The sequence below is a fragment of the Chryseobacterium indologenes genome, from assembly GCF_001295265.1.
In the GTDB taxonomy this organism is placed as follows: Bacteria; Bacteroidota; Bacteroidia; order Flavobacteriales; family Weeksellaceae; genus Chryseobacterium; species Chryseobacterium indologenes_A.
Window position 1 is genome coordinate 115,344 of the sequence record NZ_LJOD01000005.1, and the last position, 115,343, is coordinate 230,686.

Here is a 115,343-nt window from a genome sequence, read left to right on the forward strand (position 1 = left end):
AAAGGTGCCCATTAGCAGTATTATTCAAATAAAAATGAGGTTAACGGGCTGGAAGCTTCCGCTTGATTGATTATTGCTCCCAAACCTGCTTCAAATGCTCTTCTTCCTGCAATAACCCCTTCTTTAAAAGCAACAGCCATATTCACAGGGTTTCCGGCCACAGCGATGGCAGTGTTTACAAGAACTGCATCCGCTCCCATTTCCATGGCTTTGGCGGCATCTGAAGGTGCTCCTATTCCGGCATCTACCACTACAGGAACATTGCTCTGGCTGATGATAATTTCAAGAAAATCCAGTGTTCTCAACCCTTTATTGGTTCCGATTGGTGCTCCCAAAGGCATAACTACCGCAGTTCCGGCATCTTCAAGACGTTTGCAGAGTACAGGATCTGCATGGATGTACGGCATTACCACAAACCCCAATTTTGCCAGCTCTTCCGTTGCATACAGGGTTTCAATAGGATCCGGAAGAAGGTATTTCGGATCAGGATGGATTTCGAGTTTCACCCAGTTGGTTTCCAGGGCTTCTCTTGCAAGCTGTGCTGCCAATACAGCTTCTTTAGCAGTTCTTGCTCCTGAAGTATTGGGAAGCAGGTGTACATGCGTGCTTTTGAGCGAATCCAGCAATCCGTCTTCTTCAGCCTGGGAATCAATTCTTTTCAGAGCCATCGTTACCATATTGGTTCCGGAAGCGGTAACGGATGCCGCCATTTCTCCAAGGTTCCCGAATTTGCCGGTTCCCAGAAACAGTCTTGATTCAAATACCCGGTCTGCTATTATTAATTTTTGATTGTTCATATTCAAATATTTGTTTTTTCTAAATCATACCCCTGCTTCAATTTTCATTTATAGTTGGTAACAAAACTGTTCAAACTTTTTTATTAAACCACAACGTCACAAAAGTTTTATTTAAACCCTTTAGTGATTTTTAAGTTTAAATACCTTGCGTATAGAAGTTCACATAAGTCTTTAAAATCTTTGATTTTTATTTTTTTGAGAACTTTTATCATATCTAATATCCACGCAAATAGCCTTGTACCTTTTAGCTACGTCCAACCATCGGTTTGTGGATAAGTTTAAACAGACTTAACGTAAAATTTAGTGTATTGCAATTTTTATATCATTACTTTTTTAAAATCTTTAATCATAGACGGCTGCCTGGTAATCTCTCCTGAAACTGCAGCTCCATAAATACCGATCTGCTGCAAGGGCAAAATATCTTCAAGGGTAACACTGCCAATCGCAAAAATCTTAGGGATTTCCAATGATTTTCCTTTCAGATTCTCAACAATCTTCCGGTATCCTTCAAAACCCAGAACAGGACTTAGTTTTTCTTTGGTAGCGGTAAACCTTAAAGGGCCCAGACCAATATAATCACAGGCCTCATTCATCCTTTGAAGAACATCGGCTATGGTATTGGCCGTCCCTCCTATTATTTTATGATTTCCCAAAATCCGCCTTGCTTTTTCAACCGAATCATCATTAAGCCCTAAGTGTACTCCGTCTGCATCGGTTTCTTTTACCAATTGAATATGATCATTGATGATAAGAGCGGCTTTATATTCTGAGCACAGCTTCTTTGAAACTTCACAGAGGCTGATCAATTCATTTTCCGGGGCATTTTTCCACCGGACCTGAATCCATTGTATTCCGTTATCCAGAGCATTCCGGATGTTAAACTCCTGTTCTTTTTTTGTATTTCCCTGTGATATATATTGTAATTTTTCCATTATTGATTCGTTATTTTGATTACAAAAGAGCATTTCTCCTGCATTTCTCAAATGCTTGTACAGGATCGTCACTTTCCCAGATTCCGCCCAGCAGAGCCACCCCATCCACTCCATAATCCAATACTTCTTTTATATTTTTTTCATTAATTCCTCCCAGAGCAACCAGTTTTAAATCAGGATTGTTCCGACAGGATATTTCATGAATAACTTTCGTATTTTCACCATATCCTTTTTTTGAAATACTCGGGAAAACCGGGCTGATAAAAGCATATTCCCAATCTTTGTCCAGTGTATTGTAAGTTTCAATATCATGGACAGATGTTGAAAGAATACCTTTACCAATGTAAGCCTTATACTCTCCATTCAACCGCATTTCTTCCCTAAAGTGAAAACGGGAGATATTATATTCATCTGCCAGCTCATAATGACTATGAAGGACCATCTGAGAATAAAAAGCAGCATCAATTCCATCAAGGAAATCCGTCATTTCATTCCTGCTGATAAAAGGTTTTCTGATATGAAGTAAATCCAGGCCTTTCCGAAACAGTTGACTGACCATATCCGTTTCATCAGGAACCGTCAGTTCAGGAGTGATAACAATGATCATATATAAATTTCCTTTCCTTTTTCTATAAATTCCTGTGATTTATCCAGCATTCCCTTTTCCGCAGATTCCCTGATCTCCTGGGTAATTTTCATGGAGCAGAACTTAGGTCCGCACATGGAACAGAAATGGGCTATTTTTGCACCTTCTGCCGGCAGGGTTTCATCATGGTAAGCTCTGGCGGTATCCGGATCTAGTGACAGATTAAACTGATCTTCCCACCGGAATTCAAATCGTGCCTTGCTTAATGCATTGTCTCTGTACTGTGCACCGGGATGTCCTTTTGCCAGATCAGCTGCATGAGCCGCCAGTTTATAGGTAATTACTCCGTCTTTCACATCTTTTTTATTGGGAAGTCCCAAATGTTCCTTTGGCGTTACATAACACAGCATCGCACACCCGAACCATCCGATCATAGCCGCTCCGATTCCGGAAGTGATATGATCGTAACCCGGGGCAATATCTGTCGTTAGCGGGCCTAATGTATAAAACGGAGCTTCATGACATTCTTTCAGTTGTTTATCCATATTTTCTTTAATCATATGCATCGGAACATGCCCTGGACCTTCGATCATAACCTGTACATTATGCTTCCAGGCAATTTTCGTCAGCTCACCTAAGGTTTCCAGCTCAGCAAACTGCGCAGCGTCATTGGCATCGGCAATGGATCCGGGACGAAGGCCGTCTCCCAGGGAAAAAGCAACATCATATTTTTTCATGATCTCACAGATCTCTTCGAAATGGGTATACAGGAAATTTTCCTTATGATGATAAAGGCACCATTTTGCCATGATAGAACCGCCTCTTGAAACAATTCCGGTCACTCTGTTAACTGTTAAATGAATATATCGCAGCAGGACTCCCGCATGAATGGTAAAATAAGATACCCCCTGCTCTGCCTGCTCAATAAGAGTATCCTTAAAGATTTCCCATGTAAGATTCTCAGGAATTCCTTTTGCCTTTTCCAATGCCTGGTAAATTGGAACCGTACCGATTGGTACCGGGCTGTTTCTGATGATCCATTCTCTTGTTTCATGGATATTTTTCCCCGTGGAAAGATCCATAATGGTATCAGCTCCCCAGCGACAGGCCCATACTGCTTTTTCAACTTCCTCTTCTATGCTTGACGAAACAGCACTGTTTCCGATATTCGCATTGATTTTCACAAGGAAGTTCCGCCCGATAATCATGGGCTCACTTTCCGGGTGGTTGATGTTATTCGGAATTATGGCTCTTCCTGCTGCTATCTCATCCCTTACAAATTCAGGAGTGATCTTACTTTTTGGAGTATTGGCTCCGAAACTGTTTCCTGAATGCTGAAAAGCCATTTCTTTTGAAACTGATTGCAGCTGCTCGATTCTTTGATTTTCACGGATCGCTACATATTCCATTTCCGGAGTGATAATACCTTTTTTCGCATAATAAAGCTGGGTTACTTCTCTTCCTTCTCTGGCTACTTTAGGATTGTGGTTATAGGAGAAACGCAGTTCATTAAGACCGGGATCTGCAAGACGGGCTTTTCCGTATTCTGAAGTAATACTGTCCAGAACATGAACATCTTCCCTATCAAGAATCCACTGTTCCCTGATTCTCGGCAATCCTTTCAGAATGTTAATTTCTGAACTTTCATCGGTATAAGGTCCTGAGGTATCATAAACCGTTACCGGAGGATTATGTTCAGGAGTACCGTTGGTGAGTTTTGTGGGACTTAACTGAATTTCGCGCATGGCGACCTTTACAGGATGTATTGTACCTTCAACATAGACTTTCTTAGAGTTTGGAAAAGGTGAACGTGTGATTGAATGAGCCATAAGTATATTTTATTAGCCGCCCTGGGCAGCTGTGATGATTAATACTGAATCTCTGTTATTGAGAGTTGTCTCTGCCCAAGCGGACAGTGGAATAATACGATTGTTGAGGGCTACGGCAATTCCTTTTTTCTTTCCGGGAAGTTCCATAGCCATTAGTGCCTCCAGATTTTCGGGAAGTACAGCAAATATTTTTCGGGTGTGGTTGATTGTAAGTTCCATTCCTAATAATTTAAATACACTTTAGGAATGGCCGTTATTGTACAATAGAATGCACAGCAAAAGTCACCTACTTTTCCCTACGCTGGTATAATCCAGATCAGGTTCAAAGGGTAAAGTCTCAGTCTGTTTTGTAGCAGACACCCCTAAAGTATGGGACGAAGTTAGTTATTTTTTCAGAACAGGCAAAATTAGTTTTTAAATAAAAAAAGCGATGGAAACCACCGCTTTTCTGTTCTGAATATCATTTTTTTATTTTTTAATGATTTTATGAGACGATTTTGTTCCGTCTTTATACTGAACATTAAGAATATACAATCCGGTTTTAAGTTCTGACAAGTTCATTTCTGAAGAAATATCCTCTATTGTTCTGATGATCCTTCCCGAAACATCCACGACAGAAACTGATTTTACTTTATCCCAATCAGAAATAGAGATTACATCACTGAATGGATTTGGGTAGATTTTCAGAAGATCTTTTTTAGCGACTTCTGAAGTCCCTAAAGTCTTAGGCTCATAGGAAATGTTATCTATAGAAAGACTTCTTGCCGGAGTTCCCGGGTTTTTCAGAGCCAGCCTTGTAACACCTGCCGGTAAAGCCGGAATATCAAAAGAAAACGGATATACGGCGGTAGTTGTAGCAACACTGAACGTTGTTAATTCAACAAAATTATTTGAGGTATCCAGGTAACCAATCTGAAGGATACCACCGGCAGTCACAGCAGCTTTCGCATCAAATTTCAGTCTGTAGTTCCCCGACTGTAGTGTACTCATTGCAGGAAGTGCTACATAAGCAACATAAGTAGTTCCTGATGTCCATAAATAGAGGGTATTACTTCCTGTAATGGTAGTACTATTTGAAATGTGTCCTCCCGTGGTTGTTCCAAGATTAGTCCAGCAGGAAGGTAAAACACCTGCATTACCATTGGTTACTCCCTGATATCCCTCAAATCCTTCAAAATAAGCTCCGGGAAGGGCTTCACACTGTGTTGCAAAACTTGTTGTTGGGGACCAGTTGCTTTTATCATTTGGGTTACATACTGAACGTACCCACACAAAGTAATTGGTACTTGGCTGCAACGACAGCGTTGCAGAAAGTCCGGTAATTCCCGTCTGGCTAGGTTGTGTAGATGAGTTAGGCACTGTATTGGAAGTTGAGTAATACACATCATACCCATTGGAAGGAGGTGTAGATGACGCACTCCAATTTACAGTAGCTGCAGTAGTGGTTATCCCTGTTACATTGATCCCCGAAGGAGCCAAACAGGTTGGCGGTGTCCAGGTATAGGTTAACCCTGCTGTAGGCATTCCCGGAATGGAACTTGTAGAGTTAAATGCCTGACTGCTGTTGTTGGATGTTCCTATTGTAGAATTGATGAATTCCAGAGATGAAGCATTCAGCCTGTTATTAAAATCGCTGTTCGAGCTTCCTCTCAGTCCTATCTGAACGGTTGAAGAAACCTCCGTATTTCCTACTAAAAATGCTCCGTTGTTGTACATGGTTTTGATAACATTGGAAGTCTCCTGCAAAATGATCTGAAAGGAAAAGGCATAGACAGATGTTGTCGAAGTACTATAAGAAGGCCTGAAATCTTTCCATTGTATTACCATTTCACGGTTGGGAGCTGTCCCTCTGGTTTCCCAGCTGATATTTCCCGTTGTACTATTGATATTGAATATACTGTTAAGATCTTTTCCCCAGGCAGAAATAGCTCCACTATATCCCGCAGTACTTGATATGGGAGAATACGCACTGCTGGAGGGAGCTGTTGAGCCAAAGGTAATAAAACCGTTTGTGGAAACATTAATAGAATTATAAGCCGCCCCGTTAAAAGTAAAATCAAAAGGCAGACTAAGTGGATAAATAGTATCATCAAGGCTTGTAGAAGCTGTATTCCCGGTAGCCTCAGCTATAACAGTTCCTGAAATGGGAGTATATGTTCCTGTGGATTGGGAGAAGACATAGCCACTTACCTGTGCATACATACTGGAGCTCCCCAATAAAGCAGTCAGCCCCAATAATGCACTCTTTACGTAATTTGTTCTTTTTTCCGGTAGAAAAAATGGATAAAAATGCTTCATATAAGTTAGATTTTTAAATTTAAAACTAAGATACGAAATAATCAATAGAATTTTAAATTCAATAAAAAATCATCAATAAAAGCATTTTTTGTTTATTTAATTCACTAAAACTAAATGAAAAATAAAAAAATACACAAAATTTAAAAGAATTGCTTTTTATTATTCACAAGCTCTCCAAACGGCATCATTCTGCGGAACCGGAGCAATAATTTCTATTTTTTCTTTGGTAACCGGGTGAATAAACTCCAGTTTTCTTGCATGGAGATTAATTCCCCCATCCGGGTTGGAGCGGGGAGAGCCGTATTTAAGATCTCCTTTGATCGGGACACCTGTTTTGGAAAGCTGGGCACGGATCTGATGATGCCTTCCTGTTTCCAGATCGATTTCAAGAAGCATATAATTATCCAGTGTTTTGATTACATGATACGTTAAAATTGCTTCTTTTGCCCCTTCTGTAGCCTTAGGAAAAACAATCGCTTTATTATTCTTTTCGTTTTTCTTTAAATAATGAGTCAATCTTTGAGTTGGCGGGATCATTTCTTTACCTACTACTGCCCAATAGGTCTTTTTAATCTCCCTGTTCTTTACCATCTGCGTAAGACGGGAAAGCGCTTTGGACGTTTTGGCATAGATCACCAGACCTGAAGTAGGACGGTCTATACGATGAACAAGACCGAGGAAAACATTCCCCGGCTTGCTATCTCTTTTTTTTATAAAATTCTTGATGGTCTCTAATAATGATTCATCTCCGGTCTTATCACCCTGTACAAGCTGACCGACTTTTTTATTGACCACCAGAAGATGGTTGTCTTCATATACAATCTGCTCCTCCATCATCTGAATTTATCTCGGTCTGTTAAACAGTGAAAGTACAATTCCTCCTAAAAGCCCCAGCGTTTTAATAGTCGACAACTTTGAGCCTTCCGGCAGGAATGCTCCTACAATACAGATCAATGCTGCACCGTACATCGCATACGACAGGTTTTTGTTTAAAAATAAAGGTGCCTGAATAAAGAAGCTTGCCCCCATCAGCACATAAAATACCTTTCTTGAAAGAAGCAGATTAATTCCCGGGGAAAATAAATTAAACCAGCCTACAGCAAGGCAAATCAATGCTGCAATAGATAATATCCCCTGAAGTGATTTCTGTTGATGGTTCATAGATTAATAACTTTCACTTTCATTTGGAAATTCAACACTCTTCACGTCTTTCACATATTGAGACACAGCTCCCGTAATTTCAGTGTAAAGGTCAAGATATCTTCTCAGGAATTTAGGACTGAAACCTTTGTTCATCCCCACCATATCGTGATATACCAGAACCTGTCCGTCACAATCTGCCCCTGCACCGATTCCGATAGTAGGAATAGAAATGCTTTCGGTAACTTTTTTAGCTAATTCAGCCGGAATTTTTTCCAATACAATGGAGAAACATCCCAATTCTTCTAAAAGCTGTGCATCCGCAATCAGTTTTTCTGCTTCTGCCTCTTCTTTTGCTCTTACTTTATAGGTTCCGAATTTATAGATCGACTGTGGAGTTAATCCTAAATGCCCCATTACCGGAATTCCGGCATTGATGATTTTTTTGATGGATTTGGAAATTTCTTTACCGCCTTCAATTTTCACAGCGTGTGCGCCGCCTTCTTTCATCATTCTTACGGCAGATTCCAATGCTTTTTCAGGATTACTCTGATAAGTTCCGAAAGGTAAATCCGCTACCACCAAAGCTCTGTCAGTTCCTCTCACCACACTTTGTGCATGATAGATCATCTGATCCAGCGTAATGGGTAATGTAGTTTCAAAACCTGCCATTACATTTGCAGCAGAGTCTCCGATCAGAATGGCATCCACACCTCCTGCATCTACCATTTTGGCTGTGGTAAAGTCATAAGCGGTAAGCATGGTTATTTTTTCCTTGTCGAATTTCATTTTACGCAAGGTTTCAGTCGTGACTTTTTTAATTTCAGAGTGAACAGACATAATGTATCTATTTTTTAAAGTTAAAAAGTCGGCTTGCGCCGACTTGAATTTTTGTATGATTTTTATAAAACTACGTGACCTAGTTTCATGAGTTTGTCGTGATTCAGAATTTTGATGTTTCTTCCGTCTACTTCAATGAGGTTATCTCCTTTAAATTCGGAGATCAGGCGGATGGCACTTTCGGTAGCTGTTCCGATAATGTTGGCAATCTCTTCCCTTGTTAAAGAAATTTTGATGAAACCTTCCGGATCTACACCCAATTTCTGTTCCAGCAGCAGTAATATTTCCGCCAGCCTTTCACGGACGGTTTTCTGGGCAAGGAAAGTAATCGTATTGGAAGATTCTCCCAGTTCGTAAGCGATCTTCTGAAGCATAACAAAAGACAATTGCGGATCTACTTCAAGAAGGTACATGAAGATGTCTGCAGGGAGAAAAATACATTCAATATCTGTCATAGCCTCAGCCTTTGCCTGGAAATTCTCCCCACAAAGCAAAGAACGATAGCCGATGATATCCCCTTCTTTGATAAATCTTAAAATCTGATCTTTTCCGAACGCTCCTGATTTAGAAAGCTTGGCCGCACCTTTTTCCAGAACAAATACTCCTTTTGGAGTTTCTCCATCCTCGAAAATAGTTTCATGTTTCTGAAAACTCAGTTTCTTTTTGCCATTAATATATTTTTCAAAATCTGCGCTAGAAAGTCTTTCCTTAAATGATTTATCATTAAAAACTCTGGCGAACCTCTCTTCAATTGCTATCTGTTGTTCCTGCGGCATTTTATATGATATTTATCACAAAAATAGAACTTTTTAACGCGATAAACAAAAAAAATTGTTATAATTTTGTAGTTCAATATTTTAGGGAGGTGAGCGAGAACTGTTTTCATTGTGGTCAAGGTATAGAAAAAGAGAGAATTCTGTTTGATGAAAAGACTTTCTGCTGCAACGGCTGCAAGTCTGTATACGAGATTCTGAATACCAATAATTTAAGTAATTTTTATGAACTTAACAAAAGAGCAGGAATCCGCCCGAGTGATGAAAGCTCTTCACAGTTTGATTATCTTGACACCCCGGAGATCTTTGAAAAGGTTACCGATTTCTCCGAAGGAAACACCAGCCTTGTCACTTTCAAAATCCCTGTAATTCACTGCTCATCATGCATATGGCTACTGGAAAGCCTTCACACCCTGAATAAGAACATTAATTATTCCCAGGTTAATTTCACCCGTAAGACCTTACAGATCTCATTCAACCATAACGATTTCAAATTAAGCGAACTAGCTAATTTTTTAACAAATTTAGGTTACAAACCTGTTATCAGTCTTGAAACCGCGGATAAAAATGTGGACCACCTGGACAAATCACTGTTGGTAAAATTTGCAATTGCCGGGTTTGCATTTGGAAACGGAATGTTCCTTGCGTTCCCCGAATATGTAGGAGGAGAAGACTACTGGATGGAGCACTACAAAAGACTTTTCAGAGTACTGATGTTCTTATTAGCCTGCCCGGTTGTATTCTATTCGGCTTCGGATTATTACAAATCTGCATGGTACGGACTGAAGAACGGAATTGTGAATATTGATGTACCGATCGTACTTGGAATTTTTGTTCTGTTCGGAAGAAGCATCTATGAAGTTGCTACCGATTATGGCCCCGGATACTTTGATACCTTATGCGGACTTCTCTTCTTCATGCTGATGGGGAAAATTTTTCAGAAAAGAACCTACAGCGCCCTTTCTTATGACAGGGATTACAAATCTTTCTACCCTATCGCCGTTACAAAAGTTGATTTTGAAGGAAAACAGGACAACATTCTTCTTTCCGAAGTAAAAGTAGGAGACCGGATTTTAGTAAGGAACCAGGAAATCATTCCCGTAGATGCCATCCTGATCAATGGGGAGGGAAATATCGACAACAGCTTTATTACCGGCGAAAGCGTAAGCATCAGCAAACAGCCGGGTGATAAAATTTTCGCAGGAGGAAAACAGATCGGATCCTCGTTGGAGCTTGAAGTCATTAAAGACGTTGACCAAAGCTATCTTACCCAGCTATGGAATAAAGAAGCCTTTAAAAAACATGAAACCGGGCTTGACACCCTGACCAACAGCATCAGCAAGTATTTCACATTCATCATTTTAGGCATTGCCGTAATCGCCGGAACCTATTGGGCTTTCATTGATCTGGAGAAAATGTTCCAGGTCATTTCAGCGATTCTGATCATTGCCTGCCCATGTGCGCTCGCATTATCCGCACCATTCACTTTCGGACACATTATGAGGATATTAGGCCGGAATAAATTTTACGTAAAAGATACTCTTACGATTGAAAAAATCGCTAAGCTTGATACGATTGTTTTTGATAAAACGGGAACAATTACCCATCGTAAAAAATCAAACATCAGATATGAAGGCTCTGAAATCAGCGAATTTGACAATCTGAATATCAAAACCTTGTTAAAAAATTCCAATCACCCGCTTTCAAAATCACTCTATGAATTTATTGATGTGAATGATGATTATTTCACGGTTGAAAACTTCAGGGAAATCTCAGGGAAAGGCTATGAGGCAGAAGTACGCGGAAGTCTTTATAAAATTGGTTCTGCACGGTATAACGATCAGGAGCCTAAAAACTTGGAAACAGCTGTTTACATCAGTAAAAATGGAGAATTTTTGGGCAAATTCATTTTCAAAAACGAATATCGTCCTAAGTTAAAAGAACTTTTCAAAAAGCTTACGGATTACAAAATATTTATTCTGAGCGGGGATAATTCTTCTGAGGAAAGCCAGCTTAGGGAGCTTATCCCTAACTTCAAAGGAATGGCATTCAATCAAAGTCCGGAAGACAAGCTTAATTACATCAAAAACCTTCAGGATCAGCACATGAAAGTAGCCATGCTTGGAGACGGTCTTAACGATGCCGGGGCACTGAAGCAAAGCAACGTAGGAATTGCGATTGCCGATGACACGAACAGCTTCACCCCTTCTTCTGACGTGATTATGAATGGTGAAAAAGTGGTTACGCTGGATAACTATCTTAATGTTTGCAAAGGCTCGATTACCATTGTAAAAATGACATTCATAATCAGCTTTCTTTACAACATTGTTGGTTTAAGTTACGCAGTTACAGGCCATATGCATCCGCTCTTCGCAGCAATCATCATGCCAATCAGCTCAATTACCGTTGTTACATTTACGACACTTGCCACCTGGATTTTAGGCCGGAAACATTTCAAAAAGCAGGCTTAAAGCCCCTTATTTAGACTGATTTTAAATTAGCTGAAATCGGCATTTCGTGATGAATGTCATTATTTTTCACTAAATTTGAACCCCGAAAATAGGTTAATTTTGTTGTCCAATGGATATTCTATATTTAATGATCGTCTGCAGTGTTTCTTTAGCTGCGATCTTCCTGGTCGTATTTATAGTGTATGCCAAAAAAGGGCAGTTTGAGGATGATGAATCTCCGGCTGTCAGAATCCTTTTCGATGATGAAAGTGTCAAAGAAAATGATGAAAATGGCGACAGGAATAAAAACGACAAAGAAATAGGAAAGAATAAATAAATTTGAGAAAAATAGTGAATAGTTGATATGGAAACACAAAAGTTTAGTTATGACAACAGTATTGTCCGTGCGTTCCTCTATGCGACCATCATCTTTGGTTTTATAGGGTTTACGTTTGGGCTTACGGCGGCATTAATGCTTTTCTACCCTGAATTACCCGAATTCTTTTTCGGAACAGATGATACAACCATCAATAGTCTTGCATCGGGCAATATTCAAGGGCTAATAAACACTCATGGTGCATTTGGTTTTGGTAGGATCAGAATGCTTCATACCAATACCGTAATCTTTGCATTCGTTTGTAATATTGTTTATGTTGGGGTATACTACTCTACACAGAGATTATTAAAAACAAGAATGTATAGTGATACATTGTCATGGATTCATTTCTGGACCTGGCAGCTAATGATCGTTGCGACGTTCATTACCTTCTTTATGGGAATCAATACATCAAAAGAATACGCTGAGCACGAATGGCCAATTGATATATTAATTGCTATATCGTGGATTATTTTCGGGGTGAATATGATTATGACGATTGCCAAGAGAAGAGTAAGACACCTTTATGTAGCTATCTGGTTCTATTTGGGTACCTGGGTTGCAGTAGCAATGCTTCATATCTTCAACAACCTTGAAGTTCCATTATCTTTCACTGGCTGGAAATCTTACTCTGCTTATGCAGGGGCAAAAGACGCTATTGTACAATGGTGGTACGGTCACAATGCGGTAGCATTCGTACTGACAACTCCGGTTCTTGGTTTAATGTATTACTTCCTGCCAAAAGCTGCGGACAGACCGGTATTCTCATACAAACTGTCTATTATTCACTTCTGGTCATTAATTTTCGTATATATCTGGGCTGGTCCTCACCACCTTCAGTATACAGCACTTCCTGCATGGGCACAGGCTGTGGGAACAGGTTTCTCAATCATGCTTATTGCACCGTCATGGGGAGGAATGCTGAACGGGCTTCTTACTTTAAGAGGTGCCTGGGATAAAGTAAGAGAGAATCCTATTCTTAAGTTCTTTGTAGTAGCGGTAACATGCTACGGTATGGCAACTTTCGAAGGGCCTCTTTTAGCAACAAAAAACATCAACAAAATTGGTCACTTCACAGACTGGGTTATTGGTCACGTACACTTAGGAGCTCTTGGATGGAATGGTTTCATGGCATTCGGGGTTATCTATTACCTGGTACCGATCATGTGGAGAACAAAACTTTGGTCTGTAAAATTAGCTAACTGGCATTTCTGGTTAGGTACTTTGGGAATTATTTTCTATGCAGTGCCAATGTATATTTCAGGATTTACGCAAGGATTAATGTGGAAGCAGTTCAACCCGGACGGAACCTTACTATGGAAAAACTGGCTGGATACCGTAACAGCAATCATTCCTTACTTCAAAATGAGATTCTTAGGAGGTTTATTCTATATTTCAGGAGCTATCTTAATGATCGTTAACGTAATTGCTACGGTAAGAAAGGGATCATTCCAGAAAGAAGTACCTGCAGAAGCACCTGCTTTAGCTAATATCGGAAACAAACGTAAAGAAGGAGAAGGATTCCACCTTTGGCTGGAAAGAATGCCAATGTTACTGACTGTTCTATCGTTATTCACGATTTCAATCGGTAGTATGGTAGAAATTATTCCTACCCTATCCCTTAAGAAAAGTGTACCTACCATTTCAGCGGTAAAACCTTATTCACCACTTGAACTGGAAGGTAGAGACATCTATATCCGTGAAGGATGTAACGCCTGTCACTCTCAGATGATCAGACCGTTCAGGGATGAGATCGTAAGATTCAACGGTAAAAACGGACAGTACTCCAAAGCAGGGGAGTTTGTATACGACAGACCATTCCTATGGGGTTCTAAGAGAACAGGACCGGATTTACACAGAGAAGGAGGTAAAAATCCAAGTTCCTGGCACTACAAGCACATGTACAACCCAAGATCTACCTCTGCAGGATCTATCATGCCACGTTACCCTTGGTTAATCTATACTGACCTGGACAGATCTAAAATGGTAGACAAACTGAAGCTAATGAAGAATACATTTGATGTGCCTTACACCAAAGCTGAAATTGACTCTGCGAACACATGGGCAGATAACCAGGCGAAGAAAATTGTAAAAGATATCTTCTCTGAAGCAGCTGACCTTAAAAAGGAATATGCCAAGAAACCGGAAGGAGAACTGGAGAAAAAAGAGATCGTAGCTCTTATCTCTTATCTTCAAAGGTTAGGTACAGATATCAAGACTACTGAAATCAAAACAGCAAGTAATAACTAAAAACATTAAAAGGTTCACATGATTCCTCAGAACTTTAAAGATATATTATCCAATACAGAAAACGCTGGTTTCTACCAGACGCTGGCTCTGATTTTCTTTTTGCTGTTCTTCGTAGCTTTAGTAATCTATGTTTTTAGCAGGCCTAAAAAATATTACAAAGAAGAAGAAGAGGCTCCTCTGGGGGATGATGAAGATGACGATTTTAATTTAAAAAATTAAACTATTTATTATGAAACAAAGAACACCTGTTGTTGTAAACATCTTAATAATAACCGGACTTTTAATAGTTTTTTATTATTTATTTGTACAGAGCTACTCGTTCTTAACCTCTCCATATTTCTGGGGAACTGTTGTGATCAGTGCCATTTTAGCATACATCCACAGTGCTATCGGGGATTTGATAGAGAATAACAAATTCAAAAAACTGTCTCCGGAAGAAAAAGCAGCTTACCTTGCTGAAAAGAAAATACCTTTCTTAAAAAGAATGTATGACGCTGCTTTCAAAAAGCAATCTGAAACTGAAGAGAAAGATATCCTTATTGACCACGGTTTCGATGGGATTATGGAGCTTGACAACCAGTTACCAAAATGGTGGGTAGGTTTATTCTACTTTGGGACTGCTTTTTGTATTGTATATATTGCAGCATACTCTTTCACCGATTTCGCTCACCCGTTAAGCGAGTATGAGAAAGAATACAAAGAACAGATGGCTGCTATTGATAAGTATATGAAGGAACAGCCTCCTGTAACGATTGAATCTGCTAAATATTCAGCAGACAACATCGCTGCCGGTGAAGAAGTATTCAAAACCAACTGTGTATCTTGTCACTCTGACGGTGGTAGAGGAGGTATCGGACCCAACCTTACCGATAACTACTGGCATAACCAGCCGGAAAAAACATTATTCAAAAACGTATTCCACGTTGTAGAAAATGGAGTAACAGGTACAGCAATGCAGGCCTGGGGTAAAAATGGGGTGTTAACAGGCACAGACATTCAGAATGTTGCGGCTTATGTATACCACATTAACCAGGAACAGCAGCCAATTACTCCGGCTCAGGGAGGAGCTCCGCCATATGGAGATGAAGCTCACTGGGAAAAAGAATAATTTAAAAAATTAGAAAACATATGAAAAAACATAATTTGTTATTAGATTAAAAAATAGTAACGAATTATGTTTTTTCTTTTTTAAAACATACACAATATGTCAGACATAGAAGAAACAGAAGTACGAGGCGGACAGGGACAGGTTCTGGACCCTGAAACTTACAGAGATTCTATAGGGACAATGGAGCAATCCGGAAAAAGAAAATGGGTATTTCCAAGAAAACCAAAAGGGAAATATACCAACTATAGAAATATTGTAAGCTATCTTTTATTAATTGTTTATTTTACCATACCGTTTTTGAAGATCAACGGCAATCCATTCTTTTTATTCAATGTTATTGACAGAGAGTTCTTCATTTTCGGGCAGCCTTTTTATCCGCAGGATTTTTTCATCCTGACTTTAGGTGCTATTGCCTCTTTAATTTTTATTATCGTTTTTACGATTGCGTTCGGAAGAATTTTCTGCGGATGGATATGTCCTCAGACAATTTTTATGGAATCGATCTTCCGTAAAATTGAGTACCTTATTGAAGGAGACCGCAACAAGCAGATGAAGCTGGACAGACAGGAATGGAACAGTGAAAAAATCTGGAAAAGAAGTCTGAAATGGTCCGTATATATTGTGATCTCACTCATCATTACCCACTTTATGTTCATGTATATTGTAGGCTATGAAGAAGTGATCAAAATTGTATCTGAAGGACCATTTGCCCATCCTACCAACTTTATGGTGATGATTCTCTTTACCGCTGCCTTTTATTTTGTATTTGCATGGTTCAGAGAGCAGGTATGTACATTGGTTTGTCCGTACGGAAGACTTCAGGGTGTTTTGATTGATAAAGATACCATCAACGTTTTCTATGACTTTAAAAGAGGAGAAAACAGATCCAAATGGAGAAAAGGAGAAGACAGAAAAGCTGCCGGAAAAGGGGATTGTATCGACTGTCATCAATGCGTTGTGGTATGTCCTACGGGAATTGATATCCGTGACGGGCAGCAGCTGGAATGTATTAACTGTACTGCCTGTATTGATGCCTGCGACGAAGTAATGGATAAAGTAGGTCTGCCGAAAGGGCTGATCAGATATGCCTCCGAAAACGAAATTGAAAAAGAAACTCCATTCAGGTTTACAGGAAGAATGAAAGGCTTTACAGTATTCCTGGTCCTCCTGGTTGGATTTTTAGGCTTTCTTCTGTACAACAGAGGAGAAATGGAGGCTAAGTTCATCAAACCCGCCGGAAGTACATTCTTTGTAAGGGATGGAAAAATTACCAATACATATAATTATACCTTCCTGAATAAAACCAATGATAAAAAAATCGTAACGATAAAAGTTATTGATCCTGCTCACGGAGAAATTACCTACAGTGCTTCAAGCAAGATTGAAATAGACCGTGATAAAATTTCAAAGGGAACCATCAATATCAGCTTCCCGGAAGGTGAAATGAAGCTTTCTAAACAAAATATCACCATTGGCGTATATGATATGAAAGGAAAACTGGTAGACTCTTACCAGACTTATTTTGAAGGACCATTCAAACTGCAATTTTAATTTTAAAAGATGAAAAACTTTAGTTGGGGACACGGTGTTGTTATTGCATTATTTGCATTCATTGTTTTTATTTTATCCATGCTGTTTCTTTTCCCGAACGGGCAGAAAAACTCTGAAATGGTAACGGACAATTACTATGAGGAAGAACTTCAGTATCAGGATGTAATTGATGCGAAGAAAAGAGCTGACGAACTGCAGGAGAAACCTGTATACAGCCAGACAAAAGACGGAATTAAAATCACTTTTCCAAAAGATTACAACAATACCAATACTACGGTAAAATTTGTTTTAAACAGAACCGACGATCAGAATTTAGATATCAAAAAATCTGTACAGCTTGATGCCAGCCAGTCTTTTGTAATCCCTTCCCAGGTTTTAAAGATGGGTAATTACACCTTAAGACTGTCCTGGACCAAGGATAAGACAGACTACAGAATGGATTATGATGTGATATGGAAATAGGACTTGTTGTATCGGCTATCGCTTTAGGATTTGCTTCCGGCTTTCACTGTATCGGAATGTGCGGACCTATTGCCCTGTCGATGGGACTTACCAAAAAGCAGGCTGCGAATTTCTACCTCCAGAACCTTACCTATCAGTTTGGCAGGATTTTAACCTATTCTCTTTTGGGGGCTATTCTGGGAATTGTAGGAGAAGGGTTTGAAATGGCAGGCTTCCAGCAGTATCTTACCATCACGGCAGGAATTCTCCTGATCGTTATGGCTGTATTTTCTTTCGGAGGAAAAGATTTTGCCTCAAAAATTCCTTTTCTTTCAGGCTTTCTATTCTCAGTAAAATCGAATTTAGGAAGACTACTCCAAAAAGCGGATTACCGGTCGAGATTTACCACGGGAATTCTGAATGGGTTCTTACCCTGCGGAATGGTCTATATGGCCCTTACCGCAAGCCTTGCAGGCGGAGGGATATGGCAGGGAGCTTTATATATGGCTTTATTCGGATTGGGAACCCTTCCGTTCATGTTTGCCGTAGTTTTAGCCGGAAATCTCATGAATCAGGCTTTCAGACTGAAAGTCTTAAAAGCTGTTCCTGTAATTATGATCATTCTGGGAGGGCTTTTTATTCTGAGAGGGCTTGAACTGGGCATTCCCTATATCTCACCAAGAGCAGAAGCAATGGGTATTTCCAGAGATCATAACGGAGCCAACTGCCACATTGAAGGGCACGACCATACCTCTTCAAACTGTCATTAAATCAGCACATTGTAATCATTTTCATGACGAAACTATTTTTTGTATTCATTATCAGCCTTTTTATCTTGCAATCATGTAATGTAAGCTCTGAAATTGTTTACCATAAAGATACGGCCTCTACTTCTGTTACCGATATTGATATGAGAAGGTTTATGGCAGAAATGAAAGCCGCAACTCCGGATTCGTTAAGAGATAAGAATGAGTACAGCGACCTGGAAAAGTTTCCCGCTTTCTGGAAAAGCCTTCATGAGCTGGAACAAACCAACAGAGAAGTAAGGGACACCAATCCGGATCACATCCGGATCATGAAAAAGATCTTTATGAAAACCAACAGGGAAAATGATGAACCTATCGGCATTTCCCTGAAAACAGAACATTTCACTCCGGATGATTACTCTGTACTCATCAATTACATTAAAAATGAGAAATTACCTGTCGATCAGAATATCTTCAATCTCTGGGACGGAAAGACACTTACCATCAATACAGAAAATTTTAATCTGAAAAATCTTGAAGCAGCCATAACTTCAAAGGCCTCCAGAGACAACCCTCAAAAAGTAGAAGGAATGATGACGATGTTCTTCAAAAACATCAGCACGACCCTGAAGTTTGAGAATAAAATAAAATCCATCACAGGAAAGCACGACTGGTTTAAGCAGATTGATGATTACTCCGTAAAGATCAGCTATGACCTTAAGACCATTTATGATCAGGAGAAACTATTCAAAAATGCGGATAAAAACATCGTGATCGTTACAGAATAACAGAGACTGCTGAATTCAGCAGTTTTTTTGTTGGTATCTGTTTTGTAATAATATATTTAAATTTAAACCACTAAAAATTTAAGCAATGATAAAACAGATGCAATGGATATGGGCAGCCGTACTTTTTGCCGTACTGCAGTCCTGCTCCATTAATACAGAAACCACTTACTATAAAGATTCTGCTACAAGTATGCAATCCAATATTCTTATGGACAAAAGCGTGATGGGAATGATGAGCATGCTGGGTACAGATTCCCAGAAGCTTAAGGAACTGGATAATCTTCCCACAGAATGGAAAAGCCTGTATGATGTTCAGAAAAACGGGAAAATCACCATTAATGAAGACTCTGCAAAAGCCCTGAAAAAGCTCTACATGAAGGTGAATAAAGATAAAGGTGAAATCCTGGGACTTTCCTTAAAATATGACAAGCTGATGCCTTCAGAAATTACACAGCTCCTGAACAGCGACAAACGCCTGAAAAAAATTCCGCTTCAGGATATTGCTGTCTGGACCGGAAAATCACTGACCATTAATACGGATAAATTTAATTCTGACGGGATTCTTAAAATGCTGGAGGAAAAAGATCAGCCTGTGAATACAGTTCCCCAGACTAAAAGTGATTCCATTGAAGCGTACGGAAAGCAAATGGCCTCAGGAATGGCCGGAATGCTCAGAATGTTCAATCTTACATTTACCAATACCCTGAAATTTCAGAAACCCATTAAAAAGATTGAAGGGAAGCACGATTTTGTAAAACAGATTGATAACAGAACTGTACAGATCACAGTAAGATCAAATGACCTGATCGACAATAAAAATCTTGTGAATAAGGATAAAAAAGTAGTGATTACAACAGAATAAAATAATAACCCATCGTATTCCGATGGGTTCTATTTTTAATCTAAATCCGGTAATAATCTGTAAACCAGCCAGGTTAATGCGTAATAATAGCCAGGCTCAGTTTTTAATATCTTCTTACAGGAAGTACGATCATATTCTGAGGTTTTACCATATCTGTGCTGATGATATCACCATTCATCTGGAACGTAACATCAAATGCAGAATTCTCATTCTTTTGTGTGGAAGTCCATATTGAGCTTCCTCCCAGTGCCAGAGAAATATTAGCTTTTTTAAGTTCTTTGGAAAGTGTAAGTAATTCTTCACTTGAAGGAAGAAACCAATCAGAAACTCCTCCTCTTACCAGGTCAAGACACACTTTAGCCGCACAATTGGCTCCCGGATTGTTGTTAGCAATAAGGGTTGAATTTTCCAGTCCTTTACCAAAATCATGTAAAGTCCCGGAAATATAGATATTTAAATCTCCCCAATTAGCTCCCTGAGCACTGGTTCCGTAATATACTTTCTGCGGATGAATTTCCATATATCTCCAGCCGTCTTTATATTCTCCTTTATCATAGCCAACATAAGCACCAGAAGTACCGAAATATCCGGTTGTTTTAAAAGTGGTTTCTGAAGTATAGGTATATTTACCTTCACCTGTCTTTATATATCCTCTTACATAATAAGTTGTAGCCGGCAGCAGACCGGTAACGGTTACTTTATAATCCGTAGTCCCTGTGGTATAGGTATCTACGGAAGGATTATTACCCTTAGTAGGATTGGGTGAAGTAGAGTAAACAAATCCCGGAACTTCAACCTGTCCTTCCTTCTGCTCAATACGTCCTCTGAACAGCGCAGTCGTCGGGAAAATATCACCTGTTACTCCTATTGTATTCTTTTTTTCCGGCACTGTTACAACCGGATCAGTAACTATTTGGACAGAATCATCATCATTCCCGCCACAGGAATAAAAAAGTAATGCTATGAAAGCATACAAAACAAAATTTACGTTCTTTTTCATGGTTAAGTTTTAGCCGCAAAAGTAATGAATTTATTTAAACAAGCGAATCAAGAAAAAACCTCCTATCACAAGATAAGAGGTTTCTATTTTAAATAATTGATTTCTGTTTAGTTGATCAGATCAAATCTCGCATATTCTGCAATTTTCTTAGGAAGTTTAATTCCTTCAGCAGTCTGATTGTTTTCAAGCAAAGCAGCCATAATTCTCGGAAGAGCCATAGCAGAACCGTTCAGCGTATGTACCAGCTGGGATTTCCCATCACCTTTGTAACGGCATTTCAGACGGTTAGCCTGGAATGTTTCAAAATTTGATACGGAGCTTACCTCCAGCCACATTTCCTGAGCTGCGCTCCAAACTTCGAAATCATACGTCATAGCAGAAGCAAAACCTGTATCTCCTCCGCAAAGTCTCAACACTCTGAAAGGAAGTTCAAGATCCGTAAGGATTTCCTTGATATGTTCAACCATTTCTTCCAGAACGGCATAGGAGTTTTCCGGTTTTTCAATTCTTACGATTTCTACTTTTTCAAACTGGTGAAGACGGTTCAGACCTCTTACATGAGCTCCGTAGCTTCCCGCCTCTCTTCTGTAACACTGGGAAAAAGCGGTATTTTTCACCGGAAGATCCTTTTCATCAAACAATACATCACGGTAAAGATTCGTTACAGGAACTTCAGCTGTAGGAATCAGATATAAATTATCCTCGTTGATGTAATACATCTGTCCTTCTTTATCAGGCAGCTGTCCGGTGCCGAAACCAGAAGCTTCATTCACAACGTGAGGCGGATTAACTTCTGTATATCCTTTATCTACATTTTTATCCAGGAAATACTGAACCAAAGCTCTTTGCAGCCTGGCGCCTTTTCCTAAATAAACAGGAAATCCTGCTCCGGCGATTTTTACACCTAATTCAAAATCAATCAGGTTATATTTTTTAGCCAGTTCCCAGTGAGGAATTGCTCCCTCTCCAAGACCTGCCACATCATGAGACTGATAAATAATCTCATTATCATCCGCAGAAGCTCCGCTTTTTACCTGTTCATTAGGAATGTTAGGTAACTGATAGAGAATATCCAGTAAGGCCTTTTCCGTAACATCTAACTGGGACTGTAGCTCTTTACTCGACTCTTTGTATTGTGCTGTTTTAGATTTTGCCGATTCCGCTTCTTCTTTTTTTCCTTCTTTCATCAAAAGCCCGATCTCTTTGGAGATTTTGTTGATTTCGGAAAGTTGCGAATCTAATTCAAACTGGATTCTTTTTCTTTCGTCGTCAGCAGCGATAGCCTCGTCTACCAACTCAAGATTTTTGAACTGTCTTTTTTTAAGACCTTCTAAAACGCGTTCTTTATTGTCGCGCAAAAAATTGACTTGTAACATTTTATTTAGATGTTAAATATTAGAAGGTTAACTCAAATATTAAGCTAACCATTTTACAAATTTAAAATTATTTTACGATAGTAACCTTATTTATTGAGTTAGGTTCATCTGCTCCTTTTGAAAATACAGGATTTCCATTGTACAATACTTCCGAAATCTGGAATAAAGAAGGGGTCCACCGGTAGTGAATTTCCATAACATCACTTTCTGTAACCGTTTGCTCACCCTCTTTTCTGGAATAAGTAAAGGTCATCCTGGAACGGAAATTTTTGCTATCAGGACTGATGGAATCAAATACTTTTCTTTTTGCACCGGCAATATATTCAAAATAGTACAATGAATCGGCCGTCATTTTAAGCGAAACCGGAACCGGAGAAATATCTTTGTCGCCATCAATATCATTAACGGAATATCCCGTGTAGGAGCCTGGCTTTTTAGCATTCAGCAGGTCCTGTCCGGCCTCATTGGTTACATAAATGTTCATGATCTGGTCAATCCTTTGCAAAGAGTCATCATCACGCCCGCATGAAATCAGTAAAAACAGGATCGCACTAAATTTCGCTGCAAAAAAATATCTGAAGTTGAATTTCATCTGCTGTTAATTTTCAATAATCTTTTTTATGCAAATGTATAATTATATATTTGTCCATGTAATATTTTAACATGTTTTTAAACAAACTCAAAAGAATAAACGGCAGTCACATTACCACTATCTTCAAAGGAAATTTCATTTCGAAGTTTGTGCTGGTGATCGGAGGCCTTCTTTTGGCTAAATATTACGGATCATCAGAATATGGTGTTTTCAGTATTTATCTGAGTATTATGAGCATATTTGCCATCGTTCTGAGTCTGGCACAGGAACATCAGATCATGCTTGAAGGAAACGGGCAGGATATTAATAATAATTTCAGTGCTTCGGGCATTATCTCCGCAGGAGTTACCCTCACCAGCTTTCTGCTGGTACTTCTGCCTTTCCATATTTCTAAAGATATTCTGTTTTTAGGGATTTTTTCCGGATTTATTTACTTATTTACCAATAATGCCAAATTTCTTCTGGCTAAAAAAAAATTATTTAAACAGGTTTCCATCCTAACTATTATAGATTCTGTTGTGAGCTTTCTGTTTCAGGTAATATTTGTTTTTTTTAAGATTGAAAACGGACTTGTTATCGGTAGTCTGATTGGATTTCTGACAGCTTTTTTTGCCGCAGTTTATTATTCCCGGAATTATTTTGTAAAACCTGATTTCAAAAGGTATCTGGCCAATACAAAAAAAAGACCTGAAATTTTTAAATATACCTATCCTTCTACGCTGATCAATGCCCTTGGCAATAATATAATGCCGATTCTGATCTCTCTTTACTTTGCAGACGCGCTGCTTGGTGAATATTCTTTAGCGGTAAAGATCATGTCTGTTCCACTTCTTCTGATATCCTCTTCTATTGCAACGGTATATTATCCGAAAGCTGCAGAAATCAATAACCGTGGTAAAAGCAGAAGCGAGCTGTTTGCCTATACCCGAAAGATGAGCCTGATGAATTTTTATATTATTTTTGCGCTTTATCTTCTGATCAATATAGCCGGAATACCGGTTCTGAAATTATTTTTCAATAAAAACTGGGAACATCTGGGGCTGTTTATTTTCCTGATGTCATTCGGTTATCTTACCCGAAGTCTTATCAATCCTATTTCTGATGTATTGCTGATTCTGAAGAAGAGTAATATAGCTCTTATTTTTAATATTTATCTTTTCTTTGCCAATATTGCAGCAATCTTAATCGGAAAAGAAAAAGGAATCAGCTACCTGGTGGGTATTTTTTCCCTGTTTTTGTTTTTAGGCTATGGATTTTTGTATTTTTACATCATGTTTATGCTGAAAAAGAATGAATCCGATTAAAAAATTTATTGAGTACCAGATATTTCACCGAATTAATAATTTTTTCTATCCGCAGTATTACCGTCAGAAATACGAATACATGCTTCCCCATGTTCTTTTTTTTCAGTATACTATTCCTCAGAAATTCCTGAGAATTAACGGGAATGTTCCATGGCCGGTTCATTTTACGTCAGAGGTAAGAGCCTACCAGAATATTAAGAAAGGGATTTTATGTGATCCCGGAGACAATCCGAATATCTATATTCAGGCGAATAACGGTATCATTATCGGAAATAATGTAGGATTTGGAGCAGGAACGTCTCTTATTTCTGCAAATCACAATCATAACGACCATAGCATCCACGACAAATGCCCGCCGATTACCATCGGGAATAATGTATTTGTGGGAACCAATTCGGTAATTCTTCCGGGGGTTACTATAGGAGACAATGTAGTCATCGGGGCCGGTTCTATTGTTGCTAAAGATATCCCGTCGAATTCTATTGCCGTAGGAAACCCGTGCAGAGTTATCAAAGAAAAAGAACCTTATATTGAAGACTTTTCCAAAACGGTTTTCAACAGAAAACTGCCAGAAGGCTTCAATTTAAAGTTCTAAATGTTATATTGTATGATATTCTTAAGCAATACCTGCTGCCCAGCTTTTTTCAAGCGGAAGTAAAAAATGGCTTAAAAAGTCCAGGTATGTATTTTTAGAGAAATCAAAAACCTGAATATCTTTAGATAATTCTCCGTTTCTTAACCGGGTTTTAAAATCAATTAATTTCAGAGTTTTAACTTCACCGTTTTCTACAAAGCTTGCTTTCATCCTGTCGAAAAGTCCAAGGTTATACTCTTCATCAATCTCTCTCATGACCTTCCCTAGAGCATCAATGCTGCATCCGGAAGCCATTTCTTTCTCTTCATCCACACAAACCACGATAAACTGATTTTTTTCAATTTTAAATGAAGAAGAAAGTGGTTTTCCGTGAGCTGCCCATGTAGCAAGGAAGTCGAACAGCTTTTCAGTAATTATTTTAGCCTCTTTTGTTTCAAAAGGTCTTGATGCCGGGTATATAATCACTCTGTAGTCGTTGGTTTCTACAATATTGGATTCTTCAATTTTCATATCTAAGCATTTATTTTTTATTGGATATAATTCCCCACTTACATCTTTGTTTATCAATCAAAAAATTCTGTAAGATGATTTCTATACCCTGTCAATTTTTAAAGTATAAAATTAAGAAATATTCCTTATCAGGAGCAAAAGTCAGGGATGATAATTTTCTATAATTAAGCGCAAAGGTAAACAATAGTAAATGATAATTGAGCGTTTTAAGGTATATAAAGCCGCTTCGTTTATTTTTTGAAATGCAAGGTTCTTTAAGTTTACACCTTTCTTCTGTCTTTACTTTTTATCTATCCTTACAGGAAATAAACCTTCAATCTGATTAATATCGTTTTTATTCAATCTACAATTCATTGAGGTGAAGACAAAGAAACCCAGGACTGGGCCTGGGTTCTTTATTGTATGGATAAGAATTTTACAGATCTTCGGCTTCAGCAAGAAGCTCTACAATGTCTTTTACAGCTACTTCCGTATTCTTATTGAAATGTTTCACGCCATCCGTCATCATCGTATTGCAGAAAGGACATCCGGTGGCAATAACTTTAGGCTCAAAAGACAATGCTTCTTCTGTTCGTTCGATATTGATGTCTTTATTTCCTTTTTCAGGTTCTTTAAACATCTGCGCTCCTCCTGCTCCACAGCACAAACCGTTTGTTCTGCATCTTTTCATTTCTACCAGCTCAGCATCCAGTTTTTCAAGAAGTACTCTTGGTGCTTCATATTCATCATTGGCTCTCCCAAGGTAACATGGATCATGGAAGGTAATTTTCTTTCCTTTGAAAGCCCCGCCTTCAATCTTTAATCTCCCTTCTTCCATAAGGCTTTTAAGGAACTGGGTATGATGAACCACCTCATAATTCCCGCCAAGGCTTGGATATTCATTTTTCAGGGTATTGAAACAGTGCGGGCATGCTGTAACGATTTTTTTCACTTCATAGGCATTCAATACCTCAATATTGGTAAGGGCCATCATCTGGAAAACAAATTCATTTCCGGCACGTTTTGCAGGATCTCCGGTACAGCTTTCTTCCTGTCCCAGAACTGCAAATTCCACACCTATTTTATTCAATATTTTGCAAAATGCTTTTGTAATTTTTTTGGCACGGTCGTCAAAACTTCCGGCACATCCAACCCAAAATAAAACTTCAGGGGATTTTCCTTCGGCAGCATATTCTGCCATTGTTTTAATTTGCATTCTTTTTCTGTTTAATTAAAAAATCAGCATAGTATTCCTTAGCTTTTGTCATAATCTCTGCCGGAACTACTGAAACGTACAGAGGATTGGCTTCATCATAGTTCAGATATTTCCAGGATCCTTTGGTTACTTTATCATTTAGCGCAATGATCATACTCTCTTTGCTCATTTCCAAAGCGGAATCATTGGTAAACTGAGCTTTCATCCCCTGCATTTCCATCATCCCCAGCATCATCTTTTTCTTTTCCTCATCAAATTTCTCCTTAAGAAAGGTCATTTTCATTTTCATCGGATAAGTAACAAAAGCATATTTTACACCATCTCCTGTTTTAAAGACCTGTGATACACTGAAAGCATTCTTATCTGTATTTATAATCTCTATTTTGAATTCTTCATTGCCTTCAAGCATTGCTTTGAAAGAGTTGGACAATGTGCTTTTGTCCATTTTTTCAAAAATTCCGGGATGGGTCATGTCCAGCATCATGTCATAATCCTTCTTTTCCAGCAAGGACATGAATGACTGTGAATCTTCAAGGATTTTCTTTTCATCTGCTGACTGAGCCATCATAAAGACAGAACAGATCAGTAAAAAGGATAGGAATAGTTTTCTCATCTTTAAGGTTTTAGTCATTAGCCCAATTCAGACGGTCGGCCTGGTTATATTGCCAAGGCGCAGCATTATTTTCCACATTGGTCATCATAAGATTTAATTCCTGTGGAGCAGCAGACTGTTCCATCACAAGGAATCTTCTCATTTCAAAAATGATGGAAAGCGGATCAAGCAATACCGGACAGGCTTCTGTACAGGCATTACATGTAGTACATGCCCACAGTTCTTCTTTGGTGATATAGTCGTTCAGAAGTTTTTTGCCGTCATCTACAAATTTTCCGTTTTTATCTATGTTTCTTCCTACTTCTTCCAATCGGTCTCTGGTTTTCATCAGGATCAATCTTGGAGAGAGTTTTTTACCGGTAATATTAGCAGGGCACACTGAAGTACAACGTCCGCATTCCGTGCATGAATAAGCATTCAGAAGCTGAACCTGATTCAGGTCAAAAATATCTTCAGCACCAAATTTCGACGGAACATCTGCTTCTGCCTCTTCTGCCGGAGCAGCGTAAGGATCAGCATTAGGGTCCATCATAAGCTTAATTTCCTTAGTTACTGAATCTAGATTATTGAATTTTCCTTTTTTATCAAGGTTCGCAAACCATGTACTTGGAAATGCCAGGATAATATGCAGGTGCTTTGAGTAATAAAGATAGTTCATGAAGAAAAGGATTCCCACGAAGTGGAACCACCATGCTGCTTTTTCTGTAAAGAACAGGAATCCGTCACTGAAACCACTGAAGATCGGCGCCAATACTGTAGAACTGATCGGAAAGCTTCCGTGCTCAGGAAGAAGTCCTCTCTGTTGCAGAACCCAGTCTGCAGTATTCATTTTGAAGAAGGCCATCATCAGGGCAAATTCAATGATAAGAATCCAGTTGGCATCGTGTTTCGGCCATCCGAAAAGTTCCTTCATTGTTAACCTTTTCACCCCATAGAAGTTTCTTCTGATAAAGAATACCACTACACCGATGACAACAAGCAATGCCAGAATTTCCAGTGTTGCTGTAAAGAAGTTATAGAAACCATGTCCCAGAATTGAAGCCAGAAATCTGTGGGTTCCAAACAATCCATCCACAATAATTTCAATAAGTTCGATATTGATAATAATGAATCCTACATAGACAAAAAGGTGAAGAATACCAGCTACAGGACGTTTTACCATCTTGCTCTGCCCCATCGCAACTCTGGCCATGGTTTCCCAGCGTTCAGATTTCCTGTCGCTTCTGTTGATTTCTCTTCCCAGTTTAATATTTCTGTAGATCTTCTGCAGGCTTTTGGCAAACAGCCCGAACCCGGCAACCAGTAAGATCAGAAAAATAATGTTATCAATGTACTCCATAAGGCTATTTTAGTCTTTATTGTTCTTTCCAAAAACTGAGAAATTGATGTATCTCTTAGGATTGGCTTTCATATCTTCGATCAACGAATTCAGGTTGGTAGAGGCAGCATTCAGATTGTTATAAAGCTGCTCATCCTTCATGAGCTTTCCTAAACTTCCCTGCCCGTTATCTACTCCTGCAATCACCTGGTTCAGTTTTCCTACTGTAGCATCCAGGCTTGCAATAGTGGCGTTAAGTTTTTTGGTATCAATACTTTCTGCCAGGTTTCCGTATTTATCCAGAGTTACCTTCCCGCTTTCCATTGTAACGGCAGCATTATCAAGCACCTTCTGAAGTTTTGGATCATTGTGTCCTACAAGGCTGTTTACACTTCCTGCAGTGGTCTGTAGGGCTCCTACGGTTTTATTAAGATTAGCCAGAAGGGCTCTGATCTCTTCTCTGTTCTGTGCATCCACTATCTGATTGGCATTCGCCATCAAAGAATCTACTCTGTACAAAACGGTCTGAAGCTGATCTTTTACAGGACCTACCTGTGAAGAAAGGCTTCCCAGCGTTCCCAGCTTGAAAGCTCCTTTTAACGTATCTCCGTCTTTTGCAGTAGGGCCTCCGTATACAAGGTTTACTCTCATTTCTTTTCCGGACATCAGACCCGGCTCAAAAATCTCAAGAGTTGAATTTTTGGAAAATTCGAATTTATCATCCACCGTAATTTTTACGATGAAATTGATTTTTCCGTCTTTAGAGGTCTGAGGAATGATTTTATCAACCTGCCCTACCTTTAATCCATTGATAGAAACCGCAGAAGACTGTGCCAGCCCTTCTACATTATCGTATTTCGCGTAAAATATATTATCGGTAGTAAAAAGGCTTCTGCCCTTCATGAATTGAAACAACAACACAAAGCCTACAATAGCCAAAAGTGCGATCACACCAGCTTTTAATTCTTTACTGAACTTCACTTGCTAAATTTTTTCTAATGAGCAAATATAATACATTTTAAATTAATGTTTTTCTTTATTGCTCTGCGTTAAATACAAAAAACCACCAAAAAATTCTGGTGGTTTTCTATCTGTAAAAATTAATTTCTTATTGCTGCTGATTTCCCAGCTTTTCCCAGATCTCAGTTCTGTAATCTTTGATATCAGCATTGTCCTGAAGGCTCTTCATCCAGGCCTGTCCGAACATACCAGAGTTTCTCTGAGTAACGGATTCTGTGAACTGCTTAAGATCTCCAGGCTGTTTGTTTACTGTTTCTGATTTTTTGATCAGTACATAAACTCCGGTTCCTCCTTCAATAGGATTAGAAAGTTTTCCTTTCGCTACTCCAAATGCAGCACCTGCTACTTTAGGTTCCATAGCACCTGCTACTGAAGGGTTAAGGATATTTACCTGAGCAGATTGTTTTGTGGATGCAAATAATTTAGCGATCTGATCTAAGTTAGAAGCTTTAGCTCCTGCAATTTTATCAGAAATCTGCTTGGCAGCCAGTTTGTTTTTAACAATCATTTCAATCTGATCTCTTACAGATTCAGGATCAGCAAGACCTGCTTCCTGTTTTCCGTTAAGGTATACTACGATTTTATCTCCTGTTCCTTCTACAGTGAAGAATTCTGTATCTCCTTTATTTCTCTTCTTATTGAAAGCCCAGCTCAGGATTTCTCCATCTTTGTCAGTACCAAGCCCCTGAAGCTGTCCGTCAAATCTTTTAGCCGTTTTAGGGTTGGAGAACTGATAATTTCCTTTTTTAGCAATATTCACGAAATCGTTGAAAGATTTCCCTTGTACCTGCTGAATAAATTTTCTTGCTTTTTTGTCAGATTCTGCTTCTGTAGCATCGGAAGGCCTAACTTCTTTTACAAGGTTAGCCACTTTATAGCTCATTGCCCCCGCTTTTTTATCTTCAATATTGATGATATGATATCCAAATTGAGTTTCTACTACCCCTGTGGCTCCCTTAGGATTTGCTGCAAGGAACTTAAGGAATTCCGGTACGAAAGGAGTTTCCGGAGTTGTCCATCCTAAGCTTCCTCCCTGCGCTGCAGAACTTGGGTCATTAGAAAGTTTGATAAAGTCTGTGAATTTACCTGGATTTGCCTTTACAATAGCTCCGATAGAATCTGCCAGTTTTTTAGCCTGTTCTTTAGATCTTGTAACACCTTCTCCTGCAGGGCTTCCTTTGAAAGCAATAAGGATATGTCTTGATAAAGTAGAATCTGATGTCTTTTTATCTAACAGTTTAGAAACCACATAGAAATTCTGCTCTTTGTAAGGTCCGAACACCTGTCCGATAGCTGCCGTAGGAATCTGCGCCTGAATAGTCTGAGGCAGTTGGTTAGGCTTCATATACTGAGCATTAAAAGGCATATCAGAATTAGCCATTACAAACATAGAGTCGTTCTTTGTGTTCTGGAAATTCTCTGTACCTCCGCTTGCATCTGTTCCCCCTGAATACAGTTTTGTAATTTCTTTCTGAGCTGCCGCATCATCTGCTGCGCTAGGCTGAGAAGGGAAATATACAATACCAAGGTTTCTGCTTGGTTCGGCTTTGAACATTACAGGGTGCTGGTTGATATAGTTGGCAAGATCCTGTGTAGAAACATTGATCTTTGTTTTCTGAAGGTAAGCAGCATAATCGATCTTTACAAAATCGATGTCAGCAAGCTGGTCTCTCTGCTTCATCAGCTCTTCAGCTTCTTTCTTTCCTGTAGTAATTCCTCCTGAAATATTGGCAAACACCTGTCTGGCCATCAATCTGTACTCGATTGTTTTTCTGGTCTTCAACCACTGGTTATATCCCTGTGGATCGGTGCTTTGTAATGTTTCAACCTGTTTTTTTAATTCTTGTGTTTTAAAGTTACCTTTCTCATCAAAGAACTGTTGATTCTGAGCAAACATCTGGTCGTACTGGATCTGATTCCAGAAATAATCATCTGTCATTTCAAAGCCCAGTTTCTCAAACTGCTGCTTGATAAGTTTGGATTGTACAAGTAACTGCCAAGCCTGCTCTTCAAGCCCGTTTTTTGGACGGCCCTGCTGGTCAGCCTGCTGTTGCAGCACGAAAAGCTGGTCATTGAACTCTTCGCGGGTGATTTTCTCACCATTTACTTTTCCTAAAACATCAGGATTTTTACCAAAAACCTTGTCGATACTGTCCGGGTTCACCAAAAACGCTAAAAGCGCCAATGCAATCACCCCCATTAATAGCCAAGGCTTACTCCTAATCTGTCCTAAAATTGCCATTTTATAAATTATAGTTTTTTATCAGTTTGCGAAAATACACATTTTTAAGAAATTAGAGAAACAGAACTTCTTTATTTTAATTTTTTTCCGACGGAAGGTATTGAAAAAAGGAAATTTTGGCCATATTTTTTAACAAAAAACAAATGGCATAAGTATTGTGCATTTTAGAAGACCATAATATGCTTAGCATTTTCAGTGCATATTGTGAGTGATCACTTTAATGATTTAAAACGAAGATGACAATTTGTCACCCCAAATAATTATGACGAAATTTGAAGATATGAGTTTAGAGGAAATGATCAGCGATGGGTTTGATATTGTGGCTGAAGAGATCAATCTTTCAGACTTTTCGGAAACGGATAAGAATTCCGAGCAGAAAGTATTCCCTATTCTTCCCGTAAGAAATATGGTAATGTTTCCAAACGTGGTAATTCCTATTACTGCCGGAAGGAAAACATCGATACAGCTTCTTGAGGAAGCGCAGAAAAACGGAGATTTCATCGGAATTGTAAGCCAGAAAAATTCAGATCTGGAGCAGCCGGACGAGAAGGATATTTACCAGACCGGAACGCTTGCCAAGATTATCAAAATCATCAAACTTCCTGAGGGTAATATTACGGCTATTACAAAGGGATTTCATAGATTTAAAATTAAAAAGATCGTAGATAACCGCCCTTATTTTAAGGCAGAGATCACAAAACTAAAAGACTCCAGACCTAAAAACAGGGAGGAATACGACGCCCTGCTGGAAAACATCAAGGATCTGGCTTTGAAAATTATAGAGCTGGACCCTAACATTCCTAACGCAGCTAATTTTGCGATTAAAAATATCAGCAGCAATGATGATCTTCTGAATTTCATCTGCACCAATGCCAGTTTCTCATCCCCTGAGAAACAAGGGCTTCTTGAAGAAAAAAACCTGATGAACAGAGCCAATAAATGCTACGAAATGATGCATGAGGACTTCAGAAAGCTGGAGCTCAGAAATCAGATCCATCAGAAAACATCTAAAGACCTTGATAAGCAGCAGAGAGAATATTTTCTTAACCAGCAGATCAGAACCATCCAGGAAGAGCTGGGAGGAGGACCCGAAAGTGATGTCGAAGACCTTATCATTAAGGCCAAGGCTAAAAAATGGAGCCAGGAAGTGGAAGAACACTTCCAGAAAGAAATCAGCAGACTGCAGCGTCAGAACCCCAATTCACCCGACTACAATGTTCAGAGAAATTATCTTGATTTCTTTACAGATCTTCCATGGGAAACCTATACAAAGGATGTTTTTGACATTGCAAAAGCTGAAAAAATATTAGATAAAGCTCATTTCGGGTTGGAAGACATCAAGAAAAGAATTCTTGAGCACATGGCTGTTTTAAAATTAAAAAACAACATGAAATCTCCTATCCTATTGCTTGTAGGGCCTCCGGGAGTAGGAAAAACCTCCTTAGGAAAATCGGTTGCTGATGCATTAGGAAGAAAATATGTAAGGCTATCTCTGGGCGGGCTTCATGACGAAAGTGAGATCCGCGGCCACCGAAAAACTTATATCGGAGCAATGGCGGGAAGAATCCTTCAGTCTATTAAAAAGTCAGGTACTTCTAATCCGGTGATTGTACTGGATGAAATTGATAAGATTGGGCAGGGGCTTCACGGAGACCCAAGCTCCGCATTGTTAGAAGTACTTGATCCTGAACAGAATAAATCATTCTACGACAACTTCCTGGAAATGGGATATGACCTGTCTAAAGTAATGTTTATTGCTACTGCAAACTCTCTTTCCACCATTCAGACTCCACTTTTGGATAGAACGGAGATTATAGAAATTGCAGGATATACCCTGGAAGAAAAGACCGAAATCGCCAAAAGACACCTCATCAAAAAACAACAGGAAGAAAACGGACTTGATTCTAAATCCTTTAAACTGGGCAACGCTGAACTAAAACATATTATTGAAGCGCACACTTCAGAAAGCGGGGTAAGAACCCTTGAGAAAAGAATTGCTTCCATTGCGAGATGGACCGCTTTACAGACAGCGTTAATGAAAGAATATGATCCTAAAATATCGGTAGCAAAAGTAGATGAGATTCTTGGAGTTCCAAAACCGAAAAGCTTATCTGAAATCACAGGAGTACCCGGTGTAGTAACCGGACTTGCCTGGACCAGTGTAGGTGGCGATATTCTTTATATTGAAAGTATCCTGAGCAACGGCAAAGGAGCTTTAACGATGACCGGAAATCTGGGAACTGTTATGAAAGAATCGGCAACAATTGCTTTAGAATATATCAAAGCTAAACATGATGAACTGGGTATTCCTCAGGAAGATCTGGACAAGAAAAATATCCACGTGCATGTTCCGGAAGGAGCTACTCCAAAAGATGGCCCTTCTGCGGGAATCACCATGCTTACCTCAATGGTTTCCTCATTTAAAAATAAAAAGGTAAAACCTCACCTTGCCATGACCGGTGAGATTACATTAAGAGGAAAGGTTCTTCCTGTAGGCGGAATCAAAGAGAAACTTCTTGCGGCAACAAGAGCCGGCATCAAAGAGGTTATCCTTTGTGAAGCCAACAGAAAAGATGTGGAAGAAATCAAAAAAGATTATCTGAAGAACCTTACTGTACATTACGTTAACAGAATGGAGGAAGTAATTGATATTGCAATCGAAAATTAATTGATAACATATCAACTCTCAATAAGGAAACGTGTCTCATATTTTTTGGGATGCGTTTTTTTATTGTGAATGGAGATTTCATCATTTTAGAATACGGAAAACAGAGGTACCACAGGAGCTGTCTGTTATATTTCACCAGAGAAAAGAAATATGTTAATTAAGATAAAATGAACTTTCAATTCGGCAGGTTTTCTTATTTTTATCCTACAGATTTGAAAAATTATGAACTTTCTCCGACTTCCTTTCCTTGTCAACCTCACGCTTGTTGTTATTTCCATCATTGGACTTGGCTATCTGCTTGCGTTGGGACAAAGCATATTAGCGCCGTTCTTTCTGGCTTTCTTAATGGCCATGCTTTTTCTTCCGGCTGCTACTTTTATGGAAAGAAGATTAAGGTTTCCGAGATCCGTATCCACCATGACTTCAGTATTTATCATGCTGGCAATTTTATCAGGGCTTATTTATTTCTTCGGATCGCAGCTTTCTGATTTCAGTAAAGATATTCCCCATCTCAGGGATCAGGTAACTACAGTATTCAACAGTCTGCAGCACTGGATTTCCAAAACATTTAATGTAAAAGTTGATGAACAGCTGGATTATATTAATCAGGGGCTGAATAAACTGCTTTCTTCTTCCGGAGTGATTCTTGGCTTTACTTTCGGGATATTTTCTTCAGGATTCGGATTCATTGTATTCTTCACTTTGTTTTTCATTTTTATCTTAAATTACAGAAGGATTCTGAATAACTTTATTGTCACTGTCTTTAATGAAAAGCATAAAGCCAGCGTACAGGAGGTGGTCACTGAAATTCGGGTGATGACAAAAAAATATATTTTCGGGCTCTGTCTGCAGGTCTTAATTGTTTCAATACTCACCTCTGTTGTTCTTACTGTTCTGGGGGTAAAATATGCTGTTCTTCTTGCTGTCCTGACAGGCCTACTGAATGTAATCCCCTATCTGGGCATTTGTTTATCATTATTAATCTCTTGTTTTATTGCTTTTGCAACTGGCACACCCTCTACCTGTATTTATGTAGCAATCGGATATATTGCCGTACATATTGTTGACGGAAATATTGTTTTACCTTTTGTTGTCGGCTCCAAAGTAAAGATCAATGCCTTATTTTCTTTCATCGGAATTATCTTGGGTGAGCACCTTTGGGGAATTGCTGGCATGTTCCTGTGTATTCCGGCTATTGCCATTATCAAGATTATTTTTGAAAGAGTGGAAGGTCTAAAACCGTGGGGAAAATTGCTTGGAGAAGAAGAGAAACCCAATAAGAAGAAAAAAAGCTACAAAATTTCCAAGAATATTACGCTGAAGGAAATGGACTGATCCATGGATGTAATGGTTCAGATTTTCTTCAAATGAAAATATGAACATTGAACATAAATGGAAAGACTGGAAATAAAAAATCACGATCAGCACATGATTAATACCAATAATATATTTTTATTTGAAAATTATTAAAAATACGATGTTTTTATATTAAATTTGATATAAAAACATCAATTATGAAAATCGTAAAATTCATTATTTGCCTGTTGTTTGCTCTTATGTTTATTAATGCAGGATTGAATAAATTTTTTCAATATTCACCCATGCCAAAAATGACCGATGAACAAATGAAAATTTATGCAGCATTCAATGAAATCGGCTGGCTGTTTCCATTGGTTGGCATTGTGGAGATTATTGGCGGAATATTATTCATCTTCCCAAAAACCAGAGCATTAGGTGCAATTGTAATCCTTCCGGTAATGGTTGGAATTGTGCTTCAGAATGTCTACAGAGATCCCAGCCAGGTAGGCATTATTATGGCTGTTGTTCTTTCTCTGATCAATATCTGGGTGATTATTGACAATAAAGAGAAGTATAAAAATTTAGTTAGCTAGCAGGTACTGGACTGCAACAATGCATTTCAATACCTGCCGCCGGCTATCTACCACCTGTCTCAAATAAACGCACTGAATCCCGTGATTGATCTTCCTACAATCAGGGAGTTAATTTCTTTTGTTCCTTCGTAAGAGTAAATCGCTTCAGCATCTGCCACAAACCGTGCAACATCATATTCCAGCAAGATACCGTTTCCACCCATAACTTCTCTTGCCCTGGAAACAATATCCCTGGTTCTCAGGGTACAGAAAACCTTGGCCAGTGAAGCATGTTCATCTTTTAATATGCCTTCATCCTGCATTTCAGAAAGCCTGAAAACCATGGTCTGCATTGCTGTAAGATTGGAAAGCATCTCCACAAGATGCCCCTGGATCATTTGAAATGAAGCAATCGGTTTTCCGAACTGTTCTCTTTTTCGTGTATAATCCAGTGCGCTTTCATATGCTCCCCTTGCGCATCCGGTAGCCATCCATGCCACTCCGGCCCTTGTCATCCGGAGAACCTTTCCGGTATCTTTAAATGAGTCTGCATGCTGCAGGCGGTTTTCTTCAGTAATCAGACAGTCTTTCAATGTAATCAGTCCATTCTGTACAATTCTCAGAGCCATTTTTCCTTTGATTTTCTCAACGGAATATCCGGGATTATCTTTTTCAACAATGAACCCCTTCACTTCACCGCTGTCCAGATCTCTGGCCCAGATAATGATTACATCGGCGAATGTGGCATTTCCGATCCATTTTTTCTGACCGTTAAGAATCCAGCCTTCGGGTGTTTTTTTACAGGTTACCGTCAATCCACCGGCAGCTCCGGAACCTACTTCAGGTTCTGTAAGGCCAAAAGCTCCGATCTTTTCAAATTTCTGCATCTGCGGAAGCCATTTCTGTTTTTGCTCTTCCGATCCGCAAATATAGATAGACCCCATTGCCAGACCGGACTGAACTCCAAAGAAAGTTGCTATGGAAGCATCTATCCGGGCCATTTCCATGGCAATAACCCCTTCCATCAGAAAGGGCATCCCCGGACATCCATATCCTTCATAGGTTACTCCACAAATGTTAAGCTTCTGAAATTTCGGAATCAGTTCAAAAGGAAATTCATCTCTGAGCCAGTAATGGTTCACCAATGGCTTTACTTCTTTTTCCATAAATGCCCTTACTTTAAGCTGAATTTCCCGTTGTTCCGGTGTCAGAGTGTGATAAATATCGTAGAAATCACCATCAATAGGCGGAAGTTCTTTCTTTTTCTTATCCGGATCCAGCATTTTCATTAATCCGTGCAGCTGTTTATCATCCAGCTTAGAGAAATTCTGCATCAGTTTCGGAAGATCCACTTTCTGGGAAATAGAACCTAATTGTTCAAAATCTATGGATCTGAATAATTCTATTACATTTCTGATTTTGGAAAAAGTATTTGACATAGTAATGATTTGTGGGATTGATTTGTAAAAGATAAGCAAAAATTACTCCGAAAACAAAGACATCCATTGCCGGTTATTTTACAAAACCTTCATTTACAACCCATTAAAACCGAATTCCTCTTTACAAGTTTTTTACGCCTGATTTTCAAAGGTTACAAAAGATCCGGCCTGAACTTTGGGATACAAAACCTTAAATATCAATGCTATGAAAACAACGTACCTCAAATTATCATTATCTGCCATTCTTTTATCAGGAATTTTTTCATGCAGGAAAGGAGAAGCCTCCACTGCTGAAATAAAAGCATACGAAACGACAGATTCTGCTGCTGTTCCAATTACAGACAGTATATCCTCTGCCGCTTCCATCAGGGTAAAGGATAAGCAGTTCATTAAAACTGCAGATGTAAATATGGAAGTAAAAGATGTGTATGAAGCAACAGTTTCCATTGAAAAATCTGTTCAGGAACTGGGAGGTTTTGTTACCCACAGCAACCTTACCAGCAATGTAGTTTCTGAAAACACCTATAATACCTCCGGGGAAGAAGCCGTACTTATAAAAAAATATCAGACAGAAAATACAATGCAGGCCCGTGTTCCTTCTGAAAAGCTGAGTGAGTTTTTAGCGTTCATTAACGATAAAAAGCTATTTCTTAATTCAAGGGTCATTCATGCGGAAGATGTAACCTTCGACATTAAATATGCTGAAATGGAAGGTACAAGAATCAAAAAAACAGGCGATAACATCAGCAAGCTTAAAGCCACAAAAGATAAGGTGGAGCTGGATGACCAGAATATGTCCGAAGGAAATCTTCAGAAGCTGGCTAATATGAATACAGGAAATGATCTTAAATACAGCACCATTGATCTCTACATTAAGGAGCCTCAAATACGTGTTGCCAAGATTGCGGTTACCAACACAACCAATATTGATAACAAATACAAATTCAATTTCATATATGACGCTAAAAATGCTTTTGTAGAAGGCTTTTATCTGATTCAGAAGATCATAGTAGGTCTTATTACCGCCTGGCCACTTTTATTGATCATAGCTGCCGTGATCTATTTTTTAAGGAAAAGAAAAGCAGTTAAATCTGATCATCCCAAAATTTCAGAATCCTGAAAGCTATCCTAACCAACTGGTTATCATCATAATTTTAGATTTTACAGGCCTCCTTTCGCAAGGAGGTTTTATTTTTTTCAAAAAAAAACTGTAACGAGTGGTGTACCGCACTTACCTACTGTTTAAAAGAATAGAAAATCAAAAAAAATTATATCATGAAAAATTTAGTAAAACTTGGATTCGCAGCATTAGCTTCAGTGGTTTTTATGACAACCAACGCACAGGATAAAAAACAGAACAGTGAAAACAGTGTTCTCTGGGAAGTAACAGGAAACGGACTTTCAAAACCTTCTTATATTACCGGAACCTGCCACATCATGTGTAGTAAGGATTTTGAAATAAAACCGAAAGTATCAAAAGCTCTTGAAAAAACAGACCGCTTTGTAATGGAAATCAATTATACAGATCCGGCAGAAATGAAAGCATTGCAGGGAATGTTTCAAGCAGATAAAAAATTATCTGACCAGCTTACGACAGAGGAAGCAAAGGAACTTGACAAAATTCTTGCTGACTACGGAACTACCCTGAAAAACATGGATAATTCCTCTTCCCAAGCACTGTACGCCCTGATTTCAATGAAAGCCGTTCCATGTCCGCAGACTGAAATAAAATCTTATGAAATAGAACTTTTACAAGCTGCTCTTAAAAAGAAAAAGAGTATTGACGGACTTGAAAAAGTGGAAGACCAGCTGATCTCTATCAACAAAGCATATGATCTGAAAGAAGTCATTACGCAGCTGAAAATGGGTAAAGAATATGAAAGCCTTCTTAAAGACATGATGGAAGCCTTCAAAAAAGAAGATGTACAATCCGTTTACAGTCTCTTTAAAAATGATAAATTTATGAGTGATAAACAAGAGAAAGCAATGCTTACGGACCGAAATAAAAACTGGGCAGAAAAAATGCCGGACATGATGAAAAAAGGAAGTAATCTTTTTGCTGTGGGAGGTGCTCATCTTATGGGAGATCATGGAATCATCAAACTGCTCAAAGCAAAAGGATATACTGTAAAACCGGTATCAGAACTATAATATAACCCAAACCATGAAATTATCGTGAGCAGTCAGACTGAAGCCACTTTTTTAAAGCTGGTCAACCAGCACAAAGGCATCTTATACAAAGCCTCCCGGATCTATGCTGATTCTCCGGAAGACCGGGAAGACCTTCAGCAGGAGATTCTCATCCAGCTATGGAAATCTTACCGGAATTTCAAAGGAGACAGCGAGTTTTCTACCTGGATGTATCGTGTCGCGATCAATACAGCGATTACTTATCTTAAAAAGGAAAAGAAAAGAACCCAGAACCATAGTGATACTCCTGAACATTTTGAGGTGCAAAGTGAAGATTACAACCCTACAAAAGACAAGCAGCTGGAGATCTTTTACAATGCTGTTCAGGAACTGAATCCTTTGGAAAAAGCAGTGATATTCTATTTCATGGAAGGAATGTCGCACAAAGAAATAGGAGGCAATCTTGGGCTCAGTGAAGGTAATGCCCGTGTAAAACTCAACAGAACAAAAGAAAAAATACAGCAAATCATAAAAAAAACAGGTTATGAATTTTGATCAATTAAAAGAGCAATGGAATAACGAAGAAAGCAATGTTCATATTCCAGACACGATAGAACAATTAAAAGAAAGCAAACATCCTATTGAAAGGATCCGGAAAAGCATGAAAAAGGAATTCCCCGCACAGGTGCTCGCCATTATTCTCATTGCATTTTTCCCTTTCCAGTTTGGATTTCCTTCCTCGCAGTATGTTATTTATTATACATCGTATGTAATGATGGCAGTCATATCATGCTACTATCTGTACGGATTTTATAGATTTTATAAGCAAACCGGCCTTTATACCGGCAACACGAAAAACAGTCTCTGGAAGATCTATCATGAGCTTCGCCTCAATATGGAAAGATATCAGTCTTTCGGATTTCTGCTTCTTCCGCACTTTTTAATTACCATCGGTCTTCTCATCTACAATACTCTTGAAAAAAGGGGGAAATCGCTGAACGGACTTTCAGAAGGACATCAGCAGGCTTTAATTCTGGCAGTGCTTATCGGAACGCTTTGGCTGGTTACAAGTATTGTCCTATGGACAAAATATATTTATGGCCGCAATGCCAGAAAGCTGGAAAAAATTCTGGATGATATGGATGAATAAATGACAGTCTTTAGCACCCATAACCATCAAGCCCCAGATCAGATTCTGGGGTTTCTTTTTTAAAAAAATGTTATTTATCACCCTCAAATTTATTTGAGGTTTTATTTTTCCTTAAATTTGCAGATCAGAAATAAAATGATACAAATTCTGATCTTTTTATGATCAGCCCTGTCATTTTCTGACTCATATAATTCTTACCCTATGCTATCAAAAATAAACCCTATACACACTGACAGCTGGAAAGCTCTTGATGAACATTTCGCAGGAAATGATTTTGACCTGAGAAGCCTTTTTCAGTACAACCCGAATCGTTTTAACGAATTTTCCATCCAAAGAAATGATTTTCTTTTTGATTATTCCAAAAACCTGATCGACTCAAGAACAAAAGCCCTTTTACTGAAGCTTGCTGAAGAATGTCAGCTAAAAGATGCTATTTCCAGAATGTTTTCAGGTGATAAAATCAATGAAACGGAAGGAAGAGCCGTTTTACACACTGCTTTAAGGGATTTTTCAGACAAAGAAATACTGGTTGACGGGGAGAATATAAAGCCCCAGATCAGAAAAGTTCTTGATCATATGAAAGCATTCTCGGAGCAGATTATTTCCGGAGCGCATAAAGGTTTCAGCGGAAAAGAGATTACTGATGTTGTGAATATCGGAATCGGAGGGTCTGACCTTGGGCCCGTAATGGTATGTTCTTCGTTAAAACATTTTAAAACAAGACTGAACGTTCATTTTGTTTCCAATGTAGATGGCAATCATATCGCTGAAACTGTTAAAAACCTGAATCCGGAAACCACTTTATTCATCATTGCTTCCAAGACCTTTACTACTCAGGAAACCATGACCAACGCCTATTCTGCCAAAGACTGGTTCTTAAAGGCCGGAAAGGAAGAAGATGTAGCGAAACATTTTGTAGCTTTATCCACTAATATTCAGGAGGTTAAAAAATTCGGAATCGCAGAAGAAAATATTTTTGAGTTCTGGGACTGGGTAGGCGGAAGATATTCCCTTTGGAGCGCTATTGGTCTGAGCATTGTTCTTGCAGTAGGGTATGACAATTTTGAACAGCTGTTAAGAGGAGCATTTGATACCGACCAGCATTTCCAGACAGCAGATTTCTCAGAAAACATTCCTGTTTTAATGGGACTTTTAGGAATCTGGTACCGTAACTTTTATGCTGCCACAAGCTATGCAATTCTTCCTTATTCCCAATATCTGGACAGATTCGCTGCTTATCTTCAGCAGGGAGACATGGAAAGCAACGGAAAATGCGTGGACCGAAACGGTGAGTTTGTAGAATACGAAACAGGACCTATTATCTGGGGAGAACCCGGAACCAACGGTCAGCACGCTTTCTATCAATTGATCCATCAGGGAACAGAATTGATTCCTGCAGATTTCATCGCCTATGCAAAGAGTTCCAATAAAGTTTCTGATCACCAGGATAAATTACTGGCTAACTTTTTTGCTCAGACTGAAGCACTTGCCTTCGGAAAAACGGAAGAGGAAGCAGAAGAAGAATTAAGAAGTTCCGGTAAATCTGGGGAAGATATCGACAGGCTGCTAAACTACAAGGTCTTCCATGGAAACACACCAACTAACTCTATACTATTCAAAGAATTAACTCCTTTCACACTGGGCCAGCTCATTGCGATGTATGAACATAAAATTTTCGTACAGGGAGTAATCTGGAATATTTTCAGCTTTGACCAGTTCGGGGTGGAATTAGGTAAAGTTTTAGCCAATAAAATTCTTCCGGAACTTGAAAATAATGAAGCGATCAGTTCCCATGACAGTTCTACCAACGGGCTGATTAATTATTATAAAGAAAATAAATAGAGCCAACCGGCTTCAGCATATCATCGTATTCAATAAATCTAAATAAAGTAAAAAAAGTAAAAATGGCAGAAATTCTTGACGGATTAAAAGTATCTAAAGAAATAAAAGCAGAAATCAAGGCTGAAGTAGAAAAGATTCTTGCATCCAAAAGAAGAGCACCGCACCTGGTAGCGATTCTTGTTGGAAACAACGGAGCAAGTAAAGCGTATGTGAATGCTAAAGTGAAAGACTGTGAAGAAGTAGGCTTTCAATCAAGCTTAATCAAATTTCCAAGCACAGTTTCTGAATCTGAGCTACTGGAAAAAATTGATGAACTGAACAAGTCTAAAGCAGTTGACGGGTTCATTGTTCAGCTTCCTTTACCAGATCAGGTTGATCAGGAAAAAATCATTAATGCTATTGATCCCAGAAAAGATGTAGACGGGTTTCACCCTGAAAATTTCGGAAAAATGGCACTGGAAATGGATACTTTCCTTCCTGCTACTCCTTTCGGAATTTTAACGCTTCTGGAAAGATATAATATCGAAACCAAAGGAAAAGACTGTGTTATCATCGGAAGAAGTAAAATTGTAGGAAGACCTATGAGTATCCTTATGGGAAGAAAAGATTTTCCCGGAAATTCTACGGTAACACTTACCCACTCTTATACGAAGGACATTGAAGAATACACTAAAAAAGCCGATATTGTTATCACGGCTCTAGGAGATCCTCATTTCCTGAAAGGAGAGATGATTAAGGACGGAGCTGTGATTGTTGACGTAGGAATTACAAGAGTGGATGATGATTCTCCAAAGGGATATTATTTAGCAGGTGACGTAGATTTTGACAGCTGTGCCGCCAAAGCAAGCTGGATCACACCGGTACCCGGAGGAGTAGGCCCAATGACAAGAGCTATGCTGATGAAGAATACCATCATCGCTTATAAAACTTCGGTTTATAACGACTAATTTAAAATGAATAAAGAACAAGATATTTTATTAAAAGAAGGTAAAATGCTCCCTGTGATGGAGCATTTTTACACTTTACAGGGAGAAGGGGCACATACCGGGAAAGCAGCCTATTTTATCAGGCTGGGAGGTTGTGATGTGGGCTGTCATTGGTGTGATGTAAAAGAAAGCTGGAACCCGGATCTTCATCCGTTGATGAATGCGGAAGAAATTGCAGAAACAGCAGCAAAACATTGTAAAACCATCGTTCTTACCGGCGGAGAGCCTTTAATGTGGAATCTGGACATTCTTACCTCTAAATTGAAAGAACTGGGATGCAGCATCCACATTGAAACTTCAGGAGCTTATCCAATGAGCGGTCAGCTGGACTGGATCACGCTTTCCCCAAAGAAGACAGGTCTTCCGAAAGAAGAGATCTACCAGAAAGCCAATGAGCTTAAAGTGATCATTTTCAACAATCATGATTTTACTTTTGCACAGGAGCAGGCCGCAAAGGTGTCTGAAAACTGCAGACTTTATATGCAAAGTGAATGGAGCCGCCGTGATGAAATGTATCCTAAGATTACGGATTTTATTCTGGCACATCCGGAATGGCAGGCCTCAGTTCAGACCCACAAATATCTGAATATCCCGTAAAAATATGTACCTTAGCCTTTCGTATCCGTTATAATACCGATAGATGCAGAGAATTCGATACTCTAGATACCTGAAATCGATCATTATTTTGCTTGACCTTCTGGTTATTGCATCTATTTTTATATTCTTTTTTATCAGCAGAAACGAAGATTTAAAATATCACGAGGAAACCTGGTATCAGAATATTTTCTCCCTGATACTGCTGTTTTTGTTCTGGATACTGCTGAGTGGCAGGACAAAAATTTACAATATCCCGAGAAACCTCACGTACACCTTGTTTCTGGAGCGTCTTCTGGTTCACTTTTTATTTTTTATACTGGGAGTTCTGCTGATTGGGAAAGTAAGTAAAAATGTATTTTTCACGTCGGATATTTACTGGCTTTCGTTTTATCTTTTCTTCTGTATTTTCTTTACGAGGTCAATTATATTCTTTTCCATCAAATATTTCCGTTCTCTCGGGATCAATTACAGGAACGTTATGTTTTTGGGCAAAACAGATGCCACCGACATCTTAAAGAATATATTTATAAACAGGAAAGATTACGGGTATAAAATCTTTGAATACGAAAACCCTGGCATCAATGAAGCAGATTTAGTTAATTTTTGGAAAAAAAACGGGATCCACACCCTGTTTTTATCTACAGAAAATAACTTCAGCGAACAAGAGGAAACACAGATCTTCAGACTGGCAGAGGATAATAAAGTGCACGTATCCCTGATTCCGAGCATTACCCAAAGTGATTTTTTTCTGTATGATTTGGGTTATATTCAGACTCAGCCTATTCTTAACCAGGCAAAATACCCTTTAGACTATTACGCTAACTACCTGGTAAAAAGAACCTTTGATATAACATTTTCCATTATCATACTGCTTTTTATCTGTTCATGGCTGTTCCCCATTATTGCTATTTTTATAAAAGCAACCTCAAAAGGACCTGTTTTTTTTGTTCAGAAAAGATATGGCTTTCATGAGGAAGTATTTGACTGCTTTAAATTCAGGACCATGGTCGTCAATGATCAGTCTGCCATTAAAACTACTGAAGAAAATGATTCCAGGATTACCGGTATCGGAAAATTTCTGAGAAAAACCAGTCTTGATGAACTTCCGCAATTCATTAATGTACTGAAAGGCGATATGTCTGTTGTAGGACCACGTCCTCATATGCTGGCTGTCGACAATTATTACAAACCTAAGATCGGGAGATACAGTCTGAGAAGCATGGTAAGCCCGGGTATTACCGGCCTTGCCCAGGTAAGTGGTCTGCGGGGAGACTACGGGGATGTGGAAGTAGAAATGAAAAAAAGAATTCTTGCCGATGCTTTTTATGTACGGAACTGGAGTTTTGTTTTGGATATGGTGATTATTTTCAAGACAGTTTTCCTGGTTATCGGCGGAGATAAAAATGCAAAATAAGTTAAACAGACTAAGGGACAGATTGAGAAAACCCATTGGATTCTGAGAATCAATATCGTTCACACCTTAAACTCAGTTTAGCTTTAATTAAATAAAAAAAGTCTAATTTAGCAGCATGTTAAAAAAGTTTTTCACAGCTGTAGGAGAATACATTATCCTGCTGGGTAAATCCTTACAGAAACCTCAGAAAATGAGAGTCTTCTGGAAGCTGTTCATGAGAGAAATTAATGATTTAGGAGTCAACTCTTTCGGATTGGTTGTCTTCACCTCTATATTTGTGGGAGCAGTAGTAGCGATTCAGATGTTCAATAATTTTGATGCATCTTCTTTTCCTATTCCTCCATCCTTTGTAGGATATGCAACCAAAGCAGTTCTTGTTCTGGAATTTGCCCCAACAATCATCAGTCTGATCCTGGCAGGGAAAGTGGGCTCTTATATTGCTTCCAGTATCGGAACGATGAGGGTTTCCGAACAGATTGATGCACTGGATATCATGGGGGTAAATTCACCGAATTTCCTGATATTTCCTAAAATTATCGCCTGTGTTATCTTTAACCCACTTCTTATTGCGATCAGTATCGTATTTGGGATTCTGGGCGGATATATTGCCGGGATTCTGACAGGGAACTGGACGGAGAACGATTATATTGTAGGAATCCAGATGTATATGCCCAATCTGTTTATCTATTATGCCTTTATAAAAACCACAGTATTTGCTTTTATCATTGCTACGGTTCCTTCTTATTTCGGATATAATGTGAAGGGCGGATCTCTTGAAGTGGGAAGAGCCAGTACTCAGGCAGTAGTATGGACTATGGTGTTCATTATTATTTCTGAATTAATTTTAACCCAATTAATATTAAGCTGATGATTGAGGTAAAAGATCTTAAGAAAAGTTTTGGAGATGTTGAAGTACTTAAGGGAATTTCAACTTCATTTGATAAGGGAAAGGTAAACCTGATTATCGGGCAGAGCGGTTCTGGAAAAACAGTTTTCCTCAAAAGCTTACTGAATGTATACCAGCCATCATCCGGAGAAATTCTTTTTGATGGCAAGGACATCAATACGATGACCCGTGATGAAAAGCAGCACCTGAGATCAGAAATCGGAACCGTATTCCAGGGAAGTGCTCTTTTTGACTCGCTTACCGTGGAAGAAAATATCATGTTTCCTCTGGACATGTTTACAAATCTTACTTACAGGGAGAAAAAGAAAAGGGTTTTTGAAGTGATAGGAAGGGTTCACCTGGACAAAGCCGGCAGAAAATTTCCTTCTGAAATTTCGGGAGGAATGCAGAAGAGAGTTGCCATCGCAAGAGCCATTGTAAACAATCCGAAATACCTGTTCTGTGATGAGCCCAACTCGGGGCTTGATCCGTATACCTCCAATGTTATAGATGATCTCCTTCTTGAAATCACCAAGGAATATAACACTACAACCATCATCAATACCCATGATATGAATTCTGTGATGACGATTGGCGAAAAAATTGTTTACCTGAGACTGGGAATCAAAGAATGGGAAGGTAATAAAGACATTCTGATTACGGCAGGCAATAAAAATCTAATTGATTTCGTTTATTCTTCAGAACTGTTTAAAGAATTGAGAGAATATCTACTTGAAAATAATAAAACGATTGAAAATACAATCACAAAAATAGACGATAATGAAAAAGGTACTTAGTATAGCATTAATAGGGTTCTCTATGCTGGCTTCTGCACAGATCTCTCTGGCGGGTAAAGCTAACTTAATATTCCCGACAGGTTCTCCTTCCTGGAAAAATATCAAGGGAACGGTAAATGATGCAATTGACGGAACAGGAAAAAACAATGCAGGCTTTAATGTAGGACTTTCATTAAAAGTAGGGCTTCCGACTTCACTTTTTGTAATGCCGGAACTATATTATACCCACTTCAAAAATGAGTTCACTACAGAGAATACCACTTTCGATGTAAAAAGCAACCGTATTGATATGCCGGTCCTTTTAGGATATAATGTATTGGGTAATATGCTGGGAGTGTATGTAGGACCCGTTGCAAGTTATAATTTGAGCACTGACAATACGTACAATGATTTTAAAGAAAATGCCAAAAACAATTTTACAGTAGGTTATCAGTTTGGGGCCCAGCTGGAAATTAAAAAGCTGATTGTGAATGCAAGATATGAAGGAGCTTTCAGCAAAGATGAAAGAAACTTCATCAACAAAGTTTCAGGATCAGAGATCCGATATGATAACAGACCTAACTTATTTATGGTAGGTTTAGGATATAAATTTTAAATCAATCGAAATAACAACTATAAGAAAGCCCTCTAAATCTTAGATTTGAGGGCTTTTATTTTGTTCCTGAAGTTCTGCTTCCCGTTTGGCAATTTCTGCTGCCTGTTTTTCCAGTTCTTCTTTATCTTTCTGCAGCTGTTTAAATTCTTTTTTCTTCTGCTCCGCTTTCATTGCGCTTCCTTTGCTTACATAACCTACCATGCCTCCGATGATGAGCCCGATTCCTACTCCGGCCATCATTCCCATCATATGCGAGAGTGTGATTTTTTCAACGGTAAAATCTGTTGTAAGATAAAAAAGCAGTGCCGAAACCGCAAGCAGTATAAGTCCGGTAATTGATAAGCTTTTCATAATATCGTGTTTAGTGGTTATAGTAAAAAAGCCTTACTAATTTACGAAAAAATAAAATAAGGCTTTATACAAGATTAAAAATTCAAATTATATCTTTCCTCCGGCTGCTTTGTAGTATTCCAGAGCTTTTGGAAGATTTTTATTGATATCGGATATCCTTGTTTCAGGATTCGGGTGGGTAGACAGGAATTCCGGCTGTCTTGCTCCTGAAGAAGCTGATTCCATACGGTTCCAGAATGGCACGGCTTCTCTTGGGTCATATCCTGCCATAGACATCAGGTATAGGCCCATCTGATCTGCTTCAGACTCCTGGCTTCTGCCGTATTTTAATAAGGCAACCTGAGAACCAATAGGATAAACTTTTTCAAAAACACTTGCCCATTGCGCGTTGGATATAGTGCTTCCTAAAAGGGCTCCTCCATACTGGGCCATCATTGCCTGGGAAATTCTCTCATTTCCATGGCCTGCCAGTGCGTGGGAAACTTCATGCCCCATTACTACGGCAAGTCCGTTATCATTTTTCGTCACCGGCAGAATTCCTGTATATACGGCAACTTTTCCGCCGGGCATACACCATGCGTTCAGTTCATTACTCTGCAACAGGTTGAATTCCCAGTTGTAATTCGCAAGATCTGCTGACCTTCCGATGTTCTGGTAATATCTTTCTGCGGCACTTTTTATTCTGCTCCCAACACTTACTACTCTCTTAGCATCCGCTGTTCCTGTGATAATTTTAGATTTAGACAATGTCGTCTTATATTCCTGCGCAGACATTGTTAATATTTCTGAATTATTGGCGATCTGTAACGAAGACCTCCCCGTAATCGGGTTGGTTGTACAGGCTGAAACTGTCAGAGCAATAGCTCCTATTCCTAATAGTTGTGTTATTTTCATTGTTCGAGTGGTTAATAATTCAACATTTACAATTTCTATTCCAAAATGATTGAGAAGGAATATATTTGCATACATTTTGCTATTTAAAATTAACAATAATTATGGTTATGAAAAAGTATATTTCATTTATATTTATTTTTGGATTTCTGTTTTTCTTTCAAAGCTGTTCTTCACAGGCTTCAGCAGATCCAAAAACAGTAGATGCTCTGGTGAATTCACAGGATTTCACATTTTATGCACAGCGGGCCAATACCAGCAGCTATGATGTGATCAGGATCATGAATTCTATGCCGAATTCCACTGCTTCAAGAATACTTGACCTGAACGGAAATTATACCATCGAAATGCACCAGAACAGTATGGAAGTCGTGCTTCCTTATTTCGGAAGATCGTTCAATACCAATACTTTAGGCAATCGTGACAGCGGCAGCTACAGGTTCAGTTCTAAAGATTTCACGGTGCAGAAGTCTCAGAATAAAAAAGGCACCTGGATGCTAAAAATTAAACCCAACGATGTTCAAAACGTAGATGAACTGTATATGGAAATTTTTAAAAACGGAAAAACCTTTGTTTCTATAAGAGGTAATGACAGACAGCCTATCACTTATGACGGCTATATTTCAAAAAATGAAGAAAAGAAAAAAGAGGAAACTAAGCCTTAGTCTTTTCTGTATAAAAATTTCTCAACAAATAATTTTGCTTCAGTACTTGGATTGGAAACCATTTCTGAAGCATTTTTTTTGTGCATGATATAGGCTTCCTCTACGGCATCACTTTTTTTCATCAGAGCAAGAATATATTCCTGTACCCAATATTCAAACCGTTTTTCTGCCTGCTGCACACGGATCTCTTCAAAACGTCCGGTTTTCTTTTTCAGACTGATGAATTCATCAATTTTCCCATATACTTCGCCAAGTCCTTCATTATTTAAAGCTGAGCCCAACAATACGGGAATTTTCCAGTTCTTTTCTTTCGGAGGAATAAAATCTAAGGCACGCTTCAGTTCCAGCCTTGTATTTTTGGCTTTCTGTAAATTGTCCTGATCTACTTTATTAATGAAAATAAGATCTACCATTTCCATGATTCCGCGTTTGATTCCCTGAAGTTCATCTCCGCCGCCGATAATTTTAAGAAACAAAAATACATCTGTAATATCGGCAACCAGCACTTCAGACTGCCCCACTCCTACGGTTTCTATCAGGATATAGTCATATCCAGCCGCTTCACAGATCATCATGATTTCAAAGGTTGTATTCGCAACACCTCCTAAAAAACCGGAACTTGGGGAAGGCCGTATAAAGGCATTTTCTTCTTTGGCCAGTTCTTCCATTCTGGTTTTATCTCCTAAAATACTTCCTTTATTAATAGAAGAACTGGGATCTATAGCCAAAACCGCCACTTTTTTGCCATTAGCAATAGCCAGCCTTCCAAAACTCTCGATAAATGTAGATTTTCCGGCACCCGGAACTCCTGTTATTCCTACCCGGACAGAATTTCCTGTGAACGGCATTATTTTTTTTAAGAGTTCTTCTGCCTGGATTCTGTGTTCTGCCTTTTTACTTTCAACTAATGTAATTGCTTTTGCGATCAGGCGTTTGTTTCCTGACCGTATTCCTTCTATTAGCTCTTCTGTAGAAAATTTCATTGATCCAAAATTAATAATTAAAACTGAATAGTCAATAGATAAAGGGCATAACAAAAGAGATTAACGCATTATCAATTTTTATTTCTTCTAAATTAAAACTAGAAGTAATCTGCCCAACAGGAAAGGGAAATTCCTACATTTGTTATTATTCAAAAAAAAATAAGAAACATGAAAAAAATAGCTGCTGGCACATTACTTACCGGAATTTTATTAGCTTCCTGTACACCAAAAGCATCTGCCGTATCTCCTGCGGGACCTGCTGTTTCTACGGCTGAACAGATAGCACAAGGAAAAGTAATTTTTGAAAACTCTTGCGGAAAATGCCACAAACTACCAGATCCTACTTCACACACTTCTGTACAATGGGTAGGTATCATGAACTCTATGGCACCGAAAGCTAAACTGAATGACGAGCAGCACCAGTGGGTTTACGATTATATTGTTTCTGTGAAAAAATAGACATCAACAGCAAAAATAAGGGATATGAAAAAATTAATTTTAAGTATGGCTGCATGTTCTGCATTTCTTGTATCATGCGGACCTAAAAGTATGGCTGTAACAGGTCCAAAGTATACGGCATCTGAACAACTGGTTCAGGGCAAAACTATTTTTGAAAATTCATGTGCCAAGTGTCACAAGCTGCCGGATCCTGCCAAACATGACGACCAGGGCTGGATAAAAACGTTAAGCAGAATGGCTCCAAAAGCCAAATTAAATGACGACCAGCACCAGATGGTTTATGATTATCTGATCTCTGTAAATAAAAAATAAGCTTTCTTTTGAAAGCTTATTTTATTTCAATTCTATTCCTAATCCCGGCTTTCCGGAGAGAATAATCTTCCCATTTTCCACATAATTTCCGGAGGCGTAATCATTGGAGACCAGATTTGCTCCGTCCAGATCTGCAAAATCCGTAAGACCTGCCAGAACACAGCCGGCAGAGATTCCAACAGTAGATTCTGTCATGCACCCTATCATCACTTTATATCCCAGTTTTTTTGCTTTTCTGATCATTTCCAAGGCCGGAGTAAGGCCTCCGCATTTCATAAGCTTAATATTAACGCTTTTATAGTAAGGAAGCAGTTTTTCCAGAGCATCTGTATTCCGGCAGTCTTCATCTGCCATCCAATTGGCAAAACCTTCTTTTTTCAAAACAGCATACTGATCAACCGGTCTTGGCTGCTCTATATAAGCAAATCTCCGAATTTCTGGATTCTGCTGAAGCCAGATACAATCTTCTTCTGTAAAACTGGCATTGGAATCGAGCGCAATATTGTAATTGGTTTCCCACAACCTTTTAACATGATTCCTGTCCAGCCCTTTACACTTCACTTTAAATCTGCTCCATGTACTTTTTTCAATTTTCCGGATCTGATCTTCACTATTTCCCACTGAAATTGTAATGGAACTTTCTGTAAGGTTTTCAACCGGAAGGTTATTCAGTTCAGTACAGCTTTTATTTTCAAGCTTCCCGAACAAGTCCCAATAGGCACAGTCTAATGCAGAAAGCAAAAACGGATGAAGCTTCATTGCTGAAATGGTTCTGAAAAAATCTTCCGGATGAACAATGATCTGCTTTTCCAGTAAAGGCTGTATTTCTTTCAGTTTTACAATAAAATCCTCAAGACTGATCCGGTAATAATCTATGGCAACACATTCTCCATATCCTTTGAAACCCTGATACGATAATTCTATAAGAAGAGCATCTCTCCGGTTATAATTTCCGTAAGCAATGGAAAATGTTTCTTTCAGCAGAAGCTGCCTGATACCGAAATTAATTGTTATTTTCATCACTTTAACTTATCCAGTTATTAAATGTTTTTATCTCTATCCATCTTCCATTAATCTTTTGATACACGCCAGTATATCCACTCCCATCCAGACTTCCGCAGGAAGTGGATACCTTTATAATACACGTTGATCTGTCCTTACTGAAAAAAGGAACGGAAATATTTCTGATACATTTATTTGGATATTTTTCTCTAAATACGGTCCAAAAATCAGCATCCGGTTTCTTTATTTTATCAAGTTCTTCCTGATTGATAAATGTCAGATTTTTACTGATTCTGGTTTTATTTAATTTAAAATTGGCCAAATCTTTATTTTCAATGTTGAAAAGAGCAGAATCCACCACCGGAAAATCATTGTTGTACATTAAATTAATACCCAAAGGGGATTCATCAGATTCTTCATTTTCGATGTGGAAGAATGCATTTTCCGGTGCAATATTATAAATGCAGCAGTTTTCAGGATCAGAATACTGCTCATCGCTATTGATCAGATCATTCAGTACTTCATATCTTAGATTCAGGGTTTCATCATTTGAAATAGTCATTACTTTTATTGGCTCCTGTTTGCAGGACACCAGGGCTAGAAAAAATAGCAATACACAGTGTTTCATCTATTAAAACTACAAAAAAGGGAACTTATTTCGTCCCCTTCTTTTTCTTTTTTTTGCTTTTCGGCATTTTACTTCTGATGAATTTTTCTTTCTCCTGCAGTCTATCCGTAATATTTTGGGAAAGGCTGTTTTTCTTTGCTTCTTTAAGGCATTTTAAAGCTTTTTTATAGTCCCTTTTTTTCTCAAACAAAAGCGATTGGGAGCTGAAAAGATCAGTCTTATCGACTCCTTTAAGCTTTAATGCAAATTCTATTAGTTTTTCTGCCTGATCATAGTCTTCATTATTCAGAAGGCAGCTGATATAGTATTTCGGGACGTTGATATTACTGATATTATTCTGTAAAGCTTCTTCAAAATAAGCTTTTGCCGTTTCATAATCTTTCAGAACCTCGGAATATACTCTTCCCATAAGGCATAAGCTGTCAGCATCCTGTGGATCATAAGCAAGGGCATAATTCAGGGCTTCCAGACAGTCTGCCAGGTAGTAAGGATAGTTGTCTACTGCTTCAAAGTAGTATTTATTTTTAGTTAAGGTCATTGTTGTAGTTTTTAAGTTCTTTTTTCAGGGCATTCCTTTGCTTTTTAAAAGATTTGTCCTCTCTGTTCTTTTTAAAATCGGTTCCGGTAAAAGTACGCACCGGATTTCCTCTCTGTACTATCAGATGATTGTTCCAGGTATCCTGCATCCTTTTTTCCAGCTGACGGATGTAAAGTCCTGCGACTTTCTGCTTCAGTCTTGTTACAGCCAGCTTTTTGTTCTCCAGCTGCGACCGTGAATCCTGTGCGAATACGCTTTCTCCGGTAGGTGTATGAACAGCACGGACGGCTGTGTTTACTTTATTCACGTTCTGGCCCCCGCTTCCCTGACTTCTTGTAGTCTGAAACTGTATATCTTTTTCATTAAAGTTTATTTTTTCCAGTCCTTCCAGTTCAAAGACTCCAATAAACCAATTACTCCTTTTATGAAGTTTTCGGAATGTGCTTTTACCGGTCCAGCATATGCTTCCCAGCCATCCTTTTAAAAATCCGGAAATGTCTTTTCCCTTTAAAAGGATGGTTACCGATTTCAGGGTAAGGTTTTCATCCCCATTCTCGCGGTGGATGATTTCATAATCTATTTTGTAGTCCTTGACCTCCTCCAGGAAGATTTTCAGAATTTTTGCGGTTACCCACTGGCATTCCAAAGGCCCTCTTCCTGAGGTGATCTGAATTAATTTTTCCATTGTTATCCCGGTATTTTGCTTAATAAAGGGTGCCCCACGGGATCTGTTCCCTTCTGTAATAATTCTTTTGCGGCCATTACTGCCCAGCATTTATCGCTGGAATGGATATTTCTGTAGAATGACAGTAAAACGTCGGGCTTCACAACAGTAAATCCGTTGGCTTCTATGGTTTCAAGATCATTTCTTTCAAAAAAATCGATGGTAATCCTGTGAAATCTATCATTTTCCAGTTCCACTGTTTTTTCATACCTCCGGAAATTCTCTTCACCAGGCAGATGATCATAACGGGTCCAGACTTTTTGAAATCCGTTCTGCTGAAGGATTATCACCGCTTCTGCTACATTTTCCTTCAGGACAAAAACATCAATATCTTTGTGATCATGGGCATGCTTATACTCCGTATGTCCTGTTTCTGACATAAAATGCCATGCCCAGCCTCCTGATATAATGGCTTTATCTTTTAATTTCTCTAAAATTTCAAGCCCCAGCCGGATTCGGAATTCCGGCCAGACCTCTCCATATCTTTTTATATTATGTGGTGCTCCCATTTTTTTGTTTTTTTATAAAGGTTGAAGTTTATTGACTGTAGTGTTCAGGTATTTTAATAAACCTTACAGGCCTTTAAAACTTTCGTGTTAAAAAACCTATAAGGCCAGACAATCAATCCAATTTATTTATCCATTCTTACGATTCTCGGCTGGAATGTTCCCAGAATGTCTACCAGATCGCCCTGGGCACTCATCACCTCATGAATATCTTTATAGGCCATCGGGGCTTCTTCCGTATTTCCGCCCATGAGAGTGACTTTATTTAATTTCAGCTCTTTTTTGATATCATTCTGCGTAAACAGGCTTCTGCATTCTGCTCTTGAATGGGCTCTTCCGGCTCCGTGTGAAGCTGAATTCAGGGCATCGGGATTTCCTTTACCCCGTACAATAAATCCTTTCGCCGTCATAGATCCGGGAATCATTCCCAGCTCATTTTCACTGGCGGGAGTGGCTCCTTTTCTATGAACAATAACTTCTTTTCCGTTGTGAATCTCTTTCCATGCAAAATTGTGATGGTTTTCTATACGGGCTTTTATCCTTCCTCCCACTGCTTTTACCAGTCTTCTGTGAATATCGTCATGGCAGGCAGAAGCATAGTCTCCGGCCAGGTTCATGGCCGTCCAGTATTCAAGCCCCAGATGGGTATTCAGGTCAAGCCAGGCAAATTGCTGGGCTTCTTTTGGAAGCGGGCACTGCTCTGCGGCTACTCTTGAATAGTATTGGGCTATTTCTGCCCCCAGCCCTCTTGATCCGCTGTGTGAAAGGATTCCCAGGTATTTACCTTTTGGCAGCCCAATCTGTTCATCTTCTTCCGTGATTTCCACTTCTCCAAATTCTACGAAATGATTTCCTCCGCCGGAAGACCCCATCTGTTTGATGGCTTTTCCTTTTAATCTTCTCAGAATAGGAATCATATCAAAAGTATCCCTGTCAAAAATTTCATGTTCAACATGAGATTTGTGCGTTTCGTACATTCCGAATTTGGTATGTTCGGCAAGAGCTTTTTCATATTTTTCCCTTGCTCCGTCCAGATATGAAACCGGGGTATCCAGTATGCTCAGACACATTCTGCATCCTATATCCATTCCTACTCCATAAGGAATTACTGCGTTTTCAACAGCCAGTACACCACCTATCGGAAGGCCGTAACCGCTGTGTGCGTCGGGCATCAGTGCTCCCTGCACCGATACAGGCAGTTTTAAAGCGGTGTACAGCTGATTTTTGGCTTCTTCAGAAATATTACTTCCAAAAATCTGAAAAGAGGCACGCTGGGTATTCAGCATTCTTTTTTCTGTTTTCTTTGAAGACAAAAGGGATTCTGCGATCTGCCCGAAGGTTAAGTCTTTTTCAAAATGTTCCGGATTCAGCAGGATTTCCTTTAAAAGAGATTTCACATAATGGATATTTTTAGTGGCAAAATTTCTTTTCATGACTTCTAAAGCTACATTGACGCTCTGATTGTTCGGATAGCCCAATTTTAATATATCTTTTCCTTTTAGTTTTAAATTTCCCATTGTTTTTGTTTTAAATAATAGCGGACTTAAAAGTCCAGAAAGCTTTCTGCAATCTCGGTTGCAGACATTGTGCAGGCAACATATTTCCTGCGTTTGATAAGATCTGTTTTATACTTCATTTCCCAGCTGTAGGATTTTCCATAAATGGTTTTATGAATGATTCCTTTTACTTTATGCTGCCCCAAATACGATTCCAGCTCTGCACACTCTTTTTCCAGTTCTGCATCTACCGGTTTGTAATGGGTAATCATATGGGGTCTCACTCTCAGGGTAAATCTCCACGGCTCAATGAATTCGTAGTAAATCTGGTTGGACTTATGGAAAGGGTTGTATTCTTCTTTTTTCAGGAAATACTGCTTTTCTGCTGGGGTAAGTCCAAACTTCGGACTGATCCAGGAATATGAAGAAACACGGTTGAGTTTTTGTTCCCGTTCTACATATATTCTCCGCCCGGACTTTTTTTTCTTTTTCAGAAACTGCCGGCTTCCGGAATACATATAAGTATTTATTTTCCTCAGAATTCCTTCGAAAAATGCTCCGTCTTTGCTTCTCATCACATCATCCCTTACGACAAAGAATCTTACAAATCCTAACTGATAAGGTTCATCCAGAGGAATCAGCGGCATATTCCTTCTTATTTCCCAAAGTTCATCACTACGTTTATATTTTTTTCTTATCTGTTTTTCTACATCTTTTTTAATTGTTCTTTTTCTGCTTCTCAGACTTCTCAGCCGATAAGACAGAAGGTTATCATCTTCCATTTAATAGAGAGTTCAGCGGTGAAGCACCAGACATTCACTTCTGATACATCACATGCAATTCTTAATCAACTAAAATTTCAGTTGACGGGTTTGACAATGAAGGACTCATGACTCTGAACATGAAAGTTCCAGACATTTCATCCTGTAATGACACTAAAAAAGATTCCGGGAAAACTTCTGAGTTTGAAATATTGCGCAATAAAAAACCCGAAATCTCGGCGACTTCGGGTTTTGATATTTCGTTATACTATTATTCTAAGAGTGTACCAAACCACGAAGCCTTCCCGCCATAAGCGGTAATCCAGCTGTAGAATTCTGTTTCGTTTTGAACATTGCTTCGTTGTTTTTTTAATGGGTTAAACTTTATTTTCAGGTGCAAATATATAAATTTTTCTGATCATCCAAATATTTTTTTTCACTTAAGGTGAATAATGCTGAGAAAAATAGCATCAATTACCTTTGTCATTCTCTTTATATCAAGAGTTTCCAGGGTATCTGTAGTCTGGTGATAGTTTTTATTCCTGAAAAATGAGGTATCGGTGATCATAAGAGCAGGAAAATCAAATTTCCAATAGTTAAGATGATCAGAAAAATCTACCCCTTTCACAAATCCGGGAGCGGGAAAGGTTTCTGTCTTTATCTGATTTGAATCTTTAAAATGATCTATAAAGTTTCTTACAAAAGGACCTGCTCCACTGAATTTTTTTACCAGTGTAATGAAATCTCCTTTGTTCCCGTAAATCCATGAGAGTACGCCAACAGGGAAATCCTGAGATCTTTTTTCATCTTTAAAATAGCCGATCATTTCCACACTTGCCATACCATACACCTCAATTTTGTTATCCTTCAGGTATTTTGCATGGATGTAGCTCCCCATATTTTCTGTCCTGAAATAAGGAGGTTCTTCCAGCGTATAGGCAACCAGATCTATCCGGTAGGTTAGTTTTTGTCCTTTAAACATTCTGGAAAGCTCCAGAAGAGCTGTAACTCCGGTAGCGTTATCATCTGCCCCCTGCTGATCTCCACAAACATCATAATGGGCTCCTATAATAATTCTTTTACTGTTTTCTGTTCCAAAAGAACAGATGACATTTTTGTAGATCTGCCCATCCACCTGATACTCCTGGAACCCTGTACTGTCACTATTCATTTTGAAAGTCTGATGAATGTAATCCGCTACAGCATTCAATTGGTTAATATTTTTATGATTCCGGAATTCCGGGGTTTGGGTAAGGGCTGTCAAATGTTTTATGACCTGCTCTGTATCAGCAGGAACCGGTGATTTTTTTACAGGTTTATCTTCTTTACCTGAGGTAAATAAAAAAAATACTGCCAAAAAAAATAAACCTGCGAGGAGAATAAGCTTTCTCTTCGCAGGTTTTGTTATATTTTTAACCCTCATAAGGATATGCTTTTAATTTCTTTACGGAAATTAAAGATTTTCGGGTTTAGTTTTCTAAAAATTTTTCTAAAATTTCCACGGCACATTTAGGAAGATTGGTTCCGGGGCCGAAAATAAAGTCAGCTCCGTTAGCGTAAAGGAATTCATAATCCTGCTGTGGAATTACGCCTCCCACAACAATTGTAACATCGTCTGCACCCAATTTTTTCAGTTCTCCTACAACCTGGGGAACCAACGTTTTATGTCCTGCAGCCAATGAAGATACTCCAAGAATATGAATATCGTTTTCTACAGCCTGCTTGGCCACTTCTTCCGGTGTCTGGAAAAGGGGTGCCACATCAACATCAAATCCCATATCGGCAAATGCTGTTGCTACTACCTTTGCACCTCTGTCGTGACCGTCCTGACCCATTTTGGCCACCATAATTCTTGGACGGCGACCTTCTTCTTCTTCAAACTTTTGGGTCAGATGAAGGGCTTTTTCAAAGTATTCATTTTTTCCGGCATTCATGGCATATACTCCAGAGATTGTTTTAATGTTGGCTTTATATCTTCCGAAAGTTTCTTCCATGGCATCGCTCATTTCGCCAAGGGTAACTCTTCTTCTTGCTGCTTCAATACACAATGCGAGAAGGTTTCCTTTTCCCGTTTTAGCACTTTCACGGATTTCGTTCAGGATTTGTACTACGGCTTCGGTATTTCTTTCTGCTTTTATTTTTTCGAGTCTTTCGATCTGTTTTCTTCGTACTTCGGTATTATCAATATCCAGAATTTCAATATCATCTTGCTTTAAGGCAGTTCTGAATGAGTTTACTCCAATAATAAATTCTTCACCGCTGTCTATTTTTGCCTGTTTTCTGGCAGCAGCTTCTTCAATTCTCATTTTAGGAATTCCGGCCTCGATGGCTTTGGTCATTCCGCCTTCCTGCTCTACCTCATCAATGTATTTCATGGCTTCTTCAATCATCTGCTGGGTAAGGCTTTCTACCAGTCCGCTTCCTCCCATAGGGTCTACCACATCGCAGATTCCGCTTTCCTGCTGAAGAATGATCTGTGTATTTCTTGCAATTTTTGCAGAATAGTCTGTTGGAAGGGCAATAGCTTCATCCAAAGCATTAGTATGCAGAGACTGCGTTCCTCCTAAGGCAGAAGACAGAGCTTCAATGGCTGTTCTCGTGATATTGTTGAACGGCTCCTGCTCTGTAAGCGACCACCCTGAAGTCTGGGAATGGGTTCTTAATGCCAATGATTTCGGGTTCTGCGGATTAAATTGTTGCAGCAGGTTTGCCCAGATGTATCTGGCCGCGCGCATTTTTGCAATTTCCATGAAGTGATTCATTCCGATGGCCCAGAAGAAGGAAAGTCTGGGAGCAAAATCATCAACGTTCATTCCTGCTTTGATTCCGGTTCTCACATATTCAAGACCGTCTGCAAGGGTATATGCCATTTCCAGCACCGGAGTGGCCCCAGCTTCCTGCATGTGGTATCCTGAAATGGAAATAGAGTTGAATTTAGGAATGTTCTGTGAAGTATATTCGAAAATATCTGCAATGATCTTCATGGAAGGTGCAGGCGGATAGATGTAGGTATTTCTTACCATGAATTCTTTCAGGATATCGTTCTGAATGGTTCCTGAAAGCAGCTCCTGCTTCACGCCCTGCTCTTCTGCTGCTACGATATAAAATGACAAAATGGGAAGTACGGCTCCGTTCATCGTCATGGATACTGAAATCTGATCCAGCGGAATTTCGTTGAAGAGAATTTTCATATCTTCTACAGAATCGATGGCTACTCCAGCTTTTCCTACGTCACCTACAACTCTTGAATGATCGGAATCGTATCCTCTGTGTGTTGCGAGATCAAAAGCTACGGAAAGTCCTTTTTGTCCTGCGGCAAGGTTTCTTCTATAGAATGCGTTGGATTCTTCAGCGGTAGAAAAACCTGCATACTGTCTGATAGTCCACGGTTTCTGTACGTACATCGTGGAATACGGCCCTCTGAGATAAGGAGCAATTCCCGGTGAGGTCTGTGTTAATGTTTTATTTTTAACATCTTCCTGGGTATAGGATGATTTTAGCTCCAGTCCGTCTTTTTCAAAGCTGTAGATTTCTCTTTCGTGAGGGGCTACACTAAAGTCCGGTTTTTTCACAGAAATTGTCTTTCGCATTCCAATAATTTTTGTCTCTGTAAAGTTAATTTTTTTGGATGAAACATGAAACTTATGTTAATATTCTGTTTTTCTGATTTTTAACATAAAAAAGACCGGACAAATGCCCGGTCTGAGTTATTGATAAACGATCTGATTATTTTTTGATCAGTTTCGTATTGTATGTATTTTTATCGTCTTTGATTGTGATCACATACATTCCTTTGATCAGGGCTGCCACATTGATTCTCTGACCGTCTATTGCTCCTTCCTGAACTAATCTTCCGTCTGCACTATAGATCTTATAATCTGCTTTTCCTTTCAGATTTTTAACTTCTACGAAAGTATCTGCCGGGTTAGGATAAATAGAGATTTCTGATCCTTTCGGATTGTTGGTCTCATCTACAGCTAATCCGCTGGTGATCTTAACCGGGAAGTCTCTGAATGAACCTGCTGAAAGGAACTCACCAGGGCCTACAGGAATTGCAGGAGAGCCGCATGGTCCGTCAGGCTCTATATAGAAGCTGCTTGCTACTCTCATTCTCAGAAGCTTGTGTCCGGAATATGCATTCGCAGGTACTGTAAATGTTAAAGAACCCGTATGATATCCGCCATTATCCGGCAGATCACTAGCAGATCCTATTTTCTCTGAATCTTCAAAAACACCATTTCTGTTGAAGTCTATCCAAGCCTGGAACCAGTCTTCATAACCTCCGGCTCTATTGGCATAATTTGTAAAGTTCAGGGTATATTGGGTCCCTTTTACAAGATTGATAAGTTTATTGGTATTTTCAGAATAGTCTACATACGTTTTAGAAATAGCAGGTACATTTGTACCTTCCTGATGCGTCAGGTTTGATAAAGAGAATCCTAATAATGCACTGTAATAGTCAATATTCATGTTATTACCTCCTGTAGTCATAAGACAGTAGTCTACACCTGTTCTTAATCCTTTTGTTTTGAAAGCATAGTTTGAAGAATAGGTTCCCGGCACACTGTTTACAACAGCAGCTACCTGTGCTTCATAATTTGTCTCATCCTCAAGGTTGTTCAGGACCACTGAATTTGTTGTGCTTGTTGCATTAGACCAGGCAGTAGTTCCTACTTTTCTGTAATTGATCAGGTAAGTAGCTCCCGGAACGTTATTCCATGAAACTCTTGCTGTTGTTTTGAAGATTTCCGCATCTAAAGCGCTAACCCCTGTAGGAGCAGCGGTAGAAGATGTAGGAGCAGTACCTACAGTAATGGCAGGAGATACAGCATAGAATATGCTGTTTAAAGCTGATATTCTTAGTTTAACAGCCCCTGTAAGGTTACCTGGCATTTGTACCGCATAGCTTCCTGTATTAGGAGTAGATGCTACTAAATCTGTCCATGTATTTCCGTTATTTGTTGTATAATCTATTTTTACGTTGGCAACATTGTAAGGTGCTGCATTGGTATTAGCTACATCCCAGTAAATTGTATTGGAAACGTTATTATACAACACTGAAGCAGAGGTAAGGCCATTAAATTTGAATGGTCCGTCATTTCCTACGGTAATATTAACTTCATCAGAAGAAAGCATTGGTCGCTGAGCATTAGCATCTCTAACGGTTAATGCATATTTAAGTACTCTTGGAATATATGAAACGGTTTCCCAGTTCGCTTTGTCAGTTAGCACTCCGTTCATAACACTGGATAATCTAGGGAAATATCTTATTCCGCTTGCTGTACCTTCTACTGATCTCGACATTGCTCCTTCAGCATTGTATCCCCAGCCACTATCTCCGGAAATAGAACTTGTGTCTCCAACACTGTCATTTTGTTCCCATGTATAGTTTAGTGCATCTGCATCTGTTGCTGAAGCCTGAAGGTAATAAGCTGTTCCTTTAGGAATGGTGTAAGGTGTAAGAGCAGAAATTACCGGCGGTGTATTAACAGTAATGTTCTGAGATGTTCCACATGTAGTTTTCCCTTCCAGATTCGTCATGATCTGGTCAATAGATTTATAATGGAAATAAGCGTTGGAATGATCCTGAAGATTATCCTGCGTAATTCCTGCATATCCCATAATTGTTGTTCCTCCTCCTGGCTCAACATTGGCACCTGAACTTTCTGTGCTGTTTGAGAAAGTATGATTTCCTCCCAACTGGTGTCCCATTTCATGAGCAACATAGTCTATATCGAAATTATCACCGCTTGGAATCCCGTCTTGAGGGGAAGTATATCCTGATCCTTTTCCTCTTGGATTATTAGTTGTAGGGTTCACACAGATACAGCCGATACAGCCTGCATTTCCGCCACCGCCTGTAGCTCCGAATAAGTGACCAATATCATAACCAGCATTTGTTACCTGCTGTGTTAATGTCTGTTGTAACTGTAGGTTCCAGTTCCCCATCTCATCAGAATTTGAATAAGGATCAGATGCTGCATTGGTATAAATAAGGTTAGGAAGATCCAATACATTCAGCTGAATTCCGAAATCTTTCTGGAACACCCCGTTCACACGAGTCATTGTATTATTGATCTGAGCTACCGCTCCTGCAGCTCCCCCGAAATATGTCGTATATTCTCCTGTAACAGACAGTGCAAGCCTGTATGTTCTGAATTTAGTACTAGAAGGCCTGTTGGTCATTCCCAGGTTAGAAAGTTTTTTTTTCCCGTGGGCCTCTAAAGTTTTTATATCAAGTTGTCTATCTTCTGTTGAGCAGTCAAATCCGTGCTCACCTGATGTTTTGTTGGTCTTATAAAAAACACCGTATGTCTGCTTGTTTACAGATATTGGTTCAATAAACTGAAATACTCCGTCTTTGATAATCATTGACTGCATTTCAGCAGGTGAAGTACTTAAGGTTAAATATTTGGAAGGATCATCAACCCCTACTCCCATATATGAGCCTAACTGATATCTATCTGCCAAAGATTTTTCCAATACAGGATTGCTGTAAACGGCAAATTTTTCAATCTTTCCTTCTGCTGTTGGTAAAGAAATAATAACCGGTGTAGCTCCTTTTCCAGTTTCTACAGCATCTTTAAGAATATTTCTAAGAGACTGTAAATCTACTCTGTACGAGTATTTAACATCTACCTCTTTTCTGATCTCAGAGGTTTTTTGTGAGGCGGGTTCCCATCTCTGCGCATTAAAACTGGTAAGACCAGCAGCTAATGCACAAACTAGTAGAATTCTTTTTTTCATAACTTTTCTAACTGAATAGAATTAATAATTTTTAAATATCCAGCACAAAAGTAACGAATACCCTCAACATAGAATTAAAAAAAGTGGATAATTTTAATAAAACTATCCACTTTAATTATTTTTACTCTAATTAAGTTTATTTTTTGATTCCCATCTCAAATAAAGCAAAAGAGATAAGATCGGCATTTTCGCCAATCACCTGTTCAGTTGATCTTCCTGCACCGTGGCCTGCATTTTTCTCAATTCTTAGCAGAATAGGGTTTTTACATCCCTGTTTTTCCTGAAGTTCGGCACCGAATTTGAAAGAGTGCGCAGGAACCACTCTGTCATCATGATCGCTGGTGATAATCATTGTTGATGGATAGCAGGTTCCTTTTTTCACGTTGTGTACCGGAGAATAAGACTTAAGATATTCGAACATTTCTTTGTTATCTTCTGCAGTTCCGTAATCATATGACCAGCCCGCTCCTGCTGTAAATTTATTGTATCTCAGCATATCCAGAACACCTACTCCCGGAAAAGCAACTTTCGCCAGATCAGGACGCATGGTCATGGTAGCCCCTACCAGAAGCCCTCCGTTTGACCTTCCGGAAAGTGCCATATATTCTTTGGAAGTATAGCCTTTGCTCTGAAGATATTCTCCTGCGGCAATAAAATCTTCAAAAACATTTTTCTTCTGCATTTTGGTACCTGCATCATGCCATTTTTTACCATATTCACCGCCACCGCGGATATTTGGAACAGCATAAATACCTCCGTTTTCCATCCAGATAGCATTTACTACGGAGAAGGCGGGCTGAAGGCTGATATTGAATCCTCCATAAGAATAAAGAATGGTTGGATTTTTACCGTCAAGCTTTGTTCCTTTTTTATAATTAATCATCATCGGAACTTTTGTTCCGTCCTTTGAAGTGTAGAAAACCTGTTCTGAAACGTAATTATCCGGGTTGAACTTCACTTTAGGTTTTTGATAGACTTCTGATTTTCCTGTATCAGCATTGAATTTATAGGTTGTTCCCGGTGTAATATAGTTGCTGAAAGAGAAATAAAGCTCTTTTTCTGTTTCTTTACCTCCGAAACCTCCTACATTTCCTTTCCCGGGAAGCGTAATTTCCCTTACCAGTTTTCCGGTTTTGTCGAATTGTTTTACCTGATCAATGGCATCAATCATATAGGTTGCAAAGAAATACCCGCCACCGGAAGAGATCCCTAATACATTTTCTGTCTGCGGAATTACGTCTTTCCAGGTTTCAGGAGCCGGATTTTTGATACTGGTTTTTACCAGTCGCATATTTGGAGCGTCCTTATCGGTAAAAATGAAAAGATCATCGCCTTGTGTATCCACGATATTGGCATTGATATCAAATCCTTTTACAATCTGTACAAAATCGCCGCCTTTTTTAAGATCTTTAATATAAAGCTCGTTTCCATTGGTTGCATTAGCTGCTGAAATGATCAGGTATCTCTGGTCTTCAGACACGCCTGCTCCTAAATATCTTCTCGGAGTTTTATCTCCTCCGAAAATTAACTTGTCTTCAGACTGCTTGGTTCCCAGTTTGTGAAAGAATACTTTATGCTTATCCGTCATTCCGGAAAGTACAGTTCCCTCTTTCGGTTTGTCATAACTTGAATAATAGAAGCCTTCATCGCCCTGCCATGAAATTCCGCTGAATTTTACATCTACCAGGGTCTCGTCGATCTGCTTTTTAGAAACAGCATCAATGATGATGATCTTATTCCAGTCACTTCCGCCTTCAGAAATAGAATAAGCCGCAAGGTTTCCTTTTTTGTTGAATGACAGCTGTGAAAGTGAGGTAGTTCCTTTATCAGAAAATTTGTTAGGATCTAAAAATATCTCTGTTGCTTTTGTCTTATTATGTGTTCTGTAAAGGATAGACTGCGCCTGAAGCCCGTCATTTTTATAATAATAGGTATAATCGCCTTCTTTGAAAGGCGCTGAAATTTTTTCGTAGTTCCAGATGTCTCTCAGCTGGTCTTTGATCTTATTTCTGAAAGGAATTTTAGAAAGATAACTTTCGCTGTAGGCTACTTCTTCATCCACCCATTTTTTGGTAGCATCCGAATCGTTTTCCAGATCTCTGAACGGATCGGAAACTACGCTGCCAAAATAGGTATCTGTCTGGCTTCCTTTTAATGCTTTAGGATAATTCATTTTTTGAGAATAAAAAGATGCTGAAAACAGAACTCCAGCAGTTAATAAGATTGGTTTAAAATTCATGTCGAACGATTTTCTCAAAAATACGTAAAGTATATGAAATAAAAAAAGCCCCGAAATCAGGACTTTCAAACATTATTTTTATAGTGGCTAAGAGCCGAAACTCTCGAAATAAAAATCAGTAAGAGAAGTTACAATTTCATCAGGGCTTCCGTTCCAGTAATAAATTTTCCCGCCTTCTGTAAGCTGATACAGGTTGAACTGAAGCTCCGTTGTTACTTCCTTGTCTGCATTTTTGAAGCTCTGAACGCTTTCCGTCAAATATTTCTTCAATTCTTCAGCTTTAATTTTCTTGGGATCCCCGGAAGGGCCTTCAGGCATTTTAGCAGGAACCTTAAAGCTTACGGCATAGGTAACCTCAGCTATTTTCTGATCTTCCACATATTCATTCTGGACAATCTTCACTTCTTTAACGGTAACTTTTCCATTTTTGAAATTATCCATCATAGCCGTGAAATAGTTCTCTGCTTCTTTTCTGCTGGAATCTTCAGCCGATTTTGAAAACGCGGATAAAAATCCGTCAACACTTGTTTTCAGGGTTTCCGCAGAAACTGTTTTAAAATCTACCTGATAGGCTTCCTGTCCTTCTACGGTTGGTTTCAGATATTCATTTAATTTGCTGAGTACAGCAGGATCATTTTTAACGAAAGTCCCGAAGTACATTTCAAATACTTCTGCCGGTTTCTTTACCTCAGCCTGGGCCATCAGATTCTGGCCTACCAAAGCCAGCACCCACAATAAAACAATTTTAAAATTCTTCATATTCATTTAAGTGACTCATGTTTTATGCAAAAAAAAGCTCCTGATGAACAAGAGCTTTCTATATTGTTGTTTATAAATTTTCTTCCTCACCTTTCATCTTCTCTGCATTTTCCGCCATGATCACGGCATCGATCATTTCGGAAATATCTCCGTTCATATAGGCATCCAGATTATACATAGATTTGTTGATTCTATGATCTGTTACCCTTCCCTGAGGATAGTTATACGTTTTGATTTTTGCAGAACGGTCTCCGGTAGATACCATTGTTTTTCTCTGTGCAGCAATATCTCCCTGAACTTCCTGAAGTTTGATGTCATATAGTTTAGCACGAAGCATTTCCATCGCCAGTTCACGGTTAGCCAGCTGGGAACGTGCCTGCTGACAGACAACCACTAGTCCAGAAGGCTTGTGGGTAAGCTGTACTTTGGTTTCAACCTTGTTTACGTTCTGACCTCCGGCTCCTCCTGAACGGGAAGTCTGCATTTCGATATCCGCAGGGTTGATCTCAACATCCACTTCTTCCGCTTCCGGAAGCACTGCAATGGTAATTGCCGAGGTATGCACTCTTCCCTGAGATTCTGTTTCCGGTACACGCTGTACACGGTGAACTCCTGATTCAAACTTCATGATTCCGTACACCCCTTCTCCTTCTACTTTCATGATTAATTCCTTGTAGCCTTTTGCCGCTTCATTGGAATCTGTCACTTCATGTCTCCATCCTTTTGCTTTGAAATACATGGTATACATTCTGTAGATATCTTCTACGAAAATAGCTGCTTCATCCCCCCCTGTTCCGGCACGTAATTCTACAATTACGTTTTTGTCATCAGCAGGATCTTTCGGGATCAGTAAAACTTTCAGTTCTTCTTCAAGGGCCGGAATTTTAGCCTGAGCTTCCAGTTTTTCTTCTTTTGCAAGATCTACCAGATCTCTGTCTGACCCGTCAGCAATAATCTCTTCAGATTCCTCAATGGCATCCAAAGCTCCTTTGTACTGATCATACACTTTTACAATTTTCCCTAAATCGCTGTATTCTTTGTTCAAAGAAGAATATTTTTTCTGGTCTGAAATAACATCAGGCTGTATAATAAGGTCCGCAACCTCATTATATCTTTGTTTTATAGCTTCTAATTTTGGAATTAATGATTTAGACATTGTAGATTTTTTGAGAGTGCAAAGATAAGAATTATTAATTCAATTTAAAACCCCTTTAGTTTTCTGATTTAGAAAGTCTTCGGTCCAGCAAATACAAAACAATTCCCAAGGCCACAATTCCCAACCCTATGAGGCTCTCTCTTGGGTTATGAACCAATGTAAAATAAAGGATATAAAGACTGAACAGAAGAAAAACCGTTGGAAAAATATAAAAAAGACTGGATTTAAAGATTTTCCGCTGTTCTTTTTTAAGGAAAAAAACAGTAGAAACGGACAGGCTGGCAAACAGCTGAAGGATAAAGGCGGTATAGACAAATATTTCTTTAAAGCTGCCTGTGAGAATAATTACGGCTGCAATGCCTGCATGTGCGAAAATCGCACGTACCGGAATTCTTTTTGCATTTGTAACGGCAAGGGACTTCCATAAATGATTTTCTTTAGCGAAGGCCTGTGTCAGCCTTGAACCTACCCACAGATAGCCGCTGATGGTGGCAATCAGCTGAAGGGCAATAAAGATATTGACAATTTTCCCAAAGCTGCCTCCAAGCATATTCCGGGCTGCCTCACCCGTCACATCTTCTTTTCCAGCCAACTGACCTACCGGGGCATGTTTCAACATGATGAAATTTACAAGAAGATAGCTCACCGTTACAAAGAGGGTTCCCAGAATCAAAGATTTGGGAAGGTTCCGGTGGACGTCTTTTATTTCTCCTGCGATGTACGAAGCAGAGTTCCATCCGGTGTAGGAATAGGTAACAAAAACCAGGGATGTTGCAAAAGCAGGAAGTGCAATCTCACTCTGCCAGCTGCTATCAAAATTTAAACTATTTCCTGCCGGAGAATCTGAAATAAAAATACCCAGACTAATAAGAACAGTAATAAAAATAATCTTGATGAAAGTAAAAAAGTTATGAAAACGGCTTGAAGTTTTCAAACTGAATGATAAGCTTAAGGCCACAAGAAAGATTATCCCGATTGCAAAGCCATTTCCGAAAGAATCATTAAATACTGAAAGATATTTTGACATGGCAAGCGCTGCCAGAGCAACAGGAGAAGAGAATCCGATAATTAAAGAAATCCAGCTTACCAGATACCCGAATACAGGATGGTATGTTTCTTTAAGATAGATATAGTCTCCTCCGTTTCCTTTGAAATAAGCTCCCAGCTCAGCATAACAAAATGCCCCGAACAATGCCAGTATTCCACCGATAATCCACAGAAGAAAAATGCTGTATGTATTGGTAATATCAGACAACTGGAAACCTAAAGTCGTAAATATTCCTGTTCCTATCATATTAGAAACGACAATGGCGGCCGCTGTTTTCCAGCCTATCTTGTGCAAACTTGTATTCATTCTGTTAAAAATAATATTTCCCTAAGAATCTCTTTTGAAGCTAATTTTACTGAACTGTACCAATATCTGATTTCTGGCATAACAATTTAAAAAAAGCAAACCTGCTGATCTGCAAATTTGCTTTTTATTTTACTTTATCATCATTTTCTGAATAGCCGTGCCCGTTTCTGATTTCAAATGAACCAGATAGGTTCCTACGGGATAAGCTGTTTTCAGTTCGTAAGTTCCGTTTTCATTCATCAACTTAAATGAATCCATTTTTTTACCGCTCATATCGTAGATGATAATTTCTCCGTTTTTTACTTTATGATAGATGAATTTTGCCGTACCGTTTTTCACAGGATTATCTGCAACCTGTAAAGACAGTTTATGAGCAGCGTTCTCATCTTTCACAGAAAGAGATCCCGAATAATTTCCGAAAATCCTGAATTCTCCTGGTTGCAGCGTAATCGGAGCTGTTGTGGAAGCAATATTGGAAACCGTATTATCCATCAGGTTCTGCCACTGGCCGGTGTAAGGAAAATAAGGGACTACATTTTGAGCTGATGTAGCAAAATTAGCCAGAACCACAACGTTTTTCATCCCATTAATAGAATTATCATAAACATAAATTCTTGTAATCAGTCCATTAGGATCGTTTGACAGATTGTTTGATTCTACGGTGTATGTTTTTGATTTGAACACCGGATGGGCATTTCTTATGCTGATGATTTTAGCCCAGGTATCATATACTGATTTCCTGTTGGTATTAGTATCATATCCCAGGGTAAAAGCAATGGGTTTTTCATCTGTTCTGCAACCACTGTTGATACTTCCGTCTGCACATCTGTTGATGCTGAACTCGTATCCAAGCTCACCAAACTGCCAGATCATTTTCGGACCGGGAATGGTAAAGAATGTGGCACCGAAAGTTTTCATTCTGTCCAGGGCTGTATTAAGGTTCTTAACATCATAAGTTCCTTCAGCAGCACCATATGCCAGGTTTTTAAACATCAACCGCTCCTCATCATGGCTTTCTCCGTATCCTACAGCATGCATATCTGTAAACCCGTGAAGCGTATGATTCATTCTGTCAAAATTGCTGTTTTCCTTATAGCCCATTGTATTCTGGTTGTAAGGATCAGTCTGTTTATTCCAAAGCAGCACTCCTTTTCCTTCAGAGGTTCTGTAGTTTGCCCATTGCTGCTCTTCAGCATCTGTTCCCAGGTGCTCAAATATCATATAAGAATTAGGATCGGCTGCCCACTGCCTGTCTGCATAGTATTTCATAATGTCCACCCTGTCCTGCTGATAGGAGTTGGTACAGGCTTCATCATTTTCAGAGCAGCTTTGGGTAAAGCCTTTTGTTAAATCCCAGCGGAAACCGTCAATTTTATATTCTGACAACCATTGCTGCAGGCATCTTTCAACGTAATATTTCGTTGACGAGCTTGTATGGTTGAAGTCGTTAAATACATTATAGGAATGTTTCGGAACCTGGTTGAAATAAGGATTATTGGCTGCTATATCTCCATATCCGTCTCCATCAGGATCAATATTCCAAAGTCTGGCTAAAGGGGAACGGCCTGTGGCATGATTAAAAGCAATATCCAGAATCACGGCAATCCCGTTCTGATGGCACAGATCCACAAACTCCTTGAATTTTTCAGGGGTTCCATAAGCTTTATCTAAAGCATAATGAAAAGAGGTATTGTAGCCCCATGAAAGATTTCCTTCAAACTCCATGACAGGAAGCAGTTCAACAGCATTGATGTTCAGCCCTTTCAGATAGGAAATTTTATTAATCAGCGACTGCCAGTTTTTCTCCTGGGTAAAATCTCTCAGCAGCAATTCATACACTACCAGATCTTCTTTAGCCGGTCTCTGGAAGTTGTTTACCTGCCAGTTATAAGGCGTTTGCCCTGTTTTAAACATAGAAACTTCAAAATCCTGTCCGGCAGGAAACGGAGGCAGATTCGGATAAGTGGCAGCAGAGATCCACTGGTCATCGTAGGAAGACAATATTTGTGGAGAAAAAGGATCTGCTACTTTTTTCAGGTCATTGGTTCTGTACTGGAAAGTATAGAGCTGCTGAGGAGTCAGCCCAACAATTTCCATCCAGTAAAGATCCGGGTTAGCAGTATCTCTTTTCATTAAATACGAATCATTCACCGTCCAGTTATTAAAATTTCCGATCACATGTACAAAGTTTTTATGAGGAGCATAAAGTGCAAGGCCCACTCTTGTCTGGTCAGTAGGATGGTAATTGATTCCCTGTCTGATCCAGCCTGGGACGGCCTCCGAAATTACGTTTCTCGGAACCTGAAGTGTAAAGTTCACTTTTTTGGAGTTGGATGCAGCATCTGTTGCTGTCAGTTCCATCTGGGCATCTCCGGTTACGGTATAAGTATAAGCATAAGACTGTGAAGGAACCGTGACAGAATTCACAACGGATCCATTGGCCTTTAGTTCAAAGGTTGCATTAACATTTGTTGTCGCGGTAATATTGATGGTATTTCCCGCCGGTACCGAAGTAAGGCTGTTGGGTGCAGGATTCGTCAGGCTGATGTTCAAGACGCCGACATTGACAAAAATATCCGGAGAAGTTTGATGAGCCCCTGTTTTATCTTTTAATAAAAATCCAAATCTTCCGATTCCCGTTCTTGCAAAAAAAGCAGTTGGCGTAAAGGTTAAAGAATAAGAATCTGTTGCAGCATTATAATTCAGCTTATTTGATTCGTTGGAATTATTCCAGCTGCCATTGGTTGGGCAGTCCTGGCTGTTCTGATAGTTTGTATCAAACGACCACGTCCATATGTATACTTCATGATTGGCAATTCCCCAAGAGGACTCATCAATCTGATCTCCCGGAACCGTTAAGGTAACTGCATCTGTTTCATTAAACGGACTGGGAGTAATGGTATAGTTAATCTGCCCAAAAACCAGTCTCACAATGAACAGAAAAACAATAGAATATAATTTTTTCATATCTTATTTTTTATCGAATATAGGATATTTTTTTTCTGTTATATCATTTTCTATGAAAGCAATTTCAAAAATATTTCGGTTTTCGGGGAAAAAAATCAATCAAAAAAGGCCCATGAAAATTTTCATGAGCCTTCCAATAAAAGTAATTGTAATGAACTAATTTTTCCTTATTTATATCAGGCATCTGAGCTTCAAACCTGCTTACAAAGTCCTTTATTGATCAATCAAAGTAGGTGAATGTTAATTTTTAATCACTTTTTTAGAAAGGCGCTGTCCGTTCTTTAAGATTAATTCTATTATATAATTTCCATTGGGAAGGTCATTCATATTGATCTGGTTGCCGGAAAAAGATATATTTATTTTCTGTCCTGTCATATTGAACACATTCACGCTTTCCATGAGAGTGTCTGCTTTAATAGTGAGGATATTTTTTACAGGATTCGGATAAATTCCCACCGCATCTTTTCTTAGGGTTTCCGATATTCCCAGCACAGGTCCTGTTTTAATACATCTGACTGCTGCCCCCTGCCCTCTCGGAGCTCCTGCAGAAGCATTGGCAATTACTGTTCCTACATACAGATATTTTGCTCCGAGAGTGGAAGTATCAGAACTCCAGAAATATCCGCGCTGTCCCACAAACGTAAATCCTCCGTTTCCTGAGTTTCTGTATCCTGATGCCGGTAATTTAAGATGACTGTTATAGGCACTTGTCGGGTTATTGATATTTTCCGCTCCTGCAACCATCTCCCATTCCGACTGTGTAGGCATCTGCCATCCGGGCCCTACAGCCTTGCACGGATCTATTCCCCTGCCCGGCGTTACATTTCCCAAATCAGAAGCATTCCATTGATCCCCGCCCTGGAATTCTGCCCACCATACAGGATCTCCGGCTATATAAGAGCTGCTTCCTGCCAGCCCAGAAGGAAAATTTTCATCCGGCGCAGCCATAATTACTGAGCTCCTAAGCTGGTGACCGTCATCCCATCTTCCCCATTGGAAAAGATCACCGTATGAGGCCGCATCTGCTTTATCTACGGCTACCTGCGAACTTCCAAGGTTCTGCTGCAACCAGATCTTACCATCATTACCTCTCACTGTAGTATAGGTCACCTGCTGGCCCTGATAGGTAAAAGTTACGCAGCCTGTATCTCCCGGAGTATTTCCGGGATCTGTATTATTACAGTCTTTTGATGTAAGTGAAGCCTGCTGCCCATATGCAAAGCTTCCAAGAGTTATTAAAGCCACTAAACACCTCCCTGCCTTATGCATTACAAAATATAAATATTGAATCATCTTTATTATTATTTTTAATTATTCTAAATTTAATTTAATTTTGCACAAAAGTAATTTACCTGATTAATCCTGAGTTATCATTTCCGAACTTTTTGTTATCGTGTAAAGCTTTTACTTAAAAAATGTACCTATCCCGTAAACCTGTTTCATATGAAAGATGAGCCTGACAGTGGATTAATTTTCAGTTCAGGAGATATAAAAATCATCATGCATGAGAACCTCCGCTCTGAAATATTCCTAAAATCTGATATGAGTGAGAGCAGAAAAAACTTTAATCTTCTTTTTATGCTCAGTCCTGCTATTCGTCTGGAAGCCAAAGACTGTGCGGCCAATTTGCTATTCAGAAAAAACCAATACATTCTTTATTATTCATCCCATGAAAACACTGCTGAACTCCGGACAGAACATGAGGAAGGATTAAAATTCGTGCAGATCCAAATTAATTATCAATATATATTCAACCTGATAGAACCTGATTCCAGTAAAGAAAATGCTTCTATTCTGGAGAATATGGTCCGCAATTATTATGTTTTCCTCTATCAAAAAACTCCCCCCGAAATGACCGTAGAGATGCGTATGATCCTGAATGAGATCATTATGTATTCTAAAAAAGGAGTAATGCAGAAGCTATTTGTAGAAGCCAAGATCATCAAGCTTCTGATGCTTATATTTGAACAGTTTAGTGAGAAAGACAAAGTGAATAACAGCTCTCTGATATCTTCTAAAGTCAGAGAGTTCATTGATGAAAATTATCATAAGAACATCCGTGCTGAAGAGATAGGAAGGCTAATGGGAATCAGCCAGAACAAAATACGGAAGGCATTTAAAGAACAATATCATATAACAGCAGCCCATTATATCCTGGAACTCAGAATGCTGAAAGCAAGGAAAATGATTATTAATGAAAATATTATGATCAAAGAAATCGCGATTGAGTGCGGATATGAATATGTACAGAACTTCACCCGGGCATTTAAAAAGAAGTTTGGGATTTCACCGGAAAATATGAGAAATGGAAGATAGTTGAGACCGTCAGTAGATTTGATACCACTAATTTCCAGGAAACAAAGAGGAAAAGCCAATGTATTGAATTGATGAAACGGGCATTTTAACTGACCTGACTTAGGTTTATCACACAAAAAAACCGCTTAATAAATTAAGCGGTTTATATATGTTGTTTTGCTTTGATATTACTTTTTCAGAATTCAGGTGAAAAAGCAATGACAATCAATTAATGATGATGTCCGTGATCGTGGATGAAAGGTCCGTTCCCTTTAGGCTGACTGAAGATTACTTCTACGCCTTCCTGCTCATTAAGCTCTTTTCTTCTGATATCTTCAGGGTCAAAAGGTTTTACTTTTCCGAAATATTCTTTCAAACCTTCAGTTAACCACATTGGGATTACCAATCCGAAGAACATAAAGATACACCAGAATCCTACTAAGAACATAATTATAAAGAATACAGTCCAAAGGAACTGGTAGAACGGCCAAAATGCTGATAAAATCGTTATCATTTCTCTTAAAGATTTTAGGCAAAAATAGGACTTTTTATTTTTTTACACAAAAGATACAAGCCCTATTTTATAATTTATTTTAATTTTAAACTAATTAGTGAGCAAGATCTGCAAAGAAATCATTGCCTTTGTCATCTGTAATAATGAATGCCGGGAAGTCTTTTACCTCGATCTTTCTTACGGCCTCCATTCCTAATTCGGGAAAATCTACAACATCTACCGATACAATATTGTCTTTGGCAAGAATTGCAGCAGGACCGCCTATTGATCCAAGATAGAAACCTCCGTATTTACTGCATGCGTTGGTTACGTCTTTGCTTCTGTTTCCTTTGGCGAGCATAATCATGCTTCCACCATGGCTTTGGAATTCGTCTACATAAACATCCATTCTTCCTGCTGTGGTTGGTCCGAAACTTCCTGAAGCCATTCCTTCGGGAGTTTTTGCCGGCCCGGCATAATAGATCGGGTGATTTTTGAAATAATCAGGCATTGGCTTCCCGCTGTCAATGATTTCTTTAATTTTTGCGTGGGCAATATCTCTGGCAACGATCAGGGTTCCGTTTAATTTTAATCTTGTTTTGATAGGGTATTTTGAAAGCTCTGCCAGAATTTCAGGCATTGGCTTGTTCAGGTTTATTTCAACTGCTTCTTCTAAATGCGGCGGGGTTTCAGGCAGGAACCTCTTTGGATTTGTTTCCAGCTGTTCAAGGAAAATCCCGTCTTTAGTAATTTTACCTTTGATATTACGGTCTGCTGAACAGGAAACTCCCATTCCAACAGGGCATGAAGCAGCGTGGCGCGGAAGTCTGATTACTCTTACGTCATGGGTTAGATATTTCCCCCCAAACTGAGCTCCTATAGCACTTTCCTGGCAGATTTTCTGAACTTTTGCTTCCCATTCCAGGTCTCTGAATGCCTGCCCGGCCTCGTTTCCTTCTGTAGGAAGGTTATCATAGTACTTCGCAGATGCTTTTTTCACGGCTGCAAGGTTGGCTTCTGCTGAAGTTCCTCCGATGACCAATGCCAGATGATATGGCGGACATGCGGCCGTTCCCAGGTCTGAAATTTTTTCTTTGATGAATTCTTCAAGAGATTTTTCGTTCAGAAGGGATTTTGTTTTCTGATATAAAAATGTTTTGTTAGCTGATCCCCCTCCTTTTGTTAAAAATAAGAATTCGTAATAGTTCCCTTTTTTAGCATAGATATCAATCTGCGCAGGAAGGTTTGATCCTGAGTTTTTTTCATCAAACATTGTTAAAGGAACCACCTGGGAATATCTCAGGTTTCTTTTCTGGTACGTATTAAAGATCCCTTTACTTAAAAACTCTCCATCTTCAACCCCTGTGTAAACATCTTCTCCTTTTTTTCCCATTACAATAGCTGTTCCTGTGTCCTGGCATGAAGGAAGAGCTCCTTCAACGGCTACCGCAGCATTCTGTAAAAGGTTATAGGCAACGAATCTGTCATTATCTGTAGCTTCAGGATCATCAATGATTCTTCTAAGACTTTCAAGGTGTGAGGAACGGAGCATGAACGATACATCTGCCATTGCTTCTTCTGCCAGAAGCTCCAGCCCCTTTGGATCAATGGTTAAGATTTCCCTGTCTCCCAGCTTTTCCACTTTCACATAATCTGATGTAAGTTTCTTGTACACCGTATCATCTTTCTGAATCGGATACGGATCCTGATATCTAAATTCCATATTTACTTTTTTCGAAAAATTTAAGTCGCGTAAAATTACGCAATGATATTTTCGTGGTCTTCAAACCATGAGTAAAATCAGTCATTTAAATCGATATTTATAATGATTATAAATTGCGGGGTTCTGAGTTAATAAGTAACTTTATAGAAATTAAATAATCAGTCACGAAATTCTTTTTAACAGTGGCTTAGCTAAACAGATTATAAAATTTCAATCACAATGAATTACAGAATAGAAAAAGACACGATGGGCGAGGTTCAGGTACCCGCAGACAAATTCTGGGGTGCGCAGACAGAACGTTCAAGGAACAATTTCAAAATCGGACCGGAAGGCTCCATGCCTCACGAAATCATTGATGCTTTTGCTTATCTGAAGAAGGCTGCGGCTTATACCAATGCGGAACTGGGTGTGCTTTCAGCAGAGAAAAGAGATAGGATTGCTAAAGTATGTGATGAGATTCTGGAAGGAAAACTTAACGACCAGTTTCCTCTGGTAATCTGGCAGACAGGATCGGGGACGCAATCTAATATGAATGTCAATGAAGTCATTTCAAACCGTGCCCATGTGAACAACGGCGGGACTTTAGGAGACCCTTCTGAAATTCATCCGAATGATGATGTAAACAAATCACAATCTTCCAACGACACCTATCCGACAGCGATGCACATTGCTGCGTATAAAAAAGTAGTGGAAGTTACTATTCCTGCTGTTGAAAAGCTTAAAAATACCATTTCTGCCAAAGCGGAAGCATTCAAAGACATTGTAAAGATCGGAAGAACACACCTGATGGATGCCACTCCGCTTACTTTGGGACAGGAGTTTTCGGGATATGCTGCACAGCTTGAATTTGGGTTAAGGGCTTTAAAAAATACGCTACCTCATCTTTCAGAGCTTGCATTAGGTGGTACGGCTGTCGGTACAGGTCTGAATACCCCTAAAGGTTATGACGTAAAAGTAGCTGAATATATTGCCCGATTTACGAACCACCCTTTTGTAACTGCTGAAAATAAATTTGAGGCACTCGCGGCTCATGATGCGATTGTAGAATCTCATGGTGCTTTAAAGCAGCTGGCGGTTTCTTTATTCAAAATTGCTCAGGATATAAGGCTTCTTGCTTCAGGCCCACGTTCAGGAATCGGGGAAATCCTTATTCCTGAAAATGAACCGGGTTCATCCATTATGCCGGGAAAGGTAAACCCTACGCAAAATGAAGCGATGACGATGGTTTGTGCCCAGGTGTTAGGAAATGACACAACAATTTCTTTTGCCGGAACCCAGGGGAATTATGAACTGAATGTTTTCAAACCGGTAATGGCTTATAATTTCCTCCAGTCTGCCCAGCTGATTGCTGATGCCTGTATCTCATTCAACGATCATTGTGCTGTGGGCATTGAGCCGAACCGAGAGAGAATTAAAGAACTGGTAGATAAATCCTTAATGCTCGTTACTGCATTGAATACGCATATTGGTTATGAAAATGCCGCTAAAATCGCTAAAACAGCCCATAAGAACGGTACTACCCTGAAAGAGGAAGCTATAAACCTCGGGCTTTTAACTGCTGAGCAGTTTGACGAATGGGTAAAACCTGAAGATATGGTTGGCAGCCTGAAATAAAACAAAGACCTATTTTAAACAGGTCTTGCTATTCAATAACATAAAAACCTCAGAAATTCTGAGGTTTTGCTATTAAAATAATTGGTGAATGAATGGCCGGAAGCCGGAAGTTATTATTTAACCGATAATTCTGTATCAAAATATTTTTTTCAATAGCTCTAAAAATCAATAAAGCCGGATTGTTTTTCTTAAGGCCGCACTGACTTCCCTTTCCCGGTTTCCATTCTGTGTATATGAATGGTTACGTTTTTACCACCAAAGTCCTACTCCGAAAACCAGAGCTTTATCATTTTCAAAGCGGTTATCTTTAAAGAAATTTCCGAAATCTTTTTTCACGAAAATACTGAAGTCATTGTAGGAAACAGTGAACTGTCCGCCATAGATAAAAGGGTTAACCTGATAATTTTCTCTTTCACGCTGGCTGATCCCGTCTCCTTTGATGATATTGTTGGTAGACATTTTTATCCCGCCATACACATTTGCTCCTATTTTCAGCCCTTTATGATAATCTCTGTACTGAACATCCATTCCGGCATTTTTCAGCTTAGAAAAGTTATATTGTATTCCTAATGGCATTACGATGTATCCGGTTCTCAGCTTGCTTTTGCTTAAGCCTTTCTCATAATTCGCAAGATATACATCTGAATTTCCGTCTTTAGTAAAAAACATGTTATTATCCATGCTCAATGTTCTCCAGGAAAACCCGAGCCCCGAAATCAATCCCCAGGCACTGGTTCTGCTGAACTGATAATTGAATTTAAGGCCAAATTCAAAGTTTCCGGCATATCCTAAGTTTTTATCAAGACTGTTATCTGCCTTGTTATTCGTAAGATTCATAATTCCGTAGGAAATATATCCCCCGACATCTTTTGTAGGACGGAATTTCTTCAGCAGCTTTTCTTTGAATTCTTCTTTTGAAGTTATATCAGAATTTAATAGGGAGTATTTTACCTGCTTCTGAATCACCATATCCAGATCAAAACCAAGATCCTCAATCTTCTGATCTATTTTTTCTGAATAACGGTCTGCAATCACTGCTTTCTGTTTGTCAAATTCAGATCTTTCAAGGTTTTTATTCTGAAGCTCCAGCAGTTCGGCTTCCATATTCTTTTTTTCTTCCTGGATGATCGCATCTATTTTTCGGGCGTATTCATCAACTTTTTCCTTTACGATAGGGCTTACTTCGTTATCTTCTTTTGACGGAATGTTAAAAGTCAGTGTCTTTTTTTGCGCATATGCGGAGCCGGATAACAGGCACAGGAATCCCATCAGGATAAATTTCTTGATCATATTATTAAGTTTTATTGTTAAAAAAGGGTTATTTTCCGTTCAGGTCTATAGAAGCAACGTTGCTTTGCTTGGTTTTCTGAATAACATCTTTATGCTCAACGGAGAAAAGCAGGGTTGAAGGATCTACATATCTTTTCTTTTTTCCGGGAATCTTTAAAGAATCTTCTGCTTTCGCTATGATTTTTTCCACAGGAATTTGCGGGATAGCCGGAGCGATTACAGGAGCATTTTGCTTCACAGAAAGCGTTTTTATGTCTTCCGCCAATGCTTTTGAGGCAGGAATTTCTTTGATAATTTCAACAGGTCTGTTATTTTCCTGAATGATATTCTTTTCTTTTTCTGCAAAAGCAGGTGCTGTTTCTTTATTAAAGTCTGCAGGTGTTTCTTTTTGAATCTGCTCAGGCTTTACCTTGGTTATATTAGCTTCCGGACTTACTTTTTCCTTATTAAAAAAGAGAACGAATCCCAAACCGAAAGCAAGAATCACACAGGCTGCCGCCAGAATCCGGTTCATCTTAAATTTTGAGGGAGCTGCTGCCGTCTGTATTTCAATCTCAGCCCAAAGATCTCTTGAAGGTGCAATCTCTCTTTCCCCGATCTGCTTTTTGATGCGTTGGTCTAAATTATCTCTGAGTGTGTTCATTTTTCATTGTTTTTTCTTGTTGAAGATAAAGTACTCTTAACTTCTCTTTGGCCCGAAACAGCTGGGTTTTGCTTACAGAAACCGAGATCTTCAGGGTTTCGGAAATTTCCTGATGCGAAAAGCCTTCCAGAACATACAGGTTGAAAACCATCCTGTAGGCATCCGGGAGCTGGTCTAAAAGGTCCTGGGCATTGAAATCGAAGACCGGTTGTTCGTCATGCGTTTCAATCAGGGCTGCAGGGTTTACATCATCAATATAAAAAACCGTTTTGTGGCTTTTGATAAAGTTGAGACATTCATTCACTACAATTCTTCTTGCCCAGCCTTCAAGGTTTCCGTCACCCCGGAAAGTTTCAATGTGCTTAAAAATCTTACAGAAAGCTTTGATTACACAGTCTTCTGCCTGATACAGATCACTTACATAGCTTTTTGCCGTACTCAGAAATTTTTTCACATGCTGCTCATAAAAAATTTTTTGAGCAGCCGGCTCCTGTTTTTTCAGGCGGCTTAGCAAATCTTCTTTTTTATTTCCGAACAAAAGCTTCATGATTAATCTGTTTCTATTATAAAGACAACAAAAGTTTAGAAAGGTTACACAAAAAAATATTTTTTTTTAAAAAATATAAAGGGGTAATAAAAAAGACAGAAATAACTTCTGTCTTATGATTATCCTGAAAAATCATCCAGCATATTTCTGGTAGGAACAAAGAAAAGTGTTCCTGTAACTGCTGTACTGAAATCCAGTATCCTGTCGTAATTACCCGGAGGGTCTCCGATGAACATATTGGTCAGCATTCTTTTGGTGGTACTGAATGTGCTGGCATAGGAAATAAAATAGGTTCCGAATTCATTGGAAGAAGGACTCCCAAATGGCATATTATCTCTTACAATCTTAAGTTCTTCTCCGTTTTCACCTTCAATATTAGCCAGTGCAATATGTGAGTTGGAAGGCTTTACATCATCGGACATTTCGATATCATTTTCCTTGGATCTCCCGATCACCTTTTCCTGTTCCTGTATGGATAAGCTTTTCCAGGCATCCATATTATGAATGTATTTCTGAACGAAAAGGTAGCTTCCTCCTTTATACTGAAGATCCTCATCCCCAACTTTTGCAAAAAAATCTCTGTCATCACCATGCGGATTTTCTGTACCGTCTACAAACCCAAGAATAGAACGGGCATCCCAATATTTAAATCCATGGATTTCCAGGATACTTTCTGCAACGGAACTGAGAAGCTTTGAGATCTCTACAGCCATATCAAAAATAAGGCTTTTATTATCCGCTCTCAGATGAAAATGAAGGTCTCCCGATGTGGAAACTGCAGTATGCTTTACTCCTTTTATTTCTTCAAAAACAACCAGCTCTTTAGGAAGCGGCACAGGAAGTTCCAGCTTTTTCCACGCTTCAGCACCTATTCCCATGACACAGCTTACCCTGCTGTCCGGAAAGCGATTGAAGCCGGAGTTATTAAGATTGAGAACCAAAGCACAGAGCCGTTGAAAAACATCTTTCAGCTGCGGGCTGTCGTGAAGTTTCCAAACCATAAAAATCGTATTGCTGTTAGGGTAATCCGTAACGTTTTGTGATTCTATTCCCATGTTTTTCTTTATTTTTTAAGTGTGTCTTAAATTTAAGAAAATTATCAGATGTTTGTAAGGATTTTTCCGGTCACAGATCATGCAGATGCTAAACTTTTATGCCTTAACTTCGGTTTAAATAAAAAATCCTGATGAATATAATTTAAACAGACTCCTGAATCGGTGCCGGAAAAGACACCTGATCAGCAAAATACTGTTCCAGGTCTTTCAGGGTTTCCGGATTGGTTCTGATGTCTTTTACAAGCTGTCCCTTATTTACCACTACAATTCTGTTGCATACTTCCGTTGTATGGGAAAGGTCATGACTGGAAATCAGGAAAGTAACGCCGTCCTGCTTTGATAATTCTTTAATCAGGTTTTTAAGTTTGATCTGGGTAGACGGATCCAGGTTGGCAAAGGGTTCATCCAGAATAATGATTTCGGGATTTCCGATGATAGCTCCCACAATTCCCACTTTTTTCTGGTTTCCTTTAGACAGGTCACGCACATATTTTCCCGACTTTAAAATTTCACCGTTAAAAAGATCATGAAACTGTTTCAGAAATTCATCTACAGTGGCTTTATTCTGACCTCTCAGTTCACCGATAAAATAAAAATATTCTTCCGGAGTGAGGTATCCAATCAGAAATGTATCATCTACAAATGCCGAAACCTTGCTTTTCCACGCTTCGGATTCATTTACTTTAATCCCGTCAATACTTACGAAGCCTGTTGATGACTGAATAAGGTCCAGCATAAGGCTGAAAAGGGTTGTTTTGCCGGCTCCGTTATTTCCTACAAGTCCGAACGTTTCTCCTTTAGGAATTTCAAGATTCTCTATGTTAAGAACCGTTGCTGTTCCGTATGTTTTGGATAAATTATTTATAGTAATCATTGTATTAACCTTTATTTTTGAATGCGTCTATTGTACTGTATTTTTCTCTTTTATACTGCTTTACGATAATATTGAAAATTTTTTCTCTGATCAGGAAACCGACCAGTCCCAGAACTGCGATACTTATTACAGCTCCTGTCATCCCGAAAATATATTTTGACAATGCAAAAACGGCCATGGGAAGGAGCATCTTAGGGATCAGAAGCAGTAAGGCCTTAACACTAAAGCTGTTTTTCTGTCCAAATCTTTTTTCTTTCGAGTTAAGGTCGATCTGGGTCTTATTGAAAGCTCCGGACCAAAGGGTAAACTGGGAGTTAACCCCTATATTATAAATTCCCGCTGCTAAGAAAGTCACATAAATCTCCCATCCGAAATACACATAGGCAAGTGCCAGAATCACTGAAGCTGCAGTTACTATATTCATTAACCACCATTTTGCTTTTAAATATTCTTTATAAGGAACATTCAGGGTCATCATCAGCGGATAATAGGAACTGTCAAAAGCCGGAACACGCTGTCCGAACAGGAACTGAAATCCTCCGGTTACAAAGAGCCCCATAAACATCATCATCGCAGGAGTTTTATACAATGGTGACGAAAACATAAGCATTCCATAGAAAAGGAATAGAAAGCTGCCCAGAAGAATTCCTTTGGTCACTTTATTCCTTTTCAGCATTTTGATATCATTATTGATGAAAGTTCCAATTACACCGTATTTGTTCAGGAAAGCGATATTTTCTGTTCTTCCGACTTCTTTTTTAGCTTCAAGCCCCTGATCCAGATAAAATACTTTACGAACATGGTTGAAGCTTATTTTCCATAAAACCAAAAACAGAATTAATGGAATTATAACAAAATAAGGCTTCTCATATAGATTGTAAAACAATTTTTCAGACCAGGAAAGCACCGGAATAATATTGTAATACGCCAGTCCTGCTACAGCCAAAAAGATACATCCTATAACAATAGCAATGGTTTCTTTATCATTAAAGAGGATATTGATAAAGTTGTTCAGATAAAACAGCAGAGATATCCCGACCAGCCAGGCTAAAACACCAACCAAGCTGTATCCGTTAAACAATGCGATCCCGCAAAATGTGACGAAGAACAAAGAATTCAACCAGCTTAACGCAGAAAGAAATGTTTTCGTCAGCATATAATTAACCAAGGTATTCTTAGGGATATTAAGGGTAAGAAACGGCTTAATGTTCTGGGTAGGCATTTCCTGCCAGATGTACTTCATGATCAGATCTACCGCCCATGCCACAATTAAAAACCGGGAAACCATTTTTAAAGGGTCCTGATGTATTTCTTCCTGTATATAAAAGAAAGCGATGAATGCACCGCCTGCCAGGCAGAGCATAAAATAAGCAATCCCGATAAGCCGCAGGATCTTCATTGCAAGATTCACTCCTACAGAAGTACCGCGGAAAAAGCTTTTGATCTCCAGCTTAAGGAATTTTAGAAACATATCTTATTTTTTTACTTATTAGTAAATATAATACAGGATATGTTACAGAATTTTTCAGCCTATTAATTCTTTTGCCTGTGCCAGTGCGGCTTCCGTAATTTTACTTCCGGAAAGCAGCTGTGCAATTTCGTTCAGTTTTTCTTCTTCGCTTAAAGGCACAATAGTGGATTGGGTTTTCCCTGCAATATCCTGCTTAAGAACTTTATAGTTATTATTTCCTTTGGCAGCAACCTGGGCTAAGTGAGAGATAACAATCAGCTGCATATCCGCCGACATATCCCGCATCAGATTTCCGATCTCCTCAGCCACTTTTCCTGAAACTCCGGTATCAATCTCATCAAGAATAAGGGTAGGAAGCTCATCACTTTCTGCAATGATTTTTTTTACGGCAAGCATCACTCTCGATCTTTCCCCTCCTGAAATAGCGGTCTGAATCGGTTTTAAGGGAAAACCGGAATTGGCCTGGAACAATAGCTGGATACTTTCTTTTCCGAACAGGTTAAATTCCGGCACATCTTTCAGCTCAATATCTACTCTGGCTTTTTCAAGACCTAATTTTTTAAGAAGTCCTTCTGCTTTTGAGATAAAGACAGAAATGGTTTTTTTTCTGTTTTCAGACAGCTTTTCAGCCAGAGACTGAAGCGTTTTTTGTTTTTGGGAAATATTTTCTTCTATTTCTTCAATGGCTGCTTCCAATTCTGAGGCACCTTTCTGCTCTCCTGCCAGCTGGTCTCTGAGTTCAATCAGCTCATTAAGATCTGAAACGTTATGCTTAAGCAGCAACGCGTTAATTTTATTATTAAGATCGGTGAGAACAGCCAGATTTTCAGGGTTAATCTCTATTCTTTCAACTTCATGCTCAAGTTCGGAAATAATATCTTTAAGCTCTACGAAAGAGGTTTCCAGCCTTTCATTCAGTTCTGAAAAACTCCCTGAAACTTCTGCGATCCTGGACAGTTTGTTTTTAGCTTCATTAAAAAAAGAAAGAATTCCCACTTCTTCCTGATGGAACCGGGAAAGAATCTGCCCGATATTTTCAGAGATCATTCCTGCATTTTCCTGAATGGAGAGCTGGTTCTGCAGTTCTTCATAATCCACATCATCCAGCTTCAGTTCTTCAAGCTCATTCAGCAGGAACGTTTTATAATCACTTTCTTTCCTGTTTTCCAGAAGCTGGGACTGAAGTTTTTTCAGCTGGGTTTTCAGGCTCTGGAAGTCTGAATATTCATTCTGATATTCTTCAATCAGCGTTTTGTTCTCAGAAAGGCCATCAATAATTTTAAACTGGTATTCCGGGGTGAATAAATTAGAGGTTTCAAACTGGGAATGAATATCAATCAGCTGTGAAGACAGCTCTTTAAGGACATCAAGGGTAACCGGAACATCATTGATGAACGCTCTGGATTTCCCGGAAGGAAGTATCTCCCGTCTGATAATTGTCTGATGCTCATAATCCAGGTCATTTTCTATGAAGAATTTTTTGAACTGGTTATTTAAAGCGAATTCAGTTTCTACAATACTTTTTTCTTCCGCGCTGGAAATTGATTTTACATCTGCCCTTTCACCCAGAATGAGCCTGAGGGCTCCTAAGATAATAGATTTTCCGGCTCCTGTTTCTCCGGTAATTACCTGAAGTCCGTTATGCAGTGATACATCAAGTGTATCAATCAGGGCGAAATTTTTAATGTAAATTCTTGAAAGCATGGATAATCCGCGTTTTTATCAGATGTTAATATGGATTGTAAAAATAAGTTTTTTTAACGAAAACAGAAATGGCAGACGCCGATTAAATACGAGGTCTATACTTTTGAAATTTCAGTCAGCAGCTCATAGAAATCTTTGTACTGATACCCGAACGTTTCAGCATCTTCGTGATCCCAGCGAACCACAGTGTTATGATGATGGGTATCAAAGCACAATAATCCCCAGTCACTGTATAAGGCAAACGGAATGTATCCTTTATCAAAAAGAAGTTCTCTCGGGTAGGTATCGAATATCATTTCACGGAGAGATGCTTTCCAGGTGTTGATGGGATGCGGGCAAAAGGAAACTTCCGAGATCTGAAGTTCATAAAAATGTTTATATTTCAGGAATCTTTTAAAATCTTCGGGAAAAATAAATCCGATTTCTGCTTCAAATTCCTGAAGCTGGGCATCAGTTACCGTACTTTTAACGGGAAGCCAGAATTTCCATTCTTCATCAGGCTGATCCGGGGCAAGCATTGCCTCTTCAATATTACAGGGAAGCTGATTAGCTTCATTTTCTACCCAGCAATTAAGGGCTCTGTCAACAATCTCTTCAATCGTTTCTTTTACCATAATTTAATTCTTCCATTTACTCCATTTATTCTCAGTATATTTTGGAGAAAGGATCATCATCAGCTGTTTAAGATCATTCATTACAATTCCGCCGTTATTTCCGGAATTGAAAACATTGAAAATCTCGTCACTTTTATTGTCTATGAACAAATTGAAAAAATAGGCCTGCTGGAAAGAGTTTTCATACATTTTCAGCTGCATAAGCGCATCAAAGATCACTTTTTTCGCTGTGGTCTGATCCTGATTGAACAGATTATCTAGCCCGGCACGGTGGTAGCTGTATATGGTAGAGCGCAGCTGGCTCCAGTTCGGATTGATAATTTCGTTAATCAGAATGGTACGGCTTCTCGGTTCGTTGATGGTATTCCAGCCTTCGTAATTTCTGTTCTGGGAATTCTGTGCGATCTGCTGCGCTTTTGAAAACCATGGTGAGCCGCCCATAGACTGGAAGCTGTCTGCATCATACCCCAAGATCAGATATACATAAAAGCTAACCACATCAATCAGATTCTTTCCTGAAAATTGTCTTTCATTAAAAACAAGATTCTCATTTTCAACGTATTCAAAAGCAAATCTCTGATCCTGAAGATTAACCAGAGGTGATTCGTAGGAGGTATTGTAAACCGGGCGTACGGCCTGAATTACTATGCTTCCTTTATATCTGTTCCCATCTTTTTCTGCGATAACGATGGCAAAGTTGCATTTTATCTTTTCAAAGTTCTGAAGCTTTTTGCCGGTCCAGCTTGTGTTATTGACAAAATCCCTGAGACTTTTTTCCAGAGCTTTATAGGCCTGCTGGTTACTTCCTCCCAGCTGCTGGGAGTTGACCTGCACGGTAGCAAGCAGCTCCTGGGAAAAACTCAGTTGATATATAAAAAGCAGGAAAAATAGGCTTATGATTTTTTTCATTATCTATTAAAAATTGAGAACGGAAATTTATTAAAATTATTTTAAAAGTTGAGCCTCAACGAAATCCAGAATATCTCCGGCAACTTCATCTTTTGATTTAAGGCTGAATTCTTTCTTTTCCGTTTTGGTAAATATTTTAATTTTATTGGTATCGTTTTTAAAGCCTGCGCCCTCATCACGAAGTGAATTCAGAACAATCATATCCAAATTCTTTTTTTCAAGCTTTCCTTTGGCGTTTTCTTCTTCATTCTGGGTTTCCAGAGCAAAGCCTACCAAAAACTGATGGGTCTTTTTCTCACCCATTGTTTTAAGGATATCGGGGTTCTTTATCAGCTCAATCGTCAGGCTCTCATCATTCTTTTTGATTTTCTCCCTGGCAATTTCTTTCGGGGCATAATCTGCTACGGCAGCGCTGGCAATCCCGATGTCCACTCCTTCATAAAACTCAAAAACTTTGGCCAGCATTTCTCTGGCTGAAGTCACTTTATGCAGTTCAATAGTTTTGTCATGGATAACCTGTGTGCTTGGTCCGGAGATCAGAATAACTTTTGCTCCGCGTTTTGAAGCCTCTTCAGCTAAGGAAAAGCCCATTTTCCCGGACGAATGATTCCCAATGAACCTTACCGGATCAATGGCTTCATAGGTCGGTCCTGCGGTAATAAGCACTGTTTTCCCTTCAAGGCTTTTGGTTTTTCCCGAATAAGTAAAAAAGTTTTCTACGGTATTAGCAATGGTTTCCGGCTCTGCCATTCTTCCCTGCCCAACCAGTCCGCTGGCCAGTTCCCCACTTTCTGCAGGAATAATTTTATGACCATAATTTTCTGCCAGTTCAAGGTTTTTGCTGGTGGAAGGATGTGCATACATATCGAGATCCATCGCCGGAGCAATGAATACCGGGCATTTCGCAGACATATAGGTGGCAATAACCAGGTTATCACACATTCCGTGGATCATTTTTGACAGGGTGTTGGCTGTACATGGGGCCACAATCATAACATCTGCCCATAAGGCGAGCTCCACATGGCTGTTCCAGTTTCCGTTATCACCGTAAAAATCTGAATAAACAGGTTTTTTGGAAAGGGTGGAAAGGCTTAATTTCGTGACGAAATGTTCTGCATCGGGGGTCATGATCACCTGAACTTCGGCCCCTTTTTTAATAAAATCCCTGATCAGGAAATGGATTTTATAGGCTGCAATTCCTCCAGAAACAGCGATAAGTATCTTTTTACCGGAAATACTCATTTAGTTTTAATTTTTTTGAATGACTAAATTACTTATTTTTTCGCACAAAGACGGCTTATCGAAAGACAAAGGTCATAAAAGAACAGAATTCCTTTATGACCTTCATATATAAAAAACACAAATGACTATTTTCTGTCTTCTGTTTTTCTGAAATAGATATCGTCGTTTAACCACTCTTCAATAGCAATTGAAGTCGGCTTTGGAAGTTTTTCGTAATGCTTGGAGATCTCAATCTGCTCTCTGTTTTCGAAAACTTCTTCCAATGTAGAATTGTGAACAGCGAACTCATCAAGTTTATTGTGAAGTTCCGTACGGATTTCCGCATTGATCTGCTCTGCTCTCTTTCCCATGATAACAATAGCTTCATAGATTGAGCCTACTTTATCTTCAATCTTATCTTTATCGTAAGTAATCGTATTTACTTCTGCTTTTGTATCTTTTACACTCATTTTGAGAAAATTATTTTATTTTAAGATGGCAAATTTACGAATTATCTTTGAATTTTGAAAGTCGCTGCCGGCGGAGGGGTTTGAAGTGCCGCACTATCCCTCTGGATCTGCATTGCTTTCTTTTCATTACTGATCTGATCTTTGATCTGCTGATCGGTTTTATTCTTTGCAGCCAGCTTCTCAGCTTCTCTTTTCTGCTTTTCCGTCATTGCTGCAATTCTCGCTTCAGTCTGTTTTTTCACAACAGCAAAATTCTGTTTTTCTTTTTCCAGTTTTCCTCTCAGGTCTACTGCTGTTTTAGAATATTCTGTATTGGGAAGTTCCTTTTCTACCATTTTAGTGTAAGAAAGGGCACTTTCAATACGTTCGTCCTTAAGATCATAAATAGATTTTGTAGCCAGTTCGTAACGGGACTTCATGATATAATCATAAATCTTCGGACGAAGTTTTGTACTTGGGAAATCTTCCAGAACATTATCTAAGGCTACATTTGCGGCTTTATAGTCACCCATTTTAAAATACTGTCTTGCATTTTCATAGGCTTTGAATTCTAATTTATAGGACAATTCATCAATAAGCTGCCCGATATTTTTAGATCTTTCCGAATTAGGGTAATTGTTCAGGAATTCCTGTAATTCATTGATGGCCGTTTCGGTAGTAGACTGATCCAGGTTATAATCCATTGATCCTTCATAATAGCATAAAGCAGACATATAAGAAGCTTCTTCTGCTCTTGGATCTTTAGAAAAGTTTACGGCAAAGTTCTTAAACTGATGTCCGGCCAGCTTATAGTTTTTATCATAATAGTTGGCATAAGCAGTATTGAAACCTACGTTAGGAAAATCATCCGTTCCTGCAACAAGGTTAGTCAGTCTGTCGTAAAGGGCTAATGCATTCTTCCACTTCTTTTTGGCGAAGTTTTCATTGGCTGCTTTTAAGATAAAATTCTTATCAGCACTTCTCATGGCTCTTTCCTGCTGGCTTACACATGATGAAATCACTGCTACGGCAAAAAAGCCTAAAATATATTTTTTCATATAAAAAATTCAACAGTTTTCGGATTATACAGCCGATTTACTAATTTGCAAAAATATAACTTTTTTGCCAATAGATTTTTTTTTATGAATATTTAACGTAATTTTAGTCTGCTGCGTATCCTAAAATGGCAAAAACACTGAGTAAAAGATTCATTCTTACTTTTTTCTCTGCTTCTTTGGCATAGGCATCTTCATTTTTGCTGGGCACATAAAGTTCATAGAAATTTTTGTTCCGGATAACAAATAATGTGGAGCCGATGATCATGGTAAGGATATCTTCGGGTTTTGGGGTAAAGGTAAATACTCCTGAAGCTACTCCTTTTTTGATAACCTCATCCAGTTTTTTCACAAAAAGCTGATAGAAATCCAGTAATTCGTCTTTTAAATTATCGGTATGTCTTAGTTCCTGGGTTACAAAGCCATGGAAATAGTTGTATTTGAACAGTTGGGAAACAATATATTTGATCATTTCACGCATTTGCATCTCCGGTTTTCCTTCTTTGATAGTATCTGCAAATTCCGAAAAATTTTCTCTGGTCTTCAGCACTCTGTACTGATAGAGATAAGACATCATTTTTTCTTTGGAACCAAAGTAATAGGAAATCATCGCTACATTGATGTTTGCCTTGGAACAGATGTCTCTTACAGAAGTTCCTTCGTATCCTTTTTTTGCGATCAGTTCCTCGGCAATGTCCAGTATGTGAATCTGTTTTTCTGTAAATTTTTTTCTCATTGAGATGCTCTTTGAGTAAAGTTAAGAAATTTTTAACAGATTTATAAACGTTCGTTTAATAATTTTAAATTAATTTTCTGGATAATTGTATTTTTGTGGATGAAGTTTTTTGATTTTCACCACCATAAGGAAAGTGTTACGTACGGGATCTACAATCTGGATCCGGGCACGCCTCCTAAGAATAATCTTTATTCAGCAGGGATCCACCCTAAGGATATTGATGCAGGTTCTATGGAAAATCAGTTCAGGTGGCTGGAATCCTCTATTTCTGAAAACTGTTTTGCCATAGGGGAATGCGGACTGGACTCTATGGTACCGGTTCCACAAAAAATCCAGGAAAAAGTATTTTTAAGACAGATTTATTTATCCAATGAGATCAGAAAACCCCTTATTATTCATTGTGTAAGAAAATTTTACGAGGTGATTTCTTTTAAAAAGAAGGCGGAACAGGCGATGATTATTCATGGTTTTAATAAAAAGAGACCCATTGCAGAAGATCTGTTGGCCAGGAATTTTTATCTGAGTTTTGGAAAAGCTGTTTTGTATCAATTATCTTTGCAGGATATTTTAAAGGCTGTTCCACTGGACAAGCTCTTTTTAGAGACTGACAATGATGATTTTGCTATTGAAGATCTCTATCAGAAAGTCTCTGAAATAAAAGGAGTTTCACCGGAAACGCTGAATGAACAAATTTTAGAAAATTTATACACAATAAAAAATGGATAAATACTGGCTGGAAAGAACGGAACTTCTGATTAAGGAAGCTGGATTGGAAAAACTCAATAAAGCCAATGTTCTGGTTGTAGGGCTGGGAGGCGTAGGATCTTTTGCTGCAGAATTTCTGGTGAGAGCCGGTATCGGGAATATGACAGCCGTAGACGGAGATACCGTAGATATTACCAATATCAACAGACAGCTTCCTGCTCTTCATTCTACTGTAGGAATGCATAAAGTAGATGTGGTGGCTGAAAGGCTGCTGGACATCAATCCTAAGCTTAATCTGATCAAGATCAACGAATTTCTTAATCCTGAAAGAATGGATGAAGTGCTTGATTCGGGCAAATTTGATTATGTTCTTGACTGCATCGACAGTGTAACGCCGAAATTGTGCCTGATTAAAGCAGCCAGAAAAAGAAAGATCAAGATCATCAGCTCTATGGGAGCAGGTGGAAAAACTGATCCAAGTAAGGTCATGGTAAGGGATATCAGCAAAACACAAAACTGTTATCTAGCCAAGCAGGTAAGAAAGAGACTGAAAAAAGAAAAAATCAATAAAGGGTTCAGATGTGTCTTCTCTAATGAACTTCAGCAGGAGGAAAGCCTGAAAATGACAGATGGAAGCAACTTTAAGAGATCATTTTACGGTACCATCAGTTTTATTCCTGCTATTTTCGGTTTATATGCCGCCGCCGAAGTGATCAACTATTTAGTGAAACAAGATTAATGCAGCAATTTAACTATCCCAAAGCAGAAAAACTCAAAAAAAATACTGAGATCTCTTTACTTTTTGACAAAGGTAAATGGAAAAGCTGTGGCCCTCTCAGAATCATTATCCTGAAAGATAAGCCCGGACAGCCTGTAGAACATACGCGAGTGGGTGTTTCTGTCTCTAAAAGGTATTTTAAAAAAGCTGTACACAGAAACCGCATAAAACGTCTCTTAAGGGAGTGCTATCGCCTGAATAAGGATTTATTTAAAAGTTCTTTCGGTGAAAAAACAATTGCTATGCTTTTTTGGGCTTCCAATGAGATGCCTCCAAAATTCCAGGATGTTCAGGCCGGCTTTATCAAACTGTGCCAGATGCAGAAGAAGTCTTCTTAATTGACCGTTAAATCCTTCGGGTATAAAAGTTTTGGAGAAACAAAGCCTTTCTGTGTAATCATTAGCCAGCCATTTCATTGATTATTTCTTTACCATACAACAGATTATCACAATTTATGCTCCGGTTTTTGTAACTTAGGGAAAACAAATTAATATGTTAGACAATATTCCTTATTTTCCTTACATTCTCAGTGCTTTTATCGGTATTGGTCTTGCAGCAGCAACCGGTTTCAGAGTATTTCTCCCGATGTTTGCAGTTAGTCTCGCGTCCTACCTTCACTGGATTCCAATGAATGAAAATTTCGAATGGCTTTCCGGACTTCCTGCTCTGATTACAACCGGTATTGCTACCGTTGCAGAGATTTTAGCGTATTATATTCCGTTTGTGGATCATCTTCTGGATACGATATCTGTTCCTATGGCTACGGTGGCAGGATCTATATTATTTGCCAGCCAGTTTGCAGATCTGGGAACATTTCCGCAGTGGGCGCTTGCATTAATTGCAGGTGGAGGAACAGCAGCAACCATCAGTTCGGGTTTTGCCGGAATCCGGGCAGCTTCTACGGCAACAACGGGCGGGCTGGGAAATTCTGTTGTGGGAACTACTGAAACAGCAGGCGCAGGGATTATGTCTATATTGGCAATGGCCGCTCCTTTTGTTGCTGCAATCTGTGCGGTAATCCTTATTATTCTGGTTGTTATTTATGGCCGGAAAGCATGGCGGAAGCTGAAGAAAACAAGTACAGAGCCTTAGCTTCCGGTACATCTCAGATCTGATGAAGGATCATCTTCGGTAATTAACAGCCGGATTTTTTCTGCTTCTTCAGATAATTTCAGCTGGCAATAGTAGGTAAACAACTTGCTTAAAAGCCTCCTGTTATGGTCAGGAATCAGTTCTTCATACTTTTTCAGAACATTAAGAGCTTCTTTTTTTCTATTGAGCATAAGAAGGTATGCTGCAGATCTTAAAAATAATACCGTTTTTTCTGAAGGAACTAAAAATTCTTCTCCGTTATCATCTTTGGCGGTTTCAAAGATTTTTTCCTGAACTGTATTTCCGAAGTCTCTCCCTATTTTATTGATTTCCGACAAAGCTTTTTCGTTCTGGCTTGTAATGATGAATATCTGAATTTTCAGATTTTTATATGCTATCTTATCAAAATCGGATAAATCCTTGTTTTTCTCTGCTGTATGGATGATATCCAGTGCTTCGGTATATTTTTTCAATGAAAATAAAATCTGAGCCTTATTGAAAAGAGCGAGTGAATGATCCGGATCTGAAGCCAGTACATTGTTATAAATCTTTAATGCTTCCAAAGTCTTTCCCTCTGAAGTTAGGCCGGCAGCCCGGTTCAGCATTTCATCATGGTTTTCCTGAGTGGTCTTTTTCCCGGTGAGATATTCTGTAATCAACGGAATAAATTCTTTTGTCATTTCCTGATAATACGTGAGATATTCTGCATCAGTTTTAGACTGTGGCTTTCCACCAGACAGAAACTTATCAAAAGACTGAGCTGTTATTTCAACATCAAAACTTCCTTTATTATAGACAGCCACAACGGAAATGGAAAAGTTACGGTATTTATCTTTTGTTTTGTTAATCTTATCAAAAAATGCAGACCCTTTTATTTCCTTAAAGGATTTAAAAGACGACCCGGTAGATAGCCACCCATTATTTATCAACACTTTTGCCTGCGGCATTTCATTTAACCTGGTAATCGCTGCTTCCTCGCTTAAATGCTTTACAGGAAGTACTGTGGTATATTTTAGTGTGCTGACAGGGAATTCTTCGTCAAGCCTGACCTGGGCTGATGAGGAGAAAAAACTCAGCAGGAAAACACATACCAGACGTATGATCATTATTTCCCGCTTTTAATATCATTCACATCCTTAATTCTAGCATCAAAATATTCTGCTTTCTCAGGATGCTTTTTCTTTAAAATCCCAAATGCTTTAATGGCTTTGCTGTACAGCTTCTGTTCTACATAGAGATTAGCCAGTGTTTCAGTCATCAGGTGCGAAATATCATCATTTCTTTCTTTAACAACATATGTGCTTTCTTCTTTTAACTGGCTGATTCTCGGATTGTTTTCGATGAATGTTTCGATGGCTTTTTCTTTGATCACCGTTTTTTCCTTTTCAATCTCTTCAGTTCTGTCAATTTTCAGCCAGCTCTGCCACGTATTGATAAAGCCGGGAACATTGCTGTCATGAACGACCTGAGCAGGCTGTTCCGGTTCTGTATTTTTTGCAGGCTCTTCTTCTTTTTTCTCCGCTTCATTTTTATTTTCACCTCCGGACCAACTGGAAATCCCTGAGCCGAAAAACGAAACACTCATTACCGGAGCTTCTTCCGGAGAAATTATTTCATGGTTTTCTTCTTCGTTATCAGCCTTTTCCAAAGCCTCTTTCTTATCATCCTGATTCACCTCCGCCTTTATAGCATTTTCAGCCACAGCGATTTCTTCTTTAGCATCTTCCTGCTCTTCTTTGGCAGTCTGAACAGCCTCAGGCTCTATATCCTCAGCTTTAACTTCCGGAGAAACGGTTTCTTTAGAGATCAGGGAATCAGGAACATGAGTATCTACACTCATTGGCTTCCATTCCGTATTGATTTCAGGCAATGTTTTTGGCTCTGGCTCTGCTGCCTCTTCCTCATGAGTCCCTATCGGTTGTTCAGGTTCCTGGTGCTCAGCAATATTTTCTACAGCAGCTTCTGCTTTGCGTTCTTCTTTGAATTTAGGCTCATCACTTCCTGTTGACCAGAAATGAAAATTCTGGGTTTCAGCAAAACTAATCTCATGATCTCCTGCTTCTGATTCAGTTTCTTCCGCTACATTTTCTGCTGCAGGTTTGGTTTCCTTCATTTTCTTCTCGACCTCTTCAATCAGACGTCTCATTTCTTCCTCATGCTTATTGATTGAAGGCTTAACAACAGCTTCTGCAGTTAGCATTTCTTCTGTATTGGCTGTCTGAATCTTCACATCAGACATGAAAGCCTCTGTTCCATGGAAACTTATTTCGGCTTCATCAGCCTGTTCTGTTTCGGGCTGAATTTCTTCTGCAATATGAACTTCTTTCTGATCAGTTTCCGGAGATAAAGGTTCTGCTTCATGGAAACTGGTATCATTCATCTCATTGATTTCTTCTGTTACCTCTTCTGAAGGTTGTTCTTCGCTGATGATCACTTCAGGTGTAAATACTGCCCCCATGTCCTCTTCTTCCGTTTGTTCTTTCTGCGTTTCGGAAGCATTCTCTTTTAATTCTTCAACAACTTCCTCATTAACAATTTCTTCCAAAGGCTCTACTTCATGAAAACTCAGATGATCTTCCTGAGCAACCTCTTCTTTTTCTGTTGTATCTGCAAGCTGGTCTTCATTCACAATTTCTTCAGGAGTGAATTCAGTATCTGCTTCCGGAATTTTAGCTGTATTTTCTTGTTCTTCCTGAATGGTTTCCTGAATAAGACTGATCGGTTTTGAAACCAATTCCGTTTTCTGGGTAACCAGTGTTCCGGACTCCAGAGTGGATTCAAGATCTATGGTTTCAGCCTGCTCTTCATTCAGGAAGTTTTCTTCTCCTTCAAACAGGATTCTGTTTCTTTCACCATTCACGTAGATATGGGTAACTTCCTGAGGAATGTTCAGCATACAGGCAGCTGTTTCGTCCTGCTTTTCTTCTGTTTTTTCAACAGGCTCTTCTCTCTTAATAGGAAAAGCTTTGTCTTTATAACCAAAACGTGCCGGTTTTGCTGCAGATTGTGAAGGCTGCTTCTCTTCAACAGTCTCAGCAGGTTTAGCATCCGGCCGGATCTTACCGTTGATCAGCTGATAAAGGATCTTTTTATCTGTGGTATATGCAGCAGTTGTGGAGAGTTCTTTCTGATAGTTTTCCTGATCATAAAGGTGAACTCCATATAAATGTAGTGCCCTGATGTTTTGAACATATGGAAAGGCATGAATTTCTTCTTTCAAAAGATTAAGGTCTTCTGACTGAATATTTTTCGGATTCTTTAATAATTCTAAAACTCTGGGATTCATTTTACCAATTCGCTACAATATCGTTAAATATCTTGTTAATAATTCTGTCTGTAACCACTTTTACCTGAGAGGCCTCAATTTCACTCTGGCTCAGGTTACTGTTAAAAACGGCTTCATCTGTATAGGCTCTGTCAAAGCTCAGCTCCGAATGAAGTTTATTTTCATAATGTACTTTTACGGTAATTGTCAGCTTACTCTGTGCCTGCTGAACAATACCTCCCGAAGGATTCTGCTGTGTATTTGAGCTGATGGTGGTAGGTGAGAAGCCATAATCTGAAATTTCACCTTCTACCAGGATATCCGGATTTGATTTGGTTCCTTTCAATGTAGTTCTCTGCAGAAACCGGTTCTGGATGTCTGTAGAAAACTGCTGGGAAAGGGTTGGATTTACCAGTGATGCATTGTTTGGAAATTCATTGATCTGAATCGTTTTTTCGTCCGTCAGTGAAGATCCGCCTGTAAATGAATAACACTGCTGAAACAGTGAAAGAATCACAAATCCGAATATTATTTTTAATTTACTCATACTGTTTTTTGATTTGGGCTCCCCAATATATTTTTAAAGGAAGCATATTTTATACAGATCCCAAGAGGTATTGTAAATAAAAGACCGATTCCGCATACAATAGCTCCTAACTGAGAAATAATTCCAACCACAATAGTGAACAGGAAAATCATAAAGAAGTTTCTTCTGGCCAGTTTCCAGGAAATTGAAAAGGCTTCTCTTACACTGGAAATTCTATATAACGAAATTAAAGGCTGGACAAAATACATCGATATTGCAACTACAAAAAGCAGAACAATAACGAGCAGAAACCAGATTCCCATTCCTCCTGCAAATAAAGCCGCACCGGTATCAGATAGCTGCCCATCTGATGCAGAAGCTGCAAACAGAATAGGAAGCAGTGATAGCTGAATCGGGATCATGATGATAAAGCATACAACAAAAAGAAGCAGGAACAGTTTCAGATAGGTCACAAAATCTGTAAAATCAAAAATATCCCCAGCCTGAACTTTCTGTCCTTCATCTACTTTTCTGCATATTTTATAAAAGTTTCCTAACGCCATCACTCCTAAAAAGGGAATAAGGCTCATCACAAAAAGGAGTAAGGTTGCTACTATAAATCCGCCAATATCTTTTTTAAAAAGATCTACACCTTCCGATATGAACTTTCCTATATTCATGTCATATCCATTGGTGGCCGTTACATCGAAATTCTTCATTTACTTGTTTTTTAGTTTTAGTCTTCCAGGTTATATTGTTTTATTTTTCTGTATAATGTTCTCTGTGAGATCCCCAGCTCATCTGCAGCTCTGTTCCTGCGTCCCTTATGCTTCTCCAGTGCCTTGATAATCAAATCTTTTTCATTATTCTGAAGGGACAGAGATTCCGGTCTGTTTTCTTCTACTTCAATATCCTCTATGTCTTCATAGCTATCTTCGGGAGCTGAAATAATAGACGGTGTCTGTACCACAGGATTTTTATCTTCAAAGTACAGCAGTGAACTCTGGTTTACCGGATTCTGCTGGGTTTCTGCGGCATAAATTCTGTTGATCAGGTTTTTCTCCTGATTGCTCAGGTCACCTGCACCTCTGTTCTTGATGAGCTCCGAAGTTAAGGATTTTAAATCATTAATATCATTTATCATATCAAAGAGAATTTTATACATGATTTCCCTTTCGTTTCCGAAATCGTTCTGCTTTTGGGCGGTCTGGTTATTTACTACCATCGGAAGGTGGCTTTCCATCGGAATATATTCGGCCAGTTTTTCTACCGTGATATTTCTGTTTCTTTCCACTACAGTCATCTGTTCTACCAGATTTCTTAACTGGCGGACATTTCCGGGAAAGGAATAGTTATCAATATAATGAACTGCGGCAGGATCTAATTCCAACTCCGGCATTCTGTATTTTTCTGCAAAATCGATGGCAAATTTTCTGAACAGCAGGTGAATATCTCCTTTTCTTTCTCTTAGAGGAGGCATATCAATCTGTACGGTATTTAAACGGTAGTACAAATCTTCACGGAATCGTCCATCGTGAATAGCTTTCATCATATTCACATTGGTAGCTGCCACGATTCTCACATTGGTTTTCTGTACCTGTGAGGAACCCACTTTCATGAATTCGCCACTTTCCAGAACTCTTAAAAGGCGCACCTGCGTCTGCAAAGGGAGTTCTCCTACCTCATCAAGGAAAATGGTACCGCCGTCTGCTACTTCAAAATATCCTTTTCTGGTAGCCGTTGCTCCGGTAAACGCTCCTTTTTCGTGTCCGAATAATTCGGAATCTATGGTTCCCTCGGGAATTGCTCCACAGTTCACCACAATGTATGGCTGGTGCTTTCTTTTTGATTCTGAATGAATGATTTTAGGAATAAATTCCTTTCCTACGCCGCTTTCTCCGATCACCAGTACGGAAATATCTGTAGGGGCTACCTGGATTGCTTTTTCCAAAGCCCTGTTCAAAGCGGGATAGTTTCCTATAATCCCGAAGCGGTTTTTTATGTTTTGTAACTCGTTGCTCATAAGTAAATGTTTGATTATTTGATTTAATACGGGGTTTACAGGACTTCCGTCTGCGTTCTGTAAACTTTGTTAAAATGATGGGTATAGGCGTCTTTGATGATTTTCCCTTCATCATATGTGTTCAATGCTAACACCTTTAAATCCAGATAATCTTTGTTTCTGATTTTAGAAACTTTACTTTTGAAATATATATTCTCGGCAAATTCGTATGCTTTGCTCTGTTTTTCGAAATTGGTTAAGGCCTGGTCATACCTGCCCAGCTCAAAATAGGTTACGCCAAGCTGGTAATGGCCATACAAGCCTTTGAAATAATTTTTGGAAGGCGAAAGATTTCCAATGTTACCGAAAGTTTTATCTTTCTCCTTCTGATCTGATTCCCTGTAAGACAACGCCCTTACAATGTTTAAATTGTAGTTGCTGTTTTTAGAGCGTCCGAGATCGTCGTAATCGTATTTCTTCAGCTCTTCAGGATCCTGAATAGCTTCATTATAATCTGTCAGAAACTCAATTCTGTACCAGCCTCTATAGCCTAGGTTTCTTTTGGGATCTAAAGCAACGGCTTGATTAATGAGTATTCTCCAGGTGACAAAATCTCCGTTTTTAAGATAAGGGACAGATTTTTCCTTGTAGGTATGAGAAAAATCCGGATACAGCTCAACGGCTTTATCAACTCCTTCCAGAGATGCACGGGAGACTTGTATGTCGGAATCCCAGCTGTATAACTCACAAGCTTTTTTGCAGTCCTCACCCTCTACTGCATTACAGCTTACCTGTGCAATAGTATTGGTGTAAACGATAAGTAACAAAAAGCTAAGGTAATACCTCTGAAACTTTTCCATTTTCAATTTTATAGGTTAAATACTGGTAGTAATCTACTTTAAAACCTTCTATTTCTTTAGGCAGCGATTCTTCCGGTGAACTGTAGCAGTTCCTTTTCCGGTTACGGGGTCAAATCCAGGTTTTTCAGATCCTGATTCATATGCTGTGCTCTGAACAGTCCTGTTTTCCTTTCACAATTTACTAAAAATATGACCGTAATAGCCGTTGCCTTTTTTTAAATTATTCTCCTATTCTCCCTAAAAGTGTGCCTTGAGTATTGTCATAAACAAAAACATCCACAATGTCACCAATTTTCTGCCCTTCCTGTTTATCAAATACACAAACTGCATTCTGGGAGTTTCTTCCCTTCCACTGATCTTTGTTCTTTTTGGAAATTCCTTCGATGAGGATCTGGTGTGTTCTTCCAACGTAAGATTTCATACGTTTTCTGGAAAGTTCACCCTGAAGCGCAATTACCTCAGCCAGACGTCTCTGCTTCACATCAGCAGGAATATTATCTTCCATTTTTTTGTGGGCAGGGGTTCCCGGTCTTTCTGAATAGGCAAACATATAACCGTAGTCATATTCTACTTCTCTCATCAGGCTCAGGGTATCCTGGTGATCTTCTTCGGTCTCATTACAGAACCCGACAATCATATCCTGGGAAAAAGCAATATCCGGCACAATTTCTTTTGCCTGTTTAATCAGATCCAGATATTCTTCACGGGTATGCTGTCTGTTCATGGCCTGAAGCATGTTATTGCTTCCGCTCTGTACCGGAAGGTGAACATATCTGCATATATTTTCATGCTTTGCAATCATTCTGAACACATCCAGACTCATATCCTGAGGATTGGAGGTAGAGAATCGTATTCTCATTTCAGGAACTGCTTTAGCCACTAAATCAAGCAGCTGCGCAAAGTTTACGGCTGTTGCTTTCTGCATTTCCGAAGCTTTGGCAAAATCTTTTTTAGGACCACCTCCATACCACAGATAAGAATCTACGTTCTGTCCTAAAAGGGTAATTTCTTTATATCCGTTTTCTGCAAGATTTTTACATTCTTCGATGATGGAGTGCGGATCACGGCTTCTTTCTCTTCCTCTGGTAAACGGAACCACACAGAAGGTACACATATTATCACAGCCTCTGGTTATGGTTACAAATGCAGTCACTCCATTTCCGCCTAAACGCACCGGGTTGATGTCTGCATAGGTTTCTTCTTTGGAAAGGATTACATTGATGGCATCTCTCCCGTCTTCTGTTTCCTGTAAAAGATTAGGAAGATCCCTGTAGGCGTCAGGCCCCACGACAAGATCAACCAATTGTTCTTCTTCCAGAAATTTAGTTTTCAGCCTTTCAGCCATGCACCCTAAAACACCAACGGTCATATTGGGTTTTTCTTTCTTCAGGTTTTTGAACTGGGAAAGACGCATTCTTACAGTCTGCTCCGCTTTTTCTCGGATAGAGCATGTATTCAGAAGGATAAGGTCTGCTTCTTCCACTTTCAGAGTGGTATTATACCCCTGCTCGTTTAGAATAGAGGCAACGATTTCAGAATCAGAGAAGTTCATCTGACAGCCATAGCTTTCTAAAAAGAGTTTTTTAGAATTTTCCGGTCTTTCAGCAATGGCAAAAGCTTCTCCCTGCTTTGTTTCGTCTATATATTTTTCCTGCACGGTAATCAAATTAAAGGTTCGGGACTCAAAATCAATGTCATTTCACATTCAATTTTAAATCCAAAACAGATTAGTCTGCAAAGATACAAAATATTGTGACAGAATGGCAGGGCTATCTTTCATTGAATATAATTGAAAATTTAACAGGAAAAGCAATCTTTTGTTTGATCGGAATGTTAGAATATAAAGCCGGCTTCCAAACTTTTTTCAATCTTGAAAGCGTTCTCATAAAATCTATATTAAAATTTTTATTGTCTATTGAAGGATAGATTCTCGGATTAACAATATGCCCTTCTTCATTTACATAAAACTCCAAATTAACCTCTCCATTAATATGATAATCCATAAAGAGCGCCTGAAAATTATCATGAAAGTCTTTATTAAACTTCTTTAGGCCACCAGGGTACCGGGAAGACAAAACAAAATCATCTGCATTATATCCAGCTTTATAATTGCTCATCAGGTCTTTAGGATAAAAGATGAATTCTGTAACAGCTCCAAGGGTATTTCCCTTGACTTCAGCAGGTTTCCATCCTTTAAGGTTTTTCAGAATTTCTATGGAAAGATCATAAGCACATTTATTTTTTGCAATATTCAGTGTATCACTATCTTTTACCAATTTAACACTTCCCAAGGCGGTTACAATAATCCTTGGCTGATAAATTTCTTTTCCATCACACTCATTTCTCTTATTATTAACCAGATATTCATGTGCATCTTTATAAAACCCGACTAAACCACCCTCATAAAAATCCTGTCCTTTAGGATAGTTTTCCAAAACATTCATTTGAGCATAAAAAGTCTGACACATTGCTGATATAAAAAACAGCATTATAAAGTATTTTTTCATCAAAAATTAATTTTTAAACCTGATTTTGTGTTTCTATTTGTTTTTTTAATTATCCTAATGGGTGAAATGTCAGGGATAATATGAAATATCCTATCCCGCATCATAGGTTTCTGTCGCAAAATTAACCTTAAAAATATATTTTGATTCTACGGATACTCCGTCTTTCATCGCGGGTTTCCATTTTCCTTTTACCTTTTTTAAGGCGTATTTCACATCATCAATAAACATTTCACCATTCTTGATCTTTGGAAGAACATCCAGACGGTCCATTTTACCGGTTTTATCAATATTAATCACAAAAGTTACGGTTCCGTCGATAGCATAGCTTTGAGCATCCACATAAGCGTGAAGCATATTCATAAACTGCTTTCTGAAGGCTTCATCGCCTCCTGGAAATTCGGCTCTTTGTGTGTAGGCTGTAGTTTCGGTTGGTATTGTATTTTGAGAGAAACCTTTAATTCCAATGAATAATAAAGGTAATAATAAAAGGTGTTTTTTCATCAGTAAATGGCTATTATAAATCTGTTCCGATAGAGGAGAAACTCATTTTAAGCTTAATCTGTGAAGTAACGGGCTGCCCGTTGCAAGAAGCCGGAATCCAATTCTTTTTAATTCTTCTTACCACATATTTCATATCATCAAAAAAATAGGTACTGTTGGCTACTTTGGGAGCACCTTCAATCTGCGTTACTTTTCCCGTCTGATCTACAGTCAGGGTAAAAGTAAAATCACCGTTCAGAACATAGAAATCCGAATTCAGATAATCATACATGTATTTCCTAAGGGTATCTTTGTAAACCACAACGCCGCCGTCAAATGCTGCGGGCTTGAAATCAGTACAGTTTTTGACAGCCACCTGTAAAAGCGGTTCTTTGATGTCTATTTTTAACAGATTTTTATTATTCTCGGTAATAAAATTATCGTCCCGTTCTTCAACATCCTGCTGTGCCCAGGTCAGATTGGCGGCAAGAAGCGCTATAAATACCATTAAAGCTTTCATAATATGATAAATTATTAAAATTACTTTAACAAAGGTAAATATTTAGTGCCTTTTTAAAAAAAGAAAAACTTCACACAAATGCGTGAAGTTTTCGGTTTTATTGTTTCCATGTGCTACAGTAATCCTTTAATATGCTTATAATTTGATTTTACCGTATCCAGGACTTCTTCCATTTTCCCACCCAGCATGAGCTGTGCCATTGATTTTGTCATTCCCAGCACCTGATCCAGCTCAACCTTCGGAGGAAGTGCCAGTGCATTGGGATTGGTGAATATATTAAGCAGATAAGGTCCTTCATAATCCAGACATTCACGGATTGCTCCTTCTACATCTTCAGGTCTGTGAACATTCTTTCCCGGATATCCCATCGCCTGGGCAACCATTGCGAAATCCGGATTAATCATATCTGTTTCGTTATCAGGCATTCCGCCCACTTCCATTTCCAGCTTTACCATTCCGAGGGTTCTGTTATTGAAAACAATGAGCTTTACAGGGAGTTTATACTGAAAAATAGTTGCCATATCTCCTAAAAGCATAGAAAGCCCGCCATCACCGCACATCGCAATGACCTGCCGGTCCGGATGAGCTAATGATGCGCCTATAGCCATTGGCATTGCATTGGCCATTGATCCGTGATTAAAGGAGCCCAGCATTTTCCGTTCTCCGGTTCCGGTAATGAATCTTGCGCCCCAGACACAGCACATCCCTGTATCTACTGTAAAAATAGCATTTCTGTCTGCCAACCGGTCTAAGGTATGGGCTACGTATTCCGGCTGTATGGCATTTTCTTTACCAAAATCTCTGACATAAGAAAGCTGATTTTCTTTTACTTTTTCATAAAATGCAAGCTGCTCATTAAGGAAATCCGTATTTGTTTTTTCCTGAAGGAGCGGTAGCAGGGCCTTAATGGTTTCTTTTACATCTCCGGCCAGTCCCAATTCCAACTTCGCCCGGCGGCCCAGTCTTTCGGGACTTTCGTCAATCTGGACAATCTTATTTTTAACGGGCATGAACTTCTGATAAGGAAAGTCTGTTCCAAGAAGAATCACCAGATCTGCCTCATGCATCGCATGATAGGCTGAAGGAAATCCCAGCAATCCCGTTAATCCCACTTCATTAGGATTATTCGGCTGAATATCCATTTTTCCACGGAAAGAATATCCTACAGGTGCTTTCAGCAGTTTTGAGAGTTCAATAACTTCTACATTAGCTTTTCCTGCTCCAACACCACCATATAATGTTACTTTTTTACTCTGGTTGATAAGATCTGCAAGCTGTTTCAGTTCATCATCCGAAGGCCGGATAACCGGATGGGTTCTGAATACCTGGGCTGATGTAGCTCCTTCTTCTGCATCCAGTTCGGAAACATCTCCAGGAAGACCGATTACCGCTACTCCTTTTTTCGAAATGGCGTGCTGAATGGCCGTCTGCATGATTCTCTGTACCTGCTCCGGTCTTGTAATCATCTGATTATAATGACTACAGTCATCAAACAATTTTATGGTATTGGTTTCCTGGAAATAGTCCATTCCCATTTCATCACTCGGGATTGTTGATGCAATCACCAACATGGGAACATGGGAACGGTGTGCATCATAAGCCCCGTTAATCAGGTGGACATGCCCCGGGCCGCAGCTTCCTGCACACACGGCAAAACCATCCAGTTCTGCTTCTGCAGCAGCGGCATAAGCTCCTACTTCTTCATGTCTTACGTGAATCCATTGGATACTGCTTTTTTTGACGGCTATGTTAAGATGGTTGAGACTGTCTCCAGTAACGGCGTAAATTCTTTTCACATTGGCATTTTCGAGCATTTCTACAATCTGCTCGGCTACATTTTTAGCCATAATTCAATATTTTTGGTGGTTGTTTTCGTTCTGCTATCTCTATCAAAATTAGGCAATAAATTCTAAACTGCCCGCCATTTGATATGAACATTAAGAGAAAGGATGAAAGTTATGCTAAGACGAGTAAATTCTGAAAAGAGTGCCAGATGCATTTAATTCCGGGGCCTGGCAACCGTTAAAAGGTATTAAAAAACTCCGCAAATTACTGCGGAGTCTGAATGATATATTTTTAATAAACCTAGATTACTTCGATCTGGTTTCTCAGCAGGTCTTCAAATTCGTCTCTTTTACGGATCAGATGGGCTTTTCCGTCTAAAAATAATACTTCAGCCGGCTTTAATCTTGAATTAAAGTTGGAGCTCATTTCAAAACCATAAGCTCCTGCATTATGAAAGGCAAGAATATCTCCTTCTCTTACTTCATTTAGTTTTCTGTCCCAAGCGAAAGTATCGGTTTCACAGATGTTTCCAACTACGGTATAAATTCTTTCGGCTCCCTTAGGATTGGAAAGGTTTTCAATCATATGGTAAGAATCATAGAACATGGGACGGATCAGGTGGTTGAATCCTGAATTCACCCCAACAAATACTGTTGCTGTGGTTTGTTTAATCACGTTTGCTTTCACTAAAAGATAGCCGCTTTTTCCTACCAGAAATTTTCCCGGTTCAAACCAAAGTTCAAATTTTCTTCCTGTTGATTTTGCAAATTCTAAAAGTACTTTTTCTACTTTTTTACCCAGCGTTTTCACATCTGTTTCCTCTTCACTATCCTGATAAGGAATTTTAAATCCGCTTCCCATATCCAGATATTTAAGATTCGGGAAATGCTCAGAAAGTTCAAGCATAATATCCAGCGCCTGAAGGAAAACTTCCGGATCTTTGATCTCGCTTCCCGTATGCATATGAAGACCTTCTACATTAAGGTTCGTGCTTTTCATTACTCTTTCAATATGGCGAAGCTGGTGGATAGAGATCCCGAACTTACTGTCAATGTGTCCTGTTGAAATTTTATAGTTTCCGCCTGCAAAAATATGCGGATTGATTCTTACAAAAATGGGATATGAATTCCCGAATTTATTTCCAAATTGCTCAAGAATAGAGATATTGTCAATATTGATATGTACACCATGCTGCATTGCTTCTTCAATTTCTGCAAGATCTACACAATTGGGGGTAAAAAGTATTTTTTCTTTAGGAAATCCTGCCTTCAATCCAAGCTTTACTTCATTTATTGACACACAGTCCAAAGAGGCCCCCAGGTTCTTGACATACTTCAGAATATTAATGTTCGTCAGCGCTTTAGCCGCATAAAAGAACTTTGTGTGTTTTAAAAAAGATGATGTAAGTTTTTCGTATTGAGTTTTAATAGATTCAGCATCGTAAACGTACACCGGTGTGCCATGTTCTCTGGCAATCTGTAGCAAATCTTTTGAATTCATAATTTCATTTTAACATAAAAAAAGGCAGATTCTTCGAAAAGAGTCTGCCGCATTAATTATTTTTTATGCAAGACAACCCTTTTAAATATTCCAAACCTTAGAGAACTTTACAGCTCCCTTTTTTCCGGTTTTTATTTGTTTAAAAATTTGCATTGCTTTTATTTATTTTTTTGCAAAAATACTATTTATTTTTCATTTGGAAGGTAATTGATTGGAAAAGCCATTCCTGCATATAAAATTACCTCTGTAAATTTTCCTGTTATTTTGGTAAAGGTAATGTCTCAAAGTCGCCACGAAGGAGTGCCAGCTGTAATTCATTATTTAAATCCACTGAAGAAAGCGGAAGATTAATTTTCAATTTAGCAAGCTTACTTAATGTCTGTATCTGCGTAAACAGCTCATAAAAACCATAGGACACCACTTTCCCGTTTTCAATGATCAAAAATAATTTTTCACCCAGTTTTCGGCCGGTACCCAGCCACAGCTCGTTTCTTTTTCTGAAATCTATTTTCTTTTTGAAAGCATTGACATCGTTGAACTCATCCTGGGAACTGATAAACTGTACCGCTTTTGTCCCTTGGGTGAATGACCTGAATTTTATGATTGGTTTTTCTGTTTTATTCAGTTTATTCTTTTCAACAACGTATTTGTTATTTCTGAAGTAAAGCCCGAAAGGCAGATTTTCTCTTTTCCTGATATTTTTGGAGTTAAGAATCAGCCTGGCAATAATATCTGTTCCTGTAAGTTCATAATTGATCTGCTCTACGTCCTTCTGAACCTGTTCCCATTTTTTAGACTTGGAATTAAAGACTTTTTTTGAGAATTTATTGATATCCTGAACATAATCTGAGAAAATAATTTTCCCCTCCTCATTTTGAAAATACACAAACCCCTTTTCATTAGGCAGGTCCTGTGTAAGTTCTTTAATCTTATTGATATAGCTTTTGGCATTAGACTCTTCATGTTGCTTCTGAATAATCTCATTTTCTGTATCCTTTGAAGCTAAAAGCTTGAAGAGTTCCAGCGTTGCCCTTGCATCTCCGTCTGCCCTGTGATGATTGGTAAGGGGAATTCCCAATGACTTAACCAGTTTCCCCAAAGAGTAGCTTACCTCATCGGGAATCAGTTTTTTAGCCAAAGGAATGGTATCTAAGGTATTGATCTTAAAATCATAGCCCAGCCTTTTGAATGACTGTCTCAGCATTCTGTAATCAAAATCGATATTGTGACCTACCAATGTTGTATTTTCGGTAATTTCTATGACTCTCTTGGCAATTTCATGGAATTTTGGTGCTGTTTTCACCATTTTAGGGGTGATACTTGTGAGTTTCTGTACGAAAGGAGTGATATCACTTTCCGGATTAACAAGAGATATAAACTGGTCAGTAATTTTCTGGCCATCATATCTGTAGATGGCAATGTCTATAATGCATTCATTTCTATAACCTGCACCATTACTTTCTATATCTATAATTGAATACATTGAATTTTCTTGCTATACTGTTGTTTTTTTAAGTTCAAATTAATAAATCCTGTCATGAAACAATCCCTCATAAGAACCCGCTCCAATTTCCATCTATGATCAATGGCAGCCCCGCTAAAATAACAAAAAATATGTCAAAAACAGTAAACCGTTCATTAATGCGAATTCCGGGCAGATTCAAATTGAAAAGATGAATAAACTAAAAAGCTGAGACTCTTCTTTCTAACAGTTATTTTTTATCGATATAAATTAAGTTTCACTATCTTCTTCTTCCTCCAAGCCCAAACATTCCGAGAATAGCTTTTGCACCTTCCCGCATCAGAGTACTGGTAAAAGTTCTTCCGGCTTTGCTCTGAAGTACCTGCTCAAACATCCCCGGTTCTTCTTTTACTGTCTTTGTTTTTTGTGTCGGAGCTGAATTCTGAACCGCCTGTTCCATTCTGCTGGTCAGCATCTCATAAGCTGATTCACGGTCTATAGCCTGTTCATATTTAGCAACCATGGCTGATCTTGAGGTTAGTTCCGAGATCTCAGCATCGTTCAGTACATCCATCCTGGATTCTGGTGAAATCAGATACGTGTGCACCAGCGGAGTCGGAATTCCCTTTTCATCAAGAGCTGTCACAAATGCTTCTCCTATTCCCAGGTTCTGTATCAGATTGGAGGCATTGTAGAACTCAGTAGTCGGATAATTTTCCACGGCTTTTGAAATCTCTTTCTTATCTTTTGCCGTAAAGCCCCGTAATGCATGCTGAATTTTAAGCCCCAGCTGTGACAATACATTTTCAGGCACATCTCCCGGAATCTGTGTAATGAAATAGATCCCTACTCCTTTGGAACGAATAAGCTTCACCATGGTTTCAATCTGGGACAAAAGTGCTTTTGAAGCTTCATCAAAGATAAGATGTGCTTCATCAATGAATAAAACAAGCTTAGGTTTTCCGCTGTCTCCTTCTTCCGGAAAAGTCATATAGATCTCTGCAAAAAGCGAAAGCATGAAAGTAGAAAACAGTTGAGGCTTATTCTGAATATCGGATACTCTTAGAATATTAACTACTCCTTTTCCGTCTCTTGTTTCAAGAAGATCATGTACATCAAAGCTCAGCTCACCAAAGAAGCTTGCAGCACCTTGTTGTTCCAGCGCAACGATTGATCTCAGAATAGCCCCTAAAGAAGCCGGAGCAATTGATCCGTAGTTCGCAGCAAGTTCAGCTTTACCCTGCGCATTGTCTGTAACATACTGAAGTACTTTTTTCAGGTCATTCAGATCAATCAGCGGAAGCCCTTTATCATCACAGTATTTGAATACGATAGACATAATACTCTGCTGGGTATCGTTCAGCTGAAGGATTTTGCTTAGTAAAACCGGGCCGAATTCGGTTACGGTAGCTCTTAACTTCACGCCTTTTCCTCCTGAGATGCTCATCAGTTCCACCGGAAATGCCTGCGGATTGTAGGGAAGCTGTGTTTTTGCATACCGTTCCTCAATAACAGGATTCATTTGGCCAGCTTCTGCAATCCCTGAAAAGTCACCTTTTATATCCAGAACTAAAGAAGGAATTCCTGCATGGGAAAGCTGTTCAGCAAAAACCTGCAGTGTTTTGGTTTTACCTGTTCCGGTAGCACCTGCGATAAGTCCGTGCCTGTTAATAGTCTTTAAAGGAATCGTAACATTCACTTCAGTAACGACTTCCCCGTCCAGCATTCCTTTTCCTAATATAATATGTTCTCCTTTCGGAGTATATCTTGCATTCAGTTCTTCAATAAATTGTGCTTTATCTGCCATTTGTTCTTTTTTTAACATATAAATATAAAAGTTTTTATAAAATATTCAGTCATTAAAATAATATTCCGGAAAAACCGGAGCTAATATTTTCAGAAATGCATTTTCAGGCGATGTCATCTGCAAATTTTAAACCATGCAAATAAAAAAACAGGAATAAAATACCCAATGTCCGGACAATACGCAAATATTTTCATTTACCGGACATGACAAAAAACAGCCTGCCAAACCGTCATTCTTTTACACCCTTTTTTACCTGAAAATAAAGGACTTTACAGCTGAAAAGACACGAAATATTGACAGAAACTATCATCCGGATTTAACATTTCATTTACATTTCATCTAATACTTTGTATCTTTATCTAAAATTTTAAAAAGACCCTCATGAAAATTGAACAAATATATACGGGCTGTCTGGCTCAGGGAGCTTATTATATTGTATCAGAAAACGAAGCTGCTATTATAGATCCGCTCAGAGAGGTAAAGCCTTACCTTGACCGTCTGGAGAAAGACAATGTTACCTTAAAATATATTTTTGAAACGCATTTTCACGCTGATTTTGTTTCAGGCCACCTGGACCTGAGCAAAAAAACAGGTGCGCCTATCGTATACGGTCCGACTGCCCAGCCTGAATTTGAGGCTGTCATTGCTGAAGACAACCAGATCTTCGAGATCGGAAAAATAAAAATAAAGGTTCTTCATACTCCGGGACACACCATGGAAAGTTCTACCTTCCTTCTGATTGATGAAAACGGGACTGAGACTGCTATTTTCACCGGGGACACTTTATTTCTGGGGGATGTGGGAAGACCTGACCTTGCCCAAAAAGCAACCAGTCTTACCCAGGAAGATCTTGCCGGAATTTTATATGACAGTCTTCAGAGTAAAATTATGCCCCTGGATGACAGCATAACGGTTTATCCTGCACACGGTGCGGGTTCTGCCTGTGGAAAAAATATGCAGAAAGAAACCGTAGATATTTTAGGAAATCAGAAAAGAACCAATTATGCCTTAAACCAGCCGGATAAGGAATCGTTTATAAGAGAAGTGCTTGACGGACTTACAGCTCCTCCAAAATATTTCGGAATGAACGTTGCCATGAACAAAGGTGGTTACGAAAGCCTGGATGTGGTAATGAACAAGGGATTAACTCCTGTTCCAGCAAGTGACTTCGAAGCATTGGCAGAAGATACAGGTGCTTTGATTCTGGACACAAGAAGTCCTGTAGAATTCCATAAAGGATTTATCCCTAATTCCGTGAATATTGGGTTAAAAGGAGACTTTGCACCATGGGTGGGAACTCTTATCGTAGATGTAAAACACCCATTGCTATTGGTGACTGATGAGGGAACTGAAGAAGAAGTCATCACAAGATTGAGCAGAGTTGGTTTTGATAATGTATTGGGATATCTTGACGGAAGCTTTAGCGCATGGAAAAATGCAGGAAATGAAACGGATGAAATCAAAAGAATTTCTCCGACCGAATTTGCGGAACAGTTTGATGAAAATTCCATTGTAATTGATGTAAGAAAGCTTAGTGAATATACTGCAGAACACATAGATAATGCTTACAACAAACCTCTGGATACCATCAGTGACTGGGTACACAGCATTGATGACACTGAACATTTTTTCCTTCACTGTGCAGGAGGATACCGAAGCATGATTGCAGCAAGCATCCTTAACTCTCACGGAATCAGAAACTTTACTGAAATTGAAGGAGGATTTAACGGAATTAAAAAAACAGAAAAACTTCCGACAACCGACTTTGTCTGCCAGTCAAAAACTTTGTAAGCTGATGAAAAGAACAATTTCCGGATTTATTCTCATATCACTTTTAGCGTTAACATCCTGTAAATCAAACAGCACAACTAATATCCAGAAGACAAACCTTCGTGAGGTGGTTAATAGTTCAGATGCCACGTTGGTAGATGTAAGAATTCCTGAACAGTATAATGCAGGAACTGCAAAGGGCGCCATTAATATTCCTTTGGCAGAAATACAAAATAATGTTGACGCTCTTAAAGGAAAGAAAGTCGTTGTTTTCTGCAATAAGGGAATTCAGGCAGATCAGGCCATGGAAATTCTAAAGAAGAATGGTGTGGAAGTTTATGACGGAACGAGCTGGAAAAATGTAAAAGCCATTCAGGACGAAAAACAGTAAAATCTAAAACCAGAATTATGTCACAAAAATTTCAGGAAATCATTAACTCAGAGAGGCCGGTACTGATTGACTTTTTCGCAACATGGTGCCAGCCATGCAAAGTCCAGTCTTCTGTTTTGAATACAGTAAAGGAAAACGTAGGCGAAGGAGCCAGAATCATCAAAGTAGATGTAGACCAGTATCCGGCCTTAGCCGCTCAATATGGGGTACGGGGTGTTCCTACTCTTGCCGTTTTCAAAAACGGTGAACTTTTATGGAAAGAAAGCGGGGTTCACGATGTGAATACATTAACGGAACTGCTTAAACAATATGCTTAAAAGGTTTTAGAGCCGGGATTGATGTTGAGATAAAACGTATTTATCTGAATATCAATCCCGCCTTTATCTTATAATTCAACAGCAAATTGGTCTCTGTCATTCAGAAACTGGAAGTGCTTCCTGAAACTTTTTAATTCCTCCATATTCAGTTCTGCCGTAATGATATTTGCGTTCTTTTCTGAAATTTCTTTTCCGTCTGCAAAAAAACAATGTGAGCTTTCCTGATAGAAAAGGCTGTTTCCATCGGTTCCTATTCTGTTAAGACCAAAAACAAAGGCCAGGTTTTCAATCGCTCTGGCTTTCAGAAGATGTTCCCAGGCTCCTACTCTTTTTTCAGGCCAGTTTGCCACATACAGAACCGCATCATAATCGTCATTATTTCTGGCAAATACAGGAAACCGCAGATCATAACACACCTGCAGCAGTATTCTGAATCCTTTATAATTAACGATCACCCTTTTATTTCCGGGAGTATACACTTTATCTTCTCCAGAAAAAGAGAACAAATGCCTTTTATCATAAAAAACGGTTTCAGCATCAGGCTGTACGAAATACATCCTGTTGTAAAACTTCCCGTTTTCCTCTACCGGAGCACTTCCGCAAAAGGCTGCATTTTTTTCACGGGAAATCTTTTTCAGGAATTCCAGAGATTCTTCATTTTTATCTGAAACTTCTGCGGCATCCATACAAAAACCTGTAGAAAACATCTCGGGTAATAAAAACAGATCTGCATGATGATCTCTGAATTGTTCTTCAATCAGCTGAAAGTTTTTATCTTTATTTTTCCAGACAATATCTAAATTAAGTCCTGCAATTTTCATAAACTTTGTTAAAAAACTTCAATAAAAATACGATTTTCCATTGATTTCGGTTCTATTTTTGATGCGGATATTTTTATTCATCACATTCAATTAAAAATGTAAAATTTATGAAGAAATTGTTTTTTGTGTTTATGATTGCTTTTTTCGGAACAGCCAATGCTCAGGCCTGGACGGGAAAAGGTGACCAGAAGATTCAGCTGGGGCTTAATGCCTGGGGATACGGAACAGGGGTTACGGGAACTTATGACTACGGACTGAACAAACTTTTATCCATTGGAGCAGGACTTAACGCTTATTTCGGCGATTATAAGGACAACGATAAGGATAATCGTGTTTTTGTTTTCGGAAGGCTTAATTTTCACCTTCAGGAAGCACTTGGCCTTCCTTCAAAATGGGATATCTATCCGGGGGTTGATCTTGGCGTTTTAGGAAAAGATTTCGGGATCGGAGCACATATCGGAGCCCGATACTACTTCACGGAAAAAGTGGGTGTTTTTGCCGAAGTGGGCAACAATGGCAGCCTGGGAGTTTCTTTCAATCTGTAATCATCCTACCATATATGACAAAGCTTCTCATTTTGAGGAGCTTTTTTATTTGGCATAGTTTTGATAATTGTTACCTTTGCAAATTAAAATCTAAAATTTATTAATGGAATTAGCAATCAAGATTTTCCAGTTCATACTAAGTATTTCTATTTTAGTAGTTCTTCATGAGCTTGGACATTTTTTACCAGCGAAATGGTTCAAAACCAGAGCAGAGAAATTTTTCCTGTTTTTTGATCCCTGGTTTTCAATTTTCTCAATGAAGAAGATCAATGGAAAATGGCAGTATAAATTTATATCCAAAAACCTTCCTGATACAGAAATAATTGAAGTAAACGGAGAGAAAAAGGAGGTTCCTATTGATATATCCAAACTCCCGGACAGCGACTGGAGAAAACATCCTGAACAGACCAAATACGGTATAGGATGGCTTCCTTTCGGCGGATACGTGAAGATTGCAGGTATGATTGATGAGAGCATGGACAAAGAGCAGATGAAAAAGCCTGCACAGCCCTGGGAATTCAGATCCAAACCGGCCTGGCAGCGTCTGATCATTATGCTTGGCGGAGTTACCGTGAACTTTTTCCTGGCATGGATCATATTCGGATGTCTTTCTTATTTCAACGGGGAAACGTCTTTTGACACGTCTAAAGTGGATGCTCCTATGCATTACACGGAAATCGCCAAAGCAATGGGCTTTAAAGATGGTGATAAGATCCTAAAGGTAGACGGAAAAGTTCAGAACAACCTTGACAAATTATCTCTTGATATTTTATTAAGTGATGAGATCACAGTATTAAGAGATGGGAAAGAACTTACTTTCAATACGAATGATGACGGGAAAGCTATGGCGTTCAAAGATGAAAACCCAAGAGCCTTCCTTACGCCCAGATTTGCAGCAGTAGTTGATACTATTGTCAATCCTAAAACAGCAGCAGCCGGTTTAAAAGTTGGTGACCAGGTAACCTCAGTAAACGGACAAAAAATTGCTTATTATGATGAGTTCCGCACTGCTGTGAGTAAAAATCCGGGGAAAACAATTAATGTAGAGGTATTGAGGAACGGAGCACAGGTT

110 protein-coding genes and 1 riboswitch (2 of these 111 cut by a window edge) are annotated in these 115,343 nt (G+C 39.0%); of the genes, 40 read left to right on the forward strand and 70 right to left on the reverse strand.

Annotated features, from left to right (window positions below; translation table 11 throughout):
* From thiH to AOB46_RS09540, 11 genes are all read right to left on the reverse strand, one after another.
* On the reverse strand, nt 1–12 hold the 5' end (the start) of the coding sequence (thiH, locus tag AOB46_RS09490; RefSeq protein WP_062698674.1) for a 2-iminoacetate synthase ThiH. Its footprint begins 1,119 nt before the window's first position; 12 of the gene's 1,131 nt are visible here — the first part of the coding sequence; its start codon is at nt 10–12; its stop codon lies beyond the left edge, outside the window.
* A gap of 8 nt (nt 13–20) precedes the next feature.
* On the reverse strand, nt 21–797 hold the full coding sequence (locus AOB46_RS09495) for a thiazole synthase (RefSeq protein WP_062698675.1): 777 nt from the start codon (nt 795–797) through the stop codon (nt 21–23).
* Nucleotides 798–1,114: 317 nt separating this feature from the next.
* Nucleotides 1,115–1,729, reverse strand: a complete 615-nt coding sequence (locus AOB46_RS09500; RefSeq protein WP_082377061.1) for a thiamine phosphate synthase — start codon at nt 1,727–1,729, stop codon at nt 1,115–1,117.
* Between the two features lie 19 nt (nt 1,730–1,748).
* Nucleotides 1,749–2,336 (reverse strand): thiamine phosphate synthase, encoded by a 588-nt coding sequence (locus AOB46_RS09505; protein WP_062698678.1) that lies wholly within the window; start codon nt 2,334–2,336, stop codon nt 1,749–1,751.
* Nucleotides 2,333–4,144, reverse strand: coding sequence for a phosphomethylpyrimidine synthase ThiC (gene thiC, locus AOB46_RS09510; RefSeq protein ID WP_062698680.1), 1,812 nt, complete (start codon nt 4,142–4,144; stop codon nt 2,333–2,335). Before thiC ends, AOB46_RS09505 begins: the two co-directional genes overlap by 4 nt.
* A gap of 12 nt (nt 4,145–4,156) precedes the next feature.
* Nucleotides 4,157–4,363, reverse strand: a complete 207-nt coding sequence (gene thiS / locus AOB46_RS09515) for a sulfur carrier protein ThiS (RefSeq protein ID WP_062698682.1) — start codon at nt 4,361–4,363, stop codon at nt 4,157–4,159.
* Between the two features lie 57 nt (nt 4,364–4,420).
* A riboswitch (TPP riboswitch) is annotated at nt 4,421–4,518 on the reverse strand.
* Nucleotides 4,519–4,612: 94 nt separating this feature from the next.
* Nucleotides 4,613–6,442, reverse strand: a complete 1,830-nt coding sequence (locus AOB46_RS09520; RefSeq protein ID WP_062698684.1) for a T9SS type A sorting domain-containing protein — start codon at nt 6,440–6,442, stop codon at nt 4,613–4,615.
* 159 nt (nt 6,443–6,601) lie between these two features.
* Nucleotides 6,602–7,279: an RluA family pseudouridine synthase gene (locus AOB46_RS09525; RefSeq protein ID WP_062698686.1), complete on the reverse strand. Its 678-nt coding sequence runs from the start codon at nt 7,277–7,279 to the stop codon at nt 6,602–6,604.
* A 6-nt stretch (nt 7,280–7,285) separates the two neighbouring features.
* Nucleotides 7,286–7,603 carry a hypothetical protein gene (locus AOB46_RS09530; RefSeq protein ID WP_062698688.1) on the reverse strand — a complete coding sequence of 106 codons (318 nt, stop codon included), beginning with the start codon at nt 7,601–7,603 and terminating at the stop codon, nt 7,286–7,288.
* Between the two features lie 3 nt (nt 7,604–7,606).
* Complete coding sequence (gene panB / locus AOB46_RS09535) at nt 7,607–8,422, reverse strand: 3-methyl-2-oxobutanoate hydroxymethyltransferase (protein WP_062698690.1); 816 nt, start codon at nt 8,420–8,422, stop codon at nt 7,607–7,609.
* A 62-nt stretch (nt 8,423–8,484) separates the two neighbouring features.
* Nucleotides 8,485–9,198: a Crp/Fnr family transcriptional regulator gene (locus tag AOB46_RS09540; RefSeq protein ID WP_062698693.1), complete on the reverse strand. Its 714-nt coding sequence runs from the start codon at nt 9,196–9,198 to the stop codon at nt 8,485–8,487.
* Nucleotides 9,199–9,287: 89 nt separating this feature from the next.
* On the opposite strand from AOB46_RS09540, the gene AOB46_RS09545 reads away from it, so the two are divergent.
* The 10 genes from AOB46_RS09545 to AOB46_RS09590 all read left to right on the forward strand — a co-directional run bounded on the left by AOB46_RS09545 (nt 9,288) and on the right by AOB46_RS09590 (nt 19,767).
* Complete coding sequence (locus AOB46_RS09545) at nt 9,288–11,666, forward strand: heavy metal translocating P-type ATPase (RefSeq protein WP_062698695.1); 2,379 nt, start codon at nt 9,288–9,290, stop codon at nt 11,664–11,666.
* Nucleotides 11,667–11,775: 109 nt separating this feature from the next.
* The gene (gene ccoS / locus AOB46_RS09550; protein ID WP_062698697.1) at nt 11,776–11,982 is read left to right on the forward strand and encodes a cbb3-type cytochrome oxidase assembly protein CcoS; all 207 of its coding nucleotides are present in this window, start codon (nt 11,776–11,778) and stop codon (nt 11,980–11,982) included.
* A gap of 27 nt (nt 11,983–12,009) precedes the next feature.
* Nucleotides 12,010–14,271, forward strand: coding sequence for a cytochrome-c oxidase, cbb3-type subunit I (gene ccoN, locus AOB46_RS09555; protein WP_062698699.1), 2,262 nt, complete (start codon nt 12,010–12,012; stop codon nt 14,269–14,271).
* Nucleotides 14,272–14,289: 18 nt separating this feature from the next.
* Complete coding sequence (locus AOB46_RS09560) at nt 14,290–14,490, forward strand: CcoQ/FixQ family Cbb3-type cytochrome c oxidase assembly chaperone (RefSeq protein ID WP_062698701.1); 201 nt, start codon at nt 14,290–14,292, stop codon at nt 14,488–14,490.
* 10 nt (nt 14,491–14,500) lie between these two features.
* Nucleotides 14,501–15,379 carry a c-type cytochrome gene (locus AOB46_RS09565; RefSeq protein ID WP_062698703.1) on the forward strand — a complete coding sequence of 293 codons (879 nt, stop codon included), beginning with the start codon at nt 14,501–14,503 and terminating at the stop codon, nt 15,377–15,379.
* Between the two features lie 96 nt (nt 15,380–15,475).
* Nucleotides 15,476–16,930, forward strand: a complete 1,455-nt coding sequence (gene ccoG, locus AOB46_RS09570; protein WP_062698705.1) for a cytochrome c oxidase accessory protein CcoG — start codon at nt 15,476–15,478, stop codon at nt 16,928–16,930.
* A gap of 9 nt (nt 16,931–16,939) precedes the next feature.
* Complete coding sequence (locus tag AOB46_RS09575; RefSeq protein ID WP_062698707.1) at nt 16,940–17,392, forward strand: FixH family protein; 453 nt, start codon at nt 16,940–16,942, stop codon at nt 17,390–17,392.
* Complete coding sequence (locus AOB46_RS09580; protein ID WP_062698709.1) at nt 17,383–18,141, forward strand: sulfite exporter TauE/SafE family protein; 759 nt, start codon at nt 17,383–17,385, stop codon at nt 18,139–18,141. Before AOB46_RS09575 ends, AOB46_RS09580 begins: the two co-directional genes overlap by 10 nt.
* Nucleotides 18,142–18,164: 23 nt before the next feature.
* On the forward strand, nt 18,165–18,905 hold the full coding sequence (locus AOB46_RS09585) for a hypothetical protein (RefSeq protein ID WP_062698712.1): 741 nt from the start codon (nt 18,165–18,167) through the stop codon (nt 18,903–18,905).
* A gap of 85 nt (nt 18,906–18,990) precedes the next feature.
* Nucleotides 18,991–19,767 (forward strand): hypothetical protein, encoded by a 777-nt coding sequence (locus tag AOB46_RS09590; RefSeq protein ID WP_062698714.1) that lies wholly within the window; start codon nt 18,991–18,993, stop codon nt 19,765–19,767.
* A gap of 103 nt (nt 19,768–19,870) precedes the next feature.
* Here AOB46_RS09590 and AOB46_RS09595 read toward each other — a convergent pair whose 3' ends face one another.
* The 3 genes from AOB46_RS09595 to AOB46_RS09605 all read right to left on the reverse strand — a co-directional run bounded on the left by AOB46_RS09595 (nt 19,871) and on the right by AOB46_RS09605 (nt 22,735).
* A complete protein-coding gene (locus AOB46_RS09595) occupies nt 19,871–20,767 on the reverse strand; it encodes a hypothetical protein (protein ID WP_062698716.1) in 897 nt (298 codons plus the stop codon).
* A 107-nt stretch (nt 20,768–20,874) separates the two neighbouring features.
* Nucleotides 20,875–22,143, reverse strand: a complete 1,269-nt coding sequence (serS, locus tag AOB46_RS09600; protein ID WP_062698718.1) for a serine--tRNA ligase — start codon at nt 22,141–22,143, stop codon at nt 20,875–20,877.
* Nucleotides 22,144–22,210: 67 nt separating this feature from the next.
* Complete coding sequence (locus AOB46_RS09605) at nt 22,211–22,735, reverse strand: hypothetical protein (protein ID WP_062698720.1); 525 nt, start codon at nt 22,733–22,735, stop codon at nt 22,211–22,213.
* 71 nt (nt 22,736–22,806) lie between these two features.
* Between AOB46_RS09605 and AOB46_RS09610 the strand changes: the two genes are divergently transcribed.
* Together AOB46_RS09610 and AOB46_RS23705 are read left to right on the forward strand one after the other, a co-directional pair.
* Nucleotides 22,807–24,039 carry an oligosaccharide flippase family protein gene (locus tag AOB46_RS09610; RefSeq protein WP_062698721.1) on the forward strand — a complete coding sequence of 411 codons (1,233 nt, stop codon included), beginning with the start codon at nt 22,807–22,809 and terminating at the stop codon, nt 24,037–24,039.
* Nucleotides 24,026–24,634: an acyltransferase gene (locus AOB46_RS23705; protein ID WP_062698723.1), complete on the forward strand. Its 609-nt coding sequence runs from the start codon at nt 24,026–24,028 to the stop codon at nt 24,632–24,634. The genes AOB46_RS09610 and AOB46_RS23705 overlap by 14 nt, the downstream gene beginning before the upstream one ends.
* A 21-nt stretch (nt 24,635–24,655) precedes the next feature.
* On the opposite strand, the gene AOB46_RS09620 is transcribed toward AOB46_RS23705, so the two are convergent.
* From AOB46_RS09620 to AOB46_RS09645, 6 genes are all read right to left on the reverse strand, one after another.
* Entirely contained in the window at nt 24,656–25,144 is a 489-nt protein-coding gene (locus AOB46_RS09620; RefSeq protein WP_062698958.1) for a hypothetical protein, read from the reverse strand.
* Nucleotides 25,145–25,559: 415 nt separating this feature from the next.
* Nucleotides 25,560–26,339, reverse strand: coding sequence for a (Fe-S)-binding protein (locus AOB46_RS09625; protein WP_062698724.1), 780 nt, complete (start codon nt 26,337–26,339; stop codon nt 25,560–25,562).
* Entirely contained in the window at nt 26,329–26,952 is a 624-nt protein-coding gene (locus tag AOB46_RS09630) for a hypothetical protein (protein WP_131724347.1), read from the reverse strand. Before AOB46_RS09630 ends, AOB46_RS09625 begins: the two co-directional genes overlap by 11 nt.
* 10 nt (nt 26,953–26,962) lie before the next feature.
* The gene (locus tag AOB46_RS09635; protein WP_062698726.1) at nt 26,963–28,291 is read right to left on the reverse strand and encodes a (Fe-S)-binding protein; all 1,329 of its coding nucleotides are present in this window, start codon (nt 28,289–28,291) and stop codon (nt 26,963–26,965) included.
* 9 nt (nt 28,292–28,300) lie between these two features.
* Nucleotides 28,301–29,251: an MlaD family protein gene (locus AOB46_RS09640; RefSeq protein ID WP_062698727.1), complete on the reverse strand. Its 951-nt coding sequence runs from the start codon at nt 29,249–29,251 to the stop codon at nt 28,301–28,303.
* A 127-nt stretch (nt 29,252–29,378) separates the two neighbouring features.
* Complete coding sequence (locus AOB46_RS09645; protein WP_062698728.1) at nt 29,379–31,532, reverse strand: peptidylprolyl isomerase; 2,154 nt, start codon at nt 31,530–31,532, stop codon at nt 29,379–29,381.
* Between the two features lie 262 nt (nt 31,533–31,794).
* Here AOB46_RS09645 and lon point away from each other — a divergent pair, with 262 nt between their 5' ends.
* The 3 genes from lon (at nt 31,795) to AOB46_RS09660 (ending at nt 36,092) form a co-directional block, all read left to right on the forward strand.
* The gene (gene lon / locus AOB46_RS09650) at nt 31,795–34,200 is read left to right on the forward strand and encodes an endopeptidase La (protein ID WP_062698729.1); all 2,406 of its coding nucleotides are present in this window, start codon (nt 31,795–31,797) and stop codon (nt 34,198–34,200) included.
* Between the two features lie 222 nt (nt 34,201–34,422).
* Nucleotides 34,423–35,535 (forward strand): AI-2E family transporter, encoded by a 1,113-nt coding sequence (locus AOB46_RS09655; RefSeq protein ID WP_062698730.1) that lies wholly within the window; start codon nt 34,423–34,425, stop codon nt 35,533–35,535.
* 179 nt (nt 35,536–35,714) lie between these two features.
* Nucleotides 35,715–36,092 carry a DoxX family protein gene (locus AOB46_RS09660; protein ID WP_062698731.1) on the forward strand — a complete coding sequence of 126 codons (378 nt, stop codon included), beginning with the start codon at nt 35,715–35,717 and terminating at the stop codon, nt 36,090–36,092.
* A 59-nt stretch (nt 36,093–36,151) separates the two neighbouring features.
* Here AOB46_RS09660 and AOB46_RS09665 read toward each other — a convergent pair whose 3' ends face one another.
* The gene (locus AOB46_RS09665) at nt 36,152–37,510 is read right to left on the reverse strand and encodes an acyl-CoA dehydrogenase family protein (protein ID WP_062698732.1); all 1,359 of its coding nucleotides are present in this window, start codon (nt 37,508–37,510) and stop codon (nt 36,152–36,154) included.
* A 205-nt stretch (nt 37,511–37,715) separates the two neighbouring features.
* Between AOB46_RS09665 and AOB46_RS09670 the strand changes: the two genes are divergently transcribed.
* The 11 genes from AOB46_RS09670 (at nt 37,716) to AOB46_RS09720 (ending at nt 47,907) form a co-directional block, all read left to right on the forward strand.
* Complete coding sequence (locus AOB46_RS09670) at nt 37,716–38,630, forward strand: DUF4349 domain-containing protein (RefSeq protein WP_062698960.1); 915 nt, start codon at nt 37,716–37,718, stop codon at nt 38,628–38,630.
* Nucleotides 38,631–38,785: 155 nt separating this feature from the next.
* Complete coding sequence (locus AOB46_RS09675; protein WP_062698733.1) at nt 38,786–39,661, forward strand: TraB/GumN family protein; 876 nt, start codon at nt 38,786–38,788, stop codon at nt 39,659–39,661.
* A gap of 24 nt (nt 39,662–39,685) precedes the next feature.
* A complete protein-coding gene (locus tag AOB46_RS09680) occupies nt 39,686–40,195 on the forward strand; it encodes an RNA polymerase sigma factor (protein ID WP_062698734.1) in 510 nt (169 codons plus the stop codon).
* Nucleotides 40,185–40,790 carry a hypothetical protein gene (locus AOB46_RS09685; RefSeq protein ID WP_062698735.1) on the forward strand — a complete coding sequence of 202 codons (606 nt, stop codon included), beginning with the start codon at nt 40,185–40,187 and terminating at the stop codon, nt 40,788–40,790. The genes AOB46_RS09680 and AOB46_RS09685 overlap by 11 nt, the downstream gene beginning before the upstream one ends.
* Nucleotides 40,791–40,991: 201 nt before the next feature.
* On the forward strand, nt 40,992–42,632 hold the full coding sequence (gene pgi / locus AOB46_RS09690; RefSeq protein WP_062698737.1) for a glucose-6-phosphate isomerase: 1,641 nt from the start codon (nt 40,992–40,994) through the stop codon (nt 42,630–42,632).
* Nucleotides 42,633–42,694: 62 nt separating this feature from the next.
* Nucleotides 42,695–43,579, forward strand: coding sequence for a bifunctional 5,10-methylenetetrahydrofolate dehydrogenase/5,10-methenyltetrahydrofolate cyclohydrolase (locus AOB46_RS09695; RefSeq protein WP_062698739.1), 885 nt, complete (start codon nt 42,695–42,697; stop codon nt 43,577–43,579).
* A gap of 6 nt (nt 43,580–43,585) precedes the next feature.
* The gene (locus AOB46_RS09700) at nt 43,586–44,215 is read left to right on the forward strand and encodes a 7-carboxy-7-deazaguanine synthase QueE (protein WP_062698741.1); all 630 of its coding nucleotides are present in this window, start codon (nt 43,586–43,588) and stop codon (nt 44,213–44,215) included.
* A 43-nt stretch (nt 44,216–44,258) separates the two neighbouring features.
* Entirely contained in the window at nt 44,259–45,629 is a 1,371-nt protein-coding gene (locus AOB46_RS09705; RefSeq protein WP_062698743.1) for an exopolysaccharide biosynthesis polyprenyl glycosylphosphotransferase, read from the forward strand.
* 115 nt (nt 45,630–45,744) lie between these two features.
* Nucleotides 45,745–46,497, forward strand: coding sequence for an MlaE family ABC transporter permease (locus AOB46_RS09710; RefSeq protein WP_062698745.1), 753 nt, complete (start codon nt 45,745–45,747; stop codon nt 46,495–46,497).
* Nucleotides 46,497–47,312: an ABC transporter ATP-binding protein gene (locus AOB46_RS09715; RefSeq protein ID WP_062698747.1), complete on the forward strand. Its 816-nt coding sequence runs from the start codon at nt 46,497–46,499 to the stop codon at nt 47,310–47,312. Before AOB46_RS09710 ends, AOB46_RS09715 begins: the two co-directional genes overlap by 1 nt.
* A complete protein-coding gene (locus AOB46_RS09720; protein WP_062698749.1) occupies nt 47,296–47,907 on the forward strand; it encodes an outer membrane beta-barrel protein in 612 nt (203 codons plus the stop codon). Before AOB46_RS09715 ends, AOB46_RS09720 begins: the two co-directional genes overlap by 17 nt.
* A 39-nt stretch (nt 47,908–47,946) precedes the next feature.
* Here the strand turns inward: AOB46_RS09720 and AOB46_RS09725 are convergent, their stop codons facing one another.
* Together AOB46_RS09725 and AOB46_RS09730 are read right to left on the reverse strand one after the other, a co-directional pair.
* On the reverse strand, nt 47,947–48,258 hold the full coding sequence (locus AOB46_RS09725; RefSeq protein WP_062698751.1) for a hypothetical protein: 312 nt from the start codon (nt 48,256–48,258) through the stop codon (nt 47,947–47,949).
* A gap of 87 nt (nt 48,259–48,345) precedes the next feature.
* A complete protein-coding gene (locus AOB46_RS09730) occupies nt 48,346–49,152 on the reverse strand; it encodes a M48 family metallopeptidase (protein WP_062698962.1) in 807 nt (268 codons plus the stop codon).
* Nucleotides 49,153–49,259: 107 nt separating this feature from the next.
* Between AOB46_RS09730 and AOB46_RS09735 the strand changes: the two genes are divergently transcribed.
* Nucleotides 49,260–49,814, forward strand: a complete 555-nt coding sequence (locus tag AOB46_RS09735; RefSeq protein WP_062698964.1) for a DUF4251 domain-containing protein — start codon at nt 49,260–49,262, stop codon at nt 49,812–49,814.
* On the opposite strand, the gene meaB is transcribed toward AOB46_RS09735, so the two are convergent.
* Complete coding sequence (gene meaB, locus AOB46_RS09740; RefSeq protein WP_062698754.1) at nt 49,811–50,797, reverse strand: methylmalonyl Co-A mutase-associated GTPase MeaB; 987 nt, start codon at nt 50,795–50,797, stop codon at nt 49,811–49,813. The two genes, AOB46_RS09735 and meaB, sit on opposite strands and share 4 nt — an antisense overlap.
* A 168-nt stretch (nt 50,798–50,965) precedes the next feature.
* On the opposite strand from meaB, the gene AOB46_RS09745 reads away from it, so the two are divergent.
* Both AOB46_RS09745 and AOB46_RS09750 read left to right on the forward strand, forming a co-directional pair.
* On the forward strand, nt 50,966–51,256 hold the full coding sequence (locus tag AOB46_RS09745; protein ID WP_062698756.1) for a c-type cytochrome: 291 nt from the start codon (nt 50,966–50,968) through the stop codon (nt 51,254–51,256).
* 24 nt (nt 51,257–51,280) lie between these two features.
* Nucleotides 51,281–51,568 carry a cytochrome C gene (locus AOB46_RS09750; RefSeq protein WP_062698758.1) on the forward strand — a complete coding sequence of 96 codons (288 nt, stop codon included), beginning with the start codon at nt 51,281–51,283 and terminating at the stop codon, nt 51,566–51,568.
* A gap of 21 nt (nt 51,569–51,589) precedes the next feature.
* Here AOB46_RS09750 and AOB46_RS09755 read toward each other — a convergent pair whose 3' ends face one another.
* The 16 genes from AOB46_RS09755 to AOB46_RS09830 all read right to left on the reverse strand — a co-directional run bounded on the left by AOB46_RS09755 (nt 51,590) and on the right by AOB46_RS09830 (nt 73,738).
* Nucleotides 51,590–52,588 carry an enolase C-terminal domain-like protein gene (locus tag AOB46_RS09755; RefSeq protein ID WP_062698760.1) on the reverse strand — a complete coding sequence of 333 codons (999 nt, stop codon included), beginning with the start codon at nt 52,586–52,588 and terminating at the stop codon, nt 51,590–51,592.
* Nucleotides 52,589–52,592: 4 nt separating this feature from the next.
* Nucleotides 52,593–53,132, reverse strand: coding sequence for a hypothetical protein (locus tag AOB46_RS09760; RefSeq protein ID WP_131724348.1), 540 nt, complete (start codon nt 53,130–53,132; stop codon nt 52,593–52,595).
* Between the two features lie 91 nt (nt 53,133–53,223).
* Nucleotides 53,224–53,736, reverse strand: coding sequence for a tetratricopeptide repeat protein (locus tag AOB46_RS09765; RefSeq protein WP_062698764.1), 513 nt, complete (start codon nt 53,734–53,736; stop codon nt 53,224–53,226).
* Complete coding sequence (prfH, locus tag AOB46_RS09770) at nt 53,723–54,421, reverse strand: peptide chain release factor H (protein ID WP_062698766.1); 699 nt, start codon at nt 54,419–54,421, stop codon at nt 53,723–53,725. The genes AOB46_RS09765 and prfH overlap by 14 nt, the downstream gene beginning before the upstream one ends.
* Nucleotides 54,422–54,423: 2 nt before the next feature.
* Nucleotides 54,424–54,969: a hypothetical protein gene (locus AOB46_RS09775; RefSeq protein WP_062698768.1), complete on the reverse strand. Its 546-nt coding sequence runs from the start codon at nt 54,967–54,969 to the stop codon at nt 54,424–54,426.
* 122 nt (nt 54,970–55,091) lie between these two features.
* Nucleotides 55,092–56,483, reverse strand: coding sequence for an RtcB family protein (locus tag AOB46_RS09780; protein WP_062698770.1), 1,392 nt, complete (start codon nt 56,481–56,483; stop codon nt 55,092–55,094).
* A 26-nt stretch (nt 56,484–56,509) separates the two neighbouring features.
* Complete coding sequence (locus AOB46_RS09785) at nt 56,510–57,244, reverse strand: hypothetical protein (protein WP_062698773.1); 735 nt, start codon at nt 57,242–57,244, stop codon at nt 56,510–56,512.
* Between the two features lie 415 nt (nt 57,245–57,659).
* Nucleotides 57,660–58,646, reverse strand: coding sequence for a M28 family peptidase (locus AOB46_RS09790; RefSeq protein WP_062698775.1), 987 nt, complete (start codon nt 58,644–58,646; stop codon nt 57,660–57,662).
* Nucleotides 58,647–58,692: 46 nt separating this feature from the next.
* Nucleotides 58,693–60,813 carry a methylmalonyl-CoA mutase gene (gene scpA / locus AOB46_RS09795; RefSeq protein ID WP_062698777.1) on the reverse strand — a complete coding sequence of 707 codons (2,121 nt, stop codon included), beginning with the start codon at nt 60,811–60,813 and terminating at the stop codon, nt 58,693–58,695.
* 136 nt (nt 60,814–60,949) lie between these two features.
* Nucleotides 60,950–63,970 carry a reprolysin-like metallopeptidase gene (locus tag AOB46_RS09800; RefSeq protein WP_062698779.1) on the reverse strand — a complete coding sequence of 1,007 codons (3,021 nt, stop codon included), beginning with the start codon at nt 63,968–63,970 and terminating at the stop codon, nt 60,950–60,952.
* A 136-nt stretch (nt 63,971–64,106) separates the two neighbouring features.
* Entirely contained in the window at nt 64,107–66,209 is a 2,103-nt protein-coding gene (locus AOB46_RS09805) for a prolyl oligopeptidase family serine peptidase (RefSeq protein ID WP_062698781.1), read from the reverse strand.
* 87 nt (nt 66,210–66,296) lie between these two features.
* Nucleotides 66,297–66,968, reverse strand: a complete 672-nt coding sequence (locus tag AOB46_RS09810) for a hypothetical protein (RefSeq protein WP_131724349.1) — start codon at nt 66,966–66,968, stop codon at nt 66,297–66,299.
* A gap of 70 nt (nt 66,969–67,038) precedes the next feature.
* Nucleotides 67,039–68,124, reverse strand: coding sequence for a peptide chain release factor 1 (gene prfA, locus AOB46_RS09815; protein ID WP_062698785.1), 1,086 nt, complete (start codon nt 68,122–68,124; stop codon nt 67,039–67,041).
* 55 nt (nt 68,125–68,179) lie between these two features.
* Nucleotides 68,180–69,478: an APC family permease gene (locus tag AOB46_RS09820; RefSeq protein WP_062698788.1), complete on the reverse strand. Its 1,299-nt coding sequence runs from the start codon at nt 69,476–69,478 to the stop codon at nt 68,180–68,182.
* A gap of 129 nt (nt 69,479–69,607) precedes the next feature.
* Nucleotides 69,608–72,445, reverse strand: coding sequence for an alpha-amylase family glycosyl hydrolase (locus AOB46_RS09825; protein ID WP_062698790.1), 2,838 nt, complete (start codon nt 72,443–72,445; stop codon nt 69,608–69,610).
* A gap of 240 nt (nt 72,446–72,685) precedes the next feature.
* On the reverse strand, nt 72,686–73,738 hold the full coding sequence (locus tag AOB46_RS09830; RefSeq protein WP_082377062.1) for a T9SS type A sorting domain-containing protein: 1,053 nt from the start codon (nt 73,736–73,738) through the stop codon (nt 72,686–72,688).
* 150 nt (nt 73,739–73,888) lie between these two features.
* Between AOB46_RS09830 and AOB46_RS09835 the strand changes: the two genes are divergently transcribed.
* The gene (locus AOB46_RS09835) at nt 73,889–74,761 is read left to right on the forward strand and encodes an AraC family transcriptional regulator (RefSeq protein ID WP_062698794.1); all 873 of its coding nucleotides are present in this window, start codon (nt 73,889–73,891) and stop codon (nt 74,759–74,761) included.
* A 208-nt stretch (nt 74,762–74,969) separates the two neighbouring features.
* Here AOB46_RS09835 and AOB46_RS09840 read toward each other — a convergent pair whose 3' ends face one another.
* A complete protein-coding gene (locus AOB46_RS09840) occupies nt 74,970–75,254 on the reverse strand; it encodes a hypothetical protein (RefSeq protein WP_185113860.1) in 285 nt (94 codons plus the stop codon).
* 94 nt (nt 75,255–75,348) lie between these two features.
* Entirely contained in the window at nt 75,349–76,956 is a 1,608-nt protein-coding gene (locus AOB46_RS09845) for a fumarate hydratase (protein WP_062698797.1), read from the reverse strand.
* A 219-nt stretch (nt 76,957–77,175) separates the two neighbouring features.
* Here AOB46_RS09845 and fumC point away from each other — a divergent pair, with 219 nt between their 5' ends.
* Nucleotides 77,176–78,570, forward strand: coding sequence for a class II fumarate hydratase (gene fumC, locus AOB46_RS09850; RefSeq protein WP_062698799.1), 1,395 nt, complete (start codon nt 77,176–77,178; stop codon nt 78,568–78,570).
* Nucleotides 78,571–78,819: 249 nt separating this feature from the next.
* On the opposite strand, the gene AOB46_RS09855 is transcribed toward fumC, so the two are convergent.
* The 13 genes from AOB46_RS09855 to AOB46_RS09915 form a co-directional block, all read right to left on the reverse strand.
* Complete coding sequence (locus tag AOB46_RS09855) at nt 78,820–79,860, reverse strand: outer membrane beta-barrel protein (RefSeq protein WP_062698801.1); 1,041 nt, start codon at nt 79,858–79,860, stop codon at nt 78,820–78,822.
* 28 nt (nt 79,861–79,888) lie between these two features.
* Nucleotides 79,889–80,503: a hypothetical protein gene (locus tag AOB46_RS09860; RefSeq protein WP_062698804.1), complete on the reverse strand. Its 615-nt coding sequence runs from the start codon at nt 80,501–80,503 to the stop codon at nt 79,889–79,891.
* Nucleotides 80,484–81,050: an RNA polymerase sigma factor gene (locus AOB46_RS09865; protein ID WP_062698806.1), complete on the reverse strand. Its 567-nt coding sequence runs from the start codon at nt 81,048–81,050 to the stop codon at nt 80,484–80,486. The genes AOB46_RS09860 and AOB46_RS09865 overlap by 20 nt, the downstream gene beginning before the upstream one ends.
* 119 nt (nt 81,051–81,169) lie before the next feature.
* On the reverse strand, nt 81,170–82,105 hold the full coding sequence (locus tag AOB46_RS09870) for a Dyp-type peroxidase (RefSeq protein ID WP_062698807.1): 936 nt from the start codon (nt 82,103–82,105) through the stop codon (nt 81,170–81,172).
* 142 nt (nt 82,106–82,247) lie between these two features.
* Nucleotides 82,248–82,979: an ABC transporter ATP-binding protein gene (locus tag AOB46_RS09875; RefSeq protein WP_062698809.1), complete on the reverse strand. Its 732-nt coding sequence runs from the start codon at nt 82,977–82,979 to the stop codon at nt 82,248–82,250.
* Nucleotides 82,980–82,983: 4 nt separating this feature from the next.
* Complete coding sequence (locus tag AOB46_RS09880; protein ID WP_062698811.1) at nt 82,984–84,450, reverse strand: DUF5687 family protein; 1,467 nt, start codon at nt 84,448–84,450, stop codon at nt 82,984–82,986.
* A 54-nt stretch (nt 84,451–84,504) separates the two neighbouring features.
* Nucleotides 84,505–86,154 carry a DNA repair protein RecN gene (locus tag AOB46_RS09885; RefSeq protein ID WP_062698814.1) on the reverse strand — a complete coding sequence of 550 codons (1,650 nt, stop codon included), beginning with the start codon at nt 86,152–86,154 and terminating at the stop codon, nt 84,505–84,507.
* A gap of 95 nt (nt 86,155–86,249) precedes the next feature.
* The gene (locus AOB46_RS09890) at nt 86,250–86,768 is read right to left on the reverse strand and encodes an SMI1/KNR4 family protein (RefSeq protein ID WP_062698816.1); all 519 of its coding nucleotides are present in this window, start codon (nt 86,766–86,768) and stop codon (nt 86,250–86,252) included.
* A 3-nt stretch (nt 86,769–86,771) separates the two neighbouring features.
* On the reverse strand, nt 86,772–87,677 hold the full coding sequence (locus AOB46_RS09895) for a DUF4835 family protein (RefSeq protein ID WP_062698818.1): 906 nt from the start codon (nt 87,675–87,677) through the stop codon (nt 86,772–86,774).
* 36 nt (nt 87,678–87,713) lie between these two features.
* Nucleotides 87,714–88,919: a bifunctional phosphopantothenoylcysteine decarboxylase/phosphopantothenate--cysteine ligase CoaBC gene (gene coaBC / locus AOB46_RS09900; protein ID WP_062698820.1), complete on the reverse strand. Its 1,206-nt coding sequence runs from the start codon at nt 88,917–88,919 to the stop codon at nt 87,714–87,716.
* 125 nt (nt 88,920–89,044) lie between these two features.
* Nucleotides 89,045–89,368 (reverse strand): DNA-directed RNA polymerase subunit omega, encoded by a 324-nt coding sequence (locus tag AOB46_RS09905; protein ID WP_053327535.1) that lies wholly within the window; start codon nt 89,366–89,368, stop codon nt 89,045–89,047.
* Between the two features lie 41 nt (nt 89,369–89,409).
* Complete coding sequence (locus tag AOB46_RS09910) at nt 89,410–90,405, reverse strand: outer membrane protein assembly factor BamD (protein ID WP_062698823.1); 996 nt, start codon at nt 90,403–90,405, stop codon at nt 89,410–89,412.
* A 103-nt stretch (nt 90,406–90,508) separates the two neighbouring features.
* Nucleotides 90,509–91,138, reverse strand: a complete 630-nt coding sequence (locus AOB46_RS09915; RefSeq protein ID WP_062698824.1) for a TetR/AcrR family transcriptional regulator — start codon at nt 91,136–91,138, stop codon at nt 90,509–90,511.
* Nucleotides 91,139–91,237: 99 nt separating this feature from the next.
* Between AOB46_RS09915 and AOB46_RS09920 the strand changes: the two genes are divergently transcribed.
* The 4 genes from AOB46_RS09920 to AOB46_RS09935 all read left to right on the forward strand — a co-directional run bounded on the left by AOB46_RS09920 (nt 91,238) and on the right by AOB46_RS09935 (nt 93,713).
* Nucleotides 91,238–91,864: a TatD family hydrolase gene (locus tag AOB46_RS09920; RefSeq protein ID WP_062698826.1), complete on the forward strand. Its 627-nt coding sequence runs from the start codon at nt 91,238–91,240 to the stop codon at nt 91,862–91,864.
* Complete coding sequence (locus AOB46_RS09925) at nt 91,857–92,582, forward strand: ThiF family adenylyltransferase (protein WP_062698828.1); 726 nt, start codon at nt 91,857–91,859, stop codon at nt 92,580–92,582. The genes AOB46_RS09920 and AOB46_RS09925 overlap by 8 nt, the downstream gene beginning before the upstream one ends.
* Entirely contained in the window at nt 92,582–92,959 is a 378-nt protein-coding gene (gene rnpA, locus AOB46_RS09930) for a ribonuclease P protein component (protein WP_062698831.1), read from the forward strand. The genes AOB46_RS09925 and rnpA overlap by 1 nt, the downstream gene beginning before the upstream one ends.
* 154 nt (nt 92,960–93,113) lie before the next feature.
* Nucleotides 93,114–93,713, forward strand: coding sequence for a DUF4126 domain-containing protein (locus tag AOB46_RS09935; RefSeq protein WP_062698833.1), 600 nt, complete (start codon nt 93,114–93,116; stop codon nt 93,711–93,713).
* Here AOB46_RS09935 and AOB46_RS09940 read toward each other — a convergent pair.
* The 14 genes from AOB46_RS09940 to AOB46_RS10005 all read right to left on the reverse strand — a co-directional run bounded on the left by AOB46_RS09940 (nt 93,710) and on the right by AOB46_RS10005 (nt 110,427).
* Nucleotides 93,710–94,819 (reverse strand): tetratricopeptide repeat protein, encoded by a 1,110-nt coding sequence (locus AOB46_RS09940; RefSeq protein ID WP_062698835.1) that lies wholly within the window; start codon nt 94,817–94,819, stop codon nt 93,710–93,712. The two genes, AOB46_RS09935 and AOB46_RS09940, sit on opposite strands and share 4 nt — an antisense overlap.
* Nucleotides 94,819–96,999: a hypothetical protein gene (locus AOB46_RS09945; RefSeq protein WP_062698837.1), complete on the reverse strand. Its 2,181-nt coding sequence runs from the start codon at nt 96,997–96,999 to the stop codon at nt 94,819–94,821. Before AOB46_RS09945 ends, AOB46_RS09940 begins: the two co-directional genes overlap by 1 nt.
* 1 nt (nt 97,000) lies before the next feature.
* On the reverse strand, nt 97,001–97,525 hold the full coding sequence (locus AOB46_RS09950; protein ID WP_062698839.1) for an LptE family protein: 525 nt from the start codon (nt 97,523–97,525) through the stop codon (nt 97,001–97,003).
* The gene (locus AOB46_RS09955) at nt 97,522–98,223 is read right to left on the reverse strand and encodes a DUF4013 domain-containing protein (protein WP_062698841.1); all 702 of its coding nucleotides are present in this window, start codon (nt 98,221–98,223) and stop codon (nt 97,522–97,524) included. The genes AOB46_RS09950 and AOB46_RS09955 overlap by 4 nt, the downstream gene beginning before the upstream one ends.
* 17 nt (nt 98,224–98,240) lie before the next feature.
* Nucleotides 98,241–99,527: a sigma-54 interaction domain-containing protein gene (locus AOB46_RS09960; RefSeq protein WP_062698843.1), complete on the reverse strand. Its 1,287-nt coding sequence runs from the start codon at nt 99,525–99,527 to the stop codon at nt 98,241–98,243.
* Between the two features lie 35 nt (nt 99,528–99,562).
* Entirely contained in the window at nt 99,563–100,366 is an 804-nt protein-coding gene (locus AOB46_RS09965) for a hypothetical protein (RefSeq protein ID WP_062698845.1), read from the reverse strand.
* 220 nt (nt 100,367–100,586) lie between these two features.
* Entirely contained in the window at nt 100,587–102,023 is a 1,437-nt protein-coding gene (gene miaB, locus AOB46_RS09970; protein WP_062698968.1) for a tRNA (N6-isopentenyl adenosine(37)-C2)-methylthiotransferase MiaB, read from the reverse strand.
* A 112-nt stretch (nt 102,024–102,135) separates the two neighbouring features.
* Nucleotides 102,136–102,873, reverse strand: a complete 738-nt coding sequence (locus tag AOB46_RS09975; protein ID WP_117590564.1) for an energy transducer TonB — start codon at nt 102,871–102,873, stop codon at nt 102,136–102,138.
* A 90-nt stretch (nt 102,874–102,963) separates the two neighbouring features.
* The gene (locus tag AOB46_RS09980) at nt 102,964–103,374 is read right to left on the reverse strand and encodes an energy transducer TonB (protein WP_062698849.1); all 411 of its coding nucleotides are present in this window, start codon (nt 103,372–103,374) and stop codon (nt 102,964–102,966) included.
* A 13-nt stretch (nt 103,375–103,387) separates the two neighbouring features.
* Nucleotides 103,388–103,873, reverse strand: a complete 486-nt coding sequence (locus AOB46_RS09985; RefSeq protein WP_062698851.1) for a hypothetical protein — start codon at nt 103,871–103,873, stop codon at nt 103,388–103,390.
* Between the two features lie 113 nt (nt 103,874–103,986).
* The gene (locus tag AOB46_RS09990) at nt 103,987–105,720 is read right to left on the reverse strand and encodes a thiamine pyrophosphate-dependent enzyme (RefSeq protein WP_062698853.1); all 1,734 of its coding nucleotides are present in this window, start codon (nt 105,718–105,720) and stop codon (nt 103,987–103,989) included.
* Nucleotides 105,721–105,958: 238 nt separating this feature from the next.
* Nucleotides 105,959–107,158 (reverse strand): diaminopimelate decarboxylase, encoded by a 1,200-nt coding sequence (gene lysA / locus AOB46_RS09995; RefSeq protein ID WP_185113861.1) that lies wholly within the window; start codon nt 107,156–107,158, stop codon nt 105,959–105,961.
* A 259-nt stretch (nt 107,159–107,417) separates the two neighbouring features.
* Nucleotides 107,418–108,641, reverse strand: coding sequence for a PolC-type DNA polymerase III (locus tag AOB46_RS10000; RefSeq protein ID WP_062698857.1), 1,224 nt, complete (start codon nt 108,639–108,641; stop codon nt 107,418–107,420).
* A gap of 259 nt (nt 108,642–108,900) precedes the next feature.
* Complete coding sequence (locus AOB46_RS10005) at nt 108,901–110,427, reverse strand: helicase HerA-like domain-containing protein (protein ID WP_062698970.1); 1,527 nt, start codon at nt 110,425–110,427, stop codon at nt 108,901–108,903.
* A gap of 381 nt (nt 110,428–110,808) precedes the next feature.
* Here AOB46_RS10005 and AOB46_RS10010 point away from each other — a divergent pair, with 381 nt between their 5' ends.
* From AOB46_RS10010 to AOB46_RS10020, 3 genes are read left to right on the forward strand one after another with little or no spacing between them, the layout of a single operon-like run.
* Nucleotides 110,809–112,218, forward strand: a complete 1,410-nt coding sequence (locus AOB46_RS10010) for an MBL fold metallo-hydrolase (RefSeq protein WP_062698859.1) — start codon at nt 110,809–110,811, stop codon at nt 112,216–112,218.
* A gap of 4 nt (nt 112,219–112,222) precedes the next feature.
* Entirely contained in the window at nt 112,223–112,588 is a 366-nt protein-coding gene (locus AOB46_RS10015; protein WP_062698861.1) for a rhodanese-like domain-containing protein, read from the forward strand.
* Nucleotides 112,589–112,605: 17 nt separating this feature from the next.
* Nucleotides 112,606–112,905 carry a thioredoxin family protein gene (locus AOB46_RS10020; RefSeq protein ID WP_040999599.1) on the forward strand — a complete coding sequence of 100 codons (300 nt, stop codon included), beginning with the start codon at nt 112,606–112,608 and terminating at the stop codon, nt 112,903–112,905.
* Nucleotides 112,906–112,973: 68 nt separating this feature from the next.
* Here AOB46_RS10020 and AOB46_RS10025 read toward each other — a convergent pair whose 3' ends face one another.
* Nucleotides 112,974–113,726 (reverse strand): nitrilase family protein, encoded by a 753-nt coding sequence (locus AOB46_RS10025; RefSeq protein ID WP_062698864.1) that lies wholly within the window; start codon nt 113,724–113,726, stop codon nt 112,974–112,976.
* 107 nt (nt 113,727–113,833) lie between these two features.
* On the opposite strand from AOB46_RS10025, the gene AOB46_RS10030 reads away from it, so the two are divergent.
* A complete protein-coding gene (locus tag AOB46_RS10030; RefSeq protein ID WP_062698865.1) occupies nt 113,834–114,271 on the forward strand; it encodes a DUF6646 family protein in 438 nt (145 codons plus the stop codon).
* Between the two features lie 103 nt (nt 114,272–114,374).
* Nucleotides 114,375–115,343 carry the 5' portion of an RIP metalloprotease RseP gene (gene rseP / locus AOB46_RS10035; protein ID WP_062698867.1) on the forward strand. Its footprint extends 513 nt past the window's final position, so 969 of the gene's 1,482 nt are visible here — the first part of the coding sequence; it begins with the start codon at nt 114,375–114,377; its stop codon lies beyond the right edge, outside the window.

Excerpts from the sequence above, each read along its gene's own strand:
- AOB46_RS09495 (WP_062698675.1), bottom strand. The coding sequence starts at position 797 with ATGAACAATCAAAAATTAATAATAGCAGACCGGGTATTTGAATCAAGA.
- AOB46_RS09500 (WP_082377061.1), bottom strand. The coding sequence starts at position 1,729 with ATGGAAAAATTACAATATATATCACAGGGAAATACAAAAAAAGAACAG.
- AOB46_RS09505 (WP_062698678.1), bottom strand. The coding sequence starts at position 2,336 with ATGATCATTGTTATCACTCCTGAACTGACGGTTCCTGATGAAACGGAT.
- thiC (WP_062698680.1), bottom strand. The coding sequence starts at position 4,144 with ATGGCTCATTCAATCACACGTTCACCTTTTCCAAACTCTAAGAAAGTC.
- thiS (WP_062698682.1), bottom strand. The coding sequence starts at position 4,363 with ATGGAACTTACAATCAACCACACCCGAAAAATATTTGCTGTACTTCCC.
- AOB46_RS09520 (WP_062698684.1), bottom strand. The coding sequence starts at position 6,442 with ATGAAGCATTTTTATCCATTTTTTCTACCGGAAAAAAGAACAAATTAC.
- AOB46_RS09525 (WP_062698686.1), bottom strand. The coding sequence starts at position 7,279 with ATGATGGAGGAGCAGATTGTATATGAAGACAACCATCTTCTGGTGGTC.
- AOB46_RS09530 (WP_062698688.1), bottom strand. The coding sequence starts at position 7,603 with ATGAACCATCAACAGAAATCACTTCAGGGGATATTATCTATTGCAGCA.
- panB (WP_062698690.1), bottom strand. The coding sequence starts at position 8,422 with ATGTCTGTTCACTCTGAAATTAAAAAAGTCACGACTGAAACCTTGCGT.
- AOB46_RS09540 (WP_062698693.1), bottom strand. The coding sequence starts at position 9,198 with ATGCCGCAGGAACAACAGATAGCAATTGAAGAGAGGTTCGCCAGAGTT.
- ccoS (WP_062698697.1), top strand. The coding sequence starts at position 11,776 with ATGGATATTCTATATTTAATGATCGTCTGCAGTGTTTCTTTAGCTGCG.
- ccoN (WP_062698699.1), top strand. The coding sequence starts at position 12,010 with ATGGAAACACAAAAGTTTAGTTATGACAACAGTATTGTCCGTGCGTTC.
- AOB46_RS09560 (WP_062698701.1), top strand. The coding sequence starts at position 14,290 with ATGATTCCTCAGAACTTTAAAGATATATTATCCAATACAGAAAACGCT.
- AOB46_RS09565 (WP_062698703.1), top strand. The coding sequence starts at position 14,501 with ATGAAACAAAGAACACCTGTTGTTGTAAACATCTTAATAATAACCGGA.
- ccoG (WP_062698705.1), top strand. The coding sequence starts at position 15,476 with ATGTCAGACATAGAAGAAACAGAAGTACGAGGCGGACAGGGACAGGTT.
- AOB46_RS09575 (WP_062698707.1), top strand. The coding sequence starts at position 16,940 with ATGAAAAACTTTAGTTGGGGACACGGTGTTGTTATTGCATTATTTGCA.
- AOB46_RS09580 (WP_062698709.1), top strand. The coding sequence starts at position 17,383 with ATGGAAATAGGACTTGTTGTATCGGCTATCGCTTTAGGATTTGCTTCC.
- AOB46_RS09585 (WP_062698712.1), top strand. The coding sequence starts at position 18,165 with ATGACGAAACTATTTTTTGTATTCATTATCAGCCTTTTTATCTTGCAA.
- AOB46_RS09590 (WP_062698714.1), top strand. The coding sequence starts at position 18,991 with ATGATAAAACAGATGCAATGGATATGGGCAGCCGTACTTTTTGCCGTA.
- AOB46_RS09595 (WP_062698716.1), bottom strand. The coding sequence starts at position 20,767 with ATGAAAAAGAACGTAAATTTTGTTTTGTATGCTTTCATAGCATTACTT.
- serS (WP_062698718.1), bottom strand. The coding sequence starts at position 22,143 with ATGTTACAAGTCAATTTTTTGCGCGACAATAAAGAACGCGTTTTAGAA.
- AOB46_RS09605 (WP_062698720.1), bottom strand. The coding sequence starts at position 22,735 with ATGAAATTCAACTTCAGATATTTTTTTGCAGCGAAATTTAGTGCGATC.
- AOB46_RS09610 (WP_062698721.1), top strand. The coding sequence starts at position 22,807 with ATGTTTTTAAACAAACTCAAAAGAATAAACGGCAGTCACATTACCACT.
- AOB46_RS23705 (WP_062698723.1), top strand. The coding sequence starts at position 24,026 with ATGAATCCGATTAAAAAATTTATTGAGTACCAGATATTTCACCGAATT.
- AOB46_RS09620 (WP_062698958.1), bottom strand. The coding sequence starts at position 25,144 with ATGAAAATTGAAGAATCCAATATTGTAGAAACCAACGACTACAGAGTG.
- AOB46_RS09625 (WP_062698724.1), bottom strand. The coding sequence starts at position 26,339 with ATGCAAATTAAAACAATGGCAGAATATGCTGCCGAAGGAAAATCCCCT.
- AOB46_RS09630 (WP_131724347.1), bottom strand. The coding sequence starts at position 26,952 with ATGAGAAAACTATTCCTATCCTTTTTACTGATCTGTTCTGTCTTTATG.
- AOB46_RS09635 (WP_062698726.1), bottom strand. The coding sequence starts at position 28,291 with ATGGAGTACATTGATAACATTATTTTTCTGATCTTACTGGTTGCCGGG.
- AOB46_RS09645 (WP_062698728.1), bottom strand. The coding sequence starts at position 31,532 with ATGGCAATTTTAGGACAGATTAGGAGTAAGCCTTGGCTATTAATGGGG.
- lon (WP_062698729.1), top strand. The coding sequence starts at position 31,795 with ATGACGAAATTTGAAGATATGAGTTTAGAGGAAATGATCAGCGATGGG.
- AOB46_RS09655 (WP_062698730.1), top strand. The coding sequence starts at position 34,423 with ATGAACTTTCTCCGACTTCCTTTCCTTGTCAACCTCACGCTTGTTGTT.
- AOB46_RS09660 (WP_062698731.1), top strand. The coding sequence starts at position 35,715 with ATGAAAATCGTAAAATTCATTATTTGCCTGTTGTTTGCTCTTATGTTT.
- AOB46_RS09665 (WP_062698732.1), bottom strand. The coding sequence starts at position 37,510 with ATGTCAAATACTTTTTCCAAAATCAGAAATGTAATAGAATTATTCAGA.
- AOB46_RS09670 (WP_062698960.1), top strand. The coding sequence starts at position 37,716 with ATGAAAACAACGTACCTCAAATTATCATTATCTGCCATTCTTTTATCA.
- AOB46_RS09675 (WP_062698733.1), top strand. The coding sequence starts at position 38,786 with ATGAAAAATTTAGTAAAACTTGGATTCGCAGCATTAGCTTCAGTGGTT.
- AOB46_RS09685 (WP_062698735.1), top strand. The coding sequence starts at position 40,185 with ATGAATTTTGATCAATTAAAAGAGCAATGGAATAACGAAGAAAGCAAT.
- pgi (WP_062698737.1), top strand. The coding sequence starts at position 40,992 with ATGCTATCAAAAATAAACCCTATACACACTGACAGCTGGAAAGCTCTT.
- AOB46_RS09695 (WP_062698739.1), top strand. The coding sequence starts at position 42,695 with ATGGCAGAAATTCTTGACGGATTAAAAGTATCTAAAGAAATAAAAGCA.
- AOB46_RS09700 (WP_062698741.1), top strand. The coding sequence starts at position 43,586 with ATGAATAAAGAACAAGATATTTTATTAAAAGAAGGTAAAATGCTCCCT.
- AOB46_RS09705 (WP_062698743.1), top strand. The coding sequence starts at position 44,259 with ATGCAGAGAATTCGATACTCTAGATACCTGAAATCGATCATTATTTTG.
- AOB46_RS09710 (WP_062698745.1), top strand. The coding sequence starts at position 45,745 with ATGTTAAAAAAGTTTTTCACAGCTGTAGGAGAATACATTATCCTGCTG.
- AOB46_RS09715 (WP_062698747.1), top strand. The coding sequence starts at position 46,497 with ATGATTGAGGTAAAAGATCTTAAGAAAAGTTTTGGAGATGTTGAAGTA.
- AOB46_RS09720 (WP_062698749.1), top strand. The coding sequence starts at position 47,296 with ATGAAAAAGGTACTTAGTATAGCATTAATAGGGTTCTCTATGCTGGCT.
- AOB46_RS09725 (WP_062698751.1), bottom strand. The coding sequence starts at position 48,258 with ATGAAAAGCTTATCAATTACCGGACTTATACTGCTTGCGGTTTCGGCA.
- AOB46_RS09730 (WP_062698962.1), bottom strand. The coding sequence starts at position 49,152 with ATGAAAATAACACAACTATTAGGAATAGGAGCTATTGCTCTGACAGTT.
- AOB46_RS09735 (WP_062698964.1), top strand. The coding sequence starts at position 49,260 with ATGAAAAAGTATATTTCATTTATATTTATTTTTGGATTTCTGTTTTTC.
- meaB (WP_062698754.1), bottom strand. The coding sequence starts at position 50,797 with ATGAAATTTTCTACAGAAGAGCTAATAGAAGGAATACGGTCAGGAAAC.
- AOB46_RS09745 (WP_062698756.1), top strand. The coding sequence starts at position 50,966 with ATGAAAAAAATAGCTGCTGGCACATTACTTACCGGAATTTTATTAGCT.
- AOB46_RS09750 (WP_062698758.1), top strand. The coding sequence starts at position 51,281 with ATGAAAAAATTAATTTTAAGTATGGCTGCATGTTCTGCATTTCTTGTA.
- AOB46_RS09755 (WP_062698760.1), bottom strand. The coding sequence starts at position 52,588 with ATGAAAATAACAATTAATTTCGGTATCAGGCAGCTTCTGCTGAAAGAA.
- AOB46_RS09760 (WP_131724348.1), bottom strand. The coding sequence starts at position 53,132 with ATGACTATTTCAAATGATGAAACCCTGAATCTAAGATATGAAGTACTG.
- AOB46_RS09765 (WP_062698764.1), bottom strand. The coding sequence starts at position 53,736 with ATGACCTTAACTAAAAATAAATACTACTTTGAAGCAGTAGACAACTAT.
- prfH (WP_062698766.1), bottom strand. The coding sequence starts at position 54,421 with ATGGAAAAATTAATTCAGATCACCTCAGGAAGAGGGCCTTTGGAATGC.
- AOB46_RS09775 (WP_062698768.1), bottom strand. The coding sequence starts at position 54,969 with ATGGGAGCACCACATAATATAAAAAGATATGGAGAGGTCTGGCCGGAA.
- AOB46_RS09780 (WP_062698770.1), bottom strand. The coding sequence starts at position 56,483 with ATGGGAAATTTAAAACTAAAAGGAAAAGATATATTAAAATTGGGCTAT.
- AOB46_RS09785 (WP_062698773.1), bottom strand. The coding sequence starts at position 57,244 with ATGGAAGATGATAACCTTCTGTCTTATCGGCTGAGAAGTCTGAGAAGC.
- AOB46_RS09790 (WP_062698775.1), bottom strand. The coding sequence starts at position 58,646 with ATGAGGGTTAAAAATATAACAAAACCTGCGAAGAGAAAGCTTATTCTC.
- scpA (WP_062698777.1), bottom strand. The coding sequence starts at position 60,813 with ATGCGAAAGACAATTTCTGTGAAAAAACCGGACTTTAGTGTAGCCCCT.
- AOB46_RS09800 (WP_062698779.1), bottom strand. The coding sequence starts at position 63,970 with ATGAAAAAAAGAATTCTACTAGTTTGTGCATTAGCTGCTGGTCTTACC.
- AOB46_RS09805 (WP_062698781.1), bottom strand. The coding sequence starts at position 66,209 with ATGAATTTTAAACCAATCTTATTAACTGCTGGAGTTCTGTTTTCAGCA.
- AOB46_RS09810 (WP_131724349.1), bottom strand. The coding sequence starts at position 66,968 with ATGAAGAATTTTAAAATTGTTTTATTGTGGGTGCTGGCTTTGGTAGGC.
- prfA (WP_062698785.1), bottom strand. The coding sequence starts at position 68,124 with ATGTCTAAATCATTAATTCCAAAATTAGAAGCTATAAAACAAAGATAT.
- AOB46_RS09820 (WP_062698788.1), bottom strand. The coding sequence starts at position 69,478 with ATGAATACAAGTTTGCACAAGATAGGCTGGAAAACAGCGGCCGCCATT.
- AOB46_RS09825 (WP_062698790.1), bottom strand. The coding sequence starts at position 72,445 with ATGAAAAAATTATATTCTATTGTTTTTCTGTTCATTGTGAGACTGGTT.
- AOB46_RS09830 (WP_082377062.1), bottom strand. The coding sequence starts at position 73,738 with ATGATTCAATATTTATATTTTGTAATGCATAAGGCAGGGAGGTGTTTA.
- AOB46_RS09835 (WP_062698794.1), top strand. The coding sequence starts at position 73,889 with ATGAAAGATGAGCCTGACAGTGGATTAATTTTCAGTTCAGGAGATATA.
- AOB46_RS09840 (WP_185113860.1), bottom strand. The coding sequence starts at position 75,254 with ATGATAACGATTTTATCAGCATTTTGGCCGTTCTACCAGTTCCTTTGG.
- AOB46_RS09845 (WP_062698797.1), bottom strand. The coding sequence starts at position 76,956 with ATGGAATTTAGATATCAGGATCCGTATCCGATTCAGAAAGATGATACG.
- fumC (WP_062698799.1), top strand. The coding sequence starts at position 77,176 with ATGAATTACAGAATAGAAAAAGACACGATGGGCGAGGTTCAGGTACCC.
- AOB46_RS09855 (WP_062698801.1), bottom strand. The coding sequence starts at position 79,860 with ATGATCAAGAAATTTATCCTGATGGGATTCCTGTGCCTGTTATCCGGC.
- AOB46_RS09860 (WP_062698804.1), bottom strand. The coding sequence starts at position 80,503 with ATGAACACACTCAGAGATAATTTAGACCAACGCATCAAAAAGCAGATC.
- AOB46_RS09865 (WP_062698806.1), bottom strand. The coding sequence starts at position 81,050 with ATGAAGCTTTTGTTCGGAAATAAAAAAGAAGATTTGCTAAGCCGCCTG.
- AOB46_RS09870 (WP_062698807.1), bottom strand. The coding sequence starts at position 82,105 with ATGGGAATAGAATCACAAAACGTTACGGATTACCCTAACAGCAATACG.
- AOB46_RS09875 (WP_062698809.1), bottom strand. The coding sequence starts at position 82,979 with ATGATTACTATAAATAATTTATCCAAAACATACGGAACAGCAACGGTT.
- AOB46_RS09880 (WP_062698811.1), bottom strand. The coding sequence starts at position 84,450 with ATGTTTCTAAAATTCCTTAAGCTGGAGATCAAAAGCTTTTTCCGCGGT.
- AOB46_RS09885 (WP_062698814.1), bottom strand. The coding sequence starts at position 86,154 with ATGCTTTCAAGAATTTACATTAAAAATTTCGCCCTGATTGATACACTT.
- AOB46_RS09890 (WP_062698816.1), bottom strand. The coding sequence starts at position 86,768 with ATGGTAAAAGAAACGATTGAAGAGATTGTTGACAGAGCCCTTAATTGC.
- AOB46_RS09895 (WP_062698818.1), bottom strand. The coding sequence starts at position 87,677 with ATGAAAAAAATCATAAGCCTATTTTTCCTGCTTTTTATATATCAACTG.
- coaBC (WP_062698820.1), bottom strand. The coding sequence starts at position 88,919 with ATGAGTATTTCCGGTAAAAAGATACTTATCGCTGTTTCTGGAGGAATT.
- AOB46_RS09905 (WP_053327535.1), bottom strand. The coding sequence starts at position 89,368 with ATGAGTGTAAAAGATACAAAAGCAGAAGTAAATACGATTACTTACGAT.
- AOB46_RS09910 (WP_062698823.1), bottom strand. The coding sequence starts at position 90,405 with ATGAAAAAATATATTTTAGGCTTTTTTGCCGTAGCAGTGATTTCATCA.
- AOB46_RS09915 (WP_062698824.1), bottom strand. The coding sequence starts at position 91,138 with ATGAGAAAAAAATTTACAGAAAAACAGATTCACATACTGGACATTGCC.
- AOB46_RS09920 (WP_062698826.1), top strand. The coding sequence starts at position 91,238 with ATGAAGTTTTTTGATTTTCACCACCATAAGGAAAGTGTTACGTACGGG.
- AOB46_RS09925 (WP_062698828.1), top strand. The coding sequence starts at position 91,857 with ATGGATAAATACTGGCTGGAAAGAACGGAACTTCTGATTAAGGAAGCT.
- rnpA (WP_062698831.1), top strand. The coding sequence starts at position 92,582 with ATGCAGCAATTTAACTATCCCAAAGCAGAAAAACTCAAAAAAAATACT.
- AOB46_RS09935 (WP_062698833.1), top strand. The coding sequence starts at position 93,114 with ATGTTAGACAATATTCCTTATTTTCCTTACATTCTCAGTGCTTTTATC.
- AOB46_RS09940 (WP_062698835.1), bottom strand. The coding sequence starts at position 94,819 with ATGATCATACGTCTGGTATGTGTTTTCCTGCTGAGTTTTTTCTCCTCA.
- AOB46_RS09945 (WP_062698837.1), bottom strand. The coding sequence starts at position 96,999 with ATGAATCCCAGAGTTTTAGAATTATTAAAGAATCCGAAAAATATTCAG.
- AOB46_RS09950 (WP_062698839.1), bottom strand. The coding sequence starts at position 97,525 with ATGAGTAAATTAAAAATAATATTCGGATTTGTGATTCTTTCACTGTTT.
- AOB46_RS09955 (WP_062698841.1), bottom strand. The coding sequence starts at position 98,223 with ATGAAGAATTTCGATGTAACGGCCACCAATGGATATGACATGAATATA.
- AOB46_RS09960 (WP_062698843.1), bottom strand. The coding sequence starts at position 99,527 with ATGAGCAACGAGTTACAAAACATAAAAAACCGCTTCGGGATTATAGGA.
- AOB46_RS09965 (WP_062698845.1), bottom strand. The coding sequence starts at position 100,366 with ATGGAAAAGTTTCAGAGGTATTACCTTAGCTTTTTGTTACTTATCGTT.
- AOB46_RS09975 (WP_117590564.1), bottom strand. The coding sequence starts at position 102,873 with ATGAAAAAATACTTTATAATGCTGTTTTTTATATCAGCAATGTGTCAG.
- AOB46_RS09980 (WP_062698849.1), bottom strand. The coding sequence starts at position 103,374 with ATGAAAAAACACCTTTTATTATTACCTTTATTATTCATTGGAATTAAA.
- AOB46_RS09985 (WP_062698851.1), bottom strand. The coding sequence starts at position 103,873 with ATGAAAGCTTTAATGGTATTTATAGCGCTTCTTGCCGCCAATCTGACC.
- AOB46_RS09990 (WP_062698853.1), bottom strand. The coding sequence starts at position 105,720 with ATGGCTAAAAATGTAGCCGAGCAGATTGTAGAAATGCTCGAAAATGCC.
- lysA (WP_185113861.1), bottom strand. The coding sequence starts at position 107,158 with ATGAATTCAAAAGATTTGCTACAGATTGCCAGAGAACATGGCACACCG.
- AOB46_RS10000 (WP_062698857.1), bottom strand. The coding sequence starts at position 108,641 with ATGTATTCAATTATAGATATAGAAAGTAATGGTGCAGGTTATAGAAAT.
- AOB46_RS10005 (WP_062698970.1), bottom strand. The coding sequence starts at position 110,427 with ATGGCAGATAAAGCACAATTTATTGAAGAACTGAATGCAAGATATACT.
- AOB46_RS10010 (WP_062698859.1), top strand. The coding sequence starts at position 110,809 with ATGAAAATTGAACAAATATATACGGGCTGTCTGGCTCAGGGAGCTTAT.
- AOB46_RS10015 (WP_062698861.1), top strand. The coding sequence starts at position 112,223 with ATGAAAAGAACAATTTCCGGATTTATTCTCATATCACTTTTAGCGTTA.
- AOB46_RS10020 (WP_040999599.1), top strand. The coding sequence starts at position 112,606 with ATGTCACAAAAATTTCAGGAAATCATTAACTCAGAGAGGCCGGTACTG.
- AOB46_RS10025 (WP_062698864.1), bottom strand. The coding sequence starts at position 113,726 with ATGAAAATTGCAGGACTTAATTTAGATATTGTCTGGAAAAATAAAGAT.
- AOB46_RS10030 (WP_062698865.1), top strand. The coding sequence starts at position 113,834 with ATGAAGAAATTGTTTTTTGTGTTTATGATTGCTTTTTTCGGAACAGCC.